We start from the raw sequence: 115343 nt of genomic DNA, 5'->3' as shown, positions 1-115343 counted from the left end.
CTCCGCGCGTCCCGAGCACATCGCGCTCGGCGGCGACGACGACACGGCGGCCATGCGTGGCCGCGTCAGCCACGTCGAGTTCACCGGCATGGCCACCCACGTCACCGTCGACGTCGACGGCGACGAGGTGATGGCCGCGCTGGTCGACGCGCCCGCCGGTATGGCGCTCGGCGACGTCGTGGGCCTGCGGCTCGTACCGGAGCGGCTCTGGGTGGTCAAGCCGTGACCGCTGCGACCCCGACCGCCCCCGGCTGGGCGGCGGCCCTCGGCCGGCGCCTGGCCGGCGGGGCGAACTCCCGATGGTTCCCCTACCTGCTGGTGCTGCCGCTGGTCCTGGTGCTCTGGGGCTTCGTCGTCCAGCCGATGTTCGCCACCTTCCGGGAGAGCGTCAGCGCCAACGGCACCGACAACTACCTCCAGTTCCTCTCCTCCTCCGGGGTGGCCCGCGAGTCGCTGTTCACCTCGCTGTTCATCTCCGCGGCGAGCGTGTTGCTCTGCGGCATCGTCGGCGTGGCGATGGCGTTCCTGCTCAAGCGGTTCCACTTCCGCGGCCGGCGGCTCATCGAGGCGTTCATCCTGGTGCCGGCGGCCCTGCCGCCGCTGATCGGCGCCGTCTCCTTCCAGCTGCTCTACAGCAACATCGGCATCGTGCCGCGCGGCCTGCAGGCGCTGCTCGGCACCGACAAGCCGGTCCTGGCCTTCGACGGCATCGCCGGTGTGCTCGTGGTGCACACGTTCACCATGTACCCGTTCTTCTACCTGGCCGCCTCCGCGGCACTGGCCGGAATGGACCCGTCGGTCGAGGAGGCGGCGTACAACCTCGGCGCGGGTCGGGTACGCGTGTGGCGCACCGTCCTGCTGCCGATGCTCACCCCGGCGCTGATCTCGGCGTCGCTGCTGGTCTTCATGACGTCGCTGGCGTCCTACACCGCGCCACTGCTGTTCAACGTCAGCCAGACCATGACGATGCAGATCTACATCAACCGCACCAACGGCGACCTGCCGATGGCCTCGGCGTACGCCTCCGTGCTCGGCATCGTCTCGATCATCTTCCTGCTGGCCATGCGCTGGTACGAGGGGCGGCGCAATTACCAGTCGCAGTCCAAGGGCATCTCGGCGGTGCGACGGGAGATCACCAACCCGATCGGCCGCTGGCTCGCCCCGCTCGCCTCGGTGCTGGCCACGCTGGTCCTGCTCGCCCCGGTCGGCGCGATCGCGCTCGTCGCGTTCTCCGAGGACCGGTCCTGGACCACCGAGGTGCTGCCGCCGACGTACACGTTCGAGAACTTCGTCACCATCTTCACCGACCCCAAGGCGTTCCAGCCGATCCTCAACTCGGTGCAGATGAGCCTCCTCGCGGTCGTCGGCTGCGTGGTGATCGGCGTGCTCATCGCGTACGCGGTGCGGCGGCTGACGTTCGTCGGACGCGGCCTGCTCGACGTGGCCGTGATGATCGCCTGGGCGCTGCCCGGCACGGTCGTGGCGATCAACCTGATCTCGGCGTTCAGCACCGGCAACGCGTTCAGCTTCGGGCAGGTGCTGGTCGGCACGTTCTGGATCCTGCCGCTGGCCTACTTCGTCCGCTTCCTGCCGATCGTGTTCCGGTCCAGCTCCGCGACGCTGGCGCTGATCGACCCGTCGCTGGAGGACGCGGCGCGCAACCTGGGCGCCTCCTGGCTGCGCGCGTTCTACACGATCACCGTGCGGCTGATGCTGCCCGGCGTGCTCGCCGGCGCGCTGCTGGCGTTCGTGCACGGCGTCGGCGAGTTCGTCGCCTCGGTGCTCATCTACACCTCGTCGACGGTGCCGATCTCGGTCGCCATCAACAACCGGATGTACAGCTTCGAGCTGGGCACCGCCGCCGCCTACGGCATGCTCCAGGTGCTGCTCATCTTCGTGGTGATGTGGTTCTCCGGGCGGCTGGAGAGCAGCCGGACCGCGACCCGGAGGGCCGAGCAGTGGACGAACTGATCGAGCGGTGGCGGACCGGGGGAGGGCTGCTCCCGGTCACCCGGGTACCCGGGCACGCGTTCGCCGCCGTGACCGGGTCGGCCGACCTGGCGGTGCTGCCGGTCGGCGCGGTCGAGTGGCACGGTCCGCACCTGCCGATCGGTACCGACCTGATCCTGGCCGAGGGCTTCGCCGGGGAACTGGCCACCGGGTCCGCCCGGGCGGTGCTCTTCCCGGCCACGCCGTACGCCGCCTGCCCCGGCCAGACCCGGCCCTGGCCGGGCACGGTGTCGCTGCGGCCGGAGATCGCCGTCGGCTATCTCGCCGACGTGCTCGCCGGCATCGTCGAGGCGGGCTTCACCCGGGTGCTCGTGGTCAACGGGCACGACGCCAACATGTCCACCGTCCGCGCCGCGATGGAGTGGGTGTCCGGGCGGCACCGGGCCAGCATGATGCTGGTGAACTGGTTCCAGCTCGTCGGCCCGGACGAGACGGCCGGGATGTTCGGGGAGCTGCCCGCCCGCGGGCACGGCGGGGCGTACGAGAGTTCCGCGGTGCTCGGTTTCGACCCGGCCGCGGTGCGCCTGGACGCGGCGCCGGACCTGCCGCCGAAGCCGAAGCTGCCCACCCCGTACCCGTACGTGCTGGTGGAGTCGCGGCCGGACCCCTGGCAGGGCTGGTCGGGCCACATCTCGTTGGCCGGCGAGGAGGCCGGCCGCCGGATCCGGGTCACCGCCGGCGCACGCCTGCGCGAGCTGGTCGGGGCGTGGCTCGCCGCGCCGCTGCCCGGGCCACCCGGCGCCGACGGGCCGGACCAGACGACCGGATGACCACGCGCGGCACGCCGCACGACAACGCACCACCTCGGGAGGCCACCATGAGCCCGTCACTGACCGTCTACCAACAGCACCATCTCCGCGTCGTGTTCGACCACCACGTCGCCCACCTCTACCCGGCGATGGTCACGGCCAGCAAGGCCCACGTCGTCATGCTCGCCGAGCAGGGACTGATCTCCGACGAGGCGGCCGCGACGATGCTGCGCGGCTTGGTCGCCCTCACCGGCGACCGGCCCGAGGAGCTGGAGTACGACGGCAGCGTCGAGGACGTCTACTACACGCTGGAGAAGCGCCTCGCCGCCGCGGCCGGCATCGAGGTGTCGCAGCTGAGCGTGCAGCTCGCGCGCAGCCGCAACGACCTCGACGCCGGCGTCTTCCGGATGGTGCTGCGCGACCAGCTGCTCCAGGTGCTCGACGCGCTGCTGGCCACCGGCCGTACCGTGCTGGACCGCGCGGACCGGCACGCCGACGTGGTGGTCACCGGCTACACGCACCGCCGCCCGGCCCAGCCGACCAGCATCGGGCACGTCTTCGCCGGCTACGCCGAGGCGCTCGCCGGTGAGGCCGCCGCGTACGCCGGCCTGCTGGACGAGATGAACCGCTCGCCGCTGGGCTCCTGCGCCTTCGCCGGCACCGACCTGGACATCTCGCCCCGCCGGCTGGCCGACCTGCTCGGCTTCGACCAGCTCATCGTCAACTCGTACGAGGCGGTGGCCGGCGCCGACCACCTGGTCCGGGTCGCCACGCTCAACGCGCAGGCGCTCGCCACCGGCGCCCGCCTCGCCCGCACCCTGATGGACTGGCTGAGCTGGGGCTGGGTGGTCACGCCCGGCGAGTTCACCCAGGGCAGCAGCATCATGCCGCAGAAGCGCAACCCGGTGGTGCTGGAACACCTCGTCTCGATGGCCGGCGCGGCCGCGGCCGACGCGGCGAGCGTGCTCAACAACGTCGGCGCCGCCTGGTGGGAGGACTCGAACAACGCCACCACCGACGTGCAGGCCCGGCTCTGGGAGGGCGACGACCGGGCGTACCGGTTCTTCTCCCTGCTCGGCGGCCTGATCGACAAGCTGGACCCGCAGCGCCCGCCGTCCGGCGAGGAGATCGTCGCCTCCGGCGCCACCACCACCGCGGCGGCCGACGCGCTGGCCCGCCACGGCGTGCCGTTCCGGGGCGCCCACTCGCTGCTCGGCCGGCTGGTCCGCGGCGGCGCGCCGGCGACCTGGACCGAGGAGCTGGTCCGGTCCACCGCCGCCGACCTCGGTCTGACGCTCGGCGACGCCGCGGTGCGGGACCTGCTGGCCGCCGCGGTCCGCCCCGAACTCGTGCTGCGCCGCGCCCAGGCGGACGGCCCCGGCGAGGCGGCCGTCCGGGACCAGGTCCGACGACTGTCTACAATGCTCGACGCGGTGCAGGAGCGGGCGCAGGGGTTGCGCGAGCGGCTGACCCGTGCCGACGCGGCTCTCGCCGAGGCGGTCGCGGCGAGGGTAGGCCCGTGACGGGGCGGCAGACGCAGCTGGCCGTGGTCGCGAACGTCGTGTCGCGGCGACCACGTGATCTGGACCGACGGCCCGAAGGGCGATCTGACATCACCATGGAACGACCGGCAAATCCACGCCTGCTCGGCATCGACTTCGGCGGCACCAAGATGGCGATCGGCGTGGGCGACACCGACGGCCGGCTGCTCACCTCCGAGCGCCTGCCCACGATCGCCGAGCAGGGCGCGCAACAGGCCCTCACCCGGGCGCTGGACCGGGCGTGCGAACTCGCCGAGCAGACCGGCGGCACGATCGTCGCGGCCGGCATCGCCTCGCCCGGCGTCGTCCACGACGACGGCATCGAACTGGCGCCGAACGTGCCCGGCTGGGAGGAGCTGCGGCTGGCCGACGCGGTCCGCGCCCACCTGAACCTCGCGCACGTGCGGGTGACGAACGACCTGAAGGCCGCCGCCTACGCCGAGCTGCGGCTCGGGGCGCTGCGCGACGCCGAACCGGGACTCGTCGTCGGGCTGGGCACCGGGGTGGCCGCGGCGGTCACCGTCAACGGCGAGGTGCTGCCGGGCCGCCACGGCGCGGCCGGCGAGATCGCCTACGGACTGACCGACCTGAGCTGGCCGCCCCGCCTGGAACCGATGCTCGAGGCGACGTTCTCCGGCCGGGCGCTGGACGAGCTGGCGCAGCGGCTCGGGGTGGACGGCCGGGCCGCCGGCCTGTGCGCCGCCGCGGAGCAGCCCGGCCCGGTACGCGACCAGCTCCGCCTGCGCGTCGACGAACTGGCCCGCCAGCTCGTCACGTGCTGCCTGCTGCTCGACCCGCAGCGGATCGTGCTGGTCGGCAGCGTCGCCGGCAACGACCTGGTACGGGAACTGCTGACCGAACGGCTCACCGACACGCTGCCGTACCCGCCGGAGATCGTGCTGTCGGACTTCGCGCAGGACGCCGCGCTGCTCGGCGCGCTCGTCATGGCCACCGAGGCCCAGCCCGCCGTGGTCTGACCGGGCCGGGCGCCGGGCGGGGTGCGGTTGGCGCCCCGCCCGGTGTCACGGTTCAGCCGGCGGACGCCTCGGCGCGGCGTACCACCTCGGTGGCGGCGCGCACCACGGCCCGGTCCAGCAGCCGTCCGTCGGCGTCGGTGGCCACCCCGGAGCCGCCGCGTTCGGCGCGCTCCAGCGCCTCCAGCACGGCCCGGGCCGAGGCCACCTCGGCCTCGGTGGGGGTGAACACCTCGTTGATCGTCGCGATCTGCCCGGGGTGGACGGCGCTGCGGGCCCGGAAGCCCTGTCGCAGCAGCGCCCGGGTGGTCCGCTCCAGCCGCTCCGGGTCGCGCAGCGTCGTCTCCACCGGCCCCACCGCGGGGGCGATGCCGGCGGCTGCCGACGCGAGGACGACCTGGGCGCGGATCGGGGCGAACTCGGCGCGGTCCGGTCCGGGCTGCAACCCCAGCTCACCGGCGAGGTCCGCCTCACCGAGGCCGAGCCGCAGCACCCGCGGCGCGGCGGCCACCCGCGGCGCGGTGAGCACGCCCCGGGCGGTCTCGATCAGCGCCACCACCCGGAACGCCGGGGCGTCCGGGCCGAGCCGCCGCTGCACCCGGGTCAGCGCGGCGTCGACCTCGGCGAGCAGTTCCGGCTCGGCCTTCGGCACCCACACCCCGGCCGCGGCGGGGGAGAGCACGTCGACGTCCGCCTCGACCCGGTCGCTGTTGATCCGCACCCAGAGCTCGGGTGCGGACGGCGCGGCGGCGCCCAGGAACCCGGCGACCGTCTCCCGGGCCTGCGCCTTGTGAGCGGGTGTGACCGCGTCCTCCAGGTCGAGCACGAGCGCGTCCGCGCCCCGCCCGGCCGCCTTGTCCAGCAGGTCCGCCCGGTCGCCCGGCACGTACAGGTAACTGCGCGCCACCGCCATCTGTCGCTCCCCCTACCGCTGCGGGCGGGCGAGGTAGCGGCCGGCCGGCTCGCCGGCGACCTTGCCGTCGACGAGCACGTGCTGTCCCCGGACGAAGGTGTCGGTGACCCGGGCGGTCAGCTCGAAGCCCTCGAACGGCGTGTACTCCTGCGTCGACTCGGAGTCCTCGGCGCGCACCGTCCAGGTCGAGTGCGGGTCGACCAGGCAGATGTCGGCGTCGTACCCCTGCACCAGCGCGCCCTTGTTGCGCAGGCCGAAACGCTGCGCCGGGTTCCACGAGGTCAGCTCCGCCACCCGCTGGTACGACAGGCCGCGCCGGTTGCCCTCGGTGACCAGGCCGGGCAGCAGGTACTCGGCGCCGCCGAAACCGGACTTGGCGACGAAGATGTCGTCGCGCGGCTCACCGAACTTGACCTCGTCCCGGCAGCAGGCGTGGTCGCTGACCACCCAGTCGATCTTGCCGTCCAGGACGTACCCCCAGAGCGCCTCGACGTCGGCGCGCGGGCGCAGCGGCGGGTTGACCTTGCCGCCCAGGCCGTGCGCGGTGTCGATGTCGGCCACCAGGTGGCCGATGGTCACCTCGCGGCGGAAGTCGATGTGCGGGAACGCCCGCGCCATCCGCAGCGCCGCGTCGACCGCCTTCTCCGACGACAGGTGCAGCAGGTTGATCTTCGGCAGGCCGGTCTCGTGCGCCAGGTACGACGCGATCGACACGGCCAGTCCCTCGGAGTGCGGCGGCCGCGACGCGTGGTACGCCTCCAGCCCGCGCAGCGTGCCGTCCTGCTCGACCTGCTTGGTGTACGCGCTCATGATCTCGGCGGTCTCGCAGTGCAGCGACAGCGAGATCTCGTCGGCCAGCTCGGGGAAGCGCTCGCGGGCCGCCTGGATGCCCCGCATCACGAACTCGAAGTGGGCGTAGTCGTACCGCTCGCCCTCCGGGATCATCAGGAACGAGTTCTGGTCGGCGGAGCGGCCGTGCAGGCCGTGGCTGCCGTAGAACATGAAGATCTTGAACGAGGTGACCCCGTGCTCCTCGACCAGCGACGGCACCTCGCCGATGTGCTCCCGGGACATCGGCGCCAGGTGGAAGCCGTAGTCGATGTAGGAGCGGCCCTCGGTCGCGGCCAGCACCTCGGGGAAGAAGTCGGCGTACCGGCCGCCCCGGTTGAGGTAGTACTGCCCGGTGCGCATGTAGTTCAGCGCGGTGGTGACGCCGCCCTGCACCGAGGCGCGGCTCTCCGAGACGGCGTCCTCGCTCAGCGGGTTGTAGATGCCCCAGTGCTGGTGTGCGTCGACCACACCGGGGAAGGCGAGCCGGCCGCCGCCGTCGACGACCTGGGCGGCCTCCGCCCGGTCGATCTGCGGGGCGACGCGGCTGATCCGCCCGTCGGTGACGGCGATGTCCATCAGCTCGGGCTCGGGCCGGTCGTGCCGGACCACGCGGACGTTCGTCAGCAGCAGGTCGTAGGTGCTCATGGTGTTGCTCCTCGTGCTCGGTTCAGCGGCGGTTGATCAGGCCCATCAGGCCGTGGACGTCGGGGGCCCGGTCCAGCCGGTGGACCTCCTCGGTGATGCGGTCGGCGGTCGCCTCCGGCAGGGCGGCGGCGTTGGTGCGGAACTTGACCGCCAGTTCGGCGTCGCTGAGCGGACGCTGCGGCCCGCCCCGGTTGGCGAGCACCTCCTGCACCCACTCCCGCCCGTCGCGGGTGACCACCCGCAGCACGGCCGGGAACTGGTGCGGGAAGATCGCGTCGCACCGCTCGTCGCCCACCACGTCGACCCGCGCCATCAGCGCCCGCCGCTGCGGGTCGTGTGCCAGGGCGTCGGTGAAGTCGGCGAGGTCCACGCCGAGACCGCCGCCGCCGACCAGGCCGGCGACGACCGCGTACGGGCCGCTGAACTGCGCCTCGTAGCCGGTCTGCGGCGCGCGCTTGCGCTCGATGGGCTGGCCGATGGTGCGTACCGTCGGCGTCGGCACGCCGAGCGTGATCGACTCGATGTCGTCCAGCGGCAACCCGCGCTCGCGCAGCGCGATCGCCGCGTCGATGGCGGCGTGGGTGAAGTGGTTCGCCGGGTACGGCTTGAAGAAGATGCCGGGTACCGCCCACTCGGTGCCGAGCCCGCGGACGATCTCGTCGCCGTCGAACTCGCCGCGCAGGAACGCCTGGAAGAAGCCGAAGCGTCCCTCCAGCACTGTCGGCGGCCCGGTCACACCGTGCCGGGCCAGCTGCGCGGCGCTGACCGCCGCGTGCGCCGCCCAGCCGCAGTGGATCCGCTTGACGGTGCCGCCGTTGCGGTTGGACTCGATCAGCCCGGCCGCCATCGAGGCGGACACGCCGAGCGCGTCGAGCGCGCCGCCGGCGTCCAGCTTCAGCAGCCGGGCCGCCGCGACCGCGCCGCCGAGCGTGCCGCAGATCGAGGTGGCGTGCTGCCCGTGCTCGAAGAAGACGGAGTTGCCGGCCGCCGGGTCGTAACCGGCCATGCCGAGCCGGACGCACACCTCCAGGCCGACAGCGATGGCCGCCACGGTCTCCCGCCCGGACGCCCCGGAGGCCTCGGCGGCGGCGAGCGCTGCCGGCACCACCGACGCGCTGGGGTGCAGCACCGACGGCAGGTGCGTGTCGTCGTAGTCGAGCGAGTGCGCCAGCACGCCGTTGGCGAACGCGGCCAGCGCCGCCGGGACCTTCTCGTCCAGTCCGACGGCGGTGGCCTGGCCCCGGCCGCCCTGCTCGGCGACGTAGTCCAGGGCGGCCTGGCTGGTCGGCAGCGGCCGGGCCGCCACGCACAGGCCGAGCACGTCCAGGACGCGGGCCCGGACGCTGGCGACCACCTCGTCGGGCAGCGTCTCGGCGGCGGTCTCGGCGGCGAAGGCGGCCAGGTGGCGGCCCAGGGTCGGCTCAGCCACGGCTGATCACCGCCAGCGGGCGCACCGGGGAGCCGGTGGCGCCGTACAGCGGCAGCGGTGCCATGACGAAGGTGAACTCGTGCACCTCGTCGCGGGCCAGCTCCTCCAGCGCCATCGTCTCGATCAGGTAGACGCCGTGCTCGACGAGGAGGATCCGGTGCGCCGGCAGCGAGCTGTGGCCCTTGCCCGGCGGCAGGCACTCGAAGGCGATCGTGTCCGCGCCGGCGGCGTGCACCTGACGCTGCGCCAGCCACGTCGCGCCGTCCGCGCCGACACCGGGAACGCCGGAGTCCTTGCCGATGTACTGGTTGCGGTCCTCGTGGTCGAACAGCCGGCCCCACCCGCTGCGGATGAGCACGACGTCGCCCGGGCCCACCGGCGTGCCCTGCCGGGACACCGCGGCGTCCAGGTCGGCGGGGGTGATCTCGTAGCCGGGCTCGCAGCTCTGGACGCCCAGCGCGGCGGGCACGTCCAGCAGCACGCCGCGGCGGACCATCGGCGCGACCGTGTGCACGCCCAGCTCGTCGAACCGGCCGCCGATCTGCGCCGCGGCGGCGTCGGCGCCGCCGTGCAGCCGGCCGTCCTGGGAGACGTGCGCGAGCGCGTCGACGTGCGTGCCGACGTGCGTGCCCATCACCAGCAGGTCGTTGGCGGCGGAGCCGCCGTCGGCCCGCACCATGTCGCCGTGGCGGCGCGGCAGGGTGAGCCCGAACGCCGGGTGGTTCGGCGACTGCGGCATGCCGGCGGTCAGCCGCCGGCCCAGGTCGTAGATCGTGACGCCGGCCTGCACGGCGTCGAGCAGGCGGTCGGCGGTTCTGGCAGTGGTGCCCACGGGGTTCCTCGCGTTTCGGCTGTCGGCGTCGTCAGGCGACGACGCCACGGGCTTTCAGGTCGGCGATCTCGGCCGGGTCGCAGCCGAGCTCCTCGACGAGCAGGGCGTCGGTGTCGGCGCCGGGGGAGCGGCCGGTGAACCGGATCCGGCCCGGCGTCTCCGACATCCGCCACATGACGTTGTGCATCCGCATCGGGCCCAGGTCCGGATCGTCGACCGTGGTGATCATCTCGGTGGCCCGGACGTGCGGGTCCTCGACGATGTCCTTGGCGCTGTAGACCGGGGCGACAGCGGCGCCGGCCTCGGCGAACGCCGCCGCCACCTCGTCGCGGGTCCGCTCGGCGATCCACGAGCCCACGTACTCGTCGAGCAGGTCCGCGTGCGCCACCCGCCCGACGCCGGTACGGAACCACGGCTCGTCGATCACCTCGGGGTGGCCCACCAGCCGCAGCACCCGTTCGGCGATGGCCTGGGCGCTGGTGGAGATCGCCACCCACGAGCCGTCCTTGGTCTGGTACGTGTTGCGCGGCGCGTTGTTCGTCGAGCGGTTGCCCTGCCGCTGCTCGACCACACCGAGCTGGTCGTAGACGGTGGGGCCGGGACCGACAGCGGTCATGATCGGTTCCAGCAGGCTCATGTCGACGACCTGGCCCCGGCCGCCGGAGCGCTCCCGGTGCCACAGCGCCATCATCACCGCCGACGAGGTGGCGATGCCGCAGATGCTGTCGGCCAGCCCGAACGCGGGCAGCGTGGGCGGGCCGTCGGCGGTGCCGGTCAGGTGGGCGAAGCCGCTCATCGCCTCGGCCAGCGTGCCGAACCCGGCACGGGAGGCGTACGGGCCGGTCTGCCCGAAGCCGGTGATCCGGGCGATCACCAGACCGGGGTTGACCCGGTGCAGCTCCTCCGGGCCGACACCCCAGCGCTCCAGCGTGCCCGGGCGGAAGTTCTCCACCAGCACGTCGGCCCGCTCGGCCAGCCGCAGCAGCAGCGCCGCGCCCTCCGGCGCGGACAGGTTCAGCCCGACCAGCCGCTTGTTGCGGGAGATCTCCTTCCACCACAGGGGATGGCCGTCCTTGGCCTTGCCGTGGCCGCGCATGCTGTCACCCATGGTCGGGTGTTCGATCTTGATCACGTCGGCGCCGTAGTCGCCGAGGATCTGACAGCACAGCGGCCCGGCGAGGATCGTCGAGACGTCCAGCACCCGCAGGCCCGTCAGCGGTCCGTCACTCACCTGTTCCACCTCCCCAGTTCTGTTCCTGACCCGTCCGGCCGGGGACACGCTGCGCCGGCGGCCGGAAACCCAGTTCGGCGGAGATCTCCGCCGCCGCCGCGGCGACCAGCGCACCGTGCGCGGCGCACACCTCCGGGGTGAACCGGTTCTGCGGCCCGCACAGCGATATCGAGCCGAACACCTGCCCGGTCGCGTAGCGCACCACCGCGGCGACGCTGCCGGCGCCGTTCTGCCGTTCGCCCATGCTCACCGCGTACCCCTGGCGGCGGACCCGGGCCAGCTCGGCCCGCAGCTTCGCGGTGGAGGTGATGGTGGCCGGGGTGACCGCGTCCAGCGGGTGGTGGCCGAGGTAGTCGTCCACCTCGGCGTCCGGCAACGCCGCCAGGATCGCCTTCGACGACGACCCGGAGTGCAGCGCGTGGCTGGTGCCCAGGGACACCGACATCCGGACCTCGTGCGGCGAGAGCACCTGGTCGATGTAGACGCGCGACCAGCCCTGCCGCACCGACAGCGTGGCGGTCTCGCCGCTGTCGCGGACCAGCCGGACCAGGTACCGGCGCGCGATGTCCGGCACGTCCAGGGCGCGCAGCGCGGCCAGGCCCACCGCCAGCGCGCCGGTGCCGAGGCGGTACCGCTTGGTCTCCTCGTTGAAGGTGAGGAAGTTGTCGGCCACCAGCTCCTTGAGGATCCGGTGGGCGACCGCCTTCGGCAGGCCCAGTTCCCGCGCGATCGTCGACACGCCGAGGGTCTCCGGTGCCCGTTCGGCGATGATGTTGACGATGTCGAGGGCGCGTCCCAGACCGGAGCGGGTCCGGCCGGCGCTGCTCTCGACGACCGTTGTCGTGATCATCTCTGTTCCTCCAGTGTCGACGTACGTGGGCGGGGTCGCCGGGCGTCAGGCGGGCGCGACGGGGGTCTTCCCGGGCGGGAGACCGCCGGCCTGCCGGGGTCGCTCCCGCGCGATGACGAGCGCCACCGAGGCGAGCACCACGGCACCGGCGAGCACCTGTCGTCCGGACAACGATTCATCCAGCACCATCATGCCGAGCAGGACCGCCACCACCGGGTTGACGTACGCGTAGGTGGACGCGAGCTGGATCGGCGCGTTGCGCAGCAGCCACGTGTAGACGCTGAAGCCGACCACTGTGCACACCAGCATCAGGTAGGTCCACGCCAGCCAGGACCGGCCGGTCACGTCGGCCGGGTCGAACCGCCCCAGCTCACCGCTGACCACGCTCGCCACCGCCACCGCGACGCCGCCGACGAGCATCTGCCAGCCGGTGCCGACCAGGTGGTCGGCCGGCATCTGCAGCCGCTGCGACAGCGTCGAGCCCAGCGCCCACACCATCGTGGAGACCACCAGCAGCAGCATCCCGCCCAGGTGCCCTCCCTGCGTCGGCACCGAGAACAGCAGCGCCAGCCCGGCCACCCCGCCGAGCACACCGACCGCCGCCAGCGCCGACGGCCGCGGCCCGACGGCCAGCCGCAACACCAGCACCCACAGCGGCATGCCCGCCACCAGCAGCGACGCCAGCCCCGTCGGCACGTACTGCTGGCCCAGTGCGAGCAGCGCGCTGCCCGCACCGACCATCAGCAGCCCGCTGGCGCCCACCCCGCCCCACTGCCGCCGGGGCAGCAGCAGCCCGGCCGGTCCCCGGCGCAGCGCCGCCACCGCGAACAGCAACAGCGCGGCGGCCAGGAACCGGGCCGAGGTGGCGACCAGCGGCGGGATGCTGTCCAGGGCCACCCGGTTGCCCAGGTAGGTCGAGCCCCAGATCAGGTAGACCGCGCCGAGCCCGACGGCCAGGGCCATCGGGCCGGCGGGCCGCTGCGGATCCGCCGGGTGGCGGACCGCTGCGGGCCGGGTCAGGTCAGCGGTGGCCATCGACCCGGATCGCCACCGCGGTGTTGCCCCGCAGGGCGTTCGAGTAGGGACACATCCGGTCGGCCAGCTCCACCGCGCGCTCCAGGTCCGCCTGCGGGCACTGCGGCGCGGACACGTCCAGCACCACGGCGATCGCGTACCGGCCGTCCTGCGTCTGCCCGAGGGAGACCGAGGCGGTGACCGAGGTCGGACCGGGCCGGATGCCGGCCTGCCGGGCGGCCACCGTGAGCGCGCTGTCGAAGCAGGCCGCGTACCCGGCCGCGAACAGCTCCTCGGGATCGGTGCCGGGCGCGTCCGGTCCCCGCTGCGCGGGACGGGTCAGGTCGACCCGCAGCGACCCGGTCAGCGACCGGGCGCTGCCGCCCCGGCCGCCGGAGACCTCGACTGTGGCGGTGTAGAGCGTGTTCGCCGGTACGACCTTCGCCTCGGCGGCCGGGGTGCCCGCGTTCATGCCGCCACCTCCCGCCCGAGGTCGGCGTGCACCTGCGCGGCGACCGCGTCGGCGAACGCCTCCGGCTGCTCGTCGGCCACGAAGTCGGTGCCACCGGGGATGGTGACCAGCTCGGCGCCGGGCAGCGCGGCCCGCACCTGCGGCGTCATCCGGTCCAGCAGGTCGTCGGCGCCGTGCAGCAGCACGATGGGCAGCGCGTCCAGGGCGGCGGTGTCGACGTGGTGGTCGAACACCGCCCGGTACGCGGTGGCGTAGTCCGGGCCGGTCAGCAGGTACTCGGTGACCTGGCGGTCCGCCTCCTCCGGGGTCAGGCGCGGGTACAGGCCGTACACCCGGTCCCAGATCACCGTCAGGTGCCCGCCGTCGCGAGCGGGCACGTAGCCGGGCGCGTACGACCGCTTCTTCTCCGCCCGCTCCTGCTCGTCGTAGAGCGGGATGCCCTGCAGGATCAGCCGGTGCACCCGCTCCGGCGCGGACATCAGCGCCTCCGCGCCGACGATCGCGCCGGTGTGCTGCCCGAGCAGGTGCACCCGGGACAGTCCGAGGGCGTCGGCGAACTGCCAGACCCCGGCCGCGTACTCCGGGACGGACCACGGGCGCGGCGGCGCGTCGGACATGCCGAAGCCCGGCGTGTCCGGGGCGATCACCCGCAGGCCGCGGCGGGCCAGCGGCTCGATCACCGCGTCGTAGGTGGCCGAGGAGAGCGGGGACTGGTGCAGCATCAGCAGCACCGGGGCGTCGGCGTCGCCGCCGTGCCGGTAGTGCACCTGGCCCCACGGCACGTCGACGTAGGCGCGGCGGGCCACGCCGCGGGCCCGGGTCACTCCGCCACCGCCAGCGCCGCCATGACCTCGATGACGTGCTTGATGCCGGCCTTGTAGTCGTCGAGCCGGATGTTCTCGTTCGGGCCGTCCACGCCGGAGTCGGCCCGGGAGACGCCGACGCCGACGATCGGCCGGTCGGCGATCACGCCCTGGTTGCCGATCCACTGCGTGTACGGCTCGATGACCGGCTCGGTCCCGTACACCCGGCGGGCCGCGTCGGCGACCAGCGCGACGAACGGGTCGCGGTGGTCGGTGAGGTTGGGCCGGCTGGTCGCCATCACCTCGATGCGCAGGTCACCGAAGCCGGTCGCCGCCAGGTGGTCGCGGATGCAGCCGAGCACCCGGTCCGGGTCCTGGCCGGGGACCAGCCGGATCTCCAGCTTCGCCGAGGCGGTCGACGGGATGCCCAGCGTCACGTCGTCGCGCATGTCGCCGCCGGCGAAACCGGCGACGGTGAGCGTCGGCACGGTCCGGATGGCCACCGCGGCGGCCTGGTCGTCCAGGTCACCGGTGAACCGGTCGACCTGGGCCCGCTTGCGCAGGAAGTCCCCGTCGAACGCCACCTTCTCCAGCAGCGCCCGCTCCTCGTCGGTCGGCGGCCGGGCGTCGTCGGCGAACCCGGGGATCGTCACGGTGCCGTCGGGCCGCTGCAACTGCGCCAGGGCGGCGGCCAGCCGGGCCGTGGCAGCCGGCAGCAGCGCGGTGTTCTGGCTGGTCAGGTCGCGCGGCAGGGTCTGCGCGGTGAGCCGCAGGTAGAGCACACCCTTCTCGGCGAGCTTGAGCAGCAGCCGGTCCTCGCCGTCGAGCCAGGAGTTCTCCCACAGCGCCGCGTCGCCGGCGAGCCGGTCGGCGTGCGCCTGCACGAACGAGCCGAGACCCGGGCTGTGCAGCCACTTCTTGCCCTCGAAGATGATCCGGTTGGTCACCGGCGGGGTCAGCCCGGCCAGCTTCCAGGCCGCCGCCGCGTGGATGCGGGACATGACGACGCCCTTGTCGTCGGCCACGCCCCGGGCGTACAGCCGGCCGTCGTGGATCTCCGCCGCGTACGGCGGGCTGATCCAGTCGGCGTCGTCACCGGCCGGCTCGACCTCCACGTCGTAGTGGGTGAAGTGCAGCAGCGCCTTGTCACCCTCGCCCGGCACCTCGGCCAGCACGTACGGGTACGACTGCTCCCACGGGATGATCTCGGCTTCGCCGCCCCAGCGGCGGACCGACCCGGCGATGAACTCGGCGGTGGCCTCCATCTGCTCCGGCTCCTGGCGGCGGCTGCGGATGCGGCACAGCTGCTGGAGCTCCTCGACGAACTCGTCGAAGTGCGCGTCGACGGCCGCGAGAGCGGCCGCGGTATCCGGTTTGGGCATGGTGGTCCTCACAGAAGGGGTCGGAGAGGGGGAGAGTCAGTGGATGGTGACGCCGCCGTCGACGAAGATCGTCTGCCCGGTGGTCATGGCGGCGGCGTCACTGAGCAGGTAGGCGACCGCGTTGGCGACGTCCTGCGGCTGCGCCATCCGGCCCAGCGGGATCGACGCCATCTTGTCGGCCAGGTACGCCTCGTCGCCGCGTACGTCGGAGGTCATGTCGGTGGGAACGATCGTGGGCCCGACGGCGTTGACCCGGATCCGGTCCGGCGCCCACTCCAGGGCCAGCACGCGCGCCATGTGCATCACGCCGGCCTTGCTGACGCAGTACCCGAGCGTGTTCAGCACCGCGATGTGCCCGTTCGTGGAGCCGATGTTCACCACCGCGCCGCGGGTCTGCCGCAGCGCCGGGTACGCGGCCTGGCACATCCGGAACGTGCCGGTGAGGTTGACGTCCAGGACGGCGGTGAAGTCCTCCTCGGACATCGTCGCCGCCGGTCCGCGCCGGACGATCCCGGCGTTGTTGACCAGCAGGTCGAGGCGGCCGTGCGAGGCCAGGACCTCGGCCACCAGGTCGGTGCAGGAGGCGGCCGACCGGACGTCCACCCGGTGCCGGGTGTGCGCGCCGCCGGTCAGCTCGGCCTCCGCCCAGTCGTCGAGCAGGTCGGCCTGCGCCACCGTCGCGCCGCGCTGAGCGAGGGTCGCGGCGATCCGGGCGCCGATGCCGCGGGCCGCGCCGGTGACCAGTGCCACCCGCCCGTCGAACCGGTTCGGGTCGGTGTTCATGTCTCGTGTCCTGCCTTTCCCGTTCGGCCACCGGCCGGGCGGGCGTGAACCACGCCCGGCCGGTGCTCCGCACGCGTGACGACGGTCCCGTCAGCTGTCGTCACGCGCCGATCACCTTCGTGTCCTCGGCCCAGAAGGCGAGGCGCTTCTGCAGCAGCCGGATCACGAAGTGCGCCACCAGACCCATCACCGACAGGACCACCAGGACGGCGAACATGCCGGCGATGTCGAAGTTGTAGTTGGTCTGCAGCAGCAGGTAGCCCAGGCCCTCCTTGGCGCCGATGAACTCGCCGACGACCGCGCCGAGGATGGCGAAGACGATGCCGATGTCCAGGCCGGCGAAGATGAACGGCAGCGCGCTGGGCAGCCGGACCATCCGGAAGATCTGGGTCTTGCTCGCGCCGAACACCGTCAGCATCTGGATCTTGTCGGCGTCGGCCGCCCGCAGGCCCTCGATGACGTTGACCAGCATCGGGAAGAACGAGATCACCGCGGCCATGACCACCTTGCTGGTCAGGCCGAAGCCGAACCAGACCACGAACAGCGGAGCCAGGGCGACCTTCGGGACGGTCTGGAAGGCCACGATGTACGGCATCAGGGTGGCTTCGACGATCTTGATCTGGGAGATGAACGTGCCGAGCAGCAGCGCGGCCCCGACACCGATCACGAACCCGAGCAGGGCCTCCTGGGTGGTCACCCAGAAGTGGCCCCAGAACTGGTCGTCGCCGAGCTGCTGCCACAGCGACTCGACCACGCTCGACGGCAGCGGCAGGACGTACTCGTCGACGCCGATGAGCTGGACACCGTACTCCCAGGCCAGCACGACCACGACGAAGACCGTCGGGACCAGCCAGAGCTGGGGCTTCTCGCGGAGGTCGAACTTGCGCCGGGCGGGCCGGGCGGACGGCGCCGGTGGCTTGGCCGGCTCGCGGACCAGGTTGCTTGTTGCCATGGCTGTCCCTCGTCAGTCGATAACGCCGGCGGCGTTGAAGTGTCGGCGGATCCGCTCCACGTAGACCCCGGCCCGGTCGGACGACATGACGCCGAGGTCACGCGGCCGCTCCAGGTCGATGTCCATGACCTCCGCGATACGGCCCGGCCGGGGGCTGAGCACGACCACCCGGTCGGAGAGGAACACCGCCTCCGGGATGGAGTGCGTGACCAGCACGATCGTCTGGTTGCTCTCCTGCCAGATGCGCAGCAGCTCCACGTTCATGTACTCGCGGGTCATCGCGTCGAGCGCGCCGAACGGCTCGTCCATCAGCAGTACCGCCGGGTCGTGCACGAGGGCCCGGCAGATGCCGGCCCGCTGCTGCATGCCGCCGCTGAGCTCGTGCGGGTACTTCTGCTCGAAGCCGTTGAGACCGACCATCTCGAGCAACTGCTGTGCGCGTTCCCGGTGCCGGCGGGGATCCAGTCGCTGGATCTCCGCCGGCACCATCACGTTGTCGAAGATGGTGCGCCACGGCAGCAGCGTCGGTGCCTGGAACACCATCCCGACCTCGGGAAGGGGCTTCGTCACGTCCCGCCCGGCGATCCGTACCGCGCCGCCGGACTTCGGGCTGAGCCCGGCGAGGATCTTCAGCAATGTGGTCTTGCCGCACCCGGACGGTCCCACGACCGAGATGAACTCGCCGCGACGTACCGTCAGGTTGATGTCGCTCAGCGCCTGGGTCGGTGCCGACTTCCGGGGCCGGTACTCCTTGTCCAGCCCGTCGATCTCGATCCAGGAGTCCTCCGACACCGATGCCGGAGCCTGCGTCTGCGCCCGGCGGGCCGTCGCCTTGATGGCCATCGAAATCCCTTCCGCTGTCCGCTGCCTAGGCGGTGTAGTTCGCGGCCTTGCTCAGCACCGCGGCCTTGTCGAAGTCGTTCGCGCCGGAGAGCAGGCTCGGATCCCACAGCTTCTTCAGGTCGACGTCGCCGGTGATCTGCCCGGCCTCCTTGGTGTACGCCTGGGTCTTCGTCCACTCCTCGTCGCTGATCGCGCCCCAGTCACCGAACTGCTCCGGGTCGCCGCTGGCCGGGGTGGCCGTCTTCAGCCAGGCGGTGAGGCTCTCGGTGTCGGCCTTGAGGCGCTCGTCGGCGGACTTGCCGGCGAGGATCTGCGGGAAGACCTTGTAGCCGATCTTCATGGCGGCCTCGGGGTTCTTCGCCGAGAAGAGCATCGCCTTGTACGCCGCGCGCAGGAACCGCTCGTACGAGTCCTTCTTGGCGTCGAAGTCACGGGCGCCGACGCTGAAGGTCAGCGACCGGATGCCGGTGAACACGTCCGGGTTGGTCAGGTACTTCAGCGCGGTGCCGGCGTTCTCGATGACCGCGTACGCCTGGGTGTAGAGCGCCAGCATGTCGACCTTGCCGTCGTTGAGCGCGGCGGCGGCCTGCGCGCCGACGCCCACCGGCAGCAGCTCGACGTCCTTGGCCGGGTCCAGGCCGGCGGCCTTGACGTAGGCGCGGGCGTACGGGGCCGAGCCGGAGGCGAGGCTGATCACGCCGATCTTCTTGCCGCGCAGGTCCGCGCCGCCGGTGATCGGGGAGTCCGGCTTGACCGCCATCACCCACGGCCAGTTCTGCACCAGGCCGCCGATCGCCTTGATCGGCACGTTCTTCTCCGCCGCGCCGAGCGCCGAGCCGGCGTCGGCGGGGGTGATGTCACCGCTGCCGGACGCGACCGCCTGGAGGGCGGCGACCGAGCCGTCGGCGTTGATCGTCTCGACGGTCAGCTTCTCCTCGGCGAAGTAGCCGAGTTCCTTGGCGACCGCGTAGACGGCCACCTCCTCCTTCGGGCCGATCACGGCGGAGGCGATGGCCATGGTCAGCTTTGCCTCCTCGCCCTCGCCGCCGGCGCCGTCGTCGGAGCCGCCGCCGCACGCGGACAGGACCAGCGCGGCGGCCAGCGCCGCCGGGAGCAGAGCCCACTTCCGTTTCATATGCACACACCTCGTCATGAGTCGGGGGAGACCACCTCCGCCGCCGGAGCGGCGGAGGTGGGGGAATCAGCTGTCGCGCTGCCGCGCGACCAGTGCCGGTCAGGCGTCGCGCTGCCGCGCGACCAGTGCCGGTCAGGTGTCGCGCTGCCGCGCGACCAGTGCCGGTCAGGCGTCGCGCAGCGACGCGACCAAGGCCAGATCGTTGTAGACGTGCTGCTCGACGATCAGTCCGCCGTCGAGCACGAACACGTCCGCGTAGCGGATGTCCTCGAACGGAGTGCCGTCGAGCCATTCCCCGTACAGCCGCCCGAGCGAGGTCACAGTGACCCGCCCGTCGGCGTCACCCACCAGGTAGCGGTCCCGGTGCTTGCGCACCCACCGGTAGGTTCCGGTCGACGCGGCCGCCATCTCCCGCAGCGACGAGTACTCCCGGCCGCCCGGGAAGACCAACCGCGCCCGCGCCGCGAGAAAACGCCCCGCTTCGTCGAGCTCGCGGTCCTCGCACAGTTGCAGGTACCTGTCGATCAGGCCGGGCGCGTCCGGTGTGCTCATCAGCCGGTCTTCTCGCTCAGCGCCGCCTCCCACTGGTCCCGCAGCGGGTGCTCCGCGGGGCCGTGCTCGGTGAGGATGCGCATGAGGCGGGCCAGCAGCTCGTCCCGCTCCCGGTCGAGGATCTTCTGCTCCTCTGCGGTGGAGACGAACCCGTCGACGGCGCCCGCGGTGAGCGCGCCGGAGCGGGTCAGCAGCGCCTCGACGACGCGTACCCGCTGGCGGGTCACGTGCAGCTCGGTGGAGAGCTGCAGCACCAGGTCGAGCAGCTTGCCGACCTTGGGGTCCCCGAAGTAGTCGAACTCGGTGCTCATCACGCCTCCGGCTTCGTCGCGGCCAGTACGGCCCAGGGGAAGTGCCACTCGGGACGGTCGCCCCAGCCCTGCGGCTGGACGCCGTTGCGGCGCTCGTCGAACGGGGTCCACGACACGTCGGTCAGGCCGGCCTCGGTGCAGACCTCGATCAGGTCGGAGCCGAACAGGTCGTGGAAGAACGGCTCGTTGTTGCGCTCGGCGTGCTCGTAGACCGTGGCGTCGCGCAGCGGGTCGCCGGTGAGCATGAACTCCAGGAAGCGCAGCGAGCCGCCGGGCTTGAGCAGGCGTGCGGCCTCCAGGATCGTCTCCCGGATCGCGGCGGCCGGCATCTCGTGCAGCACCATCGTGCCGGTGACCACGTCGCAGCTGTCCGACTCGATGCCGGTGGCCCGGCCGTCGGCCTGCCGGTAGTCGATCGCGACTCCGGTCGCCTCGGCCTCGGCGTGGGCCAGGCGCAGACCGGGGGCGGCCAGGTCCACGCCGATCACCTGGGCGGTCGGGTACTTGGCGGGCAGCGGGCGGGTGCTCTTGCCGAAGCCGCACCCGATGTCGGCGATCCGGGTCGCCGCGGGCAGCTCGGGCAGCGCGGTCGTGGCGAACAGCGTGTGGAACTTGTAGCCGTCGTTGTCGCGCAGCATGACGATGCGCGCGCCGAACTCGTACACGTAGGCCGACATGTCGTCGGAGAAGAAGCTGCCGGGCTGGATGTGGATGTCGTAGTCGGTGTACCAGTCGGGCAGGTCCAGGTCGGGGTTCAGCTCCAGCGAACCCTTCGGCTGCTCGGGCAGCGCGGTGAGCTGGTCGGTCAGCTCCTCGCGGCGGCTGAGCACCGCGTCGCCGGCGACCTTCCACAGCATCTTCTGCTGTACCCGCTCCAGGTGGCTGAACCACGGGTACAGCGGGAGACCACGCAGCACCTGACCGGCGTCGGCGATCGTCGTGGCCGACGCCCCGGTGGCGCCGTACTCCTCGCGCAGCGCCGGGTAGACGGTGTCCGCCCAGCGCTTGCGCAGGGCGAGGACGAAGTCCACGGCGGAACGCTCATCCAGGGTGAGGCGCTCCTCGATGTCCAGCATGCTTGTCTCCTCTGCAGGTGGGGGAGGTCCGGTCCGCGGTGCACCGCGACCGGGGTGGACGGGTCAGTGGGCGTACCGCACGCGCTGGGCGGACGCGGTGTCGTAGGCGCCGAGGAACGCGCCGGCCATCCGTCCCTCGTAGACGGCCTCGAAGGCGGTGCGGGGGGCGTTCGCGTCGCCGACGACGTGGACGCGAGGGCCGTCGGGCAGCGCGTCGAGCTGCCGGTACAGCTCGTCCGCGGCCTGCGCCGAGCCGCCGTCGACGACAGTGGTGACGTCCTCGACGATCGTCTCGCCGCCGGCGAGCGGGCCGCCGAGGGCCACCGCCGTGGCGCCCGCCGCGCGGGCGGTCCGCATCGGGTGGACCGCGATCCCCAGGTCCGCGAAGCGCTTGAGCAGTGCCAGCCGCGAGTACGTGGTGATCTTGGCGCTCACCGTGGCGGTGGGGGAGACGAGGTGGACCCGGGCGCCCCGGCGGGCGAGTGCCTCCGCGACCGAGGCCGCCGACCAGGTGCCCTCGTCGTCGAGCACGACGACGGCGCCGGCGGGCCGGTAGCCGGGGTCGGCCAGGTTGTCCACGGCCTGCCAGATGTCGATCACCGGCGGGCCGCCGGGCAGCTCGCGGCGGGCGGGCCGGGAGCCGGTGGCGAGGACGACGTCCTGGTAGTCGCCGGCCAGCACGTCCTCGACGCCGGCGCGGTGGCCGAGCCGGACCGGGATGCCGGCGGACGCCACGTCGCGGGCCAGGTCGCGGGTGAGCAGGCCGAGCCGCTCCCGCCCGGGTACGCGCGCGGCCACCTCCACCTGCCCGCCGAGCCGGTCGCGCGCCTCGACCACTGTCACCCGGTGCCCGGCCCGGTGCGCGGAGAGAGCGGCCTCCAGGCCGGCCGGCCCGCCGCCGACGACGAGGACGTCCCGCGCACCGGAGGGCCCGGGCAACTCCGGCCAGGCGTCGGCCCACTCCCGCTCGGCGCCGACCTCCGGGTTCACCACGCAGGAGATGGGCAGGCTGGTCTCCAGCCGGCCGATGCAGCCCTGGTTGCAGGCCAGGCAGGCGCGTACCTCGTGCTGGCGGCCCTGCTCGGCCTTGCGGACCAGGTGCGGGTCGGCGATGTGCGGGCGGGCCAGGCCGACCAGATCGGCCTCGCCGGCGGCGACGAGTTCGGCGGCCTCCGGCAGGCTGTCCAGCCGGCACACCGCGAGCACCGGCAGGTCCGGAAACTCCTTCTTGAACAGCGCCGCGTGGTGCCGGAACGGGGCGTGGCCGAAGCTCATGTCCGCCATCTGCGTCGCCAGCGACCAGCTGCCGTGGTAGGCGGAGTGGCTGACGTGCACGTAGGCGAGGGGGAACTCGGCGCGCAGCTTCCCGACGATCTCGAGCACCGCGGCCGGGTCGAGGCCGCCGGGCAGGAACTCGTCGGCGCTGACCCGCAGCCCGACGGGCAGTTCGGGGGCGGCGGCGAGCACCGCTGTGAGCACCTCGCGGGTCAGGCGCATCCGGTTGTCGAGGCTGCCGCCGTACGCGTCGTCGCGGGTGTTGGTGTGCGGCGAGAGGAACTGCTGGAGCAGGTGGCCGTGGCCGGCGTGCACCTCCAGGCCGTCGAAGCCGGCCGCGCGCATCCGCCGCGCGGCGGCGGCGAACGCGGCGACGACGACGGCGATGTCCCGGCGGCCCATCGCGTGCGGCACGTGCGAGCCGGCCGCCCACGGCACCGGCGACGAGGACCAGGCGGCGGTACGGGTCGCGTCGCCGTTCGCCTGCCGTCCGGCGTGCATGATCTGGGCGAACATGCGTGCCCCGTGCTCGTGCACGGCCGCGGTCACCGCCGCGTACGCCGGGATCGACGAGTCGTCGAAGCTGCCGAGGCTGATGCTGCGGCCCGCGCTCGTGGGGTGCACGCGGATCGCCTCGGTGATGATCAGGCCGGCGCCGCCGCGCGCCCGCTCCGCGTGGTAGGCGACGTGACGGCGGGTGGGCACATTGTTCAGTCCGAAGTTGGTGGTGTGGCCGGGGATGAAGACCCGGTTCCGCAGTGTGAGACGACCGAGCCGGGCGGGGGAGAGAAGAGCGAGAAGCTTGTCGTCAGGCATGCCTCGGACTTCCTGTTTCGGGCCGCACTCGGCGAGGCCGAGAGCGTTCGGATGAACCGTACGCCGTTCGATTGAGTGGAACGGTAGGGCCGGGTTCACATGCCGTCAACGGGCTACCGATCAGTAACTTAGCGCGCCGCACCGCCCCTGAGCTGCTGTTCCACTAGGCGGAACGGTGACCGACGATGACCGTCGATGCGGCGGTCGATCGTTCGGTTCCTCCTGATCGGACGACAAGGCCGGTCGCCGGCCCTCGGTCGGCGGCCCGTGCCGATCGTTCGGACGGCTGTGCCGGACCGTGTCGGCGGGTGTCCTCCGGGAACGCGGGGGCGCCCCCGGGCGCCGCCCCGGGACGCGCGCCGGCCGGGGCCGCCGCCGGGGCGCGCCCCCGTGGTGCGGCTGCCGGCGCCGACCGGGTCCGTCGTTGTTCAGCAGGTGTGGCGATGGCCGGGCGCAGTCGCGCCGCGCCGGAGTTCAGGGGCGGGCGGTCAGCCCGCGTCCGGGCGCAGGTACGGCGTGAGCAACTCGCGGGCGAGCCCGGTGGCCGCCGGAAGGCCGAGACCGTTCTCGATCATCCGGCTCAGGGCGTAGACGACCGACTGCACGAGCTCCGCCATCCGGTCCGGGTCGCTCGCCCCGTGCTCGGTGAGCGCGGCGCGCAACGGCGCCTCGAGGCTGTCGTGCAGCAGCCGGCTGGAGGTCGCCAGCACCTCGCTGTCGCCCGCCGACGCCAGCGCCCGGGCCAGCGCGTGGTCACCCCGGGCAACCAGTTGCAGGTTGGCCTCGACGTACGCCAGGATCCTCGCCCCCGGCGTGCGGGCCTCGGCCATCTGCTTCTCGACGAAGGCCGACCACCGGGGGAAGGTGTCGGCGACCAGCACGTCGAACATGTCGGTGCGGGACTTGAAGTACGAGTACGCGCTGGACCGGGCCAGCCCGGCGTGCCGGGCCACGTCGGCCAGGCTCGGAATCTGCTCCGGATGCTCGGAGAGCAGGGCGCGGGCGGCGTCGAGCAACGCCGCCCGCTGCGCGGCCCGGTGTTCCGCGACGGTCGAGGCTCGGATCTTCGGCACACCGACCTCCCCGTGTCTCCCGCCGCCCGTGTCCGGCCCGCGTCGCTGCCTGCTCGTCGCGGTTCAGCTGCTCGTCGCGAGCTTGCCGTCGATCATCTCGTAGATGGTGTCACAGTATTGCAGCACGTCGTGATCGTGAGTGACCATCACGACGGCCACCGAGCGCTCCCGCGCCTCCTGGGCGAGCAGCCGGACGATGTCGTGGCTGCGGGCGCGATCGAGTGCCGCTGTCGGCTCGTCCACCAGCAGCACCGAGGGCTCGGTCATCAGCGCCCGGGCGATGCCGACGCGCTGGCGCTCGCCGCCGGAGAGCTGGTGCGGCCGGCGGTCGGCCTTGCCGGCCAGGCCGACGTGCGCGAGCATCTCCAGCGGGTCGCGCCCGGACCGCTCCCGTCGCCCGCCGAGCCGCAGCGGCAGGCGCAGCTGGTCGGCGGCGGTCAGCGCGGGGAGCAGGTTACCCGACTGGAACACGAATCCCACGTGCTGGCGGCGCAGCTCGGTGCGCGCCCGGCGGCTGGACACGGTCATGTCGTGCCCGGCCACTGTGACGGTGCCCTCGTCGGGGCGGGCCAGCCCGCCGGCGACGGCGAGCAGGCTGGACTTGCCCGCGCCGGAGGGCCCGACGATCGCGGCCAGCTCGCCCGGCGCGACGGTCAGGTCCACGTCGTCGAGCGCGTGCACGGTCTCCGCGCCGTCGCCGTGCCGCAGGTGCACGCCGCGCATGACCAGGCCGAGGTCGGCCGCGGTGGTGCCCGGCGCCGCGGGGGACGGTGTGGTCCGGCTGCTCATCGGTTGCCTCCCAGGGCGGTCGCCGGGTCGATGGAGGTGAGGCGGACGACTGCGGCTGCCGCGCCGACCAGGCCGAGTACGAGCAGTCCGGCCGCGGCGGCGGCGATGCTCTGCGGGTGCAGCGCGAACGGCACGTCGCCGCCGGAGATCAGCGCGCCGAGGCCGAGGCCGATCCCCATGCCGACGGCGATGGCGACGGCCAGCAGGATCAGCGCCTGGGGGAGGGCGTCGCGCAGCACCCAGCGGGTCGAGGCGCCCAGTGCCCGCAGCACGGCGACCTCCTGCTTGCGCTGGATCGCCCAGACCGCGAAGAACGCGCCGGCCACGAGCGCCGAGATGGCGTAGAGGAAGCCCTGGATCAGCTGGAGCGTGGTCGTCTCGGCGGTGTAGCCCGGCGAGGCCCCGTAGGACTCGTCGAGCGTCAGGCTCTCCGTGCCCGCCGCCTTGTCGCCCGCGGCCAGGTCCACCGAGTCGCCGTCGGCCGCGCGGACCGCGACGGCGGTGATCTCCTGGGCCGCCTGCGCCGGCGTCTGCGCGCCGGCCGGGGTGCCGGACTTGACCGCCTGCCACGTGGCCAGCGGCACGTACGCCACGTCGACGTGGCCGAAGGTGTCCTGCTGCTCGGTGACGCCGACGACGCGCAGCCGCGTGCCCAGCCGGTCCACCGTCACGGTGTCGCCGACGCGCAGCCCCGCGTCGATGGCGGTGGGGCTCACCACGATCCCGTCCGCCGGGCCGAGCCGGTCGCCCTCGCTGACGGCGGGCGACAGGAACGAGTCGGTCTCGACGCCGAACAGCGCCAGGTCGACCTCGGTGCCCCCGTCGGTACGCCCGTTGACCAGCGTGTTGCCGAACGGGGTCGCCTCCGCCACGCCCGGCTGGTCCCGCCAGGTGTCCACCGCCGAGGCGTCCACCACGCTGCGCGAGAACGCCGAGTCGTGCTGCACGCCGTGGGCGAAGGCGAACGAGGTGACCGGCAGGTTCTGCAGGCCGGAGACGCCGTCGCGGACCAGCCCGACGGACAGGCCGGACAGCATCACCATCAGCACCGAGATCAGCGCGATCACGGCCCCCATCAGGGCGAATCGCAGCCGCGCGAACCCCAGCTCGCGAATGGCCAGGAACATCAGCCGCCACCTCTCAAACTTGTCGACACCATGTCGCGATGTTAGCAACACGATGTCGGCAAAAACGGCCGGTGGTGGCTGTCTACCCGGCCACACCCGGTGACGGCGGGTGGGCGCGGCCGGTCGCGCCCGGCGTCAGGCGGCGACCGGGCCGGCGGCGCGGCGTGCGCGCCGGCCGAGGGCGGTCGCCGCGACGACGACGATCGGGGCGAGCGTGAGGTGGCACGCCGCCAGCGTGATCGTGCTGGTGGTGTCCAGGTCGGCGGGCAGCGTCATGGTGGCGATCGTGAGCACCGCGAGCGCCGGACCGACGATCAGCGCCGCCCGGACCGCCCAGGCGAACCGGGACGCCAGCAGGGCGACGGCGGTGAGCCCGAGCGCCAGCGGCAGCGCGCTGAAGCCCGCGACGGTCACCGCGTCGACCTCCATCCGCCGGCCGTCGGCGGTGAACAGGAAGGTGCCGCCGGCCGCCCGGCCGATCGCGTACACGATCAGGTTGACGACCACCGCGACGGCGGTGGCGAGCGCGACGACGGCGGTGCGGGACAGGTCAGCCACGGGAGGTCTCCTCCGCGTGCTCCCGGATCAGGTACGCCTCGATGCGGGCGAACGCGCCGGTCCAGACCTCGCCGACGAAGAAGTCGCGCAGCTGCGGGGTGGGGAAGCCGCTCTGCACCACTGTCATCAGCGTGCCGCCGTCGCGCGCCTCGAAGGTGACCTCGATGCGCGTGGTCATGGTCGTGCCGTCCGGGCCGGTGCCCGTCGACTCGGTGACCAGCCGGTGCGGGCGGTCGATCTCCAGGAACGTCTGCGTCTCGCGGAACAGCATGTCGGGGGAGGGGCCCCAGACCGCGGTCTGCCGCCCGCCGACCCGCAGGTCCACGTCGATCTCCACGATGCCGGGCTCCTCGTCGAGGATGCCGAACCAGATCTTCTGTTTGCCGGCGTCGGTGTAGGCGTCGAACGCCTCGTCAGGAGTGCCCGGCAATTGTCGTGTCACCCGCATGTGGAGCGTCATGGTCGCGGTCCTCCGTGGTGAGTGTGAGATAGGCGTCGAGGCCGTCGAGGCGGCGCGCCCAGAGCCGCCGGTAGAAGGCGATCCAGGCCATGGCCGAGTCCAGCGGCGCCTCGCTGAGCCGGCACTGCCGGGACCGGCCGACCTTGCGTGTCACCACGAGGCCCGCGTCCTCCAGCGCGCGCACGTGCTTGCGCATCCCGGTGAGGCTCATCCCGGTGGGTTCGGTCAGCTCGCTGATGGTGGCCGGGCCGGCGCCGAGCCGGATCAGGATGTCGCGCCGGGTGGGGTCGGCCAGGCTGGCGAACACCCGGTCGAGCGTCTCTTGCTGAACCACGAGGTTCACCGTATGACACTGAACCATTTGGTTCAACGTTATGCCGCAGGTGGGCTTGTGTACGCGTGAAACGGCCCCGCGACCTCTCGGGTCGCGGGGCCGTCCCCGGCGCCGTGGGAAGAAACGCCGGAGTGCGGGGTGCCGGTCAGGCGATCGTGCAGGGTGAGCCGTTGAGACTGAACGAGCCGGGCCGGGCGGTGTTGCCGGTGTGCGTGGCCTGGAAGCCGATGGTGGTCGAGCCGCGGGCCGGGATGACCGCGTTGTACGCGAGGTTGCGCGCGGTCACCTGACCCGAGGAAGGGGAGTAGGACGCGTTCCAGCCCGAGGTGATGGTCTGGCCGCCGGGCAGCGTGAACGCCAGCGACCAGCCGTTCACCGCGGTGGTGCCGGTGTTGGTGACGGTGATGTTCTCGGTCAGCCCGTTGTTCCAGGCGTTCAGCTCGATGCTCACCGAGCAGGCGCCGGTGCCGGGCGGCGGGGTGGTCGGGCCCGGCGTCGGCGAGAGGGTCGGGCTCGGCGAGACGGTCGGGCTCGGCGACACCGTCGGGCTCGGCGAAGTCGTCGGGCTGGCCGTGGCGGTCGGGCTGGGCGTGCTGGTCAGGCCGAAGAACGCCACCGCGGCCGCGGCCATGCCGGCCGACGGCAGGCTGTGCCCGGCGCCCTGGATGCTGTACGCCTCGACCTGGACGGTGCCGTTGCCGTCGGCGTAGCGCCGCCGGTTCCAGCCGGACTGCGGCGTGTCGGTGGACGTGGGGTTCTGGCTGAGGCCGAACACGTTCGTCCACTGCTCGATCGTCTCCTGGAGCAGCGAGTACGGCACCAGCGTGTCGTTGGTGCCGTGCCACAACTGCACCCGGGGGCGGGGCCCGGTGTAGCCGGGGTACGCCTGGCGGACCGCGTCACCCCACTGCTGCGGGGTGCGGTTCATGTTCCCGCCGGTGCACTGGCTGGAGCCCGGGGGATAGTCGGCGGCGCCGGCGAAGCAGTTGAACGGCACGCCCATGAACGCCGCGCCGGCCTTGAAGACGTCCGGGTAGAGCGCCAGCATGTGGTTGGTCATCATGCCGCCGGACGAGCTGCCGGTGGCGTAGACCCGGTCCGGGTCGGCGCCGTACTGCTGCTGGACGTAGCGGACCATCGAGATGAGCGACACCGGGTCGCTGCCGCCGCCGCGCCGCTTGGCCGCGTCGGACCAGGTGTCGAAGCAGTTGCCGAAGCCGGCCTGCTGGGTCGCGCTGGGATAGATCACGATGAACCCGTACCGGTCGGCCAGCCCGGCGAACTCGCTGCCGGAGTAGAAGCCGGGGCCGGAACCGCCGCAGCCGTGCATGGCCACCACTGTGGCCGGCCGGGCCGGGCGGGCGTCCGGAACGTAGACGTGCATGCGCATCCGGCCGGGGTTGTCGCCGAAGCTGGTCACCTCGGTCAGCGACGCCGCGTACGCGGGTTGGACGGCGGGGATCACCAGGCCGGCCGCCACCAGCGACGCGGCCAGGGCCACCACCATCTTGGCTCTGATTCTCACGGAGACTCCTTCGATCGCCCTGTGCGGGCGGGGACGGGCGGGTGCGCGCCGCGCCGGCGACCCGGGCCGCCGCGGTGTCGCGCCTCACCCACTGACGTGGATCGCCCGGCCCGGCTCCGTCGTATGGCACATAGTGTTCCGGCCGGACGCCGAAGTGTCAATCGATGTGCTCCGATGAGCTGCGGCGGCGTTCGTCTACAGTCGGTGCACCGTCCCTGAGCCGAGCCCGGAGCGCGTGTGGCAAGCCCGTTCGACATCGAGGAGATCTACCCGGACGAGGGGCCGGCGCCGCGGCTGCCCCGGCGGCAGGCCGGCACCTCGCCGCAGAGCGTCGCGGTGACGCTCCTGACCGACTACACGCTGCGTACCCGCGCCGCGCTGCCGTCCGCGGCGATCGTCGCGCTGCTCGGCGAGGCCGGCGTGACCAGCGCCGGCGCGCGCACCGCCATCAGCCGGCTGGCCCGCCGCGGTGTGCTGGAGGGCACCCGGCAGGGCCGCAACAGCTTCTACCGGCTCAGTCGCGCCGCCGCCGCCGACCTGTCCGCCGGCGGGAACTGGATCATCGCCTCCACCGCCGAGACGCAGGCGTGGGACGGGTGCTGGACCATCGTCGCCTTCTCGCTGCCGCAGGACCACGGCACCCAGCGCCGGGCGCTGCGCGGCCAGTTGCGCTGGCTCGGCTTCGCGCCGCTCTACGACGGGCTGTGGATCTCGCCGTACGAGCTGGCCGGGCCCGCGCGGGCCCGGCTCGCCCAACTCGCCCTCGGGGCGGTCACGGTGTTCCGGGGGCGGCAGGACGCGCTGGACGCGATCGGTCAGCGCGCCCCCGTGGACGCCTGGGACGTCGACGCGATCAGCGGGCACTACGAGGCGTTCCTGCGCCGGTGGACGCCGCTGGTGTCGCGGCTCGGATCCGTCGGCGGCGCCGCCGCCGTGCGGGCGCGGACCGAGGTGATGGACACGTACCGGCGGTTTCCCACGCTCGATCCGCGGCTGCCGCTGGAACTGCTGCCCGCCGGATGGCCGCGTCGGGCGGCCCGGGACCTGTTCGCCGCCGTCTACGACGGCCTGGCCGAGGCCGCCGAGACCCACGTCCGGGCGGTCGTCGCGCGGTTCGCCGACCCGGTGCCGCCCGGCATCCGGGCGCACACCACCGCCGACATGCTCGCCGGCATACGGGAGGACGGCTGTGCCGCGCCCGCGGGCTGACCGCGGCCCTCGCGCGTGGACACATCGGCGGCGGTGAGTCTAAGGTCGCGGCACCCCGGTATCCCGCGAGGAGCGGCCATGCGCGTCACCATCTCCCTCGACGAGCTGCTCGGTGACGAGGTGCGGCGCGACCCGTACCCGTTCTACGCCCGGCTGCACGAGACGGGGGAGGCGGTCGCGCTGCGGCCGGCCGACCCGCACGCGCTCGTCGTGCACGGGTACGACGCGGTCAGCCGGGTGCTGCGCGACCCCGTCTTCCGGGTGCTCGGCGCCGACTACCTGGACCGGGCCGGGGTGCGCTGGCGCGAGCACCAGGTCATCCGGATCCTCCAGTCGTCGATGCTCAACGCCGCCGAGGGGGACCACCTGCGGGTCCGGCACCTGTTCTCCCAGGCGCTCACCCCGCGCCGGGTCGCCGCGCTGGAACCGGCCATCGGGCGCATCGCGGACGGCCTGCTCGACGGGCTCGCCGCGGACGGCGCGGACGGCCGTCCGGTCGACTTCATGGCGGGCTTCGCGCTCCGGCTGCCCAGTGACGTCATCGGCGAGCTGCTCGGCGTGCCGGAGGCGGACCGGGAGTGGTTCCCGTCCCGGGTCCGCGCGTTCGACGCGGTGCTGGAGATCGGCCGCCGGTCCATGCGCGAGGTCCGGGCCGCCAACGTCGCGGCGGCGGAGCTGACCGCGTACTTCACCGATCTGGTCGCCGCGCGCCGGGCGCGCCCGCGCGACGACTTCGTCTCGGCGCTGCTGCGCGGCCTGGACGCCCAACCCGGCCGGATGACCGCCGACGAGCTGCTGGCCAACCTGATCATCATGTACAACGCCGGGTTCCGGACCACCGCGAACCTGCTCGGCAACGGGCTGGTGCTGCTCACCGAGCGGCCGGACGCGCGGGACGCGCTGCGCGCCGATCCGTCGCTGGCCGCGTCGTACGTCGAGGAGATCCTGCGGTACGAGCCGCCGGTGCACTTCGCGGTCCGGTACGCCGCCGCGGACACCGAGGTCGCCGGCCTGCCGGTGGCGGCGGGACGGACCGTGGTGGTGCTGACCGGCGCCGCGAACCGGGATCCGCGCCGCTTCCCCGACCCGGACCGGTTCGACCCGTCCCGCACCGACAACCGGCACCTGGCGTTCAGCGCCGGGCCGCACTACTGCTTCGGGGCGACGCTGGCCCGGGCCGAGGGGCGGCTGGTGCTGCCCCGCCTGCTGGACCGCTTCCCGGCGCTGGCCGCCGAACCCGGGCCGCGTCGCGCACTCATGCTGCGCGGGTACGACCGTTTGCCGGTACGGCTGACCGACCGGGCACCTTGCCAAACCAACCCGATCGAGTAAGGTCGATGCTACGCGGAGTGTCCGCTCCGCGCCTCACAGGTTCCGTCGAGCAGGTCGAGCGCGCCGCCAGGACACCGTGGAAGGGAAACACCGGACATGACCGACGAGATCCGCGCGTTCCTCCTCGCCGCACTCACCGAGATGAAGTACGACGTCTCGGACGTCGACGACGACACCGTCTTCGGCCCGGCCGGGCTCGACGTGGACTCCCTCGGCCTGGCCGAGCTGGCGGTGCGCGTGGAGGACCGGTTCGGGGTCGCCTTCGACGACGACGAGGCGGAGGACCTCGCCATGATGACGGTCGGCGAGTTCAGCCGGACCGTGGCGGCGCGCATCGCCCCGGCCTCGGCGCGCTGACCGATGTCGGTGCACCGCACCCGGCCGTGCCGCGTCCCGGCGTCCCGGCCGGCACGCCGGGGCCGGTGAGCGTGCGCGAACCGGTCACCGTCACCGGGATCGGTCTGGTCAGCCCGGTCGGCTCCACCGCAGCCGAGGTGTTCGACGCGGTCTGCGACGGCCGGTCCGGGCTCTCCCGCCCGCCCGCCGGCCATCCGCTGCACGGCGTGGTCGACGTCGCCGCGTTCGCCCCGGCGATCGACCCGGCGAGCGTGCTGCCCGGCCCGGAGTCACGCGTCGTGGACCGGTCGATCGTGATGGTGCTGCGCGCCGCCGGGGACGCGCTCGCCGACGCCGGACTGCGGATCGGCCACGACGTCGACCCGTACCGGGTCGCGGCCGTCGTCTCCGGCGTCGGCGGTCTGTCCATGCTGGAGGAGCAGGCGCTCGCCCGCGCCGCGCGGGGCCGGTTCGGGGTCAGCCCGTACATGCTGCCCGGGACGCTGCCGAACATGGGCGCGGCCCGCATCGCGATCAAGTTCGGCATCCACGGCTACACCTCGTCCATCGGCACGGCGTGCGCGGCCGGGGCGCAGTCGATCGGCGAGGCGCTGCGCATCCTGCGCGCCGGGGAGGCGGACGTGGTGCTCGCCGGATGCGCCGAGGCGCCGCTGTTCCCGACGTTCGCGTACGCGTTCGGCAACGCCCGGGCGCTCGCCCGCGGCTGGGCCGACCCGGCCGCCGCGAGCCGGCCCTTCGACAGGCGCCGCAACGGGCTCGTCCTCGGCGAGGGCGCCGGGGTGTTCGTGCTGGAACGCGCCGCGCACGCCGCCGCGCGCGGCGCCCACCGCCACGCCGACGTGCTCGGCTGGGGCGCCACGAACGACGCCCACCACCCGACCTCGCCGCGCCCCGACGGCGCGGACGCCGCCGCGTGCATGCGCATGGCCGTCCGCGACGCCGGGCTGGTGCCCGCCGACATCGGATACGTCAACGCGCACGGCACCAGCACCCGCGCCGGGGACGCCGCCGAGCTGGCCGCGCTCGCCGAGGTCTACGGCGCCGGCCCGCCGCCGCTGAGTTCGACCAAGGGCGTGACCGGGCACATGCTCGGCGTCTCCGGCGTGATCGAGGCCGCGATCGCGGTCGAGGCGCTGCGTCGCGGCCTGCTGCCGCCCACGCACAACCTGGACGACCCGGAGCGGGCGGACGAGGTCGACCACATCCGCGAGAAGGCGCGGGCGGCCGCGGTGGACGCGGTGCTGTCCAACTCGTTCGGCTTCGGCGGCCACAACGTCAGCCTGGTCCTCGCCCGGCCCGCCTGAGCGGCCGTCCGGCCTCAGCGGAGCGTGATCACCGTGGCGGTGTCGTACGCGGCGACGGCGACGGTGAAGTGCGGGCGCAGCATGTCGGCCGCGTAGTCGAGGTCGGCGACCAGCGGCACCGGCAGCAGGGCGCGCTGGTCCGGGCCGCTACGGGTGGCGACCAGCTCGATCCGGTCGGCCTTGAGCAGCCCTCGGGTGAGGAACGCGGGCAGATCCTCGGGCAGCAGGCACCGCCACATGTCGACGTTGACGATCACGTCCAGCGCGCCGGCCTTGAACTGCTGGAGCACGGTGCCGAGCAGGTGCGAGTTCGTCTCGCCGACCGGCGCGTCGTGGTCGAACGTGTGCGACCCGGCGCCCAGGTCCAGCGCCGACACGCCGTTACCGACGACCAGCGCCGCGCTCACCGCCAGCTCGTCGCGCAGCGGCGCGGGCAGGACGTCCGGCCGGCCCAGCCCGCCGGACCGGTACGCCTCGATCGCCTGGCCGTAGAGCCGGATACGGCCCAGGTGCCGGCCGAACGTGTTGAGCCCGTACAGCACCTCGACGTCGTAGCGCAGGTGCTTGCGCAGCAGGTACTTCATGTTGTCCATCGAGGCGAGCCCGTTGGACGTCCTGCGGAAGTGCGGCAGGTGGTAGGAGAGCGCCTCGGCGTCCAGCCGGAACAGCTCCGGCGGCGCGCCGTGCAGGTGGAACACCCGGTAGAAGAAGTCGAGGTCCTCGAAGCCCCACTTGACCATCGCCTCGTCGAACCCGCCGACCCGCCGGAACGACTCGTGGTCCACCGACGCGTTGTGGGTCAGGCCCAGCACCCAGGGCGCGCTCGGGAAGTCGTCCGTCCGCTGCCGGAGGGAGATGTCCTCCAGCCGCGGGTCGCCGCGCTCGGCGTCGAGCATCGCCGGGACGACCGGCTCGCCCCGGCGCAGCGCGTCCGCGCCGGCCCAGTCCAGGTCGTACCGCTGACCGAGCAGCACGCCCGGCCGGCCGGCCCGCCCGGCGTGGAAGTCACGGTGCCGTTGCAGCAGGCCGGGATGCGCCACGGTGTCGGCGTCCAGGAACATCAGCGTGTCCGCGCGGGCGCGGGCGGCCGCCGCGTTGCGGTTGGCGCTGCGGCCCCGGTTCCGCTCGCTGCGGACGTAGTCGATCCGCAGCCGGTCCCGGTAGGCGTCCACCACCGGGCCCAGCGCCACGGCCGAGCCGTCGTCGCCGACGACCACCTCGAAGTCCCCGGGCGGCAGCGTCTGCCGGGTCAGCGAGCGCAGCGTCGCGTCGAGCGCGGATGCGTTCTCGTGCGCGGGCACCACCACGCTCAGGCCGGGCCGGTCCATGGTCGGCCTGCTCAGCGCGGGGTGGAGTTGGCGGTGATGTAGTCGGCCAGGTCGCCGAGCGTGGCCATCCGGTCCTCGTCCAGCTCCTCGACGTCGATCTGGATCTCCAGCTCGTCCTCCAGCGCCAGCAGCAGCTCCAGCCCGAGGGAGGAGCTGAGGCCGAGATCGTCCATCAGCTGGGTCTGCTCGGTGACCGGCGCATCCGGCCGGAGCATGCGGGTCAGCAACACGGTCAGGCGGTCCACGACCTGGTCACGGGGCGGCGCGTCGGCCGGCGCGTCGTGTTCTAGCACCGGGCGTCCCACGAGTCGATCATGCGCGTCGGCATGGAGTCATCAGAGCAGGGGACATCGGCGGGTGTCAACGGGTACGGCGATCGTCACCGATCGTGACCGAGGCCGGTGCGGCTTTCGACGGCGTACGGCCCGTCGCCGGCGAGCGCGACCGCCACCGCGTACCCGGCGGGCGTGGGCAGGTCGGTGAGCCGGTGCGGGCCGGCCGGGTCGACGCACTCGACCACGTCGCCCGGGTGCACCGGCACGCCGAGGTTGGGCCACAGCCGGCCCCCGGCCGCCTTGACGGCCGCCTCCTTGCGCGCCCACAGCCGGGCGAACCGCAGCGCCCGGCCGGCCTGATCCGGTCCGGCGGCGACGTGCCGCGCCTCCCGCGGGTCGAAGAAGCGCGCGGACGCGGATACCGGATCCCCGCCCGGCGTGACGTGCTGGATGTCCACCCCGACCGGGCGGCCCTCGCTGAGCGCGACCGCCACGAGGTCGCCGGAGTACGACAGGCTCGTGTGCAGGCCGCTCCACGGGCCGGTCAGCGCCGGTTTGCCGTACCGGCCCCGGCGCCAGGTCAGCGCCGCCGGTGTCGTGCCGGTGGCCCGCCCGGCCAGGACGCGCAGCGCGCCGTGCGCAACCGTGAACCGGTCCCGCAGCGCCCCGGTGCCGAACCGCGCGGCCCGGTCCCGCTCGTCCGCGTCGAGCACCGCCCGGTACCGGGCCAGCTCGTCCGCCGGCACCGCTGCCGCAAGGATCCAGACCCGGACGGCGTCCCGCATGGACGGCAGCGTAACCGTCTGCCGTCACGTTGACACACGCCGATGCGCGTTGCTCTGATGAACGGGTGTTCGCGCCGACGGTCCAGGCCCAGGTACCCGTTCCGTTCGCCGGGCCGGGCGCCGGCACCGCGCCCCTGACCTGGGGACAGAAGGCCATCATGCAGGACATGCGGGAGACCGGCTGGACGCACAACGTCAGCGGTGCCCACCCGGTGCCGGCGGGGGTCACGGTCGAGCAGGTGGCGGCCGAGTTCGCCGCGCTGATGGCCCGGCACCCGGCGCTGCGGATGCGGCTCGGCCCCGGCGACGGGGACGGCCCGTGCCAGGTCGTGTCCGCGAGCGGAGAGACGGTCCTGGACGTGGTGGACGTACCCGACGACGCGGACCCCGCCGACGTGGCCGCGTTCGCCTACGACCTGGGCCACGCCCGCCTGCTGAGCCACTACGACCTCTACCGGGACTGGTCGGTGAGGATGGCGGTGATCCGGCACCGCGGCGCCCTGGTGCACCGGGTACTGACGATCGACCACCTCGTGGTGGACGGCACCGCCACGTCCCTGGTGCTGGCCGACCTCGGCCTGGCCGCCCGGCCGGTCCGCCGGGTCGCCGACCCGCGTACCGTGCAGATCCTCGACCTGGGCCGGCGGGAGGAGACGCCGCCGCTGCGCCGGGTCAGCGATCGGGCCGTGCGTCACTGGGCCGAGCACCTGCGCGACGTCCCGCCGCTGACGTTCGGTGAGCCGGCCGCCGGTGGACGCCGGGGCCACCGGTACTGGCACGGCCGGTTCAGCTCGCCCGCGGCGTACCTGGCGGTGCGGGCCATCGCGGCGCGGACCCGCACGGACACCTCGCGCGTGCTGCTCGCGGTCATCGCGATCGCGATCGGCCGGGCCACCGGCGTCAGCCCGCTCACCGCCAAGCTCATCGTCGGCAACCGGTTCCGGCCGGGCTTCGCCGAGGCCATCGCCCCGCTCAGCCAGAACGGCGTGCTCCGCGTCGACACCGCCGGCACCACTGTGGACGAGGTGGTGGCGCGCGCCCGCCGGGCCGCGGTCTCCGCCGGGAAGTACGCCTACTACGACCCGGCGCAGCTCGCCGAGGTCTCGGACCGGCTGGACGCCGAACGCGGATACCCGGCCCGGATCAGCTGCCGGATCAACGACCGGCGGGTGACGACCCGGCAGGCGGCCGACGGCGGGCTGCACGACGACCCGGTGACCGCCGAGCGGATCCGCCGCCGCGCGGACGAGACGTTCCTGGTCTGGGACGGCCCGCTGGACCATCTGCCCGAGCAGATGTTCATCACCGTCGAGGACCAGCCGGAGACGGTCCACCTCCAGGTGATCTTCGACTTCGGCTGCTTCACCGAGGAGCAGGCGGAACGTCTGCTGCGCGGCGTGGAGGAGGTGGCGGTGGAGGCGGCCCTCGACCCCGCCGCGCCGACCCGGGTCGTCCCCGGGTCGGCGGGCGGCTGAGCGTCACCGGTCCCAGGCCACCGGCAGCGACTCCAGGCTGCGCACCACCAGCCCCGGCCGGAACCGCAGCTCCGACTCGTCGACCGCGAGCCGCAGCCCGGGCAGCCGCCGCAGCAGCGCGCCCAGCGCCTCCTGCAACTCCATCCGGGCCAGCGCCGCGCCCAGGCAGTGGTGCGGGCCGGCGCCGAACGCCAGGTGCGGGTTGTGCACGCGGGTCAGGTCGAGCGTGTCCGCGCCCGGGAACACCGTGGCGTCCCGGTTGGCCGACGCGATCGCCGGCAGCACCGCGGCGCCGGCCGGCAGGCGTACGCCGCCCAGCTCCACCTCCTCGGTCGTGACCCGGGGCAGCAGCACCCCGTTGTCGCCGAGCTGGATGAAGCGGGACAACTCCTCGACCGCCCGGGCGACCGCCACCGGATCGTCGCCGCGCAGCCCGCCGAGCTGCTCGGGATGTCGGGCCAGCACGAGCAGGAAAAGGTTGAGCTGGTTGGTGGTGGTCTCGTGTCCGCCCACGAAGATCCCGGCGGTGACCGAGACCAGCTCCCGTTCGGTCAGGTCGTCGTGCTCGTCCCAGACCGCGATGAGCGCGCTCATCAGGTCGTCGCCGGGCCGGCGGCGCCGCTGGTCGATCAGCTCGCGGAACGCCTCCAGCGCGGCCCGGGGCGCCTCGGGGTCGGCGTCCCAGTCGCCGACGAGCGCGTCCGACCACTGGCGTACCCGCTCCCGGTCCCGGTCGGGGATGCCGAACAGCGTGCTGATCACGGAGATCGGCAGAGGGCCGGAGACGTGCGTGATCAGGTCGGCCGGCGGACCGGCGGCCTCCAGGTCGTCGATCATCCGGTCGACGAGCGCCGCCACCTGCGGGCGCAGCTCCTCCACCCGGCGGACGGTGAACGCGTGCGAGACGGCCCGGCGCATCGTGGTGTGCCGCGGCGGGTCCATCCCGATCAGCGAGTCCTCCGCGAGCGAGCCGAGTTCCCGGGTCGGGCGGTTCGGCCCGGCCGCGGCGGCCCGGCTGAACCGCTGGTCGGTGAAGACCCGGCGCACGTCGGCGTGCCGGGTGGCCAGGTACGCGCACGCCCCGTCGGGCAGCTCGACCCGGGCCACCGGGCACGTCTCGCGCATCCGGGTGTAGTCCGGCGACGGGTGGTAGATCGTCGGAGCCGGCGCGAGCGGGTAGGTGATGGCCGGTGGCTCCTGCGTCATCTGCGACTCCTCAGATCGGGCCGCCCCGGGCCAGGGCGGCGAGCGTCGGCACGAGTTCGGCGGGGGAGGGCATGGCGTGGACCCGGTCACGCATCAGCGCCGCGGCCTGCCGCCGGGGGCCGTCGCCGACCAGCTCGCCGACGAGATCCCGTACCGCGGTGGCGGTGGCGCGCTCGTCCGCCAGCCAGGTGCCGGCGCCGGTGACCGCCAGCCGCCCGGCGTTGAAGTGCTGGTCGCTGACCTGCGGCAGGACGAGCTGTGGCACGCCGTACGTGAGCGCGGTCATGGTGGTGCCGGCCCCGCCCTGCTGCACCAGGGCGGCGCAGGTCGGCAGCACCAGCCGTACCGCCAGCGGCCCCTCGACCAGGCGGACCCGGGCCGGCAGCCGGCCCAGTCCCTCGTGCTGGCGCGGTTCGACCACCACGACGACCTCCACGTCGAGCCCGGCCACCGCCCGGATCACCCCGCCCAGGTCGAGCCGGTCGTGCAGCCCGGCACCGGCCATCATGGTGCCCGCCGTGACGCACACCCGGGGCCGGTCCGCCGGGCGGCGCAGCCAGTCCGGCACGACGGCCGGACCGTTGTACGGCACGAACCGCACCGGACGGCCGGGGCGCCGCATCGGCACCTGCATGGGCGGCGGCACCGGGTCGAGCGTCAGGACGCCGTCCAGCGGCACGTCGGCGGCGGGGAGCCCGAACCGGGCGGCCAGCGGCCCGACCACCTCGTCCGGGTCCAGGCGCAGCGTGGTCGAGGAGTCCGGCCCCCACAGGTTGAGCACGCCCGGCACGCCCAGCGCGGCGGCGGCCACCGGCGCGGCCAGGTTGAACGGTTCCCAGAGGACCAGGTCCGGCCGCCAGGAGCGGCCGTACGAGACCAGGTCGTCGAGGACGGCGGCGGCGAACCGGACCACCCCGCCGTCGGCGGTGATCGCCGGCTCGACGGCGCCGGCCGGCGCGGAACCACCGAGCGGGGCCACCGCGCCGATCCGGCCGGCGAACGCCTCGGCGAAGTCGACGTCCTCGCCCAGCGGTACGGCGGCGAGCCCGGCCGTGCTGATCGTGGCGGCCATCGACGGGTGACTGGCCACCCGAACCTCGTGGCCGGCGGCCTGCAACGCCCAGCCGAGCGGGACCAGGCTGTAGAAATGCGACCGCCAGCCCCACGTCGACATCAGAATTCGCAGCGGCGCAGTCAAATCCCACCAATCCGCGCGGCGAAACGGCAGCCCTGGAGAACCGATGCTAGGGGATCGACACCGGTACGCGGAAGGTCGCGGACGCATGCGACGGATATTGACGCCGGACTAACCGATGCTGGACTCTTAGCCGATGTCGGACGTGGACCGCGATCAGTCGGCCGGTGGCGCCGTGACAGTCAATTCCGGGCTACGTTCCTATCCGTTCGAACCGTTCACCGGCGACCTTCCCGCCGAGCTGCTGGAGATGGTCGTCGCCGAGCCGGTCAGCCGGGTGCGGTTGCCGGACGGGCGGGCGGCCTGGCTCGTGCTGAGCTACGAGCACTGCTGCACCGTCCTGGCCGACCCCCGGTTCTCCCGGCTCCCGCTGGGCGCGACCACCACGCCGGACGGCGGCGGTCCCCGGGAGTTGAACATGGACGGCCCGGCGCACGCGGCGGTGCGGCGGGTGGCCGGTCGCGCGTTCACCGCCCGGCGCATCGAGACGTTCCGGCCCCGGGTGCAGCGGCTGGTGGACGAGCTGGTCGACGCCATGCTCGCCGGGCCGCGCCCGGCCGACGTGGTGGCCGGGCTGGTGGCGCCGCTGCCGGTGCTCGTGGTGTGCGACGTGCTCGGCGTCCCGGCCGCCGACCGGCCCCGGTTCTACGCCTGGATCGAGGGGCTGAACTCGGTGACCGCGTACGGCTCGGCCGCCGCCGCGACCGCGCAGGCCGAGCTGCGTGACTACCTGGCCGGTCAGCTCGCGCGCAAGCGGGCCGAGCCCGGCGACGACCTGCTCTCGGCCTGGGTCCGCGGCGCAGGCGCGCACGAGCTGGCCGACGCCGAACTGGTCGAGCTGGCCATGGGCGTGCTGCTCGGCGGGCTGGAGATCAACTCCACGAGCGCCGGCCTGCTCGCGCTGTTCCAGCACCCGGAGCAGTTGGCGAAGCTGCGCGCCGCGCCGGGCAAGCTCTCCGCGGCCACCGACGAGATCCTGCGCTACACGTCGGTGAGCGCCATGTTCCGGGTGCAGGTGGTCCGCGAGGACCTGGTCCTCGGCGGGGTCGCGATGCGGGCCGGCGACTGCGTGATGGCGATCCCGTGGGCCGGCAACCGCGATCCCCGGTTCTTCCCCGAGCCGAACGTCTTCGACATCGACCGCCGGCCCGGCGTACCGCACCTGACGTTCGGCTTCGGGCCGCACTTCTGCCTCGGCACGGCGCTGGGCCGGATGCAGGTGGAGCTGTCGCTCGGCGCGCTGCTGACCCGGATGCCGGCGCTGTCGCCGGCGGTGCCGCCGGCGGAGATCCCGTGGCGGCACGACCGGATGAACGGCGGTATCGCCTCCTTCCCGGTCACCTGGTGACCGGCGGTCAGTAGCTCTCCACCGCGTTGACCCGGCCCGGCCAGTAGCGCTCGCCGGGCGCCGGGACGTAGTGCTCCCATCGGGGCGCGTCTCCCGTCGGGTGGTCGCCGAGCACGGTGATCCGCTGCCCGCGCCGCAGCCCGTCGTAGTCGTTGACGGCGTAGTGCTGGGTGACCCGGTTGTCCCACACCGCGACGTCCCCGGTCCGCCAGCGGTAGCGGCAGGTGAACTGAGGGCTCTCGGAGAAGGTGAACAGGTGCTCCAGCAGCGCGTCGCTCTCGTTGCGGGTCAGCTGCGGGATGTGCGAGGTGAACAGCCGGTTGACGTACAGCGAGCGGCGGCCGGTCTCGGGGTGCACCCGGACCACCGGGTGTTCGGCGCGGCTGGTGAACTCGGTGCCGATCCGGATGACGTGGATGGCGGTCAGCCCGTCGAGCAGGTCACGCATCGGCGCGGAGAGCGCCTCGTAGACCCGGCACTGGTTGGTCCACATGGTGTCGCCGCCGACCTCGGGCAGCTGGATCAGGTGCAGGATCGAGGCGATCGGCGGGCTCTGGTGGAACGTCATGTCGGTGTGCCAGACGTCGACCTTGCCGCCGTCGGCGGAGTCGATGACGACGATCTCCGGGTGCCCCTCCAGCCGGGGCAGGTACGGGTGCAGCTCCACCTCGCCGAAGCGGCGGCCGAACGCGACGTGCGCCTGCGGCGTCAGCCCGGTCTGCCCGGCGAAGAAGACCACCTGGTGCTTGAGCAGCAGGTCGTGGATCAGCGCGAAGCCCTCGTCGGTGAGCGTGTTCAGGTCGATGCCGTGGACCTCGGCCCCCAGCGCGCCGGAGACGAGCCGCACCTCGGCCGCGATGGATGTGGTCATCGATGATCCCTCCGGTCTGCGCGCCACGGCTGGTCCGCGCATTGTTCCACGCCCATGAATGTCCTCACCAGCCGTCGTCGTTGACTCACCCGCCGTACGCCTGGAAGCATTCGCACCGGCGGGGGCGGCGGTGCCGGCCCGCGACGCGGGAGGAGGCGCCGGTGTCGATCGATGCCCCGATCGAGGGTGACGCGGGGGAGCGGCTCGACCGGCTCACCGACCTGGCCACCCCGTTCGCGGTACGCACGGCGGTGACGCTGCGCGTGCCGGACCGGATCGCCGCGGGCGTCACCGGTCTGGGTGAGCTGGCCGAGGCCTGCGGCGCGGACGCCGCCGCGCTGGGCCGCCTGCTGCGCTACCTCGTGCACCGGGGCGTGTTCGTCGAGGTGTCGCCGGACGTGTTCGGCCTGACCGACGTCGGCGAGCTGCTCTGCGACCGTGACGGCGGCGGCCACGGCGCCTACCTGGACCTCGGCGGTCTCGGCGCGCGGATGGACCTGGCCTGGACGGGTCTGCCGCACGCGATCCGCACCGGCGGGCCCGGCTACCGGGAGGTGCACGGGCGCGACTTCTGGGCCGACCTCGACGCCCACCCGGACCACCGGGCCTACTTCGACGCGCTGATGCTCAGCCAGCAGCGGTTCACCGCGCCGGAGGTCGCGGCGCTCTACCCCTGGCACGAGGTCGGGCACGTGGTCGACGTGGCCGGTGGCGCGGGCGGGCTGCTGCGGGAGGTGCTGGGCGCCCATCCGCACCTGCGGGGCACGCTCGTCGACCGCGACGAGCCGGTCGCCACCGCCGCCGCGACGTTCGCCGCGTGCGGCCTCGCCGACCGGGCCGAGGCCGTGGTCGGGGACTTCTTCGCCCCGCTGCCGCCCGGCGCCGACGTGTACGTGGTCTCCCGCGCGCTCACCGACTGGAGCGACGCCCACGCCACCGCGATCCTGCGGCGCTGCGCCGAGGCGGCCGGGAGCACGGGCCGGGTGCTCGTCATCGAGGTGCTGCCGACGGTGCCGCACGTGCCGCACCTGTCGCCGTACGACCTGCGGATGCTGGTGCTCGTCGGCGGGCGCGAGCGTGGGCTGCCCGAGTTCGCCGCGCTGGCCGCCGCCGCGGGGCTGGCGCCCCGGCGCACCTACCACGGCACCGACGGGCTGACGCTCATGGAGTTCGCCGCCGGCGCCTGAGCGGCCGGGCGAGTCGCACCTGTCCGGTGCCGTCCCGTGCGCCCGAAGATTGACGTATATGCATCGACATGGCGGCCGTGTGTCAAACGGCGGATTTCTCTGGGCATCGGTCAATGTGCTGAAGAATGCTGTCACGACATTTGCGGCCACCCATGTCCATGCGCATTTATCAATGGTTGTTCACGGGAGGACCGAGCGGTAACGTCTCGCGTGGCGACTAGCCGATCCCTGGCGAAAGGGTCGACGCGTCATGACGGTTGCTGGCTCCACGCGATATCCGCCCTTCATCGACGACCTGGCCCGCAGCGAATCGGGGCGGCTGCTGCGTGCCGAACTCGGCCGGCGGTGGCCGGAGACGCCCGACCGGCTCGACGCGATCGTGCGCTACGCGCTGCTGCCGGCGGGCAAGATGCTCCGCCCGATGATGACGCTGCACGCCGCCGAGGCGGTCGGCGGGTCGCCCCGGGACGTCCTCGCCGCCGCGCTCGGCACCGAGTACCTGCACGTCGCGACGCTCGTGCACGACGACATCATCGACGCCGACACGCTGCGCCGCGGCCGGCCCGCGGTCCCGGTCGCGTACGGCATCCCCGGCGCCATAGTGGCCGGCGACCACCTCATCTTCCACGCCTTCCGGGCCGTCGTGGAGGGCGGCCGGGCCGTGCCCCCGGCGTCGGTCGTCGCCGCCGTCACCGCGTTCGCCGAGGCGGGCCAGGACCTGTGCCGGGGCCAGGCGCTGGAGGAACGGCTCGTCGGCGACCTGGACGCGGGCGCCCGCTGGTACCCGGAGATGATCCGGCTCAAGACCGGCTCGCTGTTCCGCGCCGTGTGCCACATCGGCGCGCTGCTCGGCGGCGCCGACCCGCTGGTGTCGGCCGCGCTGGCCCGCTACGGCGAGCACGTCGGCACCGCGTTCCAGATCCGCGACGACCTGCTGTCCTATCTGTCCACCCCGGAACGGACCGGCAAACCGGCGACGAGCGACCTCAACAACGGTCGCCCCACCCTGCCGCTGCTGCTGGCGTACGACGCGGTCGGCGACGCGGCCCGGGTGGAGCTGCTGGCGGTGCTGCACCGGCGCGGCGCCGGCCCCGGCGACGTCGAGTGGGTCACCGCCCTGCTCCGCGACACCAGCGCGGTCGACGGCGCCCGGCGGCGGATGCTGGAGCACGCCGAGCGGGCCCGCGCCGAGCTGGCAGTGCTCACCCCGTCCGCGAGCGCGGACGTGCTCACCGGCATCGCGGCCTGGATGACGAGCGAGATGGCGTGAGCACGGCCGGCGCCGTGCGAGCACTACGGGCCCACGTGGAGACCTGGCGGCCCTACACCCTCTGGTACGTCGGTCTGGTCGGCCTGGCCGGCGCCGCGGTCGCCGGTGGACGACGCGACCCGTGGCTGCTGCTGTCGGCCTGGGCCGCGCCCACCGCCGGCTGGCTCGGCGGCCACTACCTCGGTGACTACTTCGACCGCGAGCTGGACGCCGGCAGCAAGCCGCACCGGCCGATCCCGTCCAGCCGGCTGGGCGCGGGCACGGCGCTGTGGTGCGGCAGCGCCTGCTTCGCCGCGCTCGGCGTCCTGGCCGTGCTCGGTGGCTGGGGCACCACGGTGGCGGCGCTGCTGGCCGGGTGCGGCATCGTCGCGTACAGCAGGTGGTTCAAGGCCCGGGGGATCGCCGGCAATTTGGTCCGCGGCGCGCTCGGCGCGGTCGCGCTCGGCTACGGCGCGCTCGCCGCCGGCCTCGCGCCGGACCGGGCCTGGGCGGTGCCGGTGCTGCTCGCGCTCGTCGTCGCGTTCTGGTCGCACGACGCGATGTCCAACCTGGTCGGCGCGCTGCGCGACATCGACGGTGACCGCGCCGGCGGCTACCGCACGCTGCCGGTGGGGCGGGGTGTGCCGGTGGCCGTGCGGACCGTGGTGGCGCTCTACGCCGTCACGATCGGCGCCGCCGTGGCCGCCGGACTGCTGGCCGGGCCGGGCACCCGCGTGCCGTACCTCGCCACGGTGCTCGTCGTCCTGGTCACCGGCGTCGTCGCGCTGGCCCCGCTGGTGGCGCGCCGCGACGGGATGCCCGTCCTGGTGGCGCTGCGCGCCCACTCGGTCCTGGTCGTCGAGCGGGTCGTGCTGGCCTCGGCGGCCGTCGGGCTCGGCCTCGGCGTCGCCGTGCAGCTCGCGCTCGCGCTGCCGATGGTGCTGCTGACCTGGCTGGCGCAGCGCGGCATGCGCGTCCGGCACGAACTCGGCCCGCCGGTCGCGGGCCTGACCCTCGCCACCCGCAGTCGACTGCCGCTGGAGGACGCGCCATGACCGCTGTGACCGCCGAGGCCGTCGGGAAGGCTCTCACCGACGGCGCCGAGGCGCTGTTCCGCCGCCGCCGACCCGACGGCGCCTTCGGTGACGACCCGCCCGCCTCGGTGCTCGGCACCGCCGGCGCGGTCGCCGCGCTGCACGCCGCCGACCCGTCCGGCTGCGCCCACCTGGTCGGCGCGGGAGCCGCCTGGCTGCGTCGCGCGCAGCACGACGACGGCGGATGGGGTGGCGTCGTGGGCGCCGGCACCGCTGTGGTGCCCACCGCGGTGGCGGTCGCGGCGCTGGCCCTGAGCGCGCCCTCGGACAGCGCCGACGCGATCGCGGCGGGCCGGGCCCGGCTGGCCGCGCTCGGCGGCGTCGACACGATCACCGATCCGGCCATCTCGCTGCTGTGCCGGCAACTGCTCACGATGGCCGGGATGACCGCCGAGGCCGGCCCGCTGCGCCGGCTGCCGCTGGAGATCGTCCTGTTCGACCGGGTACGCCGGCAGCGCCTGTCGTTCCGGACCGCGCCGTTCGTCGGGCTCGCGCTCATGCAGGCCGACATGCTGCCCGCGGGCCCGCTGCGCCGGGCCACGCTTCGCCGCGCGCGTCCGGCGGCGGTGCGGCTGCTGCGGTCGATCCACGACCACGAGGGCCGCACCGGCGCGCTCAGCGAGGATCCGTGGCCGGCCGCGCTCGTCCTGCTCGGCCTGGCCCGCAGCGGCGAGGCGCCCGACATCGCCCGCGCCGTCGTCGGCTGGCTGCGCCGGGCGGTACGCCCCGACGGCTCCTGGGACGCCGTCACCAACCTGGACCTCACCCGGTCCGGGTACGCGGCGACCGGGCTGATCGCGGCCGGCTACGCCGACGATCCCCGGCTGCACGCCACCCGGGACTTCCTCCACGCCACCCGCAAGACGGAGGCGTTCGAGGTGCTGGACGTGCCGCCGGGCGGGTGGAGCTACTCCAACGCCCGGGGCTGGCCGGTCACGCTGGAGTCGGCCGAGATCCTCTCCGCGCTCGCCGGCCTCCCCGGCGCCGGGGCCGACCCGGTGCTGCGCCAGGGACTGGCGTGGCTCGCCGGCCGCCAGGACAGCCGCGGTTCGTGGAGCCTGTGGGTCCGCGACACCCGGCTCGCCAACGACGGCCCCTGCCCGGCCATCACCAGCCAGGCGATCCTCGCGCTGCACGACGCCGGGCACCCCGACGACCATCCGGCGATCGCCCGGGCGGCGGCCTGGCTGCTGACCCGCGCCGCGCCCGACGGCACGTTCGAGAACCTCTGGTACCGCGATCACACCTCCGGCACCGCTGTGGTGGTCGCCGCGCTGTCCCGGGTCGGGCACGCCCGGCACGACGTGGTGCGCCGCGCGGCCCGGTGGCTGCGCGACACCCAGCTGCCCGACGGCTCGTGGGGCCCGGGCGACGGCACCGACGGCACCGTCGAGGAGACGTCCTGGGCGGTACAGGGCCTGCTCGCCACCGGCGATCCGGATACCGCCGACGCGGTCGACCGGGGCGTGGCCCGGCTGGTGGCCGCCGCCGGACCGGACGGCGCCTGGCCCGCCGCGCGGGTCTGCAACTACATCCGTCACCACATGCGGTACCCGAACGCGGTGATCACCCAGGCACTCGCGCTGCGGGCACTCGGTGAGTACCGCGCCGCCGCCGCGCGATCCGGCGCCGCACCGGGCGCGGTGGCCCGATGACCGCCGACGTCGTGGTGGCCGGCGCCGGCGCCGGCGGGCTGGCCTGCGCGCACGCGCTCGGCGCGCTCGGCCTGCGGGTGCTCGTGCTCGACCGGCAGCGCGCCCCCGCGTCGATCGCCAAGGGCGAGATCCTCCAGCCCGAGACGGTACGCATCCTCGACTCCTGGGGCGCGCTGGACGCGCTGCGGGCCACCGGTGCGCGCCCGGTCGGGCGGCTGGCCATCCGTGACGCGTACGGCGAGCCGTTGCTCTGCCTGGACTACGCCGGCCTGCCCGGGGCGTACCGGCAGATCCTCTGCGCCGACTACGGCGACCTGCGCGCGGTGCTCGCCGACAGGCTGCCCGCCACGGTGGAGGTCCGGTGGGGCGTGCGGGTGACCGGCGTCCGGCGCGACGGCGACGGCCGGGTCGGCGGCGTCCGGGCCCTCGTGGACGGCGCCGAGCGGGAGATCCCGTCGCCGCTCGTGGTCGCGGCCGACGGCATGTCCTCGCCGCTGCGCCGGGCGGCCGGGATCGCCGTGGAGCGCCGGGAGTACCCGCACGGCCTGGTCGCGTTCGACGTCGACGGCGCCGAGGTGGCCGACGAGGTGTCCGCATACCGCAGCGGCCGGGGACTCTGCCTGGTCTACCCGCTGCCGGGCGGGCGGTGCCGCCTCTACGTGCAGGTCACACCGGACGAGTTCCGGGGCCGGGTCGACCTGGACGCGTGGTGCGAGCGGCTGCTCGCCGACGTGCCGGCGATCCGCCCGCTGGGCCCGGCCGTGCGGGCGAGCCTGCGCCGGCGCCAGTTGCTCGCGGTCTACCGGCTGCGCAGCGCGCGCCTGGCCGTACCGGGGCTCGCGCTCGCCGGGGAGGCCGCCCACGCGGTGCACCCGATGGCGGCGCAGGGCGTCAACAGCTCCCTCGGCGACGCCGAGACACTCGCCGCCTGCCTGGCCGCCGAGGGCGGCGCGCCGGAACCGGCCGCCGTGGACCGGGCGCTGCGGGCGTTCGAGGCGGCGCGGCGGCCCCGGCTGGACCACGTCGCCACCGTCAGCCACAACGCCTCCCGCATGATCACCGCCGTGTCCGGGCTGCCGAAGCTGCTCGGCGCGCGGATGATGCGCCGCACCGCCGCCAACCCCCGGCTGCTCGGGCTCACCGCCGGCAACCTCTCCGGCACCGACGTCCGGCCGCTCTCCGCCGTCGACCGGCTGTACCAGCTCGGGCTGCTGGCCGACCGGCACGCGCACACCACGTCCCCACCGGTCCCGTCGGAAAGTGAGCGATGATGACGCCAGCCACCGCCCTCGGGACGCAACCGCCGGCCGACCTGTCCATGAACGAGACGCCATACCCGCCGTTACCGGGGGTGCGGCGGGTGGTCGAGGACGCCGCCGCGACGCTCCAGCGCTACCCGGACCGGCTGTCGTCGGCGCTCGTGGCCGCGCTGTCGGCGCGGCTCGGCGTGGGCCCGGAGTCGATCCTCGTCGGCCCCGGCTCGGCCGGACTGTGCCAGCACCTCGTGCAGTCCCTCGGGCCGCGCCCGGACGTCGTCCACCCGGCACTCTCCTTCGAGGGCTACCCGCTGATCATCGGCAACGCGGGCGCCCGCGCCGTGCCGGTCCCGATGGACGGGTACGACCACGACCTGCCCGCGATGGCGGACGCGGTCACCGAGCGGACCCGGTGCGTGCTGCTGTGCCACCCCAACAACCCGACCGGGGCGGCGTTGCGCCGCGACGACGTCGAGGCGTTCCTGGACCGGATCCCGGCCGACGTCCCGGTGATCGTGGACGAGGCGTACCGCGAGTTCGTCACCGACCCGCGCTCGCCGGACGGGATGGACCTGTACCGGGCGTACGGCAACGTCTGCGTGCTGCGCACGTTCTCCAAGGCGTACGGGCTGGCCGCGCTGCGCGTCGGGTACGCCGTGGTGCCGCCCCGGCTCACCCGGGCCGCCGCGCTCACCGGGGCGGTGTTCTTCCCGAGCGCGCTCGCCCAGGCGGCGGCGGTGGCGAGCCTGACGCCGGAGGTGGGCGCGGAACTGGCCCGGCGGTGCAGGGAGCTGGTGGCGGCACGTACCGGCCTGATCGGGGCGCTGCGCGGCCTCGGGCTCACCGTGGCGCCCAGCGAGGCCAACTTCGTGTGGCTACCGCTGGGGGAGCGGGCCGTGCCGTTCGCCGAGCGGGCCCGGGAGGCGGGCATCCTGGTGATGGCGCTGCCCGGCGCCGGGGTCCGGATCACCGTCGGCACCCCGGAGGCCAACGAGCGGCTGTGCGCGTTCGTGCGCGCCGCGCTCGCCGACGGGCTCTGACCGGCCGGCCGGCTCCAGCGCGACCACGCTCAGGTAGCCCAGGCCGGGCTCGTAGTCGGCCGCCACCACCGGCCGGGGCCGCGCCGCGTCCGCGGCCAGGCGGTCCAGCAGCGCCCACCAGAGGCCCGTGGACGGCTGCCCCGCCGGACCGGTGGTGACCGCGTCGCCGCCGGGACCGGGCCACGCCGCCGCGAGGTCCACGCCGAGCACGACCGCGACATCGGTACGTCCGGCCGTCAGCTCGCGCACCTCGGCCGCCGCGAGCGCGGCGACATCACCGGGGCCGACGTCCGCGTGCTGGCGCAGCGCGGTCGCCCGCGCGCCGCGGCCGAGCCCGATCCGCTCGGGACCGCCGGCCTCACCGTCGCTGTCGTCGCCTGTCGCGCCGTTGTCGCCGTGCCGCGCGGTGTCCCCGGTTCCGTCGCCGTCGCCGTCGCCGCTGCGAGTGCCGTCGTCGGCGAGCGCGGCGTAGAGCATGGCCACGGCCCGGTGGCGGGCCGGTACGGGCACCACCGCGTCGTACGGCAGCACCGCCTGCTCGACCGTGACCAGCAGGGCACGGCGGCATCCGTACTCCCGGGCGATCCGCAGCCCGGTGAACGCCGCAGCGGATCCCTGGTCGCACAGCGCGAACGACATCGGCGTGCCCGGGCACACGTGACTGAGGTACGCCGCGGTGGCCCGCCCGGGCAGCATGTCGTGCACGGCGAACGCCAGCACCAGCAGGTCCACCGGCTCGTCCGGCGGCACGACGGCCGGGATCAGCTCGGCGGCCATCTCCCCGTACGACTGCCCGAGCGCCTCCGGCGGCGCGTCGGACAGACCGCCGGGCACCCGCAGCCCGTACGGCCGGGTCAGGTCCGCCAGGTACTCGGCGGCACGGGCGCGCAGCACGGGGTCGCCGAGCAGCACGGCCGGGCCGGTGACGGTGTGCCGCGCGGCCCGCAGCAGGCGCAGCCCGCCGTCCATGGTGGCCTCCCGTCCGCCGGTCAGTGCTCGAACACCATGGCGGCGAACGTCGCGCCGTCCCCGGCGCCCACCGCCGCGACCAGGTACCGGTCGCCCGGCCGGAGCAGGCCGCGCCGGCGGGCGGTGCGGTAGTTGACGAACGCGTCGGCGCAGAACACGTGGCCGGTCTCGGTCACGTTGTCCAGCAGCACCCGGTCCAGCGGCAGCCCGATCAGCCGGCACAGCCGCTTCCAGGTCATCAGGTTGACGTTGTGCGGCAGCACCAGCCGCAGCTCGGACAGCCCGGTGCCGGCCCGGTCCAGCGCCCGGCCGATCACCTCGGCCAGCGCCGGCCGGTACGCCCGCTGGAACCGCGCCGGGGACTCGCCGCCGGCCACGTCGAACTCGCCCCGCTGGTGGCAGGCGTACGCGAGCAGCCGGTCCCGGCCGCCACCGGCGCTGAGCAGGCAGGCCGAGGAGCCCTCGCTGAACACCGACGTCTCCGGGATGAACTGGGCGTCGCGGGTGAACGCCTTCTCCCCGGTGAGCACCAGGGCGAGCGGCGGGCCGTCCGGCGTGTCCGGTTCGGACGCGAGCAGCCGCCCGGCCACGTCGATCGCGGCCAGCGCGCTGGCGCAGGACTGCTGGGTGAGCGTGAAAGCGAGCGCGTGGCCCAGCCCGAGAGTGCGGCACACCTCGTGCAGCGGGTTGACCGGATAGGGGGTGACCACCGGGAACGCCCGCCCGTACACCACGAACCGCACCCGCCGCCGCAGCGCGGGCAGCGCGGTGAGGCCGGCGGTCGCGCGCAGCAGCAGGTCGGTCAGGGACAGCCCGGGGTCGCGGCGGACCTCGGTGAGGCCGTGGAAGCGGCGGAACAGGCGGACCTGCATGTCGCTGAGGCCCAGCGGCACGGCCAGGCTCTCGACCGGCACCCGGCGCTGCGGCAGGAACACCGAGACGGCGTCGATCGCCGTCATACGCGTACCGTCACGCCACGGATCAGATCAGTGACACAGGTGGATGTCAACGCGCGTGCGACCATATCGACGTGGCTCGCTTCCTGTTCGTCGTGCTGCCGGTGGAGTCCCATCTGCACGCCCCGGTCGCCATCGCCCAGGCGCTGGAGGCGGCCGGGCACGAGGTGGCCTGGGTCGGGCCGCGCAGCGACCTGCGCCCGCTGGTCGGCCCGGACGCCACGCTGTTCCCGACCGGCAAGCGCTACTACCGCCCCGACGGGGCGTCCGGGGCGGCCTCGGTGCGCAGCCTCTGGGAGGGGCACGTGCTGCCCGCCAACCGGTTCATCCGCGACGCCGCCGACGCGGCGGTCGAGCGGTACCGGCCGGACGTCGTGGTGGCCGACCAGTACGCGCTGGCGGGCGCGCTGGCCGCGCACCGGCGCGGGCTGCCGTGGGCGACGTTCTGCGTCGGCATGCTGGAGCTGACGCCACCCACCGAGGAGATGCCCGAGTTCACCGACTGGGTGGACGCCCAGGTCCGCCGGGTGTGGGCGATGACCGACCTGCCGGTGGACGAGACGATCGACCTGCGTTTCTCGCCGTACCTCGTGATCGGCCTGACCACGACGGCGCTGACCGGCCCGGCGCCGCTTCCGCCGCGCTGCGTGCTCACCGGGCCGGCGCTGGGACGGCGGCCGAACGCGCCCGCGTTCGCCTGGCCGCAGTGGGATCCCGGCCGCCGGCACGTGCTGGTCACGGTCGGGACGATGGCCGAGCACCTGGCCGCCGACTTCTACCGCCGGATCACGGCGGCCACCGCGCCGCTCGCCGACCGGGTCCAGGTGGTCCTCACCGCCGGCGCCGGCCTGGTGCCCGACCCGCCGCCGCACGTGCTGGTCGCGCCGCGCGTGCCGGTGCTGGAGCTGATGCCCCGGCTGGACGCGCTGGTGTCCCACGGCGGGCTGGGCACCGTGTCCGAGGCGCTGGCCCACGGCGTGCCCGTGGTGGTCGCGCCGATCCGGCACGACCACCCCGCGGTGGCGCGCCAGGTGCGCCGGGCCGGCGCCGGTCTGGAGGTCTCCTTCGGATCGGCGACCCCGGCCGAGCTGACCGCCGCGCTGAGCGCGGTGCTCGACGAACCCGCGTACCGGACGGGAGCGCGCCGGGTGGGTAAGTCGTTCGCGGCGGCCGGCGGCGCCCGTGCGGCGGCGGCACACCTCGCCGCGTTGGCACGGACGGCTCGCGACGCCTGACGCATCGACCGTTGTCCAACAGTCGGGGCCGAACTAGCCTGACCTGACGCACCCGCGCAGGCGTCGTGCCGCACGAGGAGGCTCGATGATCGAGGCCACCGGCCTACGCAAGTCCTTCCGGGTCGGGCGGGGGCGCGGCGCCACCACAGTCGACGCGGTACGCGGCGTCGACTTCGCGGTACGGCGCGGCGAGATCGTCGGTTTCCTCGGCCCGAACGGCGCGGGCAAGTCCACCACGCTGCGGATGCTCGCCACGCTGATCCGGCCCAGTGGGGGAGCGGCCACCATCGCCGGTGTCGACCTGCTGCGCGCGCCCGCGCAGGTCCGGCGGCGGATCGGCTTCGTGGCGCAGGCCAGCGGCACCTACGACGACTCCACCGCCCGACGGGACCTGGTGCTCCAGGCCCGGATGCACGGGCTGTCGAAGCCGGTGGCGCAGGAGCTGGCCGCGGGGGCGATCCGCGCGTTCCAGCTCGACGACTTCGCCGACCGCAAGATCAAGACGTACTCGGGCGGGCAGCGCCGCCGCCTCGACGTGGCGCTCGGCGTCATCCACTCGCCGCAGGTCATGTTCCTGGACGAGCCCACCGCCGGGCTGGACCCGCCCAGCCGGGTCCGGATGTGGCAGGAGGTCCGGCGGCTGCGCGAGGAGGGCATGACCATCTTCCTCACCACGCACTACCTGGACGAGGCCGACAGCCTCTGCGACCGGGTCTCGATCATCGACGCCGGGCGGATCGTGGCCGAGGGCACCCCGTCGGCGCTCAAGCGGGAGATCTCCGGTGACGTGGTCGCGATCGACTTCGCCGCCGCCGACGTCGCGGGCGAGACCGGCGGCGACCTGCCGGCCGCGTCGAAGCTGCTGGCCGAGGCGCCGTACGTGCACGCCGCCGAGCCGGTCGACGGCACGCTGCGGCTCTACGTGGACAGCGCCGCCACGGCCATTCCGCAGATCATGCGGGCGCTCTACGACCGGGGCATCGAGCCCGGCGCGATCGAGGCCCGCCGGCCCAGCCTCGACGACGTGTTCCTGGCCAAGACCGGCCGGTCGCTCGCCGAGTGACCGGACGCCGAGAGGAGTACGGCGTGAAACTCGTCCGCGACACCTGGCTGATCTTCCAGCAGGAGGCCGGCCTGATGGTGCGCAACCCGGTGATGGTCGCGTTCAGCCTGGCCCAGCCGATCACCTACCTGATCCTCTTCGCGCCGTTCCTCAAGGTGGTGATGGTCGACCGGGGCGCGTCGTCGTACGCCGACGCGTACCGGATCTACGTACCCGGTCTGTTCGTGGCGATGGGCCTGTTCGGCGGCCTGTTCGCCGGCTACGGGCTGCTCAGCGCGCTGCGCGCGGGCATCATCGACAGGTGCCGGGTGACGCCGGTGAGCCGGACCGGCCTGCTGCTGGGCCGGGCGCTGATGCACGTGTGCCTCAACGTGGTCCAGGCGGTCGTGGTCACGCTCGTGGCGCTGCCGTTCGGCCTGCGCGTGCACCTGGCCAACCTGCTGGTGTCGTACGCGCTGCTGTCGGTGATGGTGCTGCTCAGCACCTCGATCTCGTACGACATCGCGTTGCTGGTGCGCAACGAGAACAGCCTCGGCGTGCTGGTGAACACCGTCGGGCAGCCGGTGTCGCTGCTCGCCGGCGTGCTCATCCCGCTCGTGCTGGCGCCGATGTGGATCCAGCGGGTCGCGGTGTGGAACCCGTTCGCCTGGGCGACCGACGGCATGCGGGCGCTGTTCGCCGGCCAGATCACCCAGAACGTGGTGTGGCAGGGCGCGCTCATCATGTCCGGGCTGGCCGCGGCCAGTCTGTTCTGGTCGTCGCACCTGTTCAACCGCGACGTCTCCTGACCGTCCGTGCATCGACCATTGTCTCAGCGTGGCGGGCGCTCTAGCCTGATCGTGTCCCCGCTCGGCGGCCGGTACGGGGCACGGGCGTGACGCGTGTCAGCTGAGGAGGCGACGAGTTGGGTGCCGACAACTTCCGGGCGGCGCTGGCGGCCGACATGGAGCTGGGCGCGGGCAACGTGCTGCTCCGGCTGGCCGAGCACGGCGCCGACATGGAGATGCCCCGGGTGACGTTCGACGCCGACGTCGACGGCATCCCCGCCTGGACGCCGCTGTCGCTGGCGACGCTCACCGACCGGGTCGCGGCCCGGGCCGCCTGGTTCCGGGCGCGCGGCGTCCGCCGGGCCGACCCGGTCGCGGTGTACGTGACCTCCGCGCCCGACGTGTTCCTCAACTTCCTCGCGCTGACCTGGCTCGGCGCGATCCCGGCGCTGATGAACGGCAACATGCCGGTCCCGCTGGCCGCCGAGTTCGTCAGGCGGCTGCGCGGAACCGGGGTGCTGATCGACGCCGACCACGCCGCCCTGGCCGGGCACGACCTCGGCGTGGAGATCCTCGGCGACGCGGCGCAGACCGGCACCGGCGACCCGGCGCAGGCGCCGCCGCACCACCGGCACCACCCCGGCGAACCGGTGGTCATCACCCACTCCTCGGGCACCACCCGGGTACCGGCGGCGATCGTCCACTCGCACCACGGCCTGTTCGCCGCCATCCGCGCGGTCCGGCTCACCGAGTCCCGGCCGTACGGCGAGGTGCGGGAGATGTCCGCGCTGCCGGCCGCGCACGCCGCCGGGATCATCACGCTCAACCAGGCACTCTGCAACGGCTACCAGCTGCTGTGCCTGTCCGCGCAGGGCGGCCCGTTCGAGCGCAGCGCGGAGACCATCCTGGACGCGATCGAGCGGTGGCGGCCCACCGGCGTCTTCGGCTTCGCGGTGACCTGGTCCGAGCTGGCCCGGGTCGACCTCACCACCCGCGACCTCAGCTCGGTGCGCAACTGGTTCAACACCGGTGACTGCGCGCACGAGGCGCACGTACGCCGGCTCGTCGCGGTCGGCAGCCACCCCGCGTACACCCGCGACGGCATGGTCGACGTGCCCGGCTCCAAGTTCGTCGACATGCTCGGCTCCACCGAGATGGGCCACGGCGCGTTCCGGATCACCCACCGGCTCGGCAGCGACCGCTACGACCGCTGCGTCGGCAAGCCGTACCCGTTCGCCGACATCGCCCTGCTCGACGTGGACACCGGCGAGGAGGTCGCGCCGGGACAGGTGGGACACGTCGGTCTCAGGTCGCCGACGCTGGCGCTCGGCTACTGGAACGACTCGGTCACCACGTACCGCACCCGGCTGGGCGGCTACTACCTGACCGGTGACCTGATGTACCGCGACGCGGCCGGCGACTACCACCACGTCGACCGGGCCAGCGACGCGGTCGACCTGGGCGGGGGCACCTGGCTGTACACCGCGCTGTCCGAGGAACGCATCCTCAGGCACTGCCCGGACGTCCGCGACTGCACCGTCCTCGCGGCGACGGGGGAGGACGGCACGACTGTCACCGACGTGCTGCTCCTGCTCGCCGCCGACGCCGATGCGGCGCACGACCGGACCGACCGGGTCCGGGCCGCGCTGGGGCCGGCGGTGGCCGCGACGCTGCGCCGGGTGGTGACGGTCCCCGACGGCGACGTGGTGACGGGGCCGACGGGAAAGGTCCGCAAGTTCCTGATGCGGCAGCGGCTGCTGGCCGACGCCGCAGCACCCGGCGCGGGCTGACCGGGGAACATCGACGGTTGGCGCGGCCGTGCCAGAATCCAGCCGTGTCCTACCTCCCCTCGCAGCCGTACCCGCCGATGCCCGGCGGCGTCAGCCCGCTGATCGCCTACCCGCACCCGATCACCCCGCCGCCCGGCTGCGGCGTGCTCGTCGTCTCGGTGAACCGCGGGCCGTACCTGATCCCCGTGCCGGTGACCAGCCGCTTCAAGATCGACCGCCAGGTGGTCGCGATCCCCGGGGAGGGGACCTGGCACGTCGCGGTGCCGGCCGGCGCGCACGACGTCCGGTACACCGACTTCATGGGCGTCCCGCTCGTCACCACGACGCTCGCGGTACAGCCGGGGGCCGCGCACCACCTCGCGTTCCGCTTCGGCGGGTGGCGCAACCGGGTCTACGACGGGTACGGCACCGACGTCACCCGGTTCGGCCTGTGGTCCAACTACAGCGTCATGCTGGTCCTGCTGCCGGTGGTCGGTCTGGCCTGCTGCGGGGCGTTCGGGCTGGTCCTGGGCTCGACTCCCTGATCCGGTCCGGGCGGCGGGCCTGGTCGCGCGGCTGGCGCAGCGACCAGGTCTGCTTGACGTGAACACACAGGTCCAGGCGTTCGGCGGCGTGCCCGGCGACGTCCAGGCAGCGATCGGTCACCCGGTTGAACAGCGACCTCCGGCCCTGGCTCTCGATCCACTCCACTTCTGCGCCGGGTTGCCGCCGCACCACGCGGCCCGCACCGGTACGCCGGCGGCCGGGCGGACCGGCGCGGACGGCTTCTCCGGCTCCTTGGACGTGCCCGCCGTCGGCGTCGGCGTGGACGGTCCGGCCCTCACCGCCCCGGCATCCGCGGAGACGGCGGCGGCGTTGATCCGGAACGAGCCCGAAAAGTTTCGGAAATTCACTGCCTCGGACGGTGGGTGAGCGGCTTCCGCCGATCCGTCCGCGCTGATCGCACGCCCTTTCCGGCAGCCGTAACGCCCGTTCAGGGCTCGGAGCGCGGTTACCACAACATTTCCGGAACTTGTTGACAGGATGAATCGGGCCTCCAATACTGTGGCCATCGGCGTATCTCGATTGATGTCGATGTCCGACCACCACCGTGGCGCGGCTGTCGCCCCGGTCCCGCCGTCCGCGGGCGGGCGAGCACCCACGGCTCGCGCCACCCGGCTGGCCGCCCGCCAGCCGTCACAGGGAGGAAACCCGTCCATGAAAGACGCCCCCGTCCGCACGGGCATCCGCAGGCGCGGACGCCTCAGGATGGTCCTCGGCGGCGCCTGTGCCGTGGCGCTGATCGCCGCCGGGACGACGGCTGTCGTGTCGAGTCCGGCGTACGCGCAGACCGTCACGTCGAACTCGACCGGCACGCACAACGGCTACTTCTATTCCTTCTGGAAGGACAGTGGCAACGTCTCGATGACCATGGGCAACGGTGGTCAGTACAGCACCCAGTGGAGCAACATCAACAACTTCGTGGCCGGTAAGGGCTGGAACCCGGGCTCGCGCCGGACGGTCAGCTACTCCGGCAGCTTCAACCCGTCCGGCAACGCGTACCTCACGCTCTACGGCTGGACGCGCAACCCGCTCGTCGAGTACTACATCGTGGACAGCTGGGGCAGCTGGCGCCCGCCGGGCAGCGGCTACATGGGCTCGGTGTCCACCGACGGCGGCACGTACGACGTCTACCGCACCCAGCGGGTCAACGCTCCCTCGATCGAGGGCACGCGGACGTTCTACCAGTACTGGAGCGTCCGGCAGTCGAAGCGCGTGGGTGGCACCATCACCTCCGGCAACCACTTCGACGCCTGGTCGCGCTACGGCATGAACCTCGGCACCCACGACTACCAGATCATGGCCACCGAGGGCTTCCAGAGCAGCGGCAACTCCAACATCACGGTCGGCGGGACCAGCGGTGGCAACCCGACCACCCCGCCGCCGAACAACGGTGGCTGCACGGTCAGCGTCAGCCGGGCCGAGGAGTGGGGCGACCGGTTCAACGTGACCTTCTCGGTCAGCGGCACCAGCAACTGGGTGGTCAGCATCCAGACCCAGGGCGGGCAGAGCCTCCAGAACAGCTGGAACGCCTCGATCAGCGGCACCAGCGGCACGCTCACCGCGCGCCCGAACGGCAACGGCAACAACTTCGGCATCACGCTCTACAAGAACGGCAACAGCAACACACCGACGGCGAGCTGTTCCGCCGCCTGAGCCCTCTTCCGGGGAGGGGGTGCCGCGCGTCAGGCGCGCGGCACCCCCGTTTTCGTGTGCCCGGACCCGGTGGGTGTGACTGCCGACACACCCGGGCAAAAACTTGATTCATTCCAAAAGACCGGACTAAGGTCGTCGCATGACGGCCGACTTCGAGACGCAGCTCCGGGCGGTCTCGTTGCGGGTGACCCGGCCCCGCCTGGCGGTGCTGGCCGCGCTGCGTGACCACCCGCACGTCGACACCGACACGGTGATCGCCCTGGTCCGCGCCGAGCAGCCCACCGTGTCCCACCAGGCGGTCTACGATGTGCTCCGGGCACTCACCGACGCCGGGCTGATCCGGCGCATCCAGCCGGCCGGCGCCACGGCCCGCTACGAGTCGCGGGTGGGAGACAACCACCACCACGTCGTGTGCCGTTCCTGCGGCGCCATCGCCGACGTCGAGTGCGCCGTCGGCCGCGCCCCCTGTCTCACCGCCTCGGACGACCACGGCTTCGTGGTGGACGAGGCGGAGGTCGTCTACTGGGGCACCTGCCCCGGCTGCGCGGCCGACCGCACCGCCCAGTGATCCGCCAGTTCGGAAGGAAGCAGATGAGCGACACCCAGGACAACCGGCCCGTCAGCCCGCAGGGCGTGGACGCCAAGGAGGCGGCCGGCTGCCCGGTCGCGCACGACTCCGTCACCGCGCACGGCAGCGAGAGCGAGAACCCGGCGATCGACTCGCCGACCCCGAAGACCGGCGGTCGTCCGCGCAGCAACCGTGACTGGTGGCCCAACCAGCTCGACCTGTCGGTGCTGCACGCCCACTCGTCCAAGGGCAACCCGCTGGGCCCGGAGTTCAGCTACGCCAGGGAGTTCGCCACCCTCGACGTCGAGGCGCTCAAGCGGGACATCACCGAGGTCCTCACCACCTCGCAGGACTGGTGGCCGGCCGACTTCGGCCACTACGGCGGCCTGATGATCCGGATGAGCTGGCACGCCGCGGGCACCTACCGCATCGAGGACGGCCGCGGAGGCGCCGGTGACGGCGGGCAGCGGTTCGCCCCGCTGAACAGCTGGCCGGACAACGCCAACCTGGACAAGGCCCGCCGGCTGCTCTGGCCGGTCAAGCAGAAGTACGGCCAGAAGATCTCCTGGGCCGACCTGCTGGTGCTCGCCGGCAACGTGGCCCTGGAGTCGATGGGCTTCAAGACCTTCGGCTTCGGCTTCGGCCGCGAGGACGTCTGGGAGCCGGAGGAGATCTTCTGGGGCCCCGAGGACACCTGGCTCGGCGACGAGCGCTACGCCTCCGAGAAGGACATGGTGGCCGGCGTCGGTGCCACCGAGATGGGCCTGATCTACGTCAACCCGGAGGGCCCGCGCGGCAACGCCGACCCGCTCGCCGCGGCGCACTTCATCCGCGAGACGTTCCGCCGGATGGCGATGAACGACGAGGAGACCGTCGCGCTGATCGCCGGCGGCCACACCTTCGGCAAGACCCACGGCGCCGGGCCCGCCGACGGGCACGTCGGCCCCGAGCCGGAGGCCGCGCCGCTGGAGTCGCAGGGCCTGGGCTGGCTGAGCACGTACGGCGAGGGCAAGGGCGGTGACACGATCACCAGCGGTCTCGAGGTGACCTGGACCGACCGCCCGACCCAGTGGAGCAACCGGTTCTTCGAGATCCTCTTCGGCTACGAGTGGGAGCTGACCACCAGCCCCGGTGGCGCCAAGCAGTGGGTCGCCAAGGACGCCGAGGCGATCATCCCGGACGCCCACGACCCGTCCAAGAAGCACAAGCCGACGATGCTCACGACCGACCTGTCGCTGCGCGTCGACCCGGCGTACGAGAAGATCTCCCGCCGCTTCCTGGAGAACCCGGACGAGTTCGCGCTGGCGTTCGCCAAGGCCTGGTACAAGCTGCTGCACCGCGACATGGGCCCGGTCAGCCGCTTCCTCGGCCCGTGGGTGCCCGAGGCCCAGCTCTGGCAGGACCCGGTTCCGGCCGTGGCGCACGAGCTGGTCAGCGACGCCGACGTCGCCGCGCTCAAGGCGAAGGTGCTGGAGTCCGGCCTCACCACCGCCCAGCTGGTCTCCACCGCGTGGGCCTCGGCCGCGAGCTACCGCTCCACCGACAAGCGCGGTGGCGCCAACGGCGCGCGGATCCGGCTGGAGCCGCAGCGCAACTGGGAGGTCAACCAGCCGGAGCAGCTCGCCACCGTGCTGGCCACCCTGGAGGGCATCCAGCAGGAGTTCAACGCCGCCGGCGGCGCCCAGATCTCGCTCGCCGACCTGATCGTGCTGGCCGGTTCGGCCGCGGTCGAGCAGGCGGCGCGGGACGCCGGCGTCGAGGTGACGGTGCCGTTCCACCCCGGTCGCACGGACGCCACGCAGGAGCAGACCGACGTCGAGTCGTTCCGGGTGATGGAGCCGCGCGCCGACGGGTTCCGCAACTACCTGCGGCCGGGCGAGAAGACCCAGCCGGAGGTGCTGCTCGTCGACCGCGCGTACATGCTGAACCTGACCGCGCCGGAGATGACCGTCCTGGTCGGCGGCCTGCGCGCGCTCGGCAACAACGTCGGCGGCGCCGCGCACGGCGTGCTCACCGACCGGCCCGGCGTGCTCACCAACGACTTCTTCGTCAACCTGCTCTCCCCGGGCACCCGGTGGAAGGCGGCGGAGTCCGAGGAGCACGTGTACGAGATCCGGGACCTGGCGACCGACCAGGTGAAGTGGACCGCCACCGCGGTCGACCTCATCTTCGGCTCCAACTCGCAGCTGCGGGCGCTGGCCGAGGTCTACGCCAGCGACGACGCGCGGGAGAAGTTCGTCCGCGACTTCGTGGCCGCCTGGACGAAGGTCATGGAGCTGGACCGCTTCGACCTGGCCTGATCCGCCGCATCCGGGCGAGCCCCGGTCCGTCGCCTCGCGACGGACCGGGGCTCGCCTCGTTCGCGGAGCCGGTCAGGTCAGCGCCCGCTCCTGCCCCGAACCCGTCGCGCCACACCAGGGGCGTCACTGGTCGCCGTGGTTGCCCTCCCAGTGCCCGCCGAGTGCGGGGGTGTCGGCGCGGATCGCGGCGTGGTTGCCGTCCAGGTCGTTCTCCACCACCCGGCAGTTCAGGCAACTGCCGCGCTCGGTGACCCAGATGCCGGCCGTCTGCGTACCGGAGCCGCTGTCCCGGATCAGGTTGCCGCGCACGGTGACCGAGTCGCAGGTGGCGTTCAGCGTGACACCGGCCCGGTTCGGCGGTGACGCCGGCAGTTCGTACGGCGTGCCGGGCGGCGGGATGTCGGCGCTCCAGGCGCTGTCGATGCCCGGGCGGTTGGGCGCGAGCACCAGCGTGCTCGCGTCGTTGCTGGCGACCACCGCGAAGCGCCGGCCGACCCGCAGGACCTTGCCCCGATGCCCGTCCCGGGGCCAGTCGACGCGCTGGTCGACGAGCGTGTTCTCGGTGTAGCGGACCGACTCGCCGCCGCCGGTGGCGGCGGGCGCGCACTGCCGGCCGTTGTTCCGGATCCGGTTGTTGATGATCACCGCGTCCCGTAGCGGGCGGTCGGAGCGGATCCCGTCCAGGCTGTTGCCCCAGATGTCGTTGCTCTCGATGACGATCTCCTCGGCGATGGCCCGGTTGCCCTCGCCGAGATCCTGATGGTGGTAGCCGTAGCGGCCGTTGCCGGTGATCCGGTTGCCCCGCACCGTGTAGGGGCCCGGCGTGTTGCCGATGTTCACCCCGTCGCGCAGGTTGCCGTCGATCAGGCAGTCGGTGAGCAGTCCGCCCCGGCCCGGGACACCGGTGGTGCCCTTCGCCGACACCTGGAAGCCGGCCTCCAGGTTGCCGACCACGGTGCAGCCGGTGACGACGAGCCCGTCCGCGCCCCAGTCGGAGATGCCGAACCGGTTCGCCTCGGAATGACAACCGATGATTCGGATACCCCGGGGCTGAGGCCGTCCGGCGTACTGCATCTCGACGAAGATCCCGTTCGTGGCGTTGCCGACCGCCGTGCAGTTGGCGATGGTCAGCCGCTCGATCGGCCCCCACCCGCCGATGCCGACGCCGATGCCGGCGCCGCCCATCTCCAGGCCGTTGTCCATCCGGCCGCACTCCAGCACCCGGACGTTCTCGATCACCGTGTCCTGAAGGAAATCGCAGCCGAGCCCGGTCGCGGCGGTGTGGTGGATGAACAGGTTGCGGAACATCCCGCCGGTCACGTACTGCAGGCCCAGCCCTTTGGCCAGCGGGTTGTAGTCGCTCGACGCGACCCCGGAGCCGTCGATCTCGAAGTCGGCGAACACGCAGTAGGCGAGGTGCCGGTCCGGGCTGGCCCCGTGCTGCTCGGCGGTGTGGAACGCCAGCGGGACCGGCTGGGCACGATTGCCCTCGTTGCTCAGCATGAACCGGGTCGCGCCCGGGCCGGCGCCCATCAGCGACACCCCGCTGCGCCAGACGGTCGCGGCGTCGCGGATGGCGTACACGCCGGGCGGGCAGTAGATCAGGCGGGCCCGGCCGTCGGCGTCGTACGCGTCGCCGAGCCGGTCGACGAGCGCGGCGAGCGCCGGCTGGTCGTTCGTCGACCCGTCGCCGGTGAGGCCGTGTCTGCGGGCGTCGCACCGCAGCGGCGCACCGGCCACGGCGTACGGGCGGACACCGGGCGCGGTCACGGCATCTCCCTCCGGCCGGGGCGGCGCGCACGGGCACGGCGTGTGAGCCGTCCGTGAGCGGGGTCTACCGACACGGTACGTGCCGGTGGACCCCGGCAGGCCCGGATCGCCCAGGTGGGGGTGGTCGGCCCGCAAACGTTGGAAAATCTGCTCGGAAATTGCGGCCGTCCCGCGAAGCGGTTCAGCGCGTCCCGAGCAGCGGGAATCACCTCCGGCGCGCGGTCGTCCGGTCCAGCGTGGATCGTCGCTGGTCGCCGCGAATTCGCACCCCTTCGTGTTGCCTGCTGGTTTCGAAAACTTTGCCGCAAGCTATTGCAAAGACTTTCATGGATGGCGCATCGTGTTCGTCACCCGGGACGGCCGCCCCACCCCCGCTCACCCTTTCGAACCCACGGAAGAGGTCCCCCAGCCATGCATTCCGCCAGGCCACACCCCCGTGGCCGCGCCGGTCGCCTGTTGCTCGCCGCCGCGCTCGTCGCGGCCGGCGGCACGGTGGCCGTCGTCGCCGCCACCACCGCCCCCGCCCCCGCCCGCGCCGCCGTCGTGCTCAACGACAGCGAGGTGACCGCCAACCTCTGGGAATGGAACTGGACGTCGGTCGCCGCCGCCTGCACCGACCACCTCGGACCGGCCGGTTACGGCGCGGTGCAGGTGGCGCCGCCGCAGGAGTCGGTGAAGCTGCCCACCAGCGCAGACGGCGCGTACCCCTGGTACGAGGTGTACCAGCCGGTGTCGTACAAGCTGGACAGCAGGTTCGGCAACCGCCAGCAGTTCGCCGCCATGGTCGCCGCGTGCCACAACGCCGGTGTGCGCGTCTACGTCGACGCGGTGGTCAACCACATGGCCGGCACCAACAACCCGGCCGGTACGCGCGGCTACGCCGGCACCGAGTTCTCCGGCTACAGCTACCCGGCCGTGCCGTACGGCGCCGGGGACTTCCACCGCCCCGGCGACAACTGCCCGACCGGCGGCGCGATCAGCGACTGGAACAACGAGGCCCAGGTGACCAGCTGTGAGCTGCTGTCGCTGTCCGACCTCTACACCGAGAAGGAGGCGGTCCGGAACAAGATCGCGGCGTACCTGAACGATCTGATCGGGCTCGGCGTCGACGGCTTCCGGGTCGACGCGGTCAAGCACATCCGTAAGGACGACTTCGCGGCCATCCTCGGCAAGCTGAACGACACCGTCGCCGAGGGCCGGCGGCCGTACGTCGCGCAGGAGATCTTCGACGGGGCGAGCAACCCCGCGTTGCAGGCCCGCGCGTACACCGGCAACGGCGACGTGCTCGACTTCGCGTACGCCAAGGGCATCCGTTCGGCGTTCCAGGGCTCCATCTCGACGCTGGCGAACGTGCCGAACTGGAACCTCGACGCGCCGAGCGCCAACGTCTTCTCCATGGTCACCAACCACGACCTGGAGCGCGACGGTGTGGTGCTGTCGTACAAGAACGGCACCGACTACGTGCTGGCCAACTACTTCGCGCTGGCCTACCCGCACGGCAAACCGTCGGTCTACGACAGCTTCACCTGGGCCGACCGCAACCAGTCCCCGCCGCACGACGGCACCGGACGCGTCACCGACACGGTCTGCGGCGCCGCCTGGAACTGCCTGAGCCGCACCACGGGCGTCAAGGGCATGGTCGGCTGGGCCAACGCCGCCCGCCCGGTGAAGACCGTCTCGGACTTCACCGCGGTGAACGGCAACGTGATCGGCTTCCACCGGGGCGACCGGGCGTGGATCGGCATCAACGACTCCGGCTCCGCCACCACCGCCACCTTCGCCACCGGGCTCGCCGACGGCCGGTACTGCGACGTCATCTCCGGCGTCGCCGCCGGCAGCGGCTGCACCGGCGGCACGGTGACCGTGTCCGGCGGCCGGGCCACAGTGACCGTCCCGGCCAACGACGCGGTCGCGATCCACGTGAACGCCCGGCCGGGCGCCGGCCCGTCCCCGACCGCATCGCCGACTGCCTCGCCGACCGCGTCCCCCACGGTCAGCCCGGGCGACCGGATCGCCACCACGTTCACCGTCACCGCGAACCTGGCCGCCGGGCAGGACGTGTACGTCGTCGGCAGCATCCCCGAGCTGGGCTCGTGGACGCCCGCGAACGGAGTCGAGCTCGCCGCGCAGGGCGGCGGCACCTACCGCGCCACTGTCGACCTGCCCCGGTCCACCGGCGTGGAGTTCAAGTTCGTCAAGCTGACCACCGCCGGCGCGGTCACCTGGGAGTCCGGCGCGAACCGGACGCTCACCACGCCGGCCACCGGCACGTACGCGGTGACCGAGACGTTCCGCGGGGACACCGTCACCACGGCGGTCGCCACCACGTTCTCCGTCACCGCGACCACCGTCTACGGGCAGAACGTGTTCGTCGTCGGCAACATACCGGCGCTCGGCGGCTGGAACCCGGCCGCCGCCGTCGCGCTCTCGTCCGCCGCCTACCCGGTCTGGCGGGCCACTGTCGACCTGCCCGCGAACACCGCGGTCGAGTACAAGTACGTCAAGAAGAACCCGGACGGCACGGTGACCTGGGAGTCCGGCGCCAACCGGACGCTCACCACGCCGTCCGGCGGCACCCGCGCCGTCACCGACACCTGGCGCTGACGATCGTGCGGCCCGTCCCCGCCACCCCTGGGGACGGGCCGCATCCGGTCACACCCGGGCCCGTGCCTCGTCGCCGGCCGGCGCCGGGGTGGCGACTCCGTCCCGGCGGCGTCCGCCGTGAGCCGCGGCCAGCGCGGCGGCCAGGCACACCACGGCGGCGACCACCAACGGGGGCCGCCCGCCGACGGCTACCGCCGCCGACCCGAGCGGGATGGCCAGCGTGATCGGCCCGAACATGGCCGTGTTAGCCGTCGCGGCGGCCCGCCCGAGCATCTCCTGTGGCGTGTACGTCTGCACCGCGGTGACCGCCGCGACGAGCGTCCACGGCAGGCCCACCCCGGCCACCACCGAGGCGGCCACGGTGCCCGGCCACCACGGCAGGCAGCGCCCCAGGCAGCCGGCGGCGAACAGGACCGCGCCCACGACACCGACCGCGACCTCGCCGCGACGGCGGACGAACCGGCCGACGGCCAGCCCGGCGAGCAGCGACCCGGCACCCTGTGCGCTCGCGAGCACACCGAGGAACGTCGACGGCAGCGCCAGGTCCGTCACCACCACGTCGTACAGCGCCGCGGTGGTGAAGCCGGACATCGCGATGGACACCGCCGCGAGCGCCACGGGTACGCGCACCGCCCGCCGGGCCAGGAGCGCGGCGAGCCCGTCGCGCACTCCCGCCGGGCGCGCGGCCGGGGGAGCGGGGGCGGTCCGTGTCAGGCGCAACGCGCCGTACAGGGCGGCCACGAGCACCGGTACGGCGGCTGCGAGCACCGCGACGACGTGCCCACCCCGCCACGCGTACAGGCCCGCCCCGGCCAGCGGCGCCACGAGCTTCATGCCCTCCTGCGCGCTGGACCGCCAGCCGTTGACGTCGGCCAGCCGGGCCGGGGGGAGCGCGGCGGGCAGCAGCGCGGTCTCGCCGGCGTCGATCAGCACGTAGCCGACGCCGTAGGCGAGCGAGACGGCGTAGATCAGCCACGCCTGGCCGGGCCCCCGTACGGCCAGCAGGCTCAGCAGCGCGCCGGCCAGTACGAGATTGACGCCGATGACGAGCGGTCGCCGGGGTACCCGGTCGAGCAGGCCGCCGAGCCACGGGCCGGCCAGCGTCGGGGCGTAGACGCACAGACCGGCCAGCGCGGCGAGCCCGGTGGAGCCGGTGAGGTCCAGGATCCAGATGCCGGAGACCAGGGCCATGGCGCTGCCCCCGAGGCCGGACAACAGCGAGACGGTCACGAACAGGAAGGTGTTGCGGCGCATGAGTCCCCCGAGAGTTGAGTCCGGAGGACTCATCTTCGAGAGGTGAGTCGGGTCGAGGCAATACCTCGGACTTGCGTCAATGTCCTGTTGACAGGGCTGTGGTGATGCGGCGGGCGGCGTCGCGTACCGGAGCCGGCAGCCGGTGCCCAGCCCCGGCCAGGTCGTCGGCGAGGTGCGCGGCCAGCGCGTACAGCGGCCCGGCCGGGGCGTCGAGCGCGAGCCCGCAGGTGCGGCGCGTCAACGCCGCGCGGGGGAAACGGCCGTCCCACGACCGGTCCGTCTCGATCCAGCGGTGCAGGTCGGTGACGGCCGCCCGGAGCGCCGGCACGTCGGGGGAGCCGGCCGGATCGAGCCGGGCCAGGCGGGTCCGCCGGGCCGCCACGAGGCGTTGCCGACGCTGCTCGGCGGCCTGCCGGCTGCCCAGGCCCAGCGCCCGCGCGATCTCGGCCCAGGTGGCGCCGTCGTGCCGGGCCCGGTCGATCAGGTCCAGTTCGCGCTCGTCCAGCCTGGCCCGGGCCGCGGTGATCTCGGAGAGGCGGGCCAGGGTCACCCGTCAACGCTACATTGACACCCCCGCGTCGGGCGTCAGTCCTCCGGGACGCCCGGGCCCACCTCGCCGCGCGCCAGGTGCTCGGCGTTGCGGTCGGCCTCGTTCTCCGCGTTCTCCGCCCCGGGGCCCGGATCCCGGGTACGCCGCCCCTCGGCGTCCTGGAACACCTGCCCGCGCTCGAGCGCGCCCTCCTGCTGTCGCTGGAACTGCTGCGGATCAGTCATGACCGTCAGGTGCCCCGGCGGCCGCGCGGCAAACCGGTGCGTCAGCGCGGCGGCGAGACGTACAGGCCCGTCTTGCAGCCGGTCTCGCCCGGTTCCAGCCAGATCCGGTCGTACCCGGGGGATTCGATCTTCCCGGCCGGTGTGCGGACGAGCAGCAGGCAGTCCCGTTCGGCCGGTACGCCGACGGCGGCGACGAGCGCGCCCTCGTGCACCGTCGTGTCGACGGTGATCCAGTCCTGCGGGAAGGCCGCCCGCACGGCGCTCGCCAGCGTGTCCGGGGTGGCGGTGCGCAGCACGGCGGTGAGCCGCTGCCGCCCGTCCTCGGGCACCCTCGGCACCGGCGCGGCGGTGGGCGGCGAGGGAGCGGGGCCGCTCGGACAGTCGATCTCGTGGTACGTCGTGTAGCGGTAGAGCTCGAACTCGTAGCGGTAGCAGCGCGCGGCCTCACCGGCGCTGTTGCTCGCGCCACCGATCGACACAGGCGGCTGCTCCGGCACCGTCACCACGAACCGCACGTCGACTGTGGCCCGCTCGTCCCCGGCGGTGCGGCCGGACCAGGCCAGCGCCTCCCGCCGGACCGTCGCACCGCCGCCCGCCGCGGCGTCCTCCGGCTCCTGGATGATCTCGGCCGCCGCGATCGACCCGGCGTCGCGTACCCGGGTGCGGTGTCCCAGGTCCGTGTTGAGCTGCTTCGCCTCCACCGCCGCGGCGTCGCGCGCCAGCGTGTCGCCGCTCTCCTCCCCGATCCCCTTCCCGCATCCGGCCGATGCGAGGAGGAGCACCGCGAGCGTGTACCGGATCCACCGGTGATGGGACGAAGCTTCCGGCCCGATGGCGCTGCGTGTCCGGCTCACCGCGCCGACGTTACCGGCGAGCCGGGCGCCGCGCTGCCCCGTACGCGGGGGCCGTTGGTCCCGGGTCCGACAGGCCCTCGGCCCTGCGACCCGGGCCCACCAGCGCGGCATGCTGGGATTGCCCGGCGCGGGCGGCGACGACATGGAGGACGATGTGGTGATCAACGGCGGGCCCGCTACAGCGACGACGCCCACCGAGATCTCTCCGGCCCCCGCGAGCGGGCTCGGCTCGGCCGAGGCGGCCGCCCGGCTGCGCGCCGACGGGCCGAACACCGTGGCCGCCCCGCGCAAGCGCGGGCTGGCCGGGCGGGTGTTCCGCCAGCTCACCGACCCCCTGGTGGCGCTCCTGCTGGCCGCCGCCGTGGTGACGACGCTGCTGCGCGACTACCCGGACACCGCCGTGATCGTGCTGGTCGTCCTGATCAACACGGCGATCGGCGTGGTGCAGGAGGTACGCGCCGACCGGGCCGTCGCCGCGCTGGACCGGCTCGCCGCACCGGCCGCGCGCGTGGTCCGCGACGGCCGTGACCTCGTGCTGCCCGCAGCCGACCTGGTCCGCGGCGACCTGGTGCGGCTGGAGGCCGGCGACGTGGTGCCCGCCGACCTGGACCTCACCGACGCGGTACGCCTCAACCTGGACGAGTCGGCGCTGACCGGCGAGTCGGTGCCGGTGGCCCGGGTCGCGGGGGAGGAGGCCAGCGCGGGCACCGTGGTCACCACCGGCCGCGCCACCGGGACCGTGGTGCGCACCGGCGCGGCGAGCGCGCTGGGCCGGATCAGCGCCCTGGTCGCGGCGACCCGGCCGGCGCCCACCCCGCTGCAACGACGCCTGTCCTCGCTCGGCCGGGTGCTCGGCCTGACTGCCGTGGTGCTCTCCGGGCTGGTCTTCGCGATCGGCGTGCTCGACGGGCGGCCGGTCACGCAGATGGCGGTCACCGCCGTCAGCCTCGTGGTGGCGGCCGTGCCGGAGTCGCTGCCCGCTGTCGTCACGCTCGCGCTCGCCCTGGGCGCGCGCCGGATGGCCGGCAGCCGGGCCATCCCCCGCCGGCTGCACGCGGTGGAGACCCTCGGCTCGGTCACCGTGATCGCCTCCGACAAGACCGGCACGCTCACCGAGGGCCGGATGGCGGTGCAGTACGCCGTCGTCCCCGGCCGCGACCGGTACGCCGTGACCGGCACCGGCTACGCGCCCGACGGCGAGGTGCACCACCGGGGCGAACCGGTGAGCGCCCCGGACGAGCTGCGCGCCCTCGCCCGTGCCGGGCTGCTCTGCAACGACGCCACGGTGACGCCGCCGACCGACGAGCGGCCGGAGTGGACCGCGATCGGCGACCCGCTGGAGGCGGCGCTGGTCACCTTCGGCGCCCGCTGCGGCCTCGACCCGGACGCCACCCGCGACGCCTGGCCCCGGGTGGCGGAGGCCCCGTTCGACCAGGACCTGCGCCGGATGACCACCGTGCACCGCCGCTGCGACGGACGCTACCTGGTGGTCTGCAAGGGCGCTCCGGAGAACCTGCTGGCCGCGCCGCTGGTGGACGCCGACGCCGGGGAGCTGGCCGAGCTGACCGACGCCGCGCACCGGCTCGCCACCGAAGGGCTGCGGGTGCTGGCGGTGGCCTCGGCGGTGGTCGACACCCTGCCGGACCCGGCCCGGCCGGCCGGCCTGCGCCCGCTGGGCCTGGTCGCGGTCGGCGACCCGCTGCGCGCGGCGGCACCCGGCATCGCCGCGGGCTTCGAGGAGGCCGGCATCCGGCTGGTCCTCATCACCGGCGACCACCCGGCGACCGCCGCCGCCATCGGCGGGCGGCTCGGGCTCTGGCGCGACGGCGACCCGCTCGCCAACGGCGACGACGGCGACCCCGGCCGCGCCCACCCCGGAACCCGGGTGTACGCGCGGACCCAGCCGGAACAGAAGCTCGACATCATCGCCGGCCTCCAGACCCAGGGGCACGTGGTGGCGATGACCGGCGACGGCGTCAACGACGCCCCGGCGCTGCGCCGCGCGGACATCGGCGTGGCGATGGGCGGCGGCACCGAGGTGGCCCGGCAGGCCTCCGACCTGGTGCTCGTCGACGACGACCTGACCACTGTGGCGACCGCCATCGGCGAGGGCCGCCGGATCTACGACAACATCCGCCGGTTCCTGCGGTACGCCCTCGCCGGTGGCGTCGCCGAGATCGCGGTGATGCTGCTCGGCCCGCTGTTCGGCCTGCCGGTGCCGCTGCTGCCGGCGCAGATCCTCTGGATCAACCTGCTCACCCACGGCGTTCCCGGCGTGGCGCTCGGCGCGGAACCGGCCGAGCCGGGCACGCTGCGCCGGCCGCCCCGCTCGCCACAGGAGTCGGTGCTCGGCGCCGGCCTGGGCCGGGACGTGCTGCTCACCGGCGGGCTGATCGCCGCGGCGACGCTGGGCGCCGGCGTGTGGGCCGCGGCGGCGGACCGGCCGTGGCAGTCGGTGGTGTTCGTGGTCCTAGGCCTGGCCCAGCTCGGCGTCGCGCTGGCGGTCCGCGCCATCCGTACCCCGGGCTCTCGCGAGCGCAACCTCGCGCTGCCGGTGGCGGTCGCGGTCTCCGCCGTCCTCCAGGTGGCGGGCGTGCTGCTGCCGCCGCTGCGGGATCTGCTCGGCACGTCCCCGCTCAGCGCGCTCGACCTGCTCGCCTGCGCCGCGATCGGCGTGCTGCCCGGGCTGGTGCTGCGGCTGACCCGACGCTTCCGCGGGACCGACGACCCCCGGGCCGGGGCCGACGACCCCCGGACCGGGACCAACGACCCCCACGCCGGGACCGCCGGCCCTGCCGGGCCGGCCGCCGGACGGGCAGGCTGAGGACGAGTGAAGGAGGACGTCATGACGATCCACTCGCAGGCCCCCGTCGTGGTGGGCGTGGACGGCTCCGCCGCCTCGCTGGACGCGGTCCGGGTGGCCGCCCGCGAGGCCGCCGACCGGAACCGGCCGCTGCAGGTGGTGCACGCGTTCATCTGGCCGCTGACCCGCGCGCCGCTCACCCCGGCCCCGGGTGCGCCCGCCGGCGCCGGCCTGCGCAACCAGGCGGAGCGGTGCGTCGCCGAGGCGGTCGCCGAGGCGGGCAAGGTCGCGCCGGACGTACCGGTCACCGGCGTGGTGGTCGACGGCGCGCCGGCGGCGGTGCTGGTCGCCGAGTCCCGCGACGCCGCGCTGATGGTGCTCGGCCACCGGGGCCTGGGCGGGTTCGCCGGCCTGCTGATCGGCTCGGTCACGCTCCAGGTGTCGGCCCGCGCGCACTGCCCGGTGCTGGTGACACGCGGCGAGGCCCGCGCGGACGGGCCGGTCGTGGTCGGTGTGGACGGCTCCGAGCTGTCCACCGCGGCGGTCGGGTTCGCCTACGAGGAGGCCGCCCGCCGGGGCGCCCCGCTGATCGTGGTGCACGCCTGGCTGTACCCCACTCCGATCGGCCCCGGCGACATCCTGCCGCTGGTGTACGACCCGGAGGCGCTCGCCGAGGAGTCCCGGCGGGTCGTCGCCGAGTCGATCGCCGGCTGGGCCGAGCGTTACCCGGACGTGCCGGTGCGGCAGCGGTCGCTCCGCGGCGCCCCGGCCCGGGTGCTGGTGGAGGAGTCGAAGGACGCCCAGCTTGTGGTGGTCGGCGCGCACGGCCGGGGCGCGCTGAGCGGGCTGCTGCTCGGCTCGGTCAGCCACGCGGTGCTGCACCACGCCCACTCGCCGCTGGTGATCGTGCGCGACGGCGCCTGACGCCGCGACGGCGTCAGGCGCTGCGGACCGTGGTGAGGTCGGCCAGCCCGGAGATGCTCAGCAGCGGCTCCAGCAGCGGTCCGGCGATCAGCGCGATCCGGTCGGCGTGCGGGAACAGCGCGGCCAGCCCGGCGCTGTCCAGGTACTCCACCTTGGTCAGGTCCACGACCAGAGGCGCGCCCTCGGGGCGTACCGCTTCGGCCAGCGCGTCGGCGAAGGCGGACGCGTTGCTCATGTCGATCTCACCGACAGCGGCCAGCACGCGGGCGCCGTCGGGACTGTCGCTCGTGGTCAGGGTCAGAGACGTGCTCATGGCGTGATCCTCGCCTGCATGTCGACTGTGGTGCCGGTGGCTCCAGGGGTGACGCTGATGTTGTCCATCAGCGCGCGCATGAGCACGATTCCCCGGCCGCGGTGCAGGTCGGGGGGCCGGTTCCGGTCCCGCCATCGGCCGCTGTCGGTGACGCTCAGGCGAAGGTCGCCGGCCGTGGCGGCGGCGCGCAGCCGGATCCGCCCGCCCGGGTCGTCGCGGTGCCCGTGCTCGATCGCGTTGGCGCACGCCTCACCGGCCGCCACCAGGATGTTGTAGGCGTGGGCCGGGGCCAGCCCGCAGCGGTCCAGCCATCCCCGCAGCGCGGTGCGGACCTCGGCCAGCCGGGTCGACTCGGCCGGGAACTCCAGCTCCAGCGGCCCGGGGTGGCGGTAGAGCAGCATGGCCACGTCGTCGTGGTAGCCGCCGTCGGGGGTGAGCCGGTCCATGATCTCGGTCGCCAGGACCTCGACCGGGGCGTGGTGGCCCTGCTGGATGGCGTCGGTGGCGCGGGCGATCCCGGCGGTGATGGGCTGGCGGCGGCGTTCCACCAGGCCGTCGGTGTAGAGCATCAAGGTGGCGCGTGGTTGCACCTTTGCCTCCGCCTCCGGGCGTTCCTCCCCCGGACGGACGGCCAGCGGCCGGGACCGGCCGTGCTGGAGGAGTTCGGGAGTGCCGTCGGCGCGGACCACGATGGCCGGCGGGTGACCGGCGCTGGAGTAGCGCATGAGTCCGGTGGCCGGGTCCAGCACGCCGCAGAACACGGTGGCGCAGGAGGCGCCCGGCAGCAGCGCGGCGAACCGGTCCAGGGCCACGAGCGTGCGGGCCGGGCTCGGGTCCTGCAACAGCAGCGCCCGGCAGGCGCTGCGCAGCTGCCCCATCACCGTCGCGGCCTGAAGGCCGTGTCCGACGCAATCGCCGACCACGATGCCGATGCGCCCGTCCGGCAGTTCGACGGTGTCGTACCAGTCGCCGCCGACCTTGAGCGGCATCGCGGCGGGGGAGTACCGGACCGCGAATCCGGCGGGCAGCTGCGCCGGGCCGAGGATCGCCCGTTGCAGGGCCAGCGCCGTCTCCCGCTGCTGGTCGATCTGGTGCACCCGGTGCAGCCCCTGACCGATGTGGCCGGCCAGCAGCGCCAGCAGGGTCTGGTCCTGTTCGGTGAAGGGCCGCTTCTCGCCCAGGTCGATCCAGAGCGCCATGGTGCCGTACGGGTGCTCGACGGTGATGCCGGCGCCGTGCGTACGCGTCGCCACCGGCGTCAGCAACGGGGTGTCCCGCAGCGCCAGCAACGCCTGCCGGCGCTCCTGCGGCAACGTGTCCCAGCGTGCCGCCGGGTCGGTGGCGGTCACGTCGGGGGCGGGCAGGTCGCCGAAGACGGCGGTGAGCACGCCGGCGGCCCGCCACAGCTTGCGCAGCTCGTCCAGCACCCCGAGCAGCGCCTCGGTGAGGTCGTCCGCCTGGGACAGCCGCATGCTGAGTCCGGCCAGCGCGGTCTCCCGCTGGACGGCGTAGTGCTCGGCGGTGACGTCGCGGAACGTGCCGACGATCATCCGGCGGCCGCTGTCCGGGTCGTCGACCTGGTTGAACGCGGCCGAGATCCAGATGCGGTGCCCGTCGCGATGGGTCACCGGCACGGTGTAGGTGCCACGGGTCTGCCCCACGAGCGTCGAGAACGCGGCCGCCACCTGGCGGTGCGCCTCGGGCTCCGCCTCCCGGTCCGGCCACCACGGGTGCACCGCCGGATAGGGCAGGCCCTCGGTCCCGTAGCCGAGGATGCCGGTGAACGCCGCGTTGATCTCGACGACCGCGCCGTCCTCGTCGCAGACGAAGAACGCCTCCTGCAACGAGTCGACGAGCGCGGTACGCCAGCGGGCGTGGTGGTTGCGCAGCCGGGCCAGCTCCACGTTCGCCCGGACGCGGGCCAGCAGCTCGGCGGCCGGGAACGGCTTGACCAGGTAGTCGTCGGCGCCGGCCTCCAGCCCTTCGATCGAGGCCTCCTGACCGGCGCGGGCGGAGAGCAGCAGCACCGGCGTGCCGGCCGTACGCTGGTCGGCGCGCAGCGCGGCGACCAGTTGCAGGCCGTCGAGCCGGGGCATCATCACGTCGCTGACCACCAGGTCGGGGGTGTGCGCGCGGGCGGCGTCCAGCGCGGCCCGGCCGTCGGCGACCGCCTGCACCTCGTGCCCAGCAGAGCGCAGCAGCCGGGTGAGGTACTCCCGCATGTCGGCGTTGTCGTCGGCCACCAGGACGCGGGCCGGCGCTCCGCCGGGCAGCGGCTGGACCGGCCCGTCGGCCGGGTCGTCGCCGCCGACGGCGGCCCCCGGGCCGGCGGGCAGCCAGCGCAGCGCCTCCTGCACGAACGGCTCGGCCGACGCCGGCGTCCTTCCGGCGCCCGCCGGGGCGAGCGCGTCGGCGGGCAGGTGCGCGGCGCCGAACGGCAGCCGGATCGTGAAGGTGGTGCCCCGGCCCACCGCGCTGTCCGCGTCGATGTCGCCGCCGTGCAGCGTGACCAGCTCCTTGACCAGGGCGAGGCCGATCCCGCTGCCCTCGTCGGAACGGGAGCGGGCGTTCTCGATGCGGTGGAACCGCTCGAACAGGCGCGGCATCTCCTCGGCGGGTACGCCGATGCCGGTGTCGGAGATCCGCAGCACCGCCGAGTCGCCCTCGTCGCGCAGCTCCACCCGGATGGTGCCGTCGAAGGTGAACTTCAGCGCGTTGCTGAGCAGGTTCAGCACCACCTTCTCCCACATGCCGCGGTCCAGGTGCACCGGCTCGGGCAGGGGCGGGCAGTCGACCTCGAAGGACAGGCCGGCGCGTTCGATCGCCGACCGGAAGACGCTCGCCAGGTCGGCGGTCACCGCGGCCAGGTCCACCGGCTCGTAGCGGGCCTGCATCCGCCCGGCCTCGATCCGGGAGAAGTCGAGCAGGCTGTTGACCAGCTTGCCCAGGCGCAGCCCGTTGCGGCGGATCACGTCGAGTTCGGCGCGGACCCGGTCGTCGGCGCCCTGCAACCGGCCCCGCAGCTCGTCCAGCGGTCCCATGATCAGGGTGAGCGGGGTGCGGAACTCGTGGCTGATGTTGGAGAAGAACGCGGTCTTCGCGCGGTCCAGCTCGGCGAGCTCCTCGGCCCGCCGCTGCTGCGCCTGGTAGCTGCGGGCGCTGGCGATGCCGGTGGCCAGATGCCCGGCGGTCAGCTCGACGAAGCCGCGGTACCCGTCGTCCAGCGCCCGGTAGCGGTTCAGCCCGGCGACCAGGAACCCGTACGGCGCCCCGCCCTGCTGCCGCAGCGGCACCAGGAGCGCCTCGGCCGGCGCGGCGGGCCAGACACCCGCGGGCAGGTCCGTGAAGGCCGGGCCGTCGAGCGCGACCGGCACCGAATCGCCCTCGGTCAGGGCGCCGGCCGGCCACGGGGCGGCAGGGTCGCCGGGGGACAGCGTGGCCGGGGCCGCCGGGTGACCCGCCGCCAGGCCGGTCGCCTCCACCAGCCGGGCACCGCCGTCGTCGTCGTACAGGTAGGTGAGCGTGAACGGCAGGTCCTGCGGGTTGCGGGCGAGCTGGCGGCTGACGAACGCGAGCGTCTCCTGCTCGGTGCGGATCACGCTCGGGTCCGAGCCGAGGTCGCGCAGCGTGGCCATCCGCCGCTCGCCGATGACCCGCTCGGTGTCCTCGCTGACCACGCAGAGCATCCCGACCAGGCTGCCGTCGTCGGCGCGCAGCGGGCTGTAGGAGAACGTGTGGTACGTCTCCTCGCGGTAGCCGGCCCGCTCCAGGAACAGCAGCAGCCCTTCGTCCCAGGTCGCCTCGCCGGTGCGCAGCACGGTGTCGACCCGGGGGCCGATGTCGTCCCAGATCTCCGCCCACACCTCGTTCGCCGGACGCCCCAGCGCCCACGGGTACTTGCGGCCGAGCGTGTCCCGCCGGTAGGCGGCGTTGCAGAAGAAGGTGAGCTGCGGCCCCCAGGCCATCCACATCGGGAACCGGGAGGACAGCAGGATCCGCACCGCGGTCCGCAGGCTCTGCGGCCAGGTGCCCGGCGGGCCCAGGGGGTGCGCCGACCAGTCGATGCGTGCCAGGTCCGGCCCGATCTCACCGTCGACGGCGAAGACGTCGGCACGCGTACGCGGGTCGGTGTCAGCGCCGCTCATCGCACGAGTCTCCCCCACCCCACCTGATCCCGCTCGTCCGGGCCGCGTCGCACCGCGGCCTCGTGGTCGCTTCTTGCCCCGTCGCGCCCCCGGCACTCCACCCGGGGCGGGGAGATCTGACTCACGTGACGGCAGCGGGTCGGGGCAGGGGGACGTGACGACCCCAAAACGAAAGGCAAGGAGAAAACTCTCCTCGCCACTATCAACATATATCGCACCCCGGGTCTTGCCGCAAGGCCCCGGTCATGCCGCACAATCATCGGCCGGTGCGGGTTGAGCTGCGAAAACGGGGGCACAGCATGACCGGACGGTACGTGTGGGAACTGCACGAGGCCGACGAGACGCGGATCGCCGCGGTCGGCGGCAAGGGCGCGCATCTGGGGGCGCTGACGCGGATCGACGGGGTGCGCGTACCCGGTGGTTTCTGCGTCACGACGGACGCCTTCCGGCTGGTGGCGCGGGCGCCGTCGCTGGTCGGCCCGCTGGACCGGCTCGCCGGCGCGGACGCGGACGACCCGGCGGCGATCCGGACGGCCGCCGCCGAGGTCCGTCGCGCCGTCGAGCGGACCGCGCTGCCCGCCGACGTCGCGGCGGCGGTCACCGCCGCGTTGTCCCGGCTCGGTCCGGACGCCGCGTACGCGGTGCGGTCGAGCGCGACGGCGGAGGACCTGCCGACCGCCTCGTTCGCGGGCCAGCAGGACACCTACCTGAACGTGGTGGGCACGGCCGAGGTGCTGCGGCACGTCAGCCGCTGCTGGGCCTCGCTGTTCACCGACCGCGCGGTGACCTACCGGCGGCGCCACGGCATCGACGACCGGGCCGTGGACATGGCCGTGGTGGTGCAGCGGATGGTCTTCCCGGACGCGGCCGGGGTCATGTTCACCGCCGACCCGGTCACCGGGAACCGGACGGTGGTCTCGGTGGAGGCCGGTTTCGGCCTCGGTGAGGCCCTGGTGTCCGGCCTGGTGAACCCGGACGTCTTCACGGTGCGCGACGGCGCGGTGGTCGGCCGGACGATCGGCGCGAAGTCGCGGGCGGTGCACGCGGCGCCCGGCGGCGGCACCCGGGAGACGCCCGTCGACCCGGCGCGGCAGGCGTCGCCCGCGCTGACCGACGCGCAGGCGGTACGCCTGGCCGCGCTGGGCCGGCGGATCGAGGCGCGCTTCGGCCGTCCGCAGGACATCGAGTGGGCCCTGACCGCCGACGACGTCCACATCCTGCAGAGCCGGCCGATCACCACGCTGTTCCCGGTGCCGGCGGCCGCCGCCGACGGGCGGTTCCACGTCTACCTGTCGGTCGGCCACCAGCAGATGATGACCGACGCCATGAAGCCGCTGGGCCTGTCGATGTGGCGCCTCACCGCCATGGCGCAGATGCACGAGGCGGGCGGCCGGCTGTTCGTCGACGCCACGCCGCACCTGTCCACCCCGGCGGGCCGTTCCGCGTTCCTGGACATGATCGGCCGGGCCGACCCGCTCACCCGGGACGCGCTGGAGACGGTCCTCACCCGCGACGTCGTGCCGGCCGCGCCGGACCCGGCCCCGGCCGGGCCGCCCGCGGGCGGGCCGCCACCGCCGGTCGACACCGACCCGGCGATCGTCGCCACGCTCGTCGAGCGCAGCCAGGCGTCCGTCGCCGCCCTGCGCCGCGACATCAGCGCCCGGTCCGGACCCGAGCTGTTCGACTTCCTGACCGAGGCGTTCGCCGAGCACAAGCGGGTGCTCACCGACCCGCTGAGCGGCCAGGTGATCATGGAGGGGATGCAGGCCACCTGGTGGCTCAACGACAAGCTGGGGGAGTGGCTCGGCGAGCGCGACGCGGCCGACACGCTCACGCTGTCCGCGCCCGGCAACGTCACCTCCGAGATGGGGCTGGCGCTGCTCGACGTGGCCGACGTGATCCGCGCGTACCCCGAGGTGGTGGCGTTCCTGCGGGACGCCGACGACGGGTTCCTGGACGAGCTGCCGAAACTGCCGGGCGGCCCGGAGTCGCGCGAGGCCATCGAGGGCTACCTCGACCGGTACGGCATGCGCTGCGTCGGCGAGATCGACATCACCCGGCCCCGGTGGAGCGAGCGTCCGGCCACGCTCGTGCCGCTGATCCTGGACAACGTCCGCAACTTCGCCCCGGGCACCGCCGCGCGCCGCTTCGCGCAGGGCCGGGAGCGGGCCGAGGCGAAGGCCCGGGAGGTGCTCGACCGCCTGCGCGCGCTGCCCGACGGTGAGCGCAGGGCCGCCGAGACGCAGGCGATGATCGAGCGGGTGCGGACGTTCGTCGGCTACCGGGAGTACCCGAAGTACGACATCGTGAGCCGGTACGCCGTCTACAAGCAGGCGCTCATGGCCGAGGCCGGCCGGCTCGCGCGCGCCGGCGTGCTCGCCGCTGCCGAGGACGTCTTCTACCTGACGTTCGACGAGTTCCGCGAGGTCGCGGCCACCGGCCGGGTCGACGCCGGGCGGATCCGCGGGCGCCGGGAGGAGTTCCGGGCGCACCAGGCGCTCACCCCGCCCCGGGTGCTCACCTCCGACGGCGAGGCGATCAACGGCTCGTACCGGCGCGACGACGTGCCCCCGGGCGCCCTGGTCGGGCTGCCGGTCTCGGCCGGCGTCGTCGAGGGGCGGGCGCGGGTCGTGACGGACCTGGCCCGCGCCGACCTCAAGCCGGGCGACATCCTCGTCACCGCGCACACCGACCCGAGCTGGACGCCGCTGTTCGTGGGCGCCGCGGGCCTGGTGACCGAGGTGGGCGGGCTGATGACGCACGGCGCGGTGATCGCCCGCGAGTACGGCCTTCCGGCCGTGGTGGCGGTGCCGGACGCGACCCGGCTGATCCGCGACGGCGGGCGGATCCGGGTGCACGGCACCGACGGGTACGTCGAGCTGCTGTCCTGACCGGCGCGGCATGCTCGATGATGGACGTGCGGCGAGCGGGGGAGGCGCGATGCGGATCGGGGAGCTGTCGGCGCGTACCGGGGTCAGTGCCCGGTCGATCCGGTACTACGAGCAGCAGGGCCTGCTCGCCGCCGTGCGCACGGCGAGCGGGCAGCGGGTCTTCGCCGAGTCGGCGGTGGACCGGGTGCGGCTCATCCGGCGGCTGTTCGACGCCGGGCTGAGCAGCCGCCGGATGGCCGAGCTGCTGCCCTGCGTGACCGATCCGGAGATCCGCACCTCGTGGCTCACCGACCGGCTGCGGGAGGAGCGCACCCGGATGACCGCCGAGATGGCACGGCTCGCGCACGCCGTCGCGGTGCTCGACGACGTGGTGTCCGACATGGCGGTGACCGAGGACACCCGGGATCCGGCCGCCTGAGCGCTTGCCCTTGACACCGGTGTCAACTCCTAGCGTCGGGTCATGAACGCGATCCTGGACACCGCGTCGCCGGTGGCGCTGCTGGTGGAACCCGTCACCGTCGCCGGACTGCCGTTGCCGTCCCGCTTCGTGATGGCGCCGATGACCCGTAACCGCGCGCCGGGCGGCGTGCCGACGCCGGAGATGGCCGACTACTACCGGCGCCGCGCCGCGGCGGGCATCGGCCTCGTCGTCACCGAGGGCGTGCTGGTCGACCATCCCAGCGCCGGGCACGAGGACACCGTGCCCCGGATGACCGCCGGTGCGGCCGAGGCCGGCTGGCGGGGCGTGGTCGAGGCGGTGCACGCCGCCGGCGGCCGGATCGCCGCGCAGCTGTGGCACCTGGGCAGCCTGCGCGAACCGGTCGACGGCCGTCCGGCGTGGACCCCCTCGGGGGTACGCGAGCCGGGCCGCCCGGCGTCGTACGCGATGACCGCCGCCGACGTGGACGTGCTGCTGGCGGCGTACGCGGACGCGGCACGGGTCGCCGTGCGGGCCGGGTTCGACGCGATCGAGATCCACGCCGCGCACGGTTACCTGCTGGACGAGTTCCTGTGGCCGTACACGAACCGCCGGACCGACGCGTTCGGCGGCTCACCGGCGCGGCGGGCGGCGTTCCCGGCGGCCGTGGTGCGTGCGGTACGCGCGCAGGTCCCGGCGGGCCGCCCGGTGATCGTGCGGTTCTCGCAGTTCAAGGAGCGGGCGTTCGACGCCCGGATCGCCGAGACTCCGGCGGAGCTGGCGCAGATCCTCACCGCGTTCGCCGAGGCCGGCGCGGACGTGCTGCACGCCTCGCAGCGCCGCTTCTGGCAGCCCGTGTTCCCCGGCTCGGCGCTGAACCTGGCCGGGTGGGCCAAGCGTCTCACCGGCCTGCCGTCGATCACCGTGGGCTCGGTCGGGCTGCGGCGGGACTTCCTGCGACCCGACGGCGCGGAGTCGGTGGCGGGCCTGGCCGCGCGGCTGGCGGACGGGGAGTTCGACCTGGTCGCGCTCGGTCGCGCGCTGCTGGGCAACCCGGCGTGGGTGACGCACGCCGCCGCCGGACGGCTGGGCGAGATCGTCGACTACCGCAAGGCGCACGAGGACGTGTACCCCTAGGACCGGGGTGCCCGCAGGGGTTGACGCCGGGGGATGTTATCGCTCACAGTCGATGGCAGGGCATGAGCGCCGCAAGGCTCACCGGGCGAGCCGCGCTGGTCGTACCTCGACACCGCCGCCGGACGCGGGGGTCGAGGAGTCGCACCACCACCATCGCGTAACCCCCGGAAGAGGAATCCGCATGAGACGAAAGAGAGCCTTGCTGACCACCGGCATCCTGGCCGGCGCGCTCGCCGCCGGGATGGCGGTGGCCCTGGCGCCGGCCGCGAGCGCCGGCACCACGCTGCGCGCGGCGGCGGCCGAGAAGGGCCGCTACTTCGGCGCCGCTGTCGCCACCGGCAAGCTGTCCGACAACACGTACGCCACGGTGCTGAACCGCGAGTTCAACTCCGTGGTCGCCGAGAACGAGATGAAGTGGGACGCCACCGAGCCGCAGCAGGGGCGGTTCAGCTACACCGGCGGCGACCGGCTGGTCAGCCACGCCCGTGCCAACGGCATGTCGGTGCGCGGGCACACGCTGCTGTGGCACGCGCAGCAGCCGCCGTGGGCGCAGAGCCTGTCCGGCAGCGCGCTGCGCAACGCCGCGATCAACCACGTCACCCAGGTCGCCACCCACTTCCGCGGGCAGATCCACTCCTGGGACGTGGTGAACGAGGCGTTCGCCGACGGCGGCAGCGGCGGGCGCCGCGACTCGAACCTGCAGCGCACCGGCAACGACTGGATCGAGGCGGCGTTCCGGGCGGCCCGCGCGGCGGACCCGGGCGCGAAGCTCTGTTACAACGACTACAACACCGACGGCATCAACGCGAAGTCGACGGGCATCTACAACATGGTCCGCGACTTCAGGTCGCGCGGCGTGCCGATCGACTGCGTCGGCTTCCAGTCGCACCTGGGCACCACGATCCCCGGCGACTACCAGGCCAACCTCCAGCGTTTCGCCGACCTGGGCGTCGAGGTGCAGATCACCGAGCTGGACGTGATGACCGGCGGCAACCAGGCGAACATCTACGCCGCCGTGACCCGCGCCTGCCTGGCGGTGTCGCGCTGCACCGGCATCACCGTGTGGGGCGTACGGGACTGCGACTCGTGGCGCGGCTCGGACAACGCGCTGCTGTTCGACTGCGCGGGCAACAAGAAGGCGGCGTACAACGCGGTGCTGGACGCGCTGAACGCCGGCGGCAACAACCCGCCGCCGACCACGACCCCGCCGCCGAACAACCCGACCACGCCACCGCCGGGTCAGGGCGGGTGTACGGCCTCGGTGACGCTGAACTCCTGGACCGGTGGCTTCGTCGCCAACGTGAAGGTGACAGCCGGCTCGTCGGGCACCCGGGGGTGGACCGTCACCATGACCCTGCCGGGCGGCGCGAGCATCACCAACACCTGGAGCGCCACCGCCAGCGGGAGCAGCGGCACGGTGCGGTTCGCGAACGTGAGCTACAACGGCCAGCTCGGCGCCGGTCAGAGCACCGAGTTCGGGTTCCAGGGCAACGGCAGCGGATCGGGCATGACGCCCACCTGCTCCGCGACCTGAGCCGGGCCACCGCGGGGGCGGCGCGCCGTCGCCCCCGCGGTGCTCCACCACGTCGTCCCGTCCGACCTGGACTGCCGTCTCTGTTACGAGAAAGAGACATGCGCATTTCGCGCGATTGGTTGACGGGGCAACTTGTGAGCGTTAACACTCCCCGTGAGGGTTACCTGTGTCACAGGGACCGCCACGACAGGGAGGACGCTCGTGCGCAGACGACTTCTGGCCGCACTCAGCGGTGCCGCGCTCGCGATCAGCCTGGCCGCCTGCAGCGGCGAGGGCGCGGGAGGCGGCGGAGACACCAGCTCGGCCAAGCCCGGCGACCTGACGATCGGCGTCTCGATGCCGACGCAGACCTCGGAACGGTGGATCGCCGATGGCAACTCGGTGAAGGAGAAGCTCCAGGCGAAGGGCTACAAGGTCGACCTCCAGTACGCCGGGGACGACATCCCGACCCAGTCGCAGCAGATCGACCAGATGATCACCCAGGGCGCGGACGTGCTGGTCATCGCCCCGATCGACGGCACCGCGCTCAGCGGCCAGCTCCAGGCCGCCGCGGCCGCGAAGATCCCGGTCATCTCCTACGACCGGCTCATCCGCAACAGCCCGAACGTGAGCTTCTACGTCAGCTTCGACAACTACAAGGTCGGCGTGGCGCAGGCCAACGCGCTCCTGGTCGGGCTCGGCCTGCTCACCAAGGACGGCGCCAAGGGCACCGCGACCGGCCCGTTCAACGTGGAGCTGTTCGCCGGCTCGCTCGACGACAACAACGCCGGTTTCTTCTTCAACGGCGCGATGGACACGCTCAAGCCGTACTTCGACGCCGGGACGCTGAAGGTCAAGTCCGGACAGACCAAGATCGAGCAGGCCGCCATCCTGCGCTGGCAGCAGGAGACCGCGCAGAAGCGGATGGAGGACCTGCTCACCTCCAGCTACAACGACGGCAGCAAGGTCGACGGCGTGCTGTCGCCGTTCGACGGCCTGTCCCGGGGCATCATCACCGCGCTCCAGAACGCCGGCTACCGCGGCGGCGCCAAGAAGATGCCGGTGGTGACCGGCCAGGACGCCGAGGTCGCCTCGGTCAAGCTGATCAACGACGGCGTGCAGAGCTCGACGGTGTTCAAGGACACCCGGCTGCTGGCCGAGCAGGCGGTCATCGCCGCCGAGGCGTTCCTGCGCAAGGAGGAGCCGAAGGCCAACGAGACCAAGGCGTACAACAACGGCGTCAAGGTCGTGCCCGCGTTCCTGCTGCCGGTGCAGACCGTCTACAAGGAGGACATCAAGTCCGTCCTGATCGACTCCGGCTACCTGACCGAGCAGGAGGTCGCCGCGGGCCGGGCCGGCTGACCCGCGGCGACGGGCCCGGCGGCCGCCGCGCCACCGGGCCCGTCCGCTCCGGACACCACGACCACGAGCAGGACGGATACCCATGAGCGATCACATCCTCGAGATGCGTGGCATCACGAAGACCTTCCCGGGCGTGACCGCGCTCCAGGACGTCTCGCTCGCCGTACGGCGCGGCGAGATCCACGCGATCTGCGGTGAGAACGGCGCCGGCAAGTCCACCCTGATGAAGGTGCTGTCCGGCGTCTACCCGGCGGGCAGCTACGACGGCCAGATCGTCTTCGACGGCGAGCCGGTCGGGTTCCGGGGGATCCAGGACAGCGAGGCCCGCGGCATCGTCATCATCCACCAGGAGCTTGCCCTGGTGCCGTACCTGTCGATCGCCGAGAACATCTTCCTCGGCAACGAGCGCCGCGGCCGCGGCGGGCTCATCGACTGGCACCGGACCAACGCGGAAGCCGCGGCGCTGCTGCGGTCGGTCGGGCTGCACGAGAACCCGGTCACCCCGGTCATCCAGCTCGGCGTCGGCAAGCAGCAGCTCGTGGAGATCGCCAAGGCGCTGTCCAAGAAAGTGCGGCTGCTGATCCTCGACGAGCCGACCGCGGCCCTCAACGACATCGACTCGGCGCACCTGCTGGATCTGATGCGCCGGCTGCGCGAGCAGGGCATCACCTGCATCATGATCTCGCACAAGCTCGGCGAGATCACCGCCGTCGCCGACTCGACCACAGTCATCCGCGACGGCCGTACCGTCGAGACGCTGGACATGTCCGACGGCGCCGTCACCCAGGACCGGATCATCCGCGGCATGGTCGGCCGCGACCTGGCCGCCTTCTACCCGACCCGCAGCGTGACGCCCGGCGACGAGGTGCTGCGGATCGAGGACTGGTCGGTGCGCCACCCGACGCAGGACCGCCTGGTCGTCGACCGGGCCTCGCTGCACGTGCGGGCCGGGGAGGTCGTCGGCATCGCCGGCCTGATGGGCGCCGGGCGCACCGAGCTGGCGATGAGCGTGTTCGGCCGGGCGTACGGCCGGGACATCAGCGGCCGGCTCTTCGTCAGGGGCCGCGAGGTACGGGCCCGCACGGTGGCCGAGGCGATCGCGAACGGCATCGCCTACGCCACTGAGGACCGCAAGCACTACGGCCTCAACCTCATCGACGACGTGCGGGGAAACGTCTCGGCCGCCGCGCTCGACAAGCTGGCCCGGCGCGGCTGGATCGACGGCAACCGGGAGATCCAGGTCGCCGAGCGGGGCCGGCGCGACATGAACATCAAGGCGCCGACGGTGATGTCGGTGGTGGGCAAGCTCTCCGGCGGCAACCAGCAGAAGGTCGTGCTGGCGAAGTGGCTGTTCACCGACCCGGACGTGCTGATCCTCGACGAGCCGACCCGGGGCATCGACGTGGGCGCGAAGTTCGAGATCTACACGATCGTCAACCGGCTGGTGGCCGACGGCAAGGCCGTCGTGCTCATCTCCTCCGAGCTGCCCGAGCTGCTCGGCATGTGCGACCGCATCTACACCCTGGCGGCCGGCCGGGTCACCGGGGAGATGCCGGTGGCCGAGGCCACCCAGGAGAACCTGATGGAACTCATGACCAAGGACAGGGATCTCGTCCGATGACCAGCACGAAGCCTCCCCCCGCGTCGAAGATCGCCACCCCGGACACCGGCGCGGCGGCGACCCTGCACACCGGCACCAGTGACCCGCGCGCGCTGATCCTGGGCAACCTGCGCCAGAGCGGCATCTACATCGCCCTGGTGGTGATCGTGGCGCTGTTCGCGGTCCTCACCGACGGCGTCTCGCTGAGCCCCGGCAACCTGACGAACATCGTCCTGCAGTACTCCTACATCCTGGTGCTCGCGATCGGCATGGTCATCGTGATCATCGGCGGGCACATCGACCTGTCCGTGGGGTCGGTGGTGGCGCTCACCGGAGCGGTCTCGGCGGTGCTCGTCATCCGCGAGGGCATGCCCTGGTGGGCCGGCGTCCTGGCCGCGCTCGCGGTGGGCGTCGCGGTCGGCGCGTGGCACGGGCTCTGGGTCGCGTACGCCGGGATCCCGGCGTTCATCGTCACGCTGGCCGGCATGCTGCTGTTCCGTGGCCTGACGCTGCGCGTGCTGGACAACATCTCGCTGTCGCCGTTCCCGGAGGAGTACCAGCGGGTCGCCGCCGGATTCCTCAACGGACTGCTCGGCGGTCAGGGCTTCGACGCCTTCACGCTGTTCATCGGCGCGTTCGCCGTGGTCGGGTACGCGGTGAGCGTGTTCCGGACCCGCGTCGCCCGGGTGCGTCACGAGCAGCCGGTGGAGTCGTTCCCGCTGTTCGTCCTGCGGATCGTGGTGGTCGGCGCCGTGGTCATGTGGTTCGCCTGGCAGCTCGCCCACGCCCGGGGCCTGCCGATCGTGCTGATCGTGCTCGCCGTGCTCGTGCTCGTCTACGGCCTGCTCACCCGCCGTACGGTGTTCGGCCGTCAGGTGTACGCGATCGGCGGCAACCTGCCCGCGGCGATGCTGTCCGGCGTACGGGTGAAGCGGGTCAACTTCTGGATCTTCGTCAACATGGGCTTCCTGTCCGCCGTGGCGGGCGTGATCTACTCGTCCCGGTCCAACGGGGCCCAGCCGGCGGCGGGCAACATGTTCGAGCTGGACGCGATCGCGGCGGCGTTCATCGGCGGCGCGGCCGTCACCGGCGGCGTCGGCACCGTGGTCGGCGCCATGGTGGGTGGCCTGATCATGGCGGTGATGAGCAACGGGATGCAGCTCATGGGCGTCGACCAGTCCGTCCAGTCGGTGGTGAAGGGCCTGGTGCTGCTCGTCGCGGTGGCGTTCGACATCTGGAACAAGCGCCGGGCCGCCGGCGCCCGGTGACGGCCGGCCGGACGCTCGCCCCTTCGTCCGGCCGACCGCCGTTCACCGGCCGCAGCCGCTCACACCCGGCTCCACCGTTGGTTGGTGTTGCCGTGGCAGGTCCAGACGATCACCCGCGTGCCGTTCGCGGTGCCCGCGTTGTCGACGTCGAGGCACAGGGACGGGAAGCGCACGTTGCTCACCGTGCCGTTGCCGTTGATCGTCCACTGCTGGTTGGTGCCGCCGTTGCAGTCCCAGATCTGCACCCGGGTGCCGGCCGTCGCGTTCGTCGGCACGTCCAGGCACTTGCCCAGCACCTGCAACGCCTGCCCGTTGGCGGTGAACTGCTGGTTGACGTTGTTGTGGCAGTCCCAGATCAGCGTTCCGGTGCCGTTCGCGGTGCCGGCGTTGTCGACGTCGAGGCACCGGCCGGACGACTCGCTGCGCAGCCGGAACGTGGTCGGGACCGGCGGCGGGGTGGTGGTGCCGCCGCCGCTGACCCGGTAGACCACGGTGCCGTGCGCCGGGACGCTGGCGGAGATCGCGCCGCTGCTGCTGGAGGTGGCGTCGGTCCAGGCGTCGCGCAACGTGAACGAGCTGCCGCTCTTGCCCACCGCCGCCGCCGTGGTGGAGACGGTGGTGGTCGAACTGCCCTGGTTGAACAGGGCGACCGCCACGTCGCCGTTGGCCAGCGGCTTGGCCAGCACCCGCCGGGTGCCGTCGAAGGAGACCTGGACCGCCTGGCGGCCGAGCGTGTCCTGGTTGATCGCGACCAGGTTCGCGTTGCGCAGGATCGCCAGCGTGGCCGCGCTCGCCGAGCGTACGTCGTTGCCCATCATCAGCGGCGCCGCGAGCATCGACCAGAGCGCGAAGTGGCTGCGCATCTCGGTGTCGTTCATGCCACCGTTGCCGACCTCGAGCATGTCCGGGTCGTTGAACCCGCCGGGCGCGGCGTACCCGGCCAGCGGCACCGTGACGTCGACGATGTTCTGGATGCCCATCGGGTAGCCGTTGGTCTGGCCGGTGTTCCAGGCGTTGGTGATGTCCTCGGTGGTCCGCCAGAGGTTCGCCACGTCGCTCCAGTTGCGCTGCGGCCCGGTCTTGGCGTGGTAGCTGTTGGGGTTGATGCTGTAGACGATCGGCCGGCCGGTGGACGCCAGCGCGTCGCGCATGATGCCGAACCGCGCCACCTGGTCGTTGATCGTCCCGGTGCCGGAGCACCAGTCGTACTTGAGGTAGTCCACGCCCCAGGCGGCGAACTGCCGCGCGTCCTGGTACTCGTGGTTGAGGCTGCCGGTGGCGCCGGGGAACGTGCCGCCGACCTGGGCGCAGGTCTTGTCCAGCGGCACCTGGTAGATGCCGAACAGCAGGCCGCGGGCGTGCAGGTAGTCACCGAGCGACTTCATCCCGCTGGGGAACCGCTGCGGGTGCGCCTGGAGGTTGCCCTGCGCGTCCCGGTTCGGGTTGAACCAGCAGTCGTCCACGACGACGTACTTGTACCCGAGGTCGCGCAGGCCGTTGGCGACGATCGCGTCGGCGGTCTGGCGGATGAGGGTCTCGTTGATGTTGCAGCCGAAGGTGTTCCAGGTGTTCCACCCCATCGGCGGGGTACGGGCGACGCCGTTGTCCAGCGCCCGGGCGGGGCGTGGAGCCACGGCCTGGTCGGTGACCGTGGCAGCGAGCGCCACCGCCGCGACACCCAGGACGGCGAGCGTCCGTCGGGTCCATCTGCGCACTGGGTCCTCCTCGGTGGCCGGGCGCCGTCCGTGCCGGCGCCCGGAAGGGAGCGGCCCGCCGGTCGCGCGGCGTCGCCCGTGGTCCACGGGGGACGGACGCGGCACGGCAGTTCCAGCGGCCGGTCGGTGCCGGCGGGCGCTCGTGGGTGGTGGGGTTCCGGCGGTCGACGGGGTCGCCGTCCGTCGCCGCCCGGCTGCGGCGCCGGGGTTTCCCGGACAGCGGCGCCACAGTGTGTGGGGATGGCGAAATGTTATCGCTGACATCAAACACTGTAAATAGGCTCACGGTCTTCGAGTGACCTGCGGCGACCGGTTGACGAGGACGTCGCCGCGAGGAAAAGGGCCGCTGAGCGGCCCTCTGAGCGGTCCTGCGGCGACGTCTGGGTGCTCGGGCCCGGGGTGCCGGGAGTGCCGAGAGAATTTCCGGAAGTTCCATCGATTGTTGTCGTTAACAGCGGGTCGGCGCGAGGTTTGGCCGCGTCGTCGGGGTGGATCTCCCGCTCGGCGGCCGCGCCGGTCCGCGCGGGGCGGCGGACGCCGGTTCCGGGTGCCGCCGCTCGTTACGCAGCTGTTGCTTGGACGTGTCTTGACGGATGTATATGTGAGCGCTAACACTAACTCCGTGACACGGCGGAGGTGCAAATGAGCGAACTGGACGCGTCCGACCGGTACGTGATCGGTGTCGACTTCGGCACGCTGTCCGGGCGGGCACTGGTGGTCCGCGTCCGTGACGGCGCCGAACTCGGTACGGCGGTGCACGAGTACCGGCGCGGGGTCATCGAGACCGCGCTTCCCGAGGGCGGCCCGGCGCTGCCCCCGGACTGGGCCCTCCAGGACCCCGACGACTACCGCGACGTGCTGCGCCACGCGGTGCCGGCCGCGCTCGCCGAAGCCGGCGTGGACCCGTCCCGGGTGGTGGGCATCGGCATCGACTTCACCGCCTGCACGGTGCTCCCGACGCTCGCCGACGGCACGCCGCTGTGCGAGATCCCGCAGCTGCGCGACCGGCCGCACGCCTGGGTGAAGCTCTGGAAGCACCACGCCGCGCAACCGCACGCCGACCGGATCAACGCGCTGGCGGCCGAACGCGGCGAGCAATGGCTCGGCCGCTACGGCGGCAAGATCTCCGCGGAGTGGCAGTTCGCCAAGGGGCTGCAGATCCTGGAGGAGGACCCGGAGGTCTACCGGCGGGCCGAGCGCTTCGTCGAGGCCGCCGACTGGATCGTCTGGCAGCTGTGCGGCGCCGAGACGCGCAACGTCTGCACCGCCGGCTACAAGGGCATCCGGCAGGACGGCCGCTACCCGTCGTCCGACTACCTGGCCGCGCTCGACCCCGGTTTCGCCGACTTCGTGACCAAGCTGGACGGTCCGCTGCTGCCACTGGGCGCGCGGGCCGGCTCGCTCACCGCCCGCGCCGCCGCCTGGACCGGGCTGCCCGAGGGCATCGCGGTCGCGGCCGGCAACGTCGACGCGCACGTCACCGCCGCCGCGGCCCAGGCGCTGCGGCCCGGCCGGCTGGTCGCCATCATGGGCACCTCCACCTGCCACGTCCTCAACGGCACCCACCCCGCCGAGGTGCCGGGCATGTGCGGCGTGGTCGACGGCGGCATCAGCCCCGGCGCCTGGGGCTTCGAGGCCGGGCAGAGCGGCGTGGGGGACATCTTCGGCTGGTTCGTACGCCACGCCGCCCCGGCCGGTCTCGACTCGCACGAGCAGCTCACCGAGGCCGCCGCCGCCCAGCCGGTCGGCGCGCACGGGCTGGTGGCGCTGGACTGGTGGAACGGCAACCGGTCCCTGCTGGTCAACCACGACCTCAGCGGGATGGTCGTCGGACTGACGCTCGCCACCCGGCCGCCGGACGTCTACCGGGCGCTGCTGGAGGCCACCGCGTACGGCACCCGGATGATCGTCGAGGCGTTCGCGCAGGCGGGCGTGCCGGTCGACGACCTTGTGGTGGCCGGCGGGCTCACCTCCAACCGGCTGCTCATGCAGATCTACGCCGACGTCACAAACCGGCCGCTGAGCATCATCGGCTCCGCCCAGGGCCCGGCGCTCGGCTCGGCGATCCACGCGGCGGTGGCCGCCGGGGCGTACCCGACGATCCACGAGGCGTCCGCCGCGATGGGGCGCATCGACGAGGCCGTCTACCGGCCCGTACCGGAGAACGTGCGGGCCTACGACGCCCTGTACGCCGAGTACCGCGCGTTGCACGACCACTTCGGTCGCGGCGCGAACGACGTCATGCTCCGCCTGCGGGCGATCCGCAACGCGGCCGTCGACGCCGCCGCGGACCGCGCCGCCGCGACCCTGGAGGTGGTCGGATGAACACCGAGGTGACCCGCCAGGTGGCCACGCTGCGCGAGACGGTGGCCCGCCTGCACCGCGAGCTGACCCGCTACGACCTGGTGGCCTGGACCGCCGGCAACGTGTCGGCCCGCGTACCCGGTCAGGAGCTGATGGTCATCAAGCCCAGCGGGGTCGACTACGACGACCTGACCGCCGAGGCCATGGTGGTCTGCGACCTCAACGGCACCGTCGTCGACGGCGACGGCGCCCCGTCCAGCGACACCGCCGCGCACGCCTACGTCTACCGCGCGATGCCCGAGGTCGGCGGCGTCGTGCACACGCACAGCGGATACGCCACCGCCTGGGCGGCCCGGGGCGAGGCGATCCCGTGCTGGCTGACCGCGCAGGCCGACGAGTTCGGCGGGGAGATCCCCATCGGGCCGTTCGCGCTGATCGGCGGCGACGACATCGGCAAGGGCATCGTCAGCACGCTGTCCGGGCACCGCTCACCCGCGGTGCTCATGCGCAACCACGGCGTCTTCACCATCGGCAGGGACGCCCGGGCGGCGGTCAAGGCCGCGGTGATGTGCGAGGACGTCGCCCGTACCGCACACCTGGCCCGCGCGCTCGGGCAGCCGGTGCCGATCGCGCCGGCCGACATCGACTCGCTCTACGACCGCTACCAGAACGTGTACGGCCAACGCCCGCCGGCGCACTGACCCCGGACAGCGCCGCGCACCCCCCCCCACCACCACACCCGGGCCGCTCCGGCTCCCGCCGGCCGCGCGCCCGGAACATCCAACCCCGGAGGAGAATCGATGAGAAGCAGGAGCACGGCACGCACGGTCATAGCGGCCTTCGCCGGCGTGCTGCTCGCCGCCGGCATGGCCGCGTGCGGCAACAGCGACACCGGCGGCGGTTCCGGCGACGGCAACGACAAGATCGTCCTGGGCTTCTCCCAGGTGGGCGCCGAGAGTGGCTGGCGTACCGCCAACACCACCTCGATCAAGGAGGCGGCGGCCGAGGCGGGCATCGAGCTGAAGTTCGACGACGCCCAGCAGAAGCAGGAGAACCAGATCAAGGCGATCCGCAACTTCATCCAGCAGAAGGTCGACGTGATCGCCTTCTCGCCGGTGGTGGAGTCCGGCTGGGACACCGTGCTCAAGGAGGCCAAGGACGCCAAGATCCCGGTGATCCTGACCGACCGCGCCGTCGACTCGGCCGACAAGTCGCTCTACAAGACGTTCCTCGGCTCGGACTTCGTCAAGGAGGGCCGCCTCGCCGGCGAGTGGCTGGTGGAGCAGAAGAAGGCGGCATCCGGCCCGGTCACCATCGTGGAGCTTCAGGGCACCACCGGCTCGGCGCCGGCCAACGACCGGAAGAAGGGCTTCGCCGAGGCCATCGCCGCCAACCCCAACCTGAAGATCGTCGCCTCGCAGTCCGGTGACTTCACCCGCGCCGGCGGCAAGCAGGTGATGGAGCAGTTCCTCAAGGCCAACCCGAAGATCGACGTGCTCTTCGCGCACAACGACGACATGGGCCTGGGCGCGCTCGAGGCGATCACCGCAGCCGGCAAGACGCCCGGCAAGGACATCACCATCATCACCGTCGACGCGGTGAAGGACGGCATGCAGGCCCTCGCGGACGGCAAGTTCAACTTCATCGCCGAGTGCAGCCCGCTGCTCGGCCCGCAGTTGATGGACCTGGTCAAGAAGGTCAAGGCCGGCGAGGAGGTGCCCGCCCGGATCGAGACCGAGGAGACCACGTTCACCCAGGAGCAGGCCAAGGAGGCACTGCCCAACCGCAAGTACTGAGTCACCCGGGGGCCGCCGTCGCAACCCGACGGCGGCCCCCGTACCACCACCGTCGAAGAAGAGGTCCGATGGGATGACGGGTAACCGTCCGGTCCTGACCATGGCCGGCATCAGCAAGACCTTCCCCGGGGTCCGCGCGCTGCACGACGTCGACTTCCGGCTGTTCCCGGGCGAGGTCCACGCCCTGATGGGCGAGAACGGCGCCGGCAAGTCCACCCTGATCAAGGTGTTGACCGGCGTCTACGGGACCGACGCGGGCGTCGTCACGCTCGACGGCGAGCGGGTCTCGTTCACCGGTCCGATGCAGGCCGCAGCGGCCGGTGTCAGCACCGTCTACCAGGAGGTCAACCTCTGCACCAACCTGTCGGTGGCGGAGAACGTCTTCATCGGCCGGGAGCCCCGCCGGTTCGGCGCGGTGCGCTGGGGCGAGATGCGCCGCCGGGCCCGCGACCTGCTGGCCCGGCTCGACCTCGACCTCGACGTGTCCGCGCCGCTCGGCTCGTACTCGCTGGCGGTGCAGCAGATGGTCGCCATCGCCCGGGCGATCGACGTGCGGGCCCGGGTGCTGATCCTGGACGAGCCGACGTCCAGCCTGGACGCCGGCGAGGTGGCGCAACTGTTCCGGATCATGCGGCAACTGCGTGACGAGGGGATCGCGATCCTGTTCGTCACCCACTTCCTCGACCAGGTCTACGGCATCGCCGACCGGATCACCGTGCTGCGCAACGGCCGGCTCGTGGGGGAGTACCGCACCGAGGAGCTGCCGCAGTTCAGCCTGGTCGAGAAGATGATCGGGCAGGAGCTGGACGTGCTGGAGCGGCTCGACGAGCAGCAGAAGCGCGCCACAGTCGACTCGGACGGCGAGGCCCCGCTCGTGGACGCCGCCGAGCTGGGCCGGCGCGGCGCGGTCGCCCCGTTCAGCCTGCGCATCCACGCCGGAGAGGTGGTCGGCCTGGCCGGCCTGCTCGGCTCCGGCCGTACCGAGGTGGCACGGCTGATCTTCGGCGCGGACCGGGCCGACCACGGCCAGGTCCGGCTCGACGGCGGCCGGGCGCCGGTGCGCAACCCGATCCAGGCCATCGGCCAGGGCGTCGGGTTCTGCTCGGAGAACCGCCGGGCCGAGGGCATCGTCCCGGAGCTGTCGGTCCGGGAGAACATGATCCTGGCGATGCAGGCCGCGCGCGGCTGGCTGCGTCCGATCCCGCGCCGCCGCCAGGACGAGCTGGTCCGCAAGTACGTCGAGGCGCTGAGCATCCGCCCGGCCAACCCGGAGCTGCCGGTGCGCAACCTCTCCGGCGGCAACCAGCAGAAGGTGCTGCTGGCCCGCTGGCTGATCACCGAGCCGCGCCTGCTGATCCTGGACGAGCCGACCCGCGGCATCGACGTCGGCGCCAAGGCCGAGATCCAGAAGCTGGTGGTGCAGCTCTCCGACGGCGGCATGGCGGTGCTGTTCATCTCCGCCGAGCTGGAGGAGGTGCTGCGCCTGAGCCACCGGGTCGCGGTCATGCGCGACCGGGAGATGGTCGCCCAGCTCGACAACGACGACACGCTCGACGCCGACCGCGTCATGCGCACCATCGCCAGTGGAACACCCCGGGAGGAGGTGACCCGATGACCGCCGTCGCCGACCGCCTCCGCCCGCTGACCGGCCACCGCCTGTTCTGGCCGGCGCTCGTGCTCGTGGTCATGATCGCCGCGAACACCGTCTACCGTCCCGGCTTCCTCGCCGTCGAGGTCAAGAACGGCCACCTGTACGGCACGCCGATCGACATCCTCCGGCTGAGCGCGCCGCTGATCCTGGTCGCGCTCGGGATGACGCTCGTCATCGCCACCGGCGGCATCGACCTGTCGGTCGGCTCGCTCTGCGCGATCAGCGGCGCGATCGCCTGCCTGCACATCAGCGGGGCGGCCGACCAGAACAGCCCGGCCACCGTGGCCACCGCGCTCGCCCTGGCCTTCGGGGCCGCGCTCGTGCTCGGCGCGTGGAACGGCATACTCGTGGCGGTCATCGGCATCCAGCCGATCATCGCCACGCTGATCCTCATGGTGGCCGGGCGGGGCATCGCCCAGCTCGTCACCGAGGGCCAGATCATCACCATCAACTCCGGTCCGTACCGGGCGATCGGGCTCGGCCACTTCCTGACGCTGCCGCTGGCCATCCTGATCGCGCTCGCCGCCGCGCTGCTCGTGGCCGCGTTCACCCGGCGCACCGCGCTGGGGCTGATCGTCGAGTCGGTCGGCGGCAACGCCGAGGCCAGCCGGCTCGCCGGCATCCGGTCCCGGCGCATCGTCTTCCTCGTCTACGTGATCAGCGCCGTCTGCGCCGCGCTCGCCGGTTTCATGGTCACCGCCAACGTCTCCAGCGCCGACGGCAACGCCGCCGGCCTGTGGATCGAGCTCGACGCGATCCTGGCCGTCGTCATCGGCGGCACCTCGCTGGCCGGCGGCCGGTTCTCCCTCGGCGGCACCGTCCTCGGCGCGCTGATCATCCAGACCCTCACCACCACGGTGTACGCCATGAACATCTCGCCGCAGACGTCGCTGCTGTTCAAGGCGGTCGTCGTCATCGCCGTCTGCCTCGTCCAGGCCCCGGCGTTCCGTGCCCGGCTGCGCCGGCGCCGGCGCGGGGCCGAACCCGGCCCGGCGGCGCCGCAGCGGGAGAAGGAGCAGGTGCCGGCATGAGCAGCACGTCGTTGACCACCGGCCGGTCCTGGCGGCCCAGCCTGCCCCGGCGGCACGTCCCGGTGCTGGCCACGCTCGCCCTGCTGCTGGTCATGTACGGCATCGGCGTGTCCCAGTACCGCGCCTTCTCCAACGTCCAGGTCGTCTTCAACGTCTTCATCGACAACGGGTTCCTGCTCGTCGTCGCGGTGGGCATGACGTTCGTGATCCTCACCGGCGGCATCGACCTGTCCGTCGGCTCGGTGGTGGCGATGACCGCGATGGTGTCGGCGTCGTTGCTGCGCGACGGTCTGCCCGCCGCCCTGGTGCTGGTGATCGCGCTGCTGATCGGCCCGACGCTCGGTTTCCTGATGGGCTGCGCGATCCACTTCTTCGAGATCCAGCCGTTCATCGTGACACTCGCCGGGATGTTCTTCGCCCGGGGCATGTGCACGTTCATCAGCGACGCCTCCATCTCCATCACCGACGGTTTCTGGACCTCGATGTCGCAGCAGCGCATCGGCGACCCGGCCGGCAACTTCGTGTCGATCAGCGTGCTGATCGCGTTCGCGGTGGTGCTGATCGCGGCGTACGTGCTGGCGTACACCCGGTTCGGCCGCAACGTGTACGCGGTCGGCGGCAACGCGCAGTCGGCGCTGCTGATGGGCCTGCCGGTGGCGCGGACCCGGATCGCCGTCTACACCATCAGCGGGCTCTGCTCGGCGATCGGCGGCATCCTGCTGTCGTTCTACACGCTCTCCGGCGCGCCGCTGATCGCCGTCGGGATGGAGCTGGACGTGATCGCCGCGGTGGTGATCGGCGGCACCGTGCTCACCGGCGGCTCCGGGTACGTGTTCGGCACCGTGCTCGGCGTGCTGGTGCTGGGCGTGATCCAGACCCTGATCACGTTCGACGGCAGCCTCAACTCCTGGTGGACCAAGATCGTGATCGGCGGCCTGCTGTTCGCGTTCATCCTCCTCCAGCGCCTCATCGGCATCCGGTTCAAGTGACGGTTCCTAGCGCGGAAGGCAACAACATGGCAACTCACCCCCAGCCCGAGGTCTGGTTCCTCACCGGCAGCCAGGGCCTCTACGGCGAGGACACCCTGCGGCAGGTCGCCGAGCAGTCCCGGCAGATCGCCGCGCGCCTGGACGAGTCGCCGGACATCCCCGTACGCGTGGTCTGGAAGCCGGTCCTCACCTCCAGCGCGGACATCCTCGCGGCCTGCCGGGACGCGGCGGCGCAGGGCGCGGTCGGGGTGATCGCCTGGATGCACACGTTCTCCCCGGCCAAGATGTGGATCTCCGGGCTGGACGCGCTGCGCACGCCGCTGCTGCACCTGCACACGCAGGCCAACGTGGCGCTGCCGTGGGACGAGATCGACATGGACTTCATGAACCTCAACCAGGCCGCGCACGGCGACCGGGAGTTCGGGTTCATCCAGACCCGGCTCGGGGTGGCCCGCAAGACCGTCGCCGGCCACGTCACCGATCCGCGGGTCGTCGGGCGGGTCGCGGCGTGGGCCCGCGCCGCGATCGGCTGGTCGGCGGTGCGGACGTTGCGGCTGGCCCGCTTCGGCGACAACATGCGCGACGTCGCGGTCACCGAGGGGGACAAGGTCGAGGCCGAGCTGCGCTTCGGCGTCTCGGTCAACACCTACGGCGTGAACGACCTGGTCGCCGCCGTCGACCAGGTGCCCGAGGCCCAGGTCGACGACCTGGTCAAGGAGTACGACGACACCTACCGCGTCGCGTCCGAGCTGCGGCCCGGCGGGGACCGGCACGACTCGCTGCGGTACGCGGCGCGCCAGGAGCTGGGCCTGCGGGCGTTCCTCGACGCCGGTGGTTTCCGGGCGTTCACCACGAACTTCGAGGACCTCGGCGGGCTGCGGCAGCTCCCCGGGATCGCGGTGCAGCGCCTGATGGCCGACGGGTACGGCTTCGGCGGCGAGGGGGACTGGAAGACCTCGGTGCTGGTGCACACGCTCAAGGCGATGGCCGTCGGCGTGCCGGGCGGCACCTCGTTCATGGAGGACTACACCTACGACCTGACGTTCGGTCAGGAGCTGATCCTCGGCGCGCACATGCTGGAGGTGTGCCCGAGCATCGCCGCCGACGTGCCGAGCGCGGAGGTGCACCCGCTGAGCATCGGCGGGCGGGAGGACCCGGTACGCCTGGTCTTCGACGCCGCGCCCGGTCCGGCTGTGGTGCTGGGCATGGCGGACATGGGGGAGCGGTTCCGGCTGGTCGCCAACGCGGTGGACGTGGTGCCGCCGCCGCACCCGCTGCGCCGCCTTCCGGTGGCACGCGCGGTCTGGCGTCCGCAGCCCGACCTGGCCGGCTCGGCGGAGGCGTGGATCACCGCCGGCGCGCCGCACCACACCGTGCTCTCGCAGGCCGTCGGCGTGGAGGAGCTGCGCGACCTGGCCGCGATGGCCCGGACCGAACTGGTGGTCATCGACGCCGAGACGCGCCCGCACCGCTTCGCCGACGAGCTGCGCTGGAACCAGGCGTACTACCGGCTCGCCCGGGGTTTCTGAGCCGCCGCGCGCCGTCCGTGCCGACCCGCGCGGCGGGCGGCGTGTTACGCCTTGACGAACGCCATGTTATCGCTCACAGTCGATGGATAGGGTCACCGGCACCGCTCGCGGGCCGTTCCGGGCGCGATCTGCGCCGCAGTTGCCAGGGATCCGACTCTCGCCTGGGTAGGCGTCGCTGTTAGCGATAACGCCGCCGTCGTCGGCGCGTGCCGCCGTGCCCGGGCTCCGGTCGACGAAGGAGGATCGTGGTGACGGCTCGACTGTCCCGTGGACGTGGAAGCCTGTCCCGGCTGCTGGCCGGGGTGGTGGCGCTGCTTGTCGGCGGCGTGGTGGTGGGTGCCGTGCCCGCGCCGGTGTCGGCCGCCACGGTGGACACCAGCGCGTACTACGTGCTGGTGAACCGCAACAGCGGCAAGGCGCTGGACCTGTACAACCAGGCCACCAACGACGGCGCGCGGATCACCCAGTGGACGCGCAACGACGGCGCCTGGCAGCAGTGGCAGTTCGTGGACTCCGGCGGTGGCTACTACCGGCTGCGCTCCCGGCACTCGGGCAAGGTGCTCGACGTGACCGGCGCGTCCACCGCCAACGGCGCGGCGGTGGTCCAGTGGACCGACCACGGCGGCACCAACCAGCAGTTCCGGCTGGCCGACTCCGACGGCGGGTACGTCCGGCTGATCAACCGGAACTCGAACAAGGTGATGGAGGTGCAGAACGCCTCCACCGCCGACGGCGGCAACATCGTGCAGTACGACGACTGGAACGGCGCGAACCAGCAGTGGCAGCTCGTCCGCGTCGGCGACAACCCGGGCAACCCGGGCGGCAGCTTCACCAACCCGGCCGTCTGGCAGGACTTCGCCGACGTCGACATCATCCGGGTCGGCGACGTCTACTACATGTCCGCCTCCACCATGCACTACTCGCCGGGCGCGCCGGTGCTGCGCTCCTGGGACCTGGTGAACTGGGAGTTCGCCGGGCACTCCGTACCGCGACTGGACTTCGGCTCGAAGTACGACCTGAGCGCCAACGAGCACGCGTACGTGGACGGCATCTGGGCGTCGACGCTGAACTACCGGCCGAGCAACCGCACGTTCTACTGGGCCGGCTGCATCGACTTCGCGCAGACCCACATCTACACCGCCGGCGCCGTCGACGGCGCGTGGAGCCGCCTGGCCACCATCCCGAACTGCTACTACGACGCCGGCATGCTGATCGACGACAACGACACCATGTACGTCGCGTACGGCAACGGCACGATCAGCGTGGCCCAGCTCTCCGCCGACGGGCGCAGCCAGGTCCGGGCCCAGCAGGTCTATCAGACGCCGTCGAGCATCGGCACGCTGGAGGGTGCGCGCTTCTACAAGCGCAACGGCGCGTACTACATCTGGCTCACCCGGCCGGCCAACGGCCAGTACGTGCTGAAGTCCACGAACGGCCCGTTCGGCCCGTACGAGCAGCGGCAGGTGCTGCTCAACCTGCCCGGCCCGATCTCCGGCGGGGGCGTGCCGCACCAGGGCGGGCTGGTGCAGACGCAGACCGGCGCCTGGTACTACATGGCGTTCACCGACGCGTACCCGGGCGGCCGGATGCCGACGCTGGCGCCGATCACCTGGACCTCCGACGGCTGGCCGCAGGTGCAGACCGTCAACGGCGCCTGGGGCGCGAGCTACCCCAACCCGCTGCCGACCCGCCCGGTCAAGCCGCTCACCGGCACCGACACGTTCTCCGGCACCACGCTCGGCGTGCAGTACGAGTGGAACCACAACCCGGACAACAGCAGGTGGTCGGTGAACAACGGCCTGCGCCTGCAGACCGCCAGCGTGACGAACGACCTGTACCGGGCCCGCAACACGCTCACCCACCGCATCCAGGGCCCCACCTCGACCGGCACGATCGAGCTGGACTACTCGGGCATGCGCGACGGTGACCGGGCCGGCCTGGCGATGCTGCGGGACAGTTCGGCCTGGATCGGCGTACGGCGTGACAACGGCGCGACGCGGGTGGTGATGACGAACGGCCTGACCATGGGCTCGAACAACTGGAACACCACCAGCACCGGTACGGAGATCGCCGGTGCGTCGGTGTCCGGCGGGCGGATCTGGCTGCGGGCCAACGCCGACATCCGGCCCGGCTCGGGACGGCAGGCGCGGTTCTCCTACAGCACCGACGGGGTGAACTTCGTACCGCTCGGGAACGCGCTGACGCTCAACAACGCGTGGCAGTTCTTCATGGGGTACCGGTTCGGCTTCTTCAACTACGCCACCCAATCGCTCGGTGGCGCGGTGACGGTGCGGCAGTTCTCGCTGACAACACCGTGACGACGGTCACCATTCGCGGCCGTTGACACATCTTCAATAGCCCGGGGTGGGGCACCGGCAATCGCCGGAAATGCCGCACCCCGGGCTCAATTCCACCGCTCCCGAGCTGCCTGTTCACGCCGCTGCGTAACGGAAGGGAATGAGCCGTCGGCCGATTCCGCGATATCGCCGCGCCACGGTGGGAACGGTCGATCCACGGTGCCGATACCGATGGGACCGCTGGCGTAGACTGTCGCCACCCGGGCCGGTCCGGTCGAGATCGACCGGGTGTGGCCGCGGGCAGTGGCGAAAGTGAGGTGGCCGTGCGCGGTCCTGCGATGACGGACGTGGCCCGCCTCGCCGGGGTGTCGCACCAGACGGTCTCCCGGGTGCTCAACGGGCATCCCAACGTGCGTGAGCAGACCCGGCTGCGGGTGCAGGCCGCCATCACCGAACTCGGCTACCGACCCAACCGCGCGGCCCGCGCGCTGGTGACCGGCCGGTCCCAGGTGATCGGCGTGGTCGCGCAGAACACCACGCTCTACGGCCCGGCGTCGCTGCTCGCGGCGCTGGAGCAGGCGGCCGCCGAGGCCGGTTTCGCGGTGAGCGTCGGCAGCGTCAGCGACCTCGACCACCGCTCCATCTCGGCCGCCGTGGAACGGCACCTGGCGCACCGGGTCGCCGGCATAGTGGTCATCGCGCCGGTCGAGTCCGCCGGGGAGGCGCTGGAACGGCTGCCGCAGGACGTGCCGCTGGTGACTGTCGACGGCGACCCGCGGCGGCCGATCCCGCTGGTGACGGTCGACCAGGTCGCCGGCGCCCGGGCCGCCACCGAGCACCTCCTCGCCGCCGGGCACCGCACGGTGTGGCACGTGTCCGGCCCGTCGGACTGGTTCGACAGCGCCGGCCGGATCGAGGGGTGGCGCGAGGCGCTGCGGCACGCCGGCGCCGAGATCCCGCCGCTGGTCCCGGCCGACTGGTCGGCGGCGGCGGGCTACCGGTGCGGGCAGATGCTGGCCCGGATGCCGGAGGTCACCGCCGTCTTCACCGCCAACGACCATCTGGCGCTGGGCGTGCTGCGGGCGCTGCACGAGCACGGCCGCCGCGTCCCCGACGACATCAGCGTGGTCGGGTTCGACGACGTGCCCGAGGCGGCGTACTTCATCCCGCCGCTGACCACGGTGCGGCCGGACTTCGGCGCGGTCGCCGCGGCCAGCCTCGACCTGCTCCTGGCGCAGATCGAGTCGCAGACCGCGGGGCCGCTGCGGCAGACGATCGCGCCGACGCTGGTGCCGCGCCGCAGCGTCGGACCGCCGCCCGCCCGCTGAGCCGGCCCGCCCCGGTCGCCCGCCCGCCCGCTGAGCCGGCCCGCCCGCTGAGCCGGCCCGGCCGGCTCACCGGTGCCGGTCCGCGTACCGGGCGCCGCGGCGCGCGCTCCGCCTCGCCGGTCCGGCGTACCGGCGTCAGCGAACGTCGCCGGAGCCGGCGCGAGCGCGCGCTCGGCGCGCGACGAGCAGCACGATCCCGGCGACCACGAGCAGACCGGCGGCCGCCCCGCCGGCCAGCAGCGCGACCGGCGGGCCGTCGTCGCCGGACCGCGCACCGGAGGCGTCCGGCTCGTCCGCGGCCGCCGGTCCGCCGGACGCGCCGCCCGCACCCGCCGTGGCGTCCGCGCCGGTGGGCGTGGGAACCACCGCCGAGGCGGGAGCCGACGGCGCGGGCGCGGCCGGGTCGGCGACGGTGAAGCGGTACGACCCCTGGACCGGGTGGCCGTCGCGGGACACGACCCGGTAGGCGACGGTGTAGGTGCCGTTGCCCAGCGGCTCGTCGATCGTCACCGTGCCGGTGGCACCGTCCACCGCCGGTGCGGAGGTGGGCACCGGGCGCTGACCGGCGTCGCTGACCGTGATCGTGGTGTATGAGGGGTTCAGCCGTTGCAGGAACCGCAGCGTGACCTGCGTGGGCGCGGCGGTGAGCCGGGCGTCGCGTGCGGGCGTGGCCTCCTGGAGGGAGTTGTGCGCCGCCGCGGGCGTGGCCGGGACCAGCAGCAGGGCGGTGAGGACCGCGGCGAGCAGCGCGGTGACGGAACGGGTACGCATGACGCGCCTTCCTGTGGTGGTCAGCCGAGCAGTTGCCGGCCGATCCAGCCGCCCTCGGGGCAGCCGGGCGGCACGGCGAACACGGCGGAGCCGATCGGGGTGGTCCACTCGTTGAGCAGGTCGCGCTCGGCGAGCCGGCGTTGGATGGGCAGGAACTGGCCGGCGATGTCGGCCTGGTACGAGGCGAAGACGAGCCCGGTGTCCGCGTTCCCCTCGGGGGTCGACACGCCGTCGTAGTTGTAGGGCCGGCGCAGGATCTTCTGCCGGTCGTCGGTGACGCGGGCGCGGGTCAGGTGCGAGAAGTCGGGGATGACGGTGAGCCCGTCCGGGCCGAGCGCGGCGAAGTCCGGCTCGTCGTGTTCGGCCCGGCCGGTCAGCGGCGCGCCGGTGTCGAGGCGCCGCCCGACGGCGAGTTCCCGGTCGGTGCGGCCCAGCAGGTCCCAGGTCTCCAGGTTCATGCTGATCCGCCGCACCACGAGCGTCGTCGAGTCGCGCAGCCAGTCCGGTCCGTCGGTCACCCACACCGCGGTGTCCGCCGGCGTGCCGGGCTTCGGGTTGGCGGTGCCGTCGAGCTGCCCGAACAGGTTGCGCTGGGTCCGGCCCGGCTCGGCGCCGGCCGCCCGCCGGAAGCCCTGCTGCACCCAGCGGACGACGGCGAACGGACGGCTGTCCTTGACCAGGACCCGCTGGGCGTGGGCGACGGTGAGCGGGTCGTCGGCGCAGATCTGGAGCAGCAGGTCCCCGCCGGACCAGCGGGGTTGCAGCCGGTCGATGCCGAACGCGGGCAGGTCGGCCACCGAGGCGGGCCGGCGGTCGTCGAGCCCGGCGGCGGCGTAGAGCCCGGGACCGAAGCCGAACGTGACCGTCAGCCGAGCCGGCAGCACGCTCAGCTCCGGCTCGGTGTCGGCCAGCGCCGGGCGGCCCTGGGTGAGCCGGGCCGCGTCGTCGGAGAGCAGCCGCAGCATCCGCCCGATCGCCGTCCGGTCGGTGCCGGGGCGAAGCGTGAACGCGACGAACGCGGCGTGTGCCTGCGGGTCGGTGGTGACCCCTGACTGCCGGGCGCCGTGGAACGGCTCGACCGCGCTGCCCACCTGCGCCACCGGAACCGGTTCGGCGGGGCGTACCCCCGGGTTGCCGGGGCGGGCGGCGGCGAGGGCGCCCGCCCCGGCCAGCGCGCCCCCGGCGGCCATCGCGCCGCCGGTGAGCAGGCCGCGCCGGCTCACCCGGCGGGCCGTGGCGGGACGGTCGCTCATGACGCCGGGCTCATGCTCGTTTCCGGCATCGGGGACTCACCGTGACCGGGGGCGTAGGACTCCTGGGCGCCGGTGAACGGCTTCGCCACCGCGGTGAACGTCTGGGTCCGGCCGTCGGCGAAGGTGAGCGTGAAGCTCAGCTCGTCGCCGGCCTCGACCGGCCTGGCGAGGTTCATCAGCATCAGGTGGTCGCCGCCGGGCTCCAGCGTGGTGCTGGAGCGCGCCTTGATCACGATGCCGCCCTCCTTGGCCTGCATGACCATCTTGCCGTCCTTCATGGTCATCTCGTGCAGTTCCATCGGAGAGACCTCGGTGGCCGCCTTGGTGATCGTGACGTCGGTGTCGCCGTCGTTGGCGAGCGTGGCGAACGCGGCGGTCATGCCCTTGTCGGCGGCCTTCACCCACGGGTCGCGGACGGTGAGCACGCCCCCCGGGGCGCTCGCCGACGACGAGGTCGATGCCGATGCCGACGGGGCGGCAGACGGCGTGCCGGAGGATCCGCAGGCGGTGACGGACGCGGCGAGCACGGCTGCGCCGATCAGGGCCGCGGGGCGCAGGAATCGGCGGCTGGTGGTGCTGGGCATGACGTGGTCCCCTCGAAGATCCGGTGTTCGTACCGTTTGTCGGCCCGGTGTGCCGGATAGTTCCGGCCGGGGCGGTCGGGCGCGTCACACCCCCAGGCGGCGGAGCGTCGGACCCGGGATCGGCGGTGCGCCCGGAAGGCATAATGGTTCCGGGTGTCACGTGGCGCGCCGGGTGCGGCGGCGGCCGGACGAGGGTGCCGGGCGGGCGCCCGGACGAGGGAGGCGACGGTGACCCAGGCGACGACCGGGGCGACCCGCAACACCCGTCAGCGCGCCGAGGTGCTGGCGCTGCTGCGGGATCTGGACGGCTTCCACAGCGCGCAGCAGCTGCACCAGATGCTCGTCCAGCGGCAGGCGAAGGTCGGCCTGACCACGGTGTACCGGACGCTCCAGATGCTCGTCGACAACGGCGAGATCGACTCGGCGCGGCTGCCCGGCGGCGAGCACCTCTATCGCCGGTGCAGCCAGAGCCGCCATCACCACCATCTGGTCTGCCGCCGCTGCGGCCGGGCCGTGGAGGTGGCCGGCCCGGCCGTGGAGCGGTGGGCCGACCAGGTCGCCGCGCAGCACGGCTTCACCGACGTGGGGCACACCCTGGAGATCTTCGGCACCTGCGACCGCTGCGCCGCCTGAGCCGGCGCGGACCGTGACCCGCCCGCGCCGGGGCTGCCGTCAGCAGTTGCGTGGCGCCGGCACCAACGAACACGGCTTTCATTACCACCTGAGCGCGTCACGCGGCCGGTGGCCCGTCGAGCACCGGCCCACGCGAAACGGCGGGCGGACCCGCAGGCCCGCCCGCCGTCCGGCGGTGGAACGGGTCAGCGCAGGCGCGCCTCGATCGCCTCGATGACGCGGGGACGCAGCTCGGCGGCGCGGATCACCGCGTCGACCGAACCGACCTCGACCGCACGCTGGATGCTGTGTACCCGGTCGAACTCGGCGGCCACCTCGCCCAGCTTCTCCGCCCGCACCGACGAGCGCAGCTCGTCCAGCTCGGCGGTGAGCGTCGCCCGCTCGGTGCCGGCCGCGGCGGCGACCTTCGCCTCCAGGTCGCGTACCCGGGGGTCGGCGGCGGTGCGGGCGGCGACCTCGCCGGCGAACACCACGGCGGCGGCGGGCGCGCCACCGAGCACCGAGGCGAACGACCCCTCGATCGCCAGCACCGTCATGTCCGGGTTGAGCGCCTTGGAGAAGACCACGAACGCGCCGCCGTGGTAGCGCGAGATCACGCAGAACACGATCGGGCCGCGGAAGTTGACGATCGCCCGGCCGATCTCCGCGCCGTACTCCAGTTGCAGCTTGCGCATCGACTCGGGTGAGCCGTCGAAGCCGGACAGGTTGGCCAGCACGACCAGCGGCCGGTTGCCGCTCGCCGCGTTGATCGCCCGCGCGGCCTTCTTCGACGAGCGCGGGAACAGCGTGCCCGCGGTGTAGGTGTCCGGGCCGTCGGTGGGCGGGAAGCCGTGCCGGGGCACCGAGCGCGACTCGATGCCGAGCAGGCACACCGGGATGCCGCCGAGGTGCACGTCCTGCACCACAGCGGTCTCCGCGTCGGCCATGCCGGCCCACCGCTCCAGCACCGGGTGGTCCTGGTCCGCGAGGGCCCGCATGACGGTACGGATGTCGAACGGCTTCTTGCGGTCCGGGTTCGCGGTGGCGGAGAAGATCTCGCCGACGGTGGCGAAGTCGCTGCCGGCGACCGCGTGCGGGTAGCCGCAGACGTCCCGGTCCACCGGGTCCATCGTGACGGCCCGGCGCGGGGCGTGCTCGCCCGGCGCGACGTAGGTGTGGTCGTAGTGTGCCATCAGCACGTCCCGCGCGGCCGGCAGGTCCGGCGCCCAGTACTGCGCCTGCCCGTTCGGGCCCATCACCCGGTCGTAGCCGCCGATGCCGAAGTTGTCCTCGGCGGACACGCCGCCGGAGAAGTCGAGCGACTGCTTGCCGGTGAGCACCATCGCCGAGTCCGGCGTCATGACCAGCACGCCCTTGGTGTGCATGAGCATCGTCGCCTCGGCGTTCCAGTACGGCTGGGCGCCGACGTTGATGCCCGCCACCACGATGTTGATCTCACCGCCGTCCTGGGTGAACTCGACGATGCGCTTGAGCGCCGCGGCCACCCAGTCCATGTTCTCCGTGCCGGAGGTCATCGAGATCCGGGCGCCCGCGCTCAGCGCGTACCACTCCAGCGGCACGCCCATCCGCTGCGCCAGGTCCAGCGCGGCGATCACCCGCCGGCACTCCGGCTCGGACAGCGCGCCGAGGGACTTGGTCGGGTCGCCGAGCAGCACCACCCGGGTCACGCCCTGCGGGTGCCGCGGCGTCGGCGTGGTCACCACACCCGCCACGATCGCCGCGGTGTTGCGGCCCTTCGGCCGGTCCACCGGCACCAGCTGGTGGTCCGCGTCCAGGTCGTGCTCGACGAAGTCGCCCAGCAGGCCGGTCAGCTCGTACGGGTAGACCGTGTTGCGCCCGGCCGCCCGCAGCACCTTGAGCCGGTAGTCGTCCAGCGGCTCGACCGGCTCGGCCGGCGGCTCGCCCACCGTCAGCCGCGCGTGCCCGGTCACGTCGAACGTGATCCGCACGCCGACCTTGGTCAGCTCGCCGGTACGGCGGTCGCGCTGCCGGGCGATGAACAGGATCTCCTCCAGCTCGGCGCCCACCGTGGTCGGGCGCACCCGCCCGGCGATCAGCTCCATCTCCTCGCGGGTCAGCTCGCTCGGCGGCCACACGTAGACGACGATCCGGTTGGTCGGGAACCGCGACTTCGACGGCCGCCGCGACTGCGCCCGGCGGATCGAGTCGATGCAGGCCGCCACCGTGTCCTCGGTGGTCGGCAGCGCCACCAGGCGGCCGTCCTGCTCCCGCAGCTCGGTCAGGTCACGCACCTGCGCGAACGCCACCAGCCGCTGGTCGGACGGGTTCTGCCGGGCGACCGCCTGGAACAGGTAGACCTCCTCGTCCAGCGACGGCAGGCGGGTCAGGTCGAACTCGCGCAGCCGCTCCAGTTGCATCCGCTGCGCGATGTACGGGTGCAGGCCGCGGATCAGCCGCTCCTCGGCCATCCCGCCGCCCTCGGCCGGACGGAACGTGACGTGGTGGTGCATCACCGCTCCGCCACGCCCGGCGACGGTGGTGGTGAGGCGGCGTACCTGCTGCGGCAGCGGGTGCGCGTTGACCACGTCCAGCAGCGCGGCGGCGGTGGCGTCCAGGTCCTCCGGCTGGTTCTCCCACGCCAGGTAGACGTCCGCGTCGACGGCCTCGCAGTCGCGGGCCACCTCGGCCAGGCCGCGCAGCGCGTCGCCGAGCGCGTCGAAGCGTACGGCGGCCGAGACCACGCTCGACCCGTCCCGCCCGGCCACCACGAACGTGCAACCACCGGCGGTGCGGGTGCGCACCTCGGTGAGCGCCTTGTTGCCGTAGTAGCGACGGGTCAGCACCTCCAGCATGGCCGCGTTGTCCAGGTCGTTGCGGACCAGGCGCTGGCCGAGCAGCCGGACCAGCGGTTCGGTGCTGCGGACCATCTCGGCGATCCGCTCGGCGCGGTCCGGCGCGTCCGGCTGCGCGTCGAGGTGCCGCAGGTGGGTACGGACCTGGGCGTACACGCGGGCCCGGTTGCGGCGCAGCAGCGGCTGGGCGAACCAGGCGAACACCACGCCGCGGGCCAGGTCGGCGACCACCGGGAAGCGGACCTGGGTGGCCGCGACGAGCCGCTCCAGCGTGAGGCCGGCCGGCTCGCGCAGCGCCTCGTCCGGCGGCGGCTCACGCAGCCAGGAGCGCAGCAGCGCGGCGATCACCGTGGCGTCGGCGGCGGCCCGCTGCTGGGCCAGGAAGATCCGGAAGACCGCGGCCTCCAGCTCGGGGGAGCGGTCCAGCTCGGTGACGCCGTAGTGGGCGAGCGCCTTGGCCAGGCGGGTCCGGAACGACTCCGGGGAGCCGGCCCGCTCGACGTCGAGGCTCTGCAAATAGGTGTGGAAGTACTCGCGGGCGCTGTGCACGTGCCCGCCCGGCCCGTCGTCGCCGCCGGGCCGGTTGCGGCTCAGCTCGGCCAGGTCGGCGAAGACGCCGACCAGTTCCAGTTCCTCGGCCAGCGGCCGGTGCCCGGCCTCGGTGGCCGCCCGCCGCGCGTCCAGGTAGTCGTCGAGCACCCGGCGCTCGTCGTGCGGGTCCACGTCGTAGCCGAGCAGCAGGGCGCACAGATCCTCCTGGCCGCGCTCGGCCCGGGACCGCGCCGGCACGTCCGCCGGGGCCACGGGCAGGTCCAGCTCGACGGCGGGACCGGCCGGGCCGTCGGCCGCCTCGGCGCCTTCCTCGGCGAGCGGCTCCAGGCGCAGCAGCGGCGCGCCTGCCTCCACCTGGGTGCCGACCGCCACCGAGGACTCCTTGAGGCGGGCCCGGAACGGCGCGCGCAGCACCGTCTCCATCTTCATCGCCTCCAGCACCAGCACCGGCGCGCCGGCCTCGACCTCCGCGCCGACCTGAAGCGGCGTGGCGACCACGAGCGCCGGCATGGGGGAGCGCAGCACACCGCCCTCGTCGCGGCTGATCCGGTGCGTCACGCCGTCCACCTCGACCAGGTGGACCGGGCCGTGGGTGTCGGTGAGCAGGCGGAACCGGGCCCCGTTGACGGCGACCTGGCCGGTGTGCCGGTCGAAGCGGTCCAGCTCGACGTCGGCGGTGCGGACGTCGCCACCGGCCTCGACACCGACCCGGAACCGGTGCGCGCCGACCCGGGCCACCCGCATCCGGTAGGTCACGCCGCGCAGCTTCAGGTCCAGTGGCCGGCCGCTGCGGTGCTGCACCTGCGGGCGTCCACCGGCCGCGGTGGACAGCAGCCGCTGCCGTTCGGCGGTCTCGTCCTCCTCGTACGCCTCGATCGCGGCGGCGGCGAGCGCCACGGCGGAGTGCCGGTGCGCGACCAGGCGGCCCTCGCCGCGTACCCGGTCGATCCAGCCGGTGTCCGCGCTGGCGTCGATCACCTCGGGCTGGTCGAGCAGGTCGAGCACGAAGCTCTTGTTCGTCGCGCCGCCGGCGATGACCACTGTGGTGTTCGCCATCGCCCGGCGCAGGCGGCCCAGCGCCTCGTCACGGTCCCGGCCGTACGCGATGATCTTCGCGATCATGGAGTCGAAGTCGGCCGGGATGGTGTCGCCCTCGCTGACCCCGGTGTCGACCCGGATGCCGGGACCGGCGGGCAGGTCCAGCCGGGTGATCCGGCCGGGGGAGGGCGCGAAGTCGCGGTCCGGGTCCTCGGCGTTGAGCCGCGCCTCGATCGCGTGCCCGCGCTCGACCGGCGGCTCACCGGTCAGCCGGCCGCCGCCGGCCACGTGCAGCTGCGCCTTGACCAGGTCGAACCCGGTGGTCGACTCGGTGATCGGGTGCTCGACCTGAAGGCGCGTGTTCACCTCCAGGAACGCGAACAGCCGGTCGCCCGGGTGGTAGAGGAACTCGACTGTGGCCGCGCCCCGGTAACCGACGGCGACCGCCAGCCGCTCCGCCGACGCCTTCAGCTCCGCGGTCTGCTCCGGGCTGAGCACCGGCGACGCGGACTCCTCGATCACCTTCTGGTTGCGCCGCTGCACCGAGCAGTCCCGTACCCCGAGCGCCCACGCGGTGCCCTGGCCGTCCGCGATCACCTGGACCTCGACGTGCCGGGCGCCGGTGACCAGGCGCTCCAGGAACACCACGCCGCTGCCGAACGCCCGCGCCGCCTCCTGGCTGGTGCGCTCGTAGGCGTCGGCCAGCTCGGCGTCGCTGCGGATCACCCGGATGCCGCGCCCGCCGCCACCGGCGGTCGCCTTGAGCATCAGCGGGTAGCCGATCGAGGCCGCCGCGCGCAGCGCGTCCTCCAGGCTCTCCACCGCGCCGCGGCTCCACGGCGCGACCGGCACGCCGACCTCCTCGGCGATCAGCTTCGCGCCGATCTTGTCGCCGAGCTTGCGCATGGCGTCCGGGCTCGGCCCGACGAACGTCACGCCGATCTTCTCGCACAGCTCGGCGAACGACGGGTCCTCGGCCACGAAACCCCAGCCCACCCAGGCGGCGTCCGCGCCGGTCTCGACCAGCGCGCGCTCCAGGGCCTTGAGGTCGAGGTACGGGCGGGCGGACGCGGGGCCCAGGTCGTAGGCGACGTCCGCCTCGCGGACGAACGTGGCGGTACGGTCGACGTCGGTGTACAGCGCGACGGTCTCGATCCGGCTGCCGGTCTCCGCGGCCAGTTCCCGGACCGCGTGGATGAGCCGCATCGCGGCCTCACCACGGTTGACGATGGCGACACGGGTGAACACGTGACCGTCCCCTTCGGTTGACCCACTCCTGCGCGCCGGGCGCGGCGATGCCCCCGGCTTGCCTCACCCTTCCGCCTGTCCGCGGGCGGCGCCATGTCGTAACGGCCGAAGCCTGAGCGGGGACCGTTGTGGGAACCGAACAAAAGTTTTTAGCCAGCCACTCACTACCCGCCGGTATGCGATACGGCGCCGGACCCGGCCGGGTCCGGCGCCGTATCGCGTCCGCGCTGCGTGCTCAGCCCGGGATCTCCCGGGGGTCGCGGCTGCGGGGGTACGTGTTCTTCTCGCCGATCGTGCCGTCCTGCTTCTTGATCACGTGCTCGGCGCCGCGCTCGGCCGCCATCTCCCGGCCGGCGGCCTCGGCCTCCGCCTTGGTGTCGTGGCGGCTGGTCGCGCGCTCGTTGCCCTCCGGGCGGTTCTTCCACTGCCCGTCCTGCTGGTAGGTGTCGATGTCGCCCTTCGCCATGCCGTCAGCTCCCTCGTTCGTGTGCCTGATGACAAATGTCTGCCCACGGGCGCGGTGCGCTAATCCTGCGGTCCATCAGTGTTTTGCCGGAACGGCAAGGTTCCTTGCCGTCCGGCGGGCGGCGGCGCACGATGGCGGTGGCCCGGACACCAGAGGCCGGCGGCGAGGAGGCAGACATGACGGGGCACCACCACGAGCATCCGGCGGCGGACACCGACCCGGCCCGGTTCTGGGACGAGCGGTACGGCCAGCGGGACCGGATCTGGAGCGGCCGGGTGAACCCGGTCCTGGCCGAGGTGGCCGCCGCGCTGCCCCCGGGCACTGCGCTCGACCTGGGTTCCGGTGAGGGCGGCGACGCGGTGTGGCTGGCGTCGAAGGGATGGCGGGTCACCGCCGTGGACATCTCGTCCGTCGCGCTGGACCGCCTCGCCGTCGAGGCCGAGCGAGCCGGAGTGGCGGAGCGGATCACCACCGTCCGGCACGATCTGACCCAGGGCTTCCCGCCCGGCCGGTACGACCTGGTGTCCGCGCAGTTCTTCCAGTCGCCGCTGGTCCTGCCCCGGGAGAAGGTGCTGCCCCCGGCGGCCGAGGCGGTGGCGCCCGGCGGCCGGCTGCTCGTCGTCGAGCACGGCGCGCCCCCGCCGTGGGCCGGGCCCGACACCGGCCACCACCGGTTCGCCGAACCCGAGGAGATCCTGGCCGCGATGAGCCTCGACCCGGACGGCTGGGACACCGAGCGGCTGGGCGCGCAGCGCCGCACCGCCACCGGCCCGGACGGCCGGACCGGTGAGCTGATCGACCACGTGGTCCTGGTGCGGCGCCGCTGACCGCGGCGCCGGTCAGGCCCGCGCCCGCGGCCGGGTCAGCAGCAGCACCAGCAGCCCGGCCGCGCACAGCGCGGTGCTCATGCCGTACGCCCACCGGTAGCCGACCTGCGCGGAGATCCCGAGCAGCGGCCCGGCGAGCATGGCGCCGATCGGGAACGTGTTGGTGAACAGCGTGGTGGCCCGGCCCGGCTCGCCCGGTAGCAGATCCTGCACGTAGGCGATGCCGACGCCGGACACCGCGGCGATGAACAGCGCGTTCACCGGCTGCGTGAACAGCAGGACCGGCACGCTCGGCGCCAGCGCGGCGGTCGCGTAGTAGGCGACCCCGCAGGCACCGCCGACCAGGATCAGCGTCCGCAGCCGGACCCGCGCGGTCAGCGCGCCCAGCCCGAGCATCAGCGGGATCTCCAGCGCCGCGCACAGGCCCAGCACCAGTCCGGCGCGGGAGGGGTCGTCGTTCAGTTCGGTGTCGATGAACAGCGGCAGCGCCTGCACGCCGACCGTCAGCGGGCACTGGAGCAGCACGAACGCGAGCGCCGTCGACGCCAGCCGCAGCCGGGACGCGCCGGGCGGGCCGGGCGCGGCGCCGTCCGGATCGCCCGCGACCGGCCGCGCCGGCAGCGGCAGCTCCTCCAGCCGGAACGCGGCCACCAGCGCGGCCAGCGCGTACATGACGGCGGCCATGCCGTAGACCAGGCGGAAACCGCCGACGTCGAGCAGCACCGCGGCCAGCGCCGGCCCGGCCACCCAGGCCAGCGAGAACACGGTCCGCATGAGGCTGACGCCGAACGCCGCCCGCGCCGGATCGTCCCTGTCGAACAGTGCCCGGGTGTACGCGAACGACTGCGGGAACAGCGAGTTCGCCAGCGCCGTGGCGGTCGCGGTGAGTCCCAGCAGGATCCAGTAGTCGCGGACGTACGCGGTCAGGCCCGCGCCCAGCACGCCGGCCAGCGCGGCGCCGACGAGCAGCGCGCGCCGGATCGGCAGGCGGTCCGACAGCCGGCCGATCAGCGCGGAGGCGACCACCCCGGACAGCGGCGCGACGACCAGGAACACGGTCACCCGTAACGGACTGGCGTGGACCTCGCGGTCGAGGAACAGCGACAGGAACGGCAGCACCACGGCGGTGGAGAGGCCGACGGTCAGGAACACCACACCCAGCGGGAGCAGCCGGAAGCGGCCGGCGCGTACCGCCGGCCTCGTGTCCACAGCCATGCGGCGGACTGTACGCGGCGGCGGTGCGGCGGCCGACCGAGTTTCCGCCGCCCGGACTAGCCGACGGCGGTGGGGGAGGGCGGCGCGCTGCCGCCCTGCGGCGCCTCGGCCGTCATCAGCCGGACGATCTCCGCCCGGTCGGCTGCCGACGGCATCCCCCACTCCGGCCGGTAGCCGAACGCCCGGTCCAGCGGGATCGAGGAGGTCCGGCCGTCGAGGATCTCCACCGAGTCGGTGCCGATCAGCCCGGGATGCTCGACGCCGCACGCCTCGGCCACCTTGACCAGGTCGCGGCGCAGCGTACGGATGTAGTTCGCGGCCCGGACCGACTTGCGGGCCGGGTCCAGACCCCGGGCCAGCCAGGCGTTCTGCGTGGCGACGCCGGTCGGGCAGGTGTCGGTGTGGCACTTCTGCGCCTGGATGCAGCCGATCGCCAGCATCGCCTCCCGCCCGACGTTGACCATGTCGGCGCCGAGCGCGAACGCCACCACCGCGTTGTCCGGCAGGCCCAGCTTGCCAGCGCCCACGAACACCACGCTCTCGTGCAGGTCGCGTTCGGCGAAGGTCCGGTAGACCCGGGAGAAGCCCTGCTGGAACGGCAGCGAGACCGAGTCGCTGAAGATCAGCGGCGCGGCGCCGGTGCCGCCCTCGCCGCCGTCGACGGTCACGAAGTCCACGCCGCGGCCGGTGTCGCGCATCAGCGTGGTCAGCTCCTCCCAGAACCCCAGGTCGCCGACGGCGGACTTGATGCCGACCGGCAGCCCGGTCTCGGCGGCGAGCAGCTCCACCCAGTCCAGCAGGCTGTCGCAGTCCGAGAACTCGGCGTGCCGGGACGGGCTGACGCAGTCGCGTCCCTCCGGGATGCCCCGGGTGGCGGCGATCTCGGCGGACACCTTCGCCGCCGGCAGCAGACCGCCGAGGCTCGGCTTGGCGCCCTGGCTGAGCTTGATCTCCAGCGCCCGGACCGGCGCCGACGCCACCAGGTCCTTGAGCCGCTCCAGGCTGAACCGGCCCTGCTCGTCCCGGCAGCCGAAGTACGCGGTGCCGAGCTGGAAGACCAGTTCACCGCCGTTGCGGTGGTACGGCGACAGCCCGCCCTCACCGGTGTTGTGCAGGCAGCCGGCCAGCGCGGCGCCCCGGTTGAGCGCCTCCACCGCGTTGCCGGACAGCGACCCGAAGCTCATCCCGGAGATGTTCACCACCGACTCCGGCCGGAACGCGTGTGCCCGGCCGCGTGCCGCGCCGAGCACCTTGGCGCAGGGCAGCGTCACGTCGTGCCCGGCGGTCGGCGCCGACGGCGGGACCGTCCGGCCGAACGTGCGGTGCTTGATGATCGGATAGCCGGAGGTGTGCTCGATGTCGTTGTCGGTGCCGAAACCGAAGTAGTTGTTCTCCTGCTTGGCCGAGGCGTACACCCAGCGCCGCTGGTCGCGGGTGAACGGCCGCTCCTCGTCGTTGCCGGCCACGATGTACTGCCGCAGCTCCGGGCCGATCGACTCGATCAGGTACCGGGCCCGGCCCAGCACCGGGAAGTTGTGGCGCAGCGCGTGGTCGCGTTGCAGCAGGTCCCGCGCCGCCAGCGCGGCGACGGCGGCGACGGCTGCGGGTACGGCTCTCTTCGCCCAGCTCATCCCGCCACTCTTTCCGCCCCGGCACCCGGCCAAACTCCCGGTGGAACCCGGGCGGCGCGAGCGGTGTCATGGAAGCGGACCGACGGAGGCTGCCCTGGACGACGACGAACTCGTCACCCGCGTACGCGCCGGCGACCGGGAGGCGTACGACGCCCTGGTCGCCCGGCACACCGCGTCCGCGTACCGGACGGCGGTGCTGCTCGGCGCCGGCCCGGACGCCGAGGACGTGGTCCAGGAGGCGTTCGTGAAGGCGTACCGGAAGTTGTCCCGTTACCGGGGCGAGGCGTCGTTCCGGTCCTGGCTGCTCGCGATCGTCGCCAACGAGACCCGGAACCTGCACCGGACGCGCACCCGGCGCGACGGGCTGACGCTGCGCGCGGCGGCGGACCCGGTCGCGACGGTCACCGCCGACGACGGGCTCGACGCCGTGCTGGCGGCCGAGCGCCGGGCCGCGCTGGTCGAGGCGCTGCGCCGGCTGCCCGGGCGCGACCGCGAGGTGATCGTCTGCCGCTATCTGCTCGACCTCGGCGAGGACGAGACGGTGACCGTGCTGGGGCTGCCCCGGGGCACCGTGAAGTCACGGACCCACCGGGCGCTGGCGAAGCTGCGTGCCCTGCTGGACCGGGAGGTGGCGCACCGTGGCTGATCTGGAACGGGAGCTGCGTGAGCTGACCGGCTGGCTGGAGCCGGCGCGTACGCCCGACCTCACCGCGCGGGTCCGCGCCCGGCTCGACGCGCCCGCGCCGC

95 protein-coding genes and 1 pseudogene (2 of these 96 only partly in view) are annotated in these 115343 nt (G+C 73.3%); 48 read left to right on the top strand and 48 right to left on the bottom strand.

Annotated elements, in window-relative coordinates:
- From V6U82_RS02350 to V6U82_RS02330, 5 genes are all read left to right on the top strand, one after another.
- A protein-coding gene (locus tag V6U82_RS02350) for an ABC transporter ATP-binding protein (protein WP_334458888.1) crosses the window boundary here: on the top strand, window positions 1–226 show its 3' portion. 848 nt of this gene lie to the left of the window's left edge; 226 of the gene's 1074 nt are visible here — the last part of the coding sequence; the start codon falls outside the window, past its left edge; it ends in the stop codon at window positions 224–226.
- Complete coding sequence (locus V6U82_RS02345) at window positions 223–1971, top strand: ABC transporter permease (RefSeq protein WP_128136515.1); 1749 nt, start codon at window positions 223–225, stop codon at window positions 1969–1971. Before V6U82_RS02350 ends, V6U82_RS02345 begins: the two co-directional genes overlap by 4 nt.
- Window positions 1959–2780: a creatininase family protein gene (locus V6U82_RS02340; protein WP_128136516.1), complete on the top strand. Its 822-nt coding sequence runs from the start codon at window positions 1959–1961 to the stop codon at window positions 2778–2780. The genes V6U82_RS02345 and V6U82_RS02340 overlap by 13 nt, the downstream gene beginning before the upstream one ends.
- A 47-nt stretch (window positions 2781–2827) precedes the next feature.
- Entirely contained in the window at window positions 2828–4282 is a 1455-nt protein-coding gene (locus tag V6U82_RS02335; protein WP_334458886.1) for an argininosuccinate lyase, read from the top strand.
- 95 nt (window positions 4283–4377) lie between these two features.
- On the top strand, window positions 4378–5277 hold the full coding sequence (locus V6U82_RS02330; RefSeq protein WP_128136517.1) for an ROK family protein: 900 nt from the start codon (window positions 4378–4380) through the stop codon (window positions 5275–5277).
- A gap of 52 nt (window positions 5278–5329) precedes the next feature.
- Here V6U82_RS02330 and V6U82_RS02325 read toward each other — a convergent pair whose 3' ends face one another.
- The 25 genes from V6U82_RS02325 to V6U82_RS02205 form a co-directional block, all read right to left on the bottom strand.
- Complete coding sequence (locus V6U82_RS02325; protein WP_334458884.1) at window positions 5330–6187, bottom strand: HpcH/HpaI aldolase/citrate lyase family protein; 858 nt, start codon at window positions 6185–6187, stop codon at window positions 5330–5332.
- Between the two features lie 12 nt (window positions 6188–6199).
- On the bottom strand, window positions 6200–7663 hold the full coding sequence (locus V6U82_RS02320; protein WP_334458883.1) for a dihydroorotase: 1464 nt from the start codon (window positions 7661–7663) through the stop codon (window positions 6200–6202).
- A gap of 22 nt (window positions 7664–7685) precedes the next feature.
- On the bottom strand, window positions 7686–9092 hold the full coding sequence (locus V6U82_RS02315) for an MmgE/PrpD family protein (protein ID WP_334458882.1): 1407 nt from the start codon (window positions 9090–9092) through the stop codon (window positions 7686–7688).
- Complete coding sequence (locus V6U82_RS02310; RefSeq protein ID WP_334458880.1) at window positions 9085–9924, bottom strand: cyclase family protein; 840 nt, start codon at window positions 9922–9924, stop codon at window positions 9085–9087. Before V6U82_RS02310 ends, V6U82_RS02315 begins: the two co-directional genes overlap by 8 nt.
- Before the next feature lie 31 nt (window positions 9925–9955).
- The gene (locus V6U82_RS02305; RefSeq protein WP_013286899.1) at window positions 9956–11155 is read right to left on the bottom strand and encodes a CaiB/BaiF CoA transferase family protein; all 1200 of its coding nucleotides are present in this window, start codon (window positions 11153–11155) and stop codon (window positions 9956–9958) included.
- Window positions 11148–12005: an IclR family transcriptional regulator gene (locus V6U82_RS02300; RefSeq protein WP_128136520.1), complete on the bottom strand. Its 858-nt coding sequence runs from the start codon at window positions 12003–12005 to the stop codon at window positions 11148–11150. The genes V6U82_RS02305 and V6U82_RS02300 overlap by 8 nt, the downstream gene beginning before the upstream one ends.
- A 45-nt stretch (window positions 12006–12050) precedes the next feature.
- Entirely contained in the window at window positions 12051–13040 is a 990-nt protein-coding gene (locus tag V6U82_RS02295) for an EamA family transporter (RefSeq protein ID WP_334458873.1), read from the bottom strand.
- The gene (locus V6U82_RS02290) at window positions 13027–13491 is read right to left on the bottom strand and encodes an Ohr family peroxiredoxin (protein ID WP_334458872.1); all 465 of its coding nucleotides are present in this window, start codon (window positions 13489–13491) and stop codon (window positions 13027–13029) included. Before V6U82_RS02290 ends, V6U82_RS02295 begins: the two co-directional genes overlap by 14 nt.
- Window positions 13488–14315 carry an alpha/beta fold hydrolase gene (locus V6U82_RS02285; protein ID WP_128137677.1) on the bottom strand — a complete coding sequence of 276 codons (828 nt, stop codon included), beginning with the start codon at window positions 14313–14315 and terminating at the stop codon, window positions 13488–13490. The genes V6U82_RS02290 and V6U82_RS02285 overlap by 4 nt, the downstream gene beginning before the upstream one ends.
- Entirely contained in the window at window positions 14312–15676 is a 1365-nt protein-coding gene (locus V6U82_RS02280; RefSeq protein ID WP_334458868.1) for a M20/M25/M40 family metallo-hydrolase, read from the bottom strand. The genes V6U82_RS02285 and V6U82_RS02280 overlap by 4 nt, the downstream gene beginning before the upstream one ends.
- 36 nt (window positions 15677–15712) lie before the next feature.
- Window positions 15713–16459 (bottom strand): SDR family NAD(P)-dependent oxidoreductase, encoded by a 747-nt coding sequence (locus V6U82_RS02275; protein WP_334458867.1) that lies wholly within the window; start codon window positions 16457–16459, stop codon window positions 15713–15715.
- Between the two features lie 100 nt (window positions 16460–16559).
- Complete coding sequence (locus V6U82_RS02270) at window positions 16560–17411, bottom strand: ABC transporter permease (protein WP_128137674.1); 852 nt, start codon at window positions 17409–17411, stop codon at window positions 16560–16562.
- A 12-nt stretch (window positions 17412–17423) separates the two neighbouring features.
- Window positions 17424–18254, bottom strand: coding sequence for an ABC transporter ATP-binding protein (locus V6U82_RS02265; protein ID WP_181726621.1), 831 nt, complete (start codon window positions 18252–18254; stop codon window positions 17424–17426).
- A gap of 25 nt (window positions 18255–18279) precedes the next feature.
- Window positions 18280–19389, bottom strand: coding sequence for an ABC transporter substrate-binding protein (locus tag V6U82_RS02260; protein ID WP_128137673.1), 1110 nt, complete (start codon window positions 19387–19389; stop codon window positions 18280–18282).
- Window positions 19390–19554: 165 nt separating this feature from the next.
- A complete protein-coding gene (locus tag V6U82_RS02255; RefSeq protein ID WP_334458866.1) occupies window positions 19555–19941 on the bottom strand; it encodes a hypothetical protein in 387 nt (128 codons plus the stop codon).
- Window positions 19941–20252, bottom strand: a complete 312-nt coding sequence (locus V6U82_RS02250) for a hypothetical protein (protein ID WP_334458865.1) — start codon at window positions 20250–20252, stop codon at window positions 19941–19943. Before V6U82_RS02250 ends, V6U82_RS02255 begins: the two co-directional genes overlap by 1 nt.
- On the bottom strand, window positions 20252–21328 hold the full coding sequence (locus V6U82_RS02245; RefSeq protein ID WP_334458864.1) for a class I SAM-dependent methyltransferase: 1077 nt from the start codon (window positions 21326–21328) through the stop codon (window positions 20252–20254). Before V6U82_RS02245 ends, V6U82_RS02250 begins: the two co-directional genes overlap by 1 nt.
- Window positions 21329–21391: 63 nt before the next feature.
- A complete protein-coding gene (locus V6U82_RS02240) occupies window positions 21392–23419 on the bottom strand; it encodes an oxidoreductase (protein WP_334458863.1) in 2028 nt (675 codons plus the stop codon).
- A 488-nt stretch (window positions 23420–23907) separates the two neighbouring features.
- The gene (locus V6U82_RS02235; protein WP_128136231.1) at window positions 23908–24492 is read right to left on the bottom strand and encodes a TetR/AcrR family transcriptional regulator; all 585 of its coding nucleotides are present in this window, start codon (window positions 24490–24492) and stop codon (window positions 23908–23910) included.
- 63 nt (window positions 24493–24555) lie between these two features.
- Window positions 24556–25281 carry an ABC transporter ATP-binding protein gene (locus tag V6U82_RS02230; RefSeq protein WP_334458860.1) on the bottom strand — a complete coding sequence of 242 codons (726 nt, stop codon included), beginning with the start codon at window positions 25279–25281 and terminating at the stop codon, window positions 24556–24558.
- Window positions 25278–26408: an ABC transporter permease gene (locus V6U82_RS02225; RefSeq protein ID WP_334458859.1), complete on the bottom strand. Its 1131-nt coding sequence runs from the start codon at window positions 26406–26408 to the stop codon at window positions 25278–25280. Before V6U82_RS02225 ends, V6U82_RS02230 begins: the two co-directional genes overlap by 4 nt.
- Window positions 26409–26543: 135 nt before the next feature.
- Complete coding sequence (locus tag V6U82_RS02220; protein ID WP_334458858.1) at window positions 26544–26966, bottom strand: DUF6069 family protein; 423 nt, start codon at window positions 26964–26966, stop codon at window positions 26544–26546.
- Window positions 26959–27426, bottom strand: a complete 468-nt coding sequence (locus tag V6U82_RS02215) for an SRPBCC family protein (RefSeq protein WP_334458856.1) — start codon at window positions 27424–27426, stop codon at window positions 26959–26961. Before V6U82_RS02215 ends, V6U82_RS02220 begins: the two co-directional genes overlap by 8 nt.
- Window positions 27380–27760, bottom strand: a complete 381-nt coding sequence (locus V6U82_RS02210; protein ID WP_181726770.1) for an ArsR/SmtB family transcription factor — start codon at window positions 27758–27760, stop codon at window positions 27380–27382. Before V6U82_RS02210 ends, V6U82_RS02215 begins: the two co-directional genes overlap by 47 nt.
- Window positions 27761–27905: 145 nt before the next feature.
- Window positions 27906–29285: an extracellular catalytic domain type 1 short-chain-length polyhydroxyalkanoate depolymerase gene (locus tag V6U82_RS02205; protein ID WP_128138930.1), complete on the bottom strand. Its 1380-nt coding sequence runs from the start codon at window positions 29283–29285 to the stop codon at window positions 27906–27908.
- Window positions 29286–29522: 237 nt separating this feature from the next.
- Here V6U82_RS02205 and V6U82_RS02200 point away from each other — a divergent pair, with 237 nt between their 5' ends.
- The 4 genes from V6U82_RS02200 to V6U82_RS02185 all read left to right on the top strand — a co-directional run bounded on the left by V6U82_RS02200 (window position 29523) and on the right by V6U82_RS02185 (window position 33487).
- Window positions 29523–30494, top strand: a complete 972-nt coding sequence (locus V6U82_RS02200) for a PaaX family transcriptional regulator (RefSeq protein WP_334458854.1) — start codon at window positions 29523–29525, stop codon at window positions 30492–30494.
- 78 nt (window positions 30495–30572) lie between these two features.
- Window positions 30573–31826: a cytochrome P450 gene (locus V6U82_RS02195; protein ID WP_334458853.1), complete on the top strand. Its 1254-nt coding sequence runs from the start codon at window positions 30573–30575 to the stop codon at window positions 31824–31826.
- Window positions 31827–31922: 96 nt separating this feature from the next.
- On the top strand, window positions 31923–32183 hold the full coding sequence (locus V6U82_RS02190) for an acyl carrier protein (protein WP_128138904.1): 261 nt from the start codon (window positions 31923–31925) through the stop codon (window positions 32181–32183).
- A 65-nt stretch (window positions 32184–32248) separates the two neighbouring features.
- The gene (locus tag V6U82_RS02185; RefSeq protein WP_334458852.1) at window positions 32249–33487 is read left to right on the top strand and encodes a beta-ketoacyl-[acyl-carrier-protein] synthase family protein; all 1239 of its coding nucleotides are present in this window, start codon (window positions 32249–32251) and stop codon (window positions 33485–33487) included.
- A gap of 14 nt (window positions 33488–33501) precedes the next feature.
- Here the strand turns inward: V6U82_RS02185 and V6U82_RS02180 are convergent, their stop codons facing one another.
- The 3 genes from V6U82_RS02180 to V6U82_RS02170 form a co-directional block, all read right to left on the bottom strand.
- Window positions 33502–34815 (bottom strand): glycosyltransferase family 2 protein, encoded by a 1314-nt coding sequence (locus V6U82_RS02180; RefSeq protein ID WP_334458850.1) that lies wholly within the window; start codon window positions 34813–34815, stop codon window positions 33502–33504.
- 11 nt (window positions 34816–34826) lie between these two features.
- On the bottom strand, window positions 34827–35120 hold the full coding sequence (locus tag V6U82_RS02175) for a phosphopantetheine-binding protein (RefSeq protein ID WP_258544938.1): 294 nt from the start codon (window positions 35118–35120) through the stop codon (window positions 34827–34829).
- Between the two features lie 74 nt (window positions 35121–35194).
- Entirely contained in the window at window positions 35195–35875 is a 681-nt protein-coding gene (locus V6U82_RS02170) for a 4'-phosphopantetheinyl transferase family protein (RefSeq protein WP_334458847.1), read from the bottom strand.
- A 65-nt stretch (window positions 35876–35940) separates the two neighbouring features.
- Here V6U82_RS02170 and V6U82_RS02165 point away from each other — a divergent pair, with 65 nt between their 5' ends.
- The gene (locus V6U82_RS02165; protein ID WP_334458846.1) at window positions 35941–37350 is read left to right on the top strand and encodes a condensation domain-containing protein; all 1410 of its coding nucleotides are present in this window, start codon (window positions 35941–35943) and stop codon (window positions 37348–37350) included.
- Between the two features lie 3 nt (window positions 37351–37353).
- Here the strand turns inward: V6U82_RS02165 and V6U82_RS02160 are convergent, their stop codons facing one another.
- Together V6U82_RS02160 and V6U82_RS02155 are read right to left on the bottom strand one after the other, a co-directional pair.
- Window positions 37354–38556: a cytochrome P450 gene (locus V6U82_RS02160; protein ID WP_128137443.1), complete on the bottom strand. Its 1203-nt coding sequence runs from the start codon at window positions 38554–38556 to the stop codon at window positions 37354–37356.
- Window positions 38557–38566: 10 nt separating this feature from the next.
- Window positions 38567–39730, bottom strand: coding sequence for a nucleotide disphospho-sugar-binding domain-containing protein (locus V6U82_RS02155; protein WP_334458845.1), 1164 nt, complete (start codon window positions 39728–39730; stop codon window positions 38567–38569).
- Between the two features lie 157 nt (window positions 39731–39887).
- On the opposite strand from V6U82_RS02155, the gene V6U82_RS02150 reads away from it, so the two are divergent.
- Window positions 39888–41099, top strand: a complete 1212-nt coding sequence (locus tag V6U82_RS02150; protein ID WP_334458843.1) for a cytochrome P450 — start codon at window positions 39888–39890, stop codon at window positions 41097–41099.
- Window positions 41100–41106: 7 nt separating this feature from the next.
- On the opposite strand, the gene V6U82_RS02145 is transcribed toward V6U82_RS02150, so the two are convergent.
- Window positions 41107–41970, bottom strand: a complete 864-nt coding sequence (locus tag V6U82_RS02145; RefSeq protein WP_334458842.1) for a TauD/TfdA dioxygenase family protein — start codon at window positions 41968–41970, stop codon at window positions 41107–41109.
- Between the two features lie 161 nt (window positions 41971–42131).
- On the opposite strand from V6U82_RS02145, the gene V6U82_RS02140 reads away from it, so the two are divergent.
- The 6 genes and pseudogenes from V6U82_RS02140 to V6U82_RS02115 form a co-directional block, all read left to right on the top strand.
- Window positions 42132–43157 (top strand): methyltransferase, encoded by a 1026-nt coding sequence (locus V6U82_RS02140; RefSeq protein ID WP_334458841.1) that lies wholly within the window; start codon window positions 42132–42134, stop codon window positions 43155–43157.
- A 250-nt stretch (window positions 43158–43407) separates the two neighbouring features.
- Window positions 43408–44427, top strand: coding sequence for a polyprenyl synthetase family protein (locus tag V6U82_RS02135; RefSeq protein WP_334458840.1), 1020 nt, complete (start codon window positions 43408–43410; stop codon window positions 44425–44427).
- Window positions 44424–45461: a UbiA family prenyltransferase gene (locus V6U82_RS02130; protein WP_334458838.1), complete on the top strand. Its 1038-nt coding sequence runs from the start codon at window positions 44424–44426 to the stop codon at window positions 45459–45461. The genes V6U82_RS02135 and V6U82_RS02130 overlap by 4 nt, the downstream gene beginning before the upstream one ends.
- Window positions 45458–47155, top strand: coding sequence for a prenyltransferase/squalene oxidase repeat-containing protein (locus V6U82_RS02125; RefSeq protein WP_334458836.1), 1698 nt, complete (start codon window positions 45458–45460; stop codon window positions 47153–47155). Before V6U82_RS02130 ends, V6U82_RS02125 begins: the two co-directional genes overlap by 4 nt.
- Entirely contained in the window at window positions 47152–48426 is a 1275-nt protein-coding gene (locus tag V6U82_RS02120) for an FAD-dependent oxidoreductase (protein ID WP_334458834.1), read from the top strand. Before V6U82_RS02125 ends, V6U82_RS02120 begins: the two co-directional genes overlap by 4 nt.
- A pseudogene (locus V6U82_RS02115) lies at window positions 48423–49358 on the top strand (aminotransferase class I/II-fold pyridoxal phosphate-dependent enzyme); the annotation flags it as partial. The gene V6U82_RS02120 and the pseudogene V6U82_RS02115, both read left to right, overlap by 4 nt.
- On the opposite strand, the gene V6U82_RS31540 reads toward V6U82_RS02115, so the two are convergent.
- Both V6U82_RS31540 and V6U82_RS02110 read right to left on the bottom strand, forming a co-directional pair.
- A complete protein-coding gene (locus tag V6U82_RS31540; RefSeq protein WP_442933414.1) occupies window positions 49287–50420 on the bottom strand; it encodes a 2-hydroxy-acid oxidase in 1134 nt (377 codons plus the stop codon). The pseudogene V6U82_RS02115 and the gene V6U82_RS31540 overlap by 72 nt on opposite strands.
- A gap of 20 nt (window positions 50421–50440) precedes the next feature.
- Window positions 50441–51379 carry a 3-oxoacyl-[acyl-carrier-protein] synthase III C-terminal domain-containing protein gene (locus V6U82_RS02110; RefSeq protein ID WP_334458831.1) on the bottom strand — a complete coding sequence of 313 codons (939 nt, stop codon included), beginning with the start codon at window positions 51377–51379 and terminating at the stop codon, window positions 50441–50443.
- 71 nt (window positions 51380–51450) lie between these two features.
- Between V6U82_RS02110 and V6U82_RS02105 the strand changes: the two genes are divergently transcribed.
- The 8 genes from V6U82_RS02105 to katG all read left to right on the top strand — a co-directional run bounded on the left by V6U82_RS02105 (window position 51451) and on the right by katG (window position 61295).
- Window positions 51451–52611, top strand: a complete 1161-nt coding sequence (locus V6U82_RS02105) for a glycosyltransferase (RefSeq protein ID WP_334458829.1) — start codon at window positions 51451–51453, stop codon at window positions 52609–52611.
- A gap of 85 nt (window positions 52612–52696) precedes the next feature.
- Window positions 52697–53674, top strand: a complete 978-nt coding sequence (locus V6U82_RS02100; RefSeq protein WP_334458828.1) for an ATP-binding cassette domain-containing protein — start codon at window positions 52697–52699, stop codon at window positions 53672–53674.
- A 23-nt stretch (window positions 53675–53697) separates the two neighbouring features.
- Entirely contained in the window at window positions 53698–54462 is a 765-nt protein-coding gene (locus tag V6U82_RS02095) for an ABC transporter permease (protein WP_128137122.1), read from the top strand.
- A gap of 116 nt (window positions 54463–54578) precedes the next feature.
- Window positions 54579–56231: a class I adenylate-forming enzyme family protein gene (locus V6U82_RS02090; RefSeq protein WP_435123135.1), complete on the top strand. Its 1653-nt coding sequence runs from the start codon at window positions 54579–54581 to the stop codon at window positions 56229–56231.
- Window positions 56232–56275: 44 nt separating this feature from the next.
- On the top strand, window positions 56276–56755 hold the full coding sequence (locus V6U82_RS02085) for a hypothetical protein (RefSeq protein ID WP_334458826.1): 480 nt from the start codon (window positions 56276–56278) through the stop codon (window positions 56753–56755).
- A 673-nt stretch (window positions 56756–57428) separates the two neighbouring features.
- A complete protein-coding gene (locus V6U82_RS02080) occupies window positions 57429–58427 on the top strand; it encodes a glycoside hydrolase family 11 protein (RefSeq protein WP_128137120.1) in 999 nt (332 codons plus the stop codon).
- A 139-nt stretch (window positions 58428–58566) separates the two neighbouring features.
- Window positions 58567–58995, top strand: coding sequence for a Fur family transcriptional regulator (locus V6U82_RS02075; protein ID WP_302907400.1), 429 nt, complete (start codon window positions 58567–58569; stop codon window positions 58993–58995).
- A gap of 23 nt (window positions 58996–59018) precedes the next feature.
- Window positions 59019–61295, top strand: a complete 2277-nt coding sequence (gene katG, locus V6U82_RS02070; protein WP_334458824.1) for a catalase/peroxidase HPI — start codon at window positions 59019–59021, stop codon at window positions 61293–61295.
- Window positions 61296–61418: 123 nt separating this feature from the next.
- Here the strand turns inward: katG and V6U82_RS02065 are convergent, their stop codons facing one another.
- Window positions 61419–63065: a right-handed parallel beta-helix repeat-containing protein gene (locus tag V6U82_RS02065; protein ID WP_334458823.1), complete on the bottom strand. Its 1647-nt coding sequence runs from the start codon at window positions 63063–63065 to the stop codon at window positions 61419–61421.
- A 411-nt stretch (window positions 63066–63476) separates the two neighbouring features.
- Here V6U82_RS02065 and V6U82_RS02060 point away from each other — a divergent pair, with 411 nt between their 5' ends.
- Complete coding sequence (locus tag V6U82_RS02060; protein ID WP_334458822.1) at window positions 63477–65669, top strand: carbohydrate-binding module family 20 domain-containing protein; 2193 nt, start codon at window positions 63477–63479, stop codon at window positions 65667–65669.
- A gap of 48 nt (window positions 65670–65717) precedes the next feature.
- Here V6U82_RS02060 and V6U82_RS02055 read toward each other — a convergent pair whose 3' ends face one another.
- From V6U82_RS02055 to V6U82_RS02040, 4 genes are all read right to left on the bottom strand, one after another.
- Window positions 65718–66923, bottom strand: a complete 1206-nt coding sequence (locus tag V6U82_RS02055) for an MFS transporter (RefSeq protein ID WP_334458820.1) — start codon at window positions 66921–66923, stop codon at window positions 65718–65720.
- A 76-nt stretch (window positions 66924–66999) separates the two neighbouring features.
- Window positions 67000–67473, bottom strand: a complete 474-nt coding sequence (locus V6U82_RS02050; RefSeq protein WP_334458818.1) for a hypothetical protein — start codon at window positions 67471–67473, stop codon at window positions 67000–67002.
- Window positions 67474–67508: 35 nt separating this feature from the next.
- Window positions 67509–67697 carry a ribonuclease gene (locus tag V6U82_RS02045; RefSeq protein ID WP_334458817.1) on the bottom strand — a complete coding sequence of 63 codons (189 nt, stop codon included), beginning with the start codon at window positions 67695–67697 and terminating at the stop codon, window positions 67509–67511.
- A 41-nt stretch (window positions 67698–67738) separates the two neighbouring features.
- Complete coding sequence (locus V6U82_RS02040) at window positions 67739–68479, bottom strand: hypothetical protein (RefSeq protein ID WP_334458816.1); 741 nt, start codon at window positions 68477–68479, stop codon at window positions 67739–67741.
- Between the two features lie 181 nt (window positions 68480–68660).
- Here V6U82_RS02040 and V6U82_RS02035 point away from each other — a divergent pair, with 181 nt between their 5' ends.
- Together V6U82_RS02035 and V6U82_RS02030 are read left to right on the top strand one after the other, a co-directional pair.
- Complete coding sequence (locus tag V6U82_RS02035; protein WP_334458814.1) at window positions 68661–71375, top strand: cation-translocating P-type ATPase; 2715 nt, start codon at window positions 68661–68663, stop codon at window positions 71373–71375.
- 21 nt (window positions 71376–71396) lie between these two features.
- Complete coding sequence (locus V6U82_RS02030) at window positions 71397–72278, top strand: universal stress protein (protein WP_334458813.1); 882 nt, start codon at window positions 71397–71399, stop codon at window positions 72276–72278.
- A 13-nt stretch (window positions 72279–72291) separates the two neighbouring features.
- Here V6U82_RS02030 and V6U82_RS02025 read toward each other — a convergent pair whose 3' ends face one another.
- Window positions 72292–72591 carry an STAS domain-containing protein gene (locus tag V6U82_RS02025; RefSeq protein WP_128138915.1) on the bottom strand — a complete coding sequence of 100 codons (300 nt, stop codon included), beginning with the start codon at window positions 72589–72591 and terminating at the stop codon, window positions 72292–72294.
- On the bottom strand, window positions 72588–76736 hold the full coding sequence (locus V6U82_RS02020) for a SpoIIE family protein phosphatase (protein ID WP_334458811.1): 4149 nt from the start codon (window positions 76734–76736) through the stop codon (window positions 72588–72590). The genes V6U82_RS02025 and V6U82_RS02020 overlap by 4 nt, the downstream gene beginning before the upstream one ends.
- 299 nt (window positions 76737–77035) lie before the next feature.
- Between V6U82_RS02020 and rph the strand changes: the two genes are divergently transcribed.
- From rph to mmsB, 7 genes are all read left to right on the top strand, one after another.
- The gene (gene rph, locus V6U82_RS02015) at window positions 77036–79627 is read left to right on the top strand and encodes a rifamycin-inactivating phosphotransferase (protein ID WP_334458810.1); all 2592 of its coding nucleotides are present in this window, start codon (window positions 77036–77038) and stop codon (window positions 79625–79627) included.
- 49 nt (window positions 79628–79676) lie between these two features.
- Window positions 79677–80045 carry a MerR family transcriptional regulator gene (locus tag V6U82_RS02010; RefSeq protein WP_334458808.1) on the top strand — a complete coding sequence of 123 codons (369 nt, stop codon included), beginning with the start codon at window positions 79677–79679 and terminating at the stop codon, window positions 80043–80045.
- 42 nt (window positions 80046–80087) lie between these two features.
- Entirely contained in the window at window positions 80088–81182 is a 1095-nt protein-coding gene (locus V6U82_RS02005) for an oxidoreductase (RefSeq protein ID WP_334458807.1), read from the top strand.
- A gap of 181 nt (window positions 81183–81363) precedes the next feature.
- Entirely contained in the window at window positions 81364–82716 is a 1353-nt protein-coding gene (locus V6U82_RS02000) for an endo-1,4-beta-xylanase (protein WP_334458806.1), read from the top strand.
- A gap of 201 nt (window positions 82717–82917) precedes the next feature.
- Window positions 82918–84057 carry a multiple monosaccharide ABC transporter substrate-binding protein gene (gene chvE, locus V6U82_RS01995; protein WP_071094585.1) on the top strand — a complete coding sequence of 380 codons (1140 nt, stop codon included), beginning with the start codon at window positions 82918–82920 and terminating at the stop codon, window positions 84055–84057.
- 82 nt (window positions 84058–84139) lie between these two features.
- On the top strand, window positions 84140–85678 hold the full coding sequence (mmsA, locus tag V6U82_RS01990; protein ID WP_128137492.1) for a multiple monosaccharide ABC transporter ATP-binding protein: 1539 nt from the start codon (window positions 84140–84142) through the stop codon (window positions 85676–85678).
- The gene (gene mmsB / locus V6U82_RS01985; protein WP_120569487.1) at window positions 85675–86925 is read left to right on the top strand and encodes a multiple monosaccharide ABC transporter permease; all 1251 of its coding nucleotides are present in this window, start codon (window positions 85675–85677) and stop codon (window positions 86923–86925) included. The genes mmsA and mmsB overlap by 4 nt, the downstream gene beginning before the upstream one ends.
- Before the next feature lie 59 nt (window positions 86926–86984).
- Here mmsB and V6U82_RS01980 read toward each other — a convergent pair whose 3' ends face one another.
- Window positions 86985–88640 carry a glycoside hydrolase family 27 protein gene (locus tag V6U82_RS01980; RefSeq protein ID WP_334458802.1) on the bottom strand — a complete coding sequence of 552 codons (1656 nt, stop codon included), beginning with the start codon at window positions 88638–88640 and terminating at the stop codon, window positions 86985–86987.
- Window positions 88641–89282: 642 nt separating this feature from the next.
- Here V6U82_RS01980 and araB point away from each other — a divergent pair.
- From araB to V6U82_RS01935, 9 genes are all read left to right on the top strand, one after another.
- Window positions 89283–90965 carry a ribulokinase gene (gene araB, locus V6U82_RS01975; protein WP_334458801.1) on the top strand — a complete coding sequence of 561 codons (1683 nt, stop codon included), beginning with the start codon at window positions 89283–89285 and terminating at the stop codon, window positions 90963–90965.
- The gene (locus V6U82_RS01970) at window positions 90962–91645 is read left to right on the top strand and encodes an L-ribulose-5-phosphate 4-epimerase (protein WP_128137183.1); all 684 of its coding nucleotides are present in this window, start codon (window positions 90962–90964) and stop codon (window positions 91643–91645) included. Before araB ends, V6U82_RS01970 begins: the two co-directional genes overlap by 4 nt.
- 99 nt (window positions 91646–91744) lie before the next feature.
- Window positions 91745–92740, top strand: a complete 996-nt coding sequence (locus tag V6U82_RS01965; RefSeq protein WP_128137182.1) for an ABC transporter substrate-binding protein — start codon at window positions 91745–91747, stop codon at window positions 92738–92740.
- Window positions 92741–92813: 73 nt separating this feature from the next.
- Window positions 92814–94355: a sugar ABC transporter ATP-binding protein gene (locus tag V6U82_RS01960; protein ID WP_334458800.1), complete on the top strand. Its 1542-nt coding sequence runs from the start codon at window positions 92814–92816 to the stop codon at window positions 94353–94355.
- A complete protein-coding gene (locus V6U82_RS01955; RefSeq protein ID WP_120569492.1) occupies window positions 94352–95422 on the top strand; it encodes an ABC transporter permease in 1071 nt (356 codons plus the stop codon). Before V6U82_RS01960 ends, V6U82_RS01955 begins: the two co-directional genes overlap by 4 nt.
- Entirely contained in the window at window positions 95419–96411 is a 993-nt protein-coding gene (gene yjfF, locus V6U82_RS01950) for a galactofuranose ABC transporter, permease protein YjfF (RefSeq protein WP_128137185.1), read from the top strand. The genes V6U82_RS01955 and yjfF overlap by 4 nt, the downstream gene beginning before the upstream one ends.
- A 26-nt stretch (window positions 96412–96437) precedes the next feature.
- A complete protein-coding gene (gene araA / locus V6U82_RS01945; RefSeq protein ID WP_120569493.1) occupies window positions 96438–97940 on the top strand; it encodes an L-arabinose isomerase in 1503 nt (500 codons plus the stop codon).
- Between the two features lie 248 nt (window positions 97941–98188).
- Window positions 98189–100258, top strand: coding sequence for an RICIN domain-containing protein (locus tag V6U82_RS01940; RefSeq protein WP_334458799.1), 2070 nt, complete (start codon window positions 98189–98191; stop codon window positions 100256–100258).
- Window positions 100259–100575: 317 nt separating this feature from the next.
- Window positions 100576–101565 (top strand): LacI family DNA-binding transcriptional regulator, encoded by a 990-nt coding sequence (locus tag V6U82_RS01935; protein WP_334458798.1) that lies wholly within the window; start codon window positions 100576–100578, stop codon window positions 101563–101565.
- 135 nt (window positions 101566–101700) lie between these two features.
- Here the strand turns inward: V6U82_RS01935 and V6U82_RS01930 are convergent, their stop codons facing one another.
- From V6U82_RS01930 to V6U82_RS01920, 3 genes are read right to left on the bottom strand one after another with little or no spacing between them, the layout of a single operon-like run.
- Window positions 101701–102336 (bottom strand): copper resistance CopC family protein, encoded by a 636-nt coding sequence (locus V6U82_RS01930; RefSeq protein WP_334458797.1) that lies wholly within the window; start codon window positions 102334–102336, stop codon window positions 101701–101703.
- A 20-nt stretch (window positions 102337–102356) separates the two neighbouring features.
- A complete protein-coding gene (locus V6U82_RS01925; RefSeq protein ID WP_334458796.1) occupies window positions 102357–103589 on the bottom strand; it encodes a Dyp-type peroxidase in 1233 nt (410 codons plus the stop codon).
- The gene (locus tag V6U82_RS01920) at window positions 103586–104173 is read right to left on the bottom strand and encodes a copper chaperone PCu(A)C (protein WP_334458795.1); all 588 of its coding nucleotides are present in this window, start codon (window positions 104171–104173) and stop codon (window positions 103586–103588) included. Before V6U82_RS01920 ends, V6U82_RS01925 begins: the two co-directional genes overlap by 4 nt.
- A gap of 228 nt (window positions 104174–104401) precedes the next feature.
- On the opposite strand from V6U82_RS01920, the gene V6U82_RS01915 reads away from it, so the two are divergent.
- Window positions 104402–104806 carry a Fur family transcriptional regulator gene (locus V6U82_RS01915; protein ID WP_128137702.1) on the top strand — a complete coding sequence of 135 codons (405 nt, stop codon included), beginning with the start codon at window positions 104402–104404 and terminating at the stop codon, window positions 104804–104806.
- A gap of 185 nt (window positions 104807–104991) precedes the next feature.
- Here the strand turns inward: V6U82_RS01915 and V6U82_RS01910 are convergent, their stop codons facing one another.
- Entirely contained in the window at window positions 104992–110457 is a 5466-nt protein-coding gene (locus tag V6U82_RS01910) for an ATP-binding protein (protein ID WP_334458794.1), read from the bottom strand.
- Window positions 110458–110692: 235 nt separating this feature from the next.
- Window positions 110693–110923 (bottom strand): DUF2188 domain-containing protein, encoded by a 231-nt coding sequence (locus tag V6U82_RS01905; protein ID WP_013286814.1) that lies wholly within the window; start codon window positions 110921–110923, stop codon window positions 110693–110695.
- Window positions 110924–111099: 176 nt separating this feature from the next.
- Between V6U82_RS01905 and V6U82_RS01900 the strand changes: the two genes are divergently transcribed.
- Window positions 111100–111750: a class I SAM-dependent methyltransferase gene (locus tag V6U82_RS01900; RefSeq protein WP_334458792.1), complete on the top strand. Its 651-nt coding sequence runs from the start codon at window positions 111100–111102 to the stop codon at window positions 111748–111750.
- Window positions 111751–111762: 12 nt separating this feature from the next.
- On the opposite strand, the gene V6U82_RS01895 is transcribed toward V6U82_RS01900, so the two are convergent.
- Together V6U82_RS01895 and V6U82_RS01890 are read right to left on the bottom strand one after the other, a co-directional pair.
- Window positions 111763–112965, bottom strand: a complete 1203-nt coding sequence (locus V6U82_RS01895) for a sugar efflux transporter (RefSeq protein WP_334458791.1) — start codon at window positions 112963–112965, stop codon at window positions 111763–111765.
- Window positions 112966–113021: 56 nt separating this feature from the next.
- The gene (locus V6U82_RS01890; RefSeq protein ID WP_334458789.1) at window positions 113022–114596 is read right to left on the bottom strand and encodes an FMN-binding glutamate synthase family protein; all 1575 of its coding nucleotides are present in this window, start codon (window positions 114594–114596) and stop codon (window positions 113022–113024) included.
- Between the two features lie 40 nt (window positions 114597–114636).
- Between V6U82_RS01890 and V6U82_RS01885 the strand changes: the two genes are divergently transcribed.
- Entirely contained in the window at window positions 114637–115242 is a 606-nt protein-coding gene (locus V6U82_RS01885; RefSeq protein WP_334458787.1) for an RNA polymerase sigma factor, read from the top strand.
- Window positions 115235–115343, top strand: the 5' end (the start) of a protein-coding gene (locus V6U82_RS01880) for a hypothetical protein (protein ID WP_334458786.1). The gene runs 605 nt beyond the window's last position; 109 of the gene's 714 nt are visible here — the first part of the coding sequence; the start codon lies at window positions 115235–115237; its stop codon lies off the right edge, out of view. Before V6U82_RS01885 ends, V6U82_RS01880 begins: the two co-directional genes overlap by 8 nt.

The sequence above is a fragment of the Micromonospora sp. CPCC 205554 genome, from assembly GCF_036902745.1.
Classification (GTDB): domain Bacteria; phylum Actinomycetota; class Actinomycetes; order Mycobacteriales; family Micromonosporaceae; genus Micromonospora; species Micromonospora tulbaghiae.
The sequence above is the reverse complement of the archived record's forward strand: the minus strand, read 5'-3'. Positions and strand labels throughout refer to the sequence as shown.

What these genes read in the sequence shown, in the direction of transcription:
- V6U82_RS02190 (WP_128138904.1), top strand. Translation starts at nt 31,923, where the DNA reads ATGACCGACGAGATCCGCGCGTTCCTCCTCGCCGCACTCACCGAGATG.
- V6U82_RS02120 (WP_334458834.1), top strand. Translation starts at nt 47,152, where the DNA reads ATGACCGCCGACGTCGTGGTGGCCGGCGCCGGCGCCGGCGGGCTGGCC.
- V6U82_RS02010 (WP_334458808.1), top strand. Translation starts at nt 79,677, where the DNA reads ATGCGGATCGGGGAGCTGTCGGCGCGTACCGGGGTCAGTGCCCGGTCG.
- V6U82_RS02080 (WP_128137120.1), top strand. Translation starts at nt 57,429, where the DNA reads ATGAAAGACGCCCCCGTCCGCACGGGCATCCGCAGGCGCGGACGCCTC.
- rph (WP_334458810.1), top strand. Translation starts at nt 77,036, where the DNA reads ATGACCGGACGGTACGTGTGGGAACTGCACGAGGCCGACGAGACGCGG.
- V6U82_RS02155 (WP_334458845.1), bottom strand. Translation starts at nt 39,730, where the DNA reads ATGTCGACGTGGGGCTGGCGGTCGCATTTCTACAGCCTGGTCCCGCTC.
- katG (WP_334458824.1), top strand. Translation starts at nt 59,019, where the DNA reads ATGAGCGACACCCAGGACAACCGGCCCGTCAGCCCGCAGGGCGTGGAC.
- V6U82_RS02270 (WP_128137674.1), bottom strand. Translation starts at nt 17,411, where the DNA reads ATGGCAACAAGCAACCTGGTCCGCGAGCCGGCCAAGCCACCGGCGCCG.
- V6U82_RS01895 (WP_334458791.1), bottom strand. Translation starts at nt 112,965, where the DNA reads ATGGCTGTGGACACGAGGCCGGCGGTACGCGCCGGCCGCTTCCGGCTG.
- V6U82_RS02330 (WP_128136517.1), top strand. Translation starts at nt 4,378, where the DNA reads ATGGAACGACCGGCAAATCCACGCCTGCTCGGCATCGACTTCGGCGGC.
- V6U82_RS02280 (WP_334458868.1), bottom strand. Translation starts at nt 15,676, where the DNA reads ATGCCCAAACCGGATACCGCGGCCGCTCTCGCGGCCGTCGACGCGCAC.
- V6U82_RS02180 (WP_334458850.1), bottom strand. Translation starts at nt 34,815, where the DNA reads ATGGACCGGCCCGGCCTGAGCGTGGTGGTGCCCGCGCACGAGAACGCA.
- V6U82_RS02225 (WP_334458859.1), bottom strand. Translation starts at nt 26,408, where the DNA reads ATGTTCCTGGCCATTCGCGAGCTGGGGTTCGCGCGGCTGCGATTCGCC.
- mmsA (WP_128137492.1), top strand. Translation starts at nt 84,140, where the DNA reads ATGAGCGATCACATCCTCGAGATGCGTGGCATCACGAAGACCTTCCCG.
- V6U82_RS02325 (WP_334458884.1), bottom strand. Translation starts at nt 6,187, where the DNA reads ATGGCGGTGGCGCGCAGTTACCTGTACGTGCCGGGCGACCGGGCGGAC.
- V6U82_RS02025 (WP_128138915.1), bottom strand. Translation starts at nt 72,591, where the DNA reads ATGAGCACGTCTCTGACCCTGACCACGAGCGACAGTCCCGACGGCGCC.
- mmsB (WP_120569487.1), top strand. Translation starts at nt 85,675, where the DNA reads ATGACCAGCACGAAGCCTCCCCCCGCGTCGAAGATCGCCACCCCGGAC.
- V6U82_RS02215 (WP_334458856.1), bottom strand. Translation starts at nt 27,426, where the DNA reads ATGACGCTCCACATGCGGGTGACACGACAATTGCCGGGCACTCCTGAC.
- V6U82_RS02295 (WP_334458873.1), bottom strand. Translation starts at nt 13,040, where the DNA reads ATGGCCACCGCTGACCTGACCCGGCCCGCAGCGGTCCGCCACCCGGCG.
- V6U82_RS02170 (WP_334458847.1), bottom strand. Translation starts at nt 35,875, where the DNA reads ATGCGGGACGCCGTCCGGGTCTGGATCCTTGCGGCAGCGGTGCCGGCG.
- V6U82_RS02060 (WP_334458822.1), top strand. Translation starts at nt 63,477, where the DNA reads ATGCATTCCGCCAGGCCACACCCCCGTGGCCGCGCCGGTCGCCTGTTG.
- V6U82_RS02035 (WP_334458814.1), top strand. Translation starts at nt 68,661, where the DNA reads ATGCTGGGATTGCCCGGCGCGGGCGGCGACGACATGGAGGACGATGTG.
- V6U82_RS02240 (WP_334458863.1), bottom strand. Translation starts at nt 23,419, where the DNA reads ATGCCTGACGACAAGCTTCTCGCTCTTCTCTCCCCCGCCCGGCTCGGT.
- yjfF (WP_128137185.1), top strand. Translation starts at nt 95,419, where the DNA reads ATGAGCAGCACGTCGTTGACCACCGGCCGGTCCTGGCGGCCCAGCCTG.
- V6U82_RS02075 (WP_302907400.1), top strand. Translation starts at nt 58,567, where the DNA reads ATGACGGCCGACTTCGAGACGCAGCTCCGGGCGGTCTCGTTGCGGGTG.
- V6U82_RS01955 (WP_120569492.1), top strand. Translation starts at nt 94,352, where the DNA reads ATGACCGCCGTCGCCGACCGCCTCCGCCCGCTGACCGGCCACCGCCTG.
- V6U82_RS02300 (WP_128136520.1), bottom strand. Translation starts at nt 12,005, where the DNA reads ATGATCACGACAACGGTCGTCGAGAGCAGCGCCGGCCGGACCCGCTCC.
- V6U82_RS02195 (WP_334458853.1), top strand. Translation starts at nt 30,573, where the DNA reads ATGCGCGTCACCATCTCCCTCGACGAGCTGCTCGGTGACGAGGTGCGG.
- V6U82_RS01960 (WP_334458800.1), top strand. Translation starts at nt 92,814, where the DNA reads ATGACGGGTAACCGTCCGGTCCTGACCATGGCCGGCATCAGCAAGACC.
- V6U82_RS02160 (WP_128137443.1), bottom strand. Translation starts at nt 38,556, where the DNA reads ATGACGCAGGAGCCACCGGCCATCACCTACCCGCTCGCGCCGGCTCCG.
- V6U82_RS02110 (WP_334458831.1), bottom strand. Translation starts at nt 51,379, where the DNA reads ATGACGGCGATCGACGCCGTCTCGGTGTTCCTGCCGCAGCGCCGGGTG.
- V6U82_RS01890 (WP_334458789.1), bottom strand. Translation starts at nt 114,596, where the DNA reads ATGAGCTGGGCGAAGAGAGCCGTACCCGCAGCCGTCGCCGCCGTCGCC.
- V6U82_RS01970 (WP_128137183.1), top strand. Translation starts at nt 90,962, where the DNA reads ATGAACACCGAGGTGACCCGCCAGGTGGCCACGCTGCGCGAGACGGTG.
- V6U82_RS02320 (WP_334458883.1), bottom strand. Translation starts at nt 7,663, where the DNA reads ATGAGCACCTACGACCTGCTGCTGACGAACGTCCGCGTGGTCCGGCAC.
- V6U82_RS02145 (WP_334458842.1), bottom strand. Translation starts at nt 41,970, where the DNA reads ATGACCACATCCATCGCGGCCGAGGTGCGGCTCGTCTCCGGCGCGCTG.
- V6U82_RS02055 (WP_334458820.1), bottom strand. Translation starts at nt 66,923, where the DNA reads ATGCGCCGCAACACCTTCCTGTTCGTGACCGTCTCGCTGTTGTCCGGC.
- V6U82_RS02255 (WP_334458866.1), bottom strand. Translation starts at nt 19,941, where the DNA reads ATGAGCACACCGGACGCGCCCGGCCTGATCGACAGGTACCTGCAACTG.
- V6U82_RS02265 (WP_181726621.1), bottom strand. Translation starts at nt 18,254, where the DNA reads ATGGCCATCAAGGCGACGGCCCGCCGGGCGCAGACGCAGGCTCCGGCA.
- V6U82_RS02230 (WP_334458860.1), bottom strand. Translation starts at nt 25,281, where the DNA reads ATGAGCAGCCGGACCACACCGTCCCCCGCGGCGCCGGGCACCACCGCG.
- V6U82_RS31540 (WP_442933414.1), bottom strand. Translation starts at nt 50,420, where the DNA reads ATGGACGGCGGGCTGCGCCTGCTGCGGGCCGCGCGGCACACCGTCACC.
- V6U82_RS02030 (WP_334458813.1), top strand. Translation starts at nt 71,397, where the DNA reads ATGACGATCCACTCGCAGGCCCCCGTCGTGGTGGGCGTGGACGGCTCC.
- V6U82_RS02000 (WP_334458806.1), top strand. Translation starts at nt 81,364, where the DNA reads ATGAGACGAAAGAGAGCCTTGCTGACCACCGGCATCCTGGCCGGCGCG.
- V6U82_RS02005 (WP_334458807.1), top strand. Translation starts at nt 80,088, where the DNA reads ATGAACGCGATCCTGGACACCGCGTCGCCGGTGGCGCTGCTGGTGGAA.
- V6U82_RS01925 (WP_334458796.1), bottom strand. Translation starts at nt 103,589, where the DNA reads ATGAGCGACCGTCCCGCCACGGCCCGCCGGGTGAGCCGGCGCGGCCTG.
- araB (WP_334458801.1), top strand. Translation starts at nt 89,283, where the DNA reads ATGAGCGAACTGGACGCGTCCGACCGGTACGTGATCGGTGTCGACTTC.
- V6U82_RS02020 (WP_334458811.1), bottom strand. Translation starts at nt 76,736, where the DNA reads ATGAGCGGCGCTGACACCGACCCGCGTACGCGTGCCGACGTCTTCGCC.
- V6U82_RS02125 (WP_334458836.1), top strand. Translation starts at nt 45,458, where the DNA reads ATGACCGCTGTGACCGCCGAGGCCGTCGGGAAGGCTCTCACCGACGGC.
- V6U82_RS02275 (WP_334458867.1), bottom strand. Translation starts at nt 16,459, where the DNA reads ATGAACACCGACCCGAACCGGTTCGACGGGCGGGTGGCACTGGTCACC.
- V6U82_RS01965 (WP_128137182.1), top strand. Translation starts at nt 91,745, where the DNA reads ATGAGAAGCAGGAGCACGGCACGCACGGTCATAGCGGCCTTCGCCGGC.
- V6U82_RS01930 (WP_334458797.1), bottom strand. Translation starts at nt 102,336, where the DNA reads ATGCGTACCCGTTCCGTCACCGCGCTGCTCGCCGCGGTCCTCACCGCC.
- V6U82_RS01935 (WP_334458798.1), top strand. Translation starts at nt 100,576, where the DNA reads ATGACGGACGTGGCCCGCCTCGCCGGGGTGTCGCACCAGACGGTCTCC.
- V6U82_RS01905 (WP_013286814.1), bottom strand. Translation starts at nt 110,923, where the DNA reads ATGGCGAAGGGCGACATCGACACCTACCAGCAGGACGGGCAGTGGAAG.
- V6U82_RS02250 (WP_334458865.1), bottom strand. Translation starts at nt 20,252, where the DNA reads ATGAGCACCGAGTTCGACTACTTCGGGGACCCCAAGGTCGGCAAGCTG.
- V6U82_RS02335 (WP_334458886.1), top strand. Translation starts at nt 2,828, where the DNA reads ATGAGCCCGTCACTGACCGTCTACCAACAGCACCATCTCCGCGTCGTG.
- V6U82_RS02045 (WP_334458817.1), bottom strand. Translation starts at nt 67,697, where the DNA reads ATGACTGATCCGCAGCAGTTCCAGCGACAGCAGGAGGGCGCGCTCGAG.
- V6U82_RS02135 (WP_334458840.1), top strand. Translation starts at nt 43,408, where the DNA reads ATGACGGTTGCTGGCTCCACGCGATATCCGCCCTTCATCGACGACCTG.
- V6U82_RS01920 (WP_334458795.1), bottom strand. Translation starts at nt 104,173, where the DNA reads ATGCCCAGCACCACCAGCCGCCGATTCCTGCGCCCCGCGGCCCTGATC.
- araA (WP_120569493.1), top strand. Translation starts at nt 96,438, where the DNA reads ATGGCAACTCACCCCCAGCCCGAGGTCTGGTTCCTCACCGGCAGCCAG.
- V6U82_RS02100 (WP_334458828.1), top strand. Translation starts at nt 52,697, where the DNA reads ATGATCGAGGCCACCGGCCTACGCAAGTCCTTCCGGGTCGGGCGGGGG.
- V6U82_RS01900 (WP_334458792.1), top strand. Translation starts at nt 111,100, where the DNA reads ATGACGGGGCACCACCACGAGCATCCGGCGGCGGACACCGACCCGGCC.
- V6U82_RS02290 (WP_334458872.1), bottom strand. Translation starts at nt 13,491, where the DNA reads ATGAACGCGGGCACCCCGGCCGCCGAGGCGAAGGTCGTACCGGCGAAC.
- V6U82_RS02150 (WP_334458843.1), top strand. Translation starts at nt 39,888, where the DNA reads ATGTCGGACGTGGACCGCGATCAGTCGGCCGGTGGCGCCGTGACAGTC.
- V6U82_RS02260 (WP_128137673.1), bottom strand. Translation starts at nt 19,389, where the DNA reads ATGAAACGGAAGTGGGCTCTGCTCCCGGCGGCGCTGGCCGCCGCGCTG.
- V6U82_RS02245 (WP_334458864.1), bottom strand. Translation starts at nt 21,328, where the DNA reads ATGCTGGACATCGAGGAGCGCCTCACCCTGGATGAGCGTTCCGCCGTG.